This window comes from Rhodoferax sp. RT4P68 (genome assembly GCF_056521305.1).
This window is the reverse complement of the sequence record NZ_JBWMBB010000012.1, coordinates 1-111,306: the sequence shown is the minus strand read 5'-3', so window position 1 is coordinate 111,306 and position 111,306 is coordinate 1. Positions and strand designations below refer to the sequence as shown.

General features: G+C 67.9%; 110 protein-coding genes, 2 tRNA genes and 2 pseudogenes (1 of these 114 only partly in view). 48 read left to right on the top strand and 66 right to left on the bottom strand.

Features of this window, described 5'->3' with window-relative positions; translation table 11 throughout:
• A protein-coding gene (locus AC099J_RS23410; protein WP_479617701.1) for a TRAP transporter substrate-binding protein crosses the window boundary here: on the top strand, positions 1–834 show its 3' portion. 177 nt of this gene lie to the left of the window's left edge; 834 of the gene's 1,011 nt are visible here — the last part of the coding sequence; its start codon lies off the left edge, out of view; the stop codon is at positions 832–834.
• Between the two features lie 39 nt (positions 835–873).
• Here AC099J_RS23410 and AC099J_RS23405 read toward each other — a convergent pair whose 3' ends face one another.
• The 5 genes from AC099J_RS23405 to AC099J_RS23385 all read right to left on the bottom strand — a co-directional run bounded on the left by AC099J_RS23405 (position 874) and on the right by AC099J_RS23385 (position 4,990).
• Positions 874–1,788: a LysR family transcriptional regulator gene (locus AC099J_RS23405; RefSeq protein WP_479617700.1), complete on the bottom strand. Its 915-nt coding sequence runs from the start codon at positions 1,786–1,788 to the stop codon at positions 874–876.
• A 267-nt stretch (positions 1,789–2,055) separates the two neighbouring features.
• Positions 2,056–2,844: an amino acid ABC transporter ATP-binding protein gene (locus AC099J_RS23400; RefSeq protein ID WP_479617699.1), complete on the bottom strand. Its 789-nt coding sequence runs from the start codon at positions 2,842–2,844 to the stop codon at positions 2,056–2,058.
• Entirely contained in the window at positions 2,828–3,481 is a 654-nt protein-coding gene (locus AC099J_RS23395) for an amino acid ABC transporter permease (RefSeq protein ID WP_479617698.1), read from the bottom strand. The genes AC099J_RS23400 and AC099J_RS23395 overlap by 17 nt, the downstream gene beginning before the upstream one ends.
• Positions 3,482–3,493: 12 nt before the next feature.
• Positions 3,494–4,156, bottom strand: a complete 663-nt coding sequence (locus AC099J_RS23390) for an amino acid ABC transporter permease (protein ID WP_479617697.1) — start codon at positions 4,154–4,156, stop codon at positions 3,494–3,496.
• A 24-nt stretch (positions 4,157–4,180) separates the two neighbouring features.
• Positions 4,181–4,990: a transporter substrate-binding domain-containing protein gene (locus tag AC099J_RS23385; protein WP_479617807.1), complete on the bottom strand. Its 810-nt coding sequence runs from the start codon at positions 4,988–4,990 to the stop codon at positions 4,181–4,183.
• A gap of 479 nt (positions 4,991–5,469) precedes the next feature.
• Between AC099J_RS23385 and AC099J_RS23380 the strand changes: the two genes are divergently transcribed.
• From AC099J_RS23380 to AC099J_RS23370, 3 genes are all read left to right on the top strand, one after another.
• On the top strand, positions 5,470–7,371 hold the full coding sequence (locus AC099J_RS23380; RefSeq protein ID WP_479617696.1) for a sensor domain-containing diguanylate cyclase: 1,902 nt from the start codon (positions 5,470–5,472) through the stop codon (positions 7,369–7,371).
• 84 nt (positions 7,372–7,455) lie between these two features.
• Complete coding sequence (locus tag AC099J_RS23375) at positions 7,456–8,001, top strand: cupin domain-containing protein (protein WP_479617695.1); 546 nt, start codon at positions 7,456–7,458, stop codon at positions 7,999–8,001.
• A gap of 135 nt (positions 8,002–8,136) precedes the next feature.
• Positions 8,137–9,387 carry a D-amino acid dehydrogenase gene (locus AC099J_RS23370; RefSeq protein ID WP_479617694.1) on the top strand — a complete coding sequence of 417 codons (1,251 nt, stop codon included), beginning with the start codon at positions 8,137–8,139 and terminating at the stop codon, positions 9,385–9,387.
• On the opposite strand, the gene AC099J_RS23365 is transcribed toward AC099J_RS23370, so the two are convergent.
• Positions 9,381–9,947 carry a restriction endonuclease gene (locus tag AC099J_RS23365; RefSeq protein ID WP_479617693.1) on the bottom strand — a complete coding sequence of 189 codons (567 nt, stop codon included), beginning with the start codon at positions 9,945–9,947 and terminating at the stop codon, positions 9,381–9,383. The genes AC099J_RS23370 and AC099J_RS23365 overlap by 7 nt on opposite strands.
• Positions 9,948–10,229: 282 nt before the next feature.
• Between AC099J_RS23365 and AC099J_RS23360 the strand changes: the two genes are divergently transcribed.
• The 9 genes from AC099J_RS23360 (at position 10,230) to queC (ending at position 19,639) form a co-directional block, all read left to right on the top strand.
• Positions 10,230–10,625 (top strand): MAPEG family protein, encoded by a 396-nt coding sequence (locus AC099J_RS23360; protein WP_479617692.1) that lies wholly within the window; start codon positions 10,230–10,232, stop codon positions 10,623–10,625.
• 186 nt (positions 10,626–10,811) lie between these two features.
• Positions 10,812–12,122, top strand: coding sequence for an ABC transporter substrate-binding protein (locus AC099J_RS23355; protein WP_479617691.1), 1,311 nt, complete (start codon positions 10,812–10,814; stop codon positions 12,120–12,122).
• Positions 12,123–12,179: 57 nt separating this feature from the next.
• Positions 12,180–13,037, top strand: a complete 858-nt coding sequence (locus tag AC099J_RS23350) for a carbohydrate ABC transporter permease (protein WP_479617690.1) — start codon at positions 12,180–12,182, stop codon at positions 13,035–13,037.
• 2 nt (positions 13,038–13,039) lie between these two features.
• Positions 13,040–13,876 carry a carbohydrate ABC transporter permease gene (locus AC099J_RS23345; protein ID WP_479617689.1) on the top strand — a complete coding sequence of 279 codons (837 nt, stop codon included), beginning with the start codon at positions 13,040–13,042 and terminating at the stop codon, positions 13,874–13,876.
• Between the two features lie 19 nt (positions 13,877–13,895).
• On the top strand, positions 13,896–14,951 hold the full coding sequence (locus AC099J_RS23340) for an ABC transporter ATP-binding protein (RefSeq protein ID WP_479617688.1): 1,056 nt from the start codon (positions 13,896–13,898) through the stop codon (positions 14,949–14,951).
• 29 nt (positions 14,952–14,980) lie between these two features.
• The gene (locus tag AC099J_RS23335) at positions 14,981–16,447 is read left to right on the top strand and encodes a mannitol dehydrogenase family protein (RefSeq protein ID WP_479617806.1); all 1,467 of its coding nucleotides are present in this window, start codon (positions 14,981–14,983) and stop codon (positions 16,445–16,447) included.
• A 45-nt stretch (positions 16,448–16,492) separates the two neighbouring features.
• Positions 16,493–17,422, top strand: a complete 930-nt coding sequence (locus AC099J_RS23330) for an AraC family transcriptional regulator (protein ID WP_479617805.1) — start codon at positions 16,493–16,495, stop codon at positions 17,420–17,422.
• Between the two features lie 9 nt (positions 17,423–17,431).
• Positions 17,432–18,898 carry a xylulokinase gene (xylB, locus tag AC099J_RS23325; RefSeq protein WP_479617687.1) on the top strand — a complete coding sequence of 489 codons (1,467 nt, stop codon included), beginning with the start codon at positions 17,432–17,434 and terminating at the stop codon, positions 18,896–18,898.
• 45 nt (positions 18,899–18,943) lie between these two features.
• Positions 18,944–19,639: a 7-cyano-7-deazaguanine synthase QueC gene (gene queC / locus AC099J_RS23320; protein ID WP_479617686.1), complete on the top strand. Its 696-nt coding sequence runs from the start codon at positions 18,944–18,946 to the stop codon at positions 19,637–19,639.
• A gap of 1 nt (position 19,640) precedes the next feature.
• Here the strand turns inward: queC and AC099J_RS23315 are convergent, their stop codons facing one another.
• The 5 genes from AC099J_RS23315 to AC099J_RS23295 form a co-directional block, all read right to left on the bottom strand.
• Complete coding sequence (locus AC099J_RS23315) at positions 19,641–20,225, bottom strand: chromate transporter (RefSeq protein ID WP_479617804.1); 585 nt, start codon at positions 20,223–20,225, stop codon at positions 19,641–19,643.
• Positions 20,226–20,289: 64 nt separating this feature from the next.
• Positions 20,290–20,886 carry a chromate transporter gene (locus AC099J_RS23310; RefSeq protein WP_479617685.1) on the bottom strand — a complete coding sequence of 199 codons (597 nt, stop codon included), beginning with the start codon at positions 20,884–20,886 and terminating at the stop codon, positions 20,290–20,292.
• Between the two features lie 47 nt (positions 20,887–20,933).
• On the bottom strand, positions 20,934–22,082 hold the full coding sequence (locus AC099J_RS23305) for a mechanosensitive ion channel family protein (RefSeq protein ID WP_479617684.1): 1,149 nt from the start codon (positions 22,080–22,082) through the stop codon (positions 20,934–20,936).
• 79 nt (positions 22,083–22,161) lie between these two features.
• Positions 22,162–23,355, bottom strand: coding sequence for an MFS transporter (locus tag AC099J_RS23300; protein ID WP_479617683.1), 1,194 nt, complete (start codon positions 23,353–23,355; stop codon positions 22,162–22,164).
• 20 nt (positions 23,356–23,375) lie between these two features.
• Positions 23,376–24,686 carry an HD-GYP domain-containing protein gene (locus AC099J_RS23295; protein WP_479617682.1) on the bottom strand — a complete coding sequence of 437 codons (1,311 nt, stop codon included), beginning with the start codon at positions 24,684–24,686 and terminating at the stop codon, positions 23,376–23,378.
• A gap of 150 nt (positions 24,687–24,836) precedes the next feature.
• Between AC099J_RS23295 and AC099J_RS23290 the strand changes: the two genes are divergently transcribed.
• Positions 24,837–27,146: a YgiQ family radical SAM protein gene (locus AC099J_RS23290; RefSeq protein WP_479617681.1), complete on the top strand. Its 2,310-nt coding sequence runs from the start codon at positions 24,837–24,839 to the stop codon at positions 27,144–27,146.
• Between the two features lie 27 nt (positions 27,147–27,173).
• Here the strand turns inward: AC099J_RS23290 and AC099J_RS23285 are convergent, their stop codons facing one another.
• The 14 genes from AC099J_RS23285 to AC099J_RS23220 all read right to left on the bottom strand — a co-directional run bounded on the left by AC099J_RS23285 (position 27,174) and on the right by AC099J_RS23220 (position 38,422).
• Positions 27,174–27,434 carry an aminotransferase class I/II-fold pyridoxal phosphate-dependent enzyme gene (locus AC099J_RS23285; protein WP_479617680.1) on the bottom strand — a complete coding sequence of 87 codons (261 nt, stop codon included), beginning with the start codon at positions 27,432–27,434 and terminating at the stop codon, positions 27,174–27,176.
• Between the two features lie 240 nt (positions 27,435–27,674).
• Positions 27,675–28,268 (bottom strand): SMI1/KNR4 family protein, encoded by a 594-nt coding sequence (locus AC099J_RS23280; protein ID WP_479617679.1) that lies wholly within the window; start codon positions 28,266–28,268, stop codon positions 27,675–27,677.
• A gap of 173 nt (positions 28,269–28,441) precedes the next feature.
• Complete coding sequence (locus tag AC099J_RS23275; protein ID WP_479617803.1) at positions 28,442–29,347, bottom strand: pyridoxal phosphate-dependent aminotransferase; 906 nt, start codon at positions 29,345–29,347, stop codon at positions 28,442–28,444.
• 143 nt (positions 29,348–29,490) lie between these two features.
• A complete protein-coding gene (locus tag AC099J_RS23270) occupies positions 29,491–29,661 on the bottom strand; it encodes a hypothetical protein (protein ID WP_479617678.1) in 171 nt (56 codons plus the stop codon).
• A gap of 161 nt (positions 29,662–29,822) precedes the next feature.
• Positions 29,823–30,377: an HAD family hydrolase gene (locus AC099J_RS23265; protein ID WP_479617677.1), complete on the bottom strand. Its 555-nt coding sequence runs from the start codon at positions 30,375–30,377 to the stop codon at positions 29,823–29,825.
• Positions 30,377–31,297 (bottom strand): CoA transferase, encoded by a 921-nt coding sequence (locus tag AC099J_RS23260; protein ID WP_479617676.1) that lies wholly within the window; start codon positions 31,295–31,297, stop codon positions 30,377–30,379. The genes AC099J_RS23265 and AC099J_RS23260 overlap by 1 nt, the downstream gene beginning before the upstream one ends.
• A 244-nt stretch (positions 31,298–31,541) precedes the next feature.
• Positions 31,542–31,955 (bottom strand): DUF779 domain-containing protein, encoded by a 414-nt coding sequence (locus AC099J_RS23255; RefSeq protein WP_479617675.1) that lies wholly within the window; start codon positions 31,953–31,955, stop codon positions 31,542–31,544.
• Positions 31,952–32,410, bottom strand: a complete 459-nt coding sequence (gene azu, locus AC099J_RS23250; RefSeq protein ID WP_479617674.1) for an azurin — start codon at positions 32,408–32,410, stop codon at positions 31,952–31,954. Before azu ends, AC099J_RS23255 begins: the two co-directional genes overlap by 4 nt.
• A 25-nt stretch (positions 32,411–32,435) precedes the next feature.
• Entirely contained in the window at positions 32,436–32,954 is a 519-nt protein-coding gene (locus tag AC099J_RS23245) for a pentapeptide repeat-containing protein (RefSeq protein WP_479617673.1), read from the bottom strand.
• Between the two features lie 146 nt (positions 32,955–33,100).
• Positions 33,101–34,957 carry a methanol/ethanol family PQQ-dependent dehydrogenase gene (locus tag AC099J_RS23240; protein WP_479617672.1) on the bottom strand — a complete coding sequence of 619 codons (1,857 nt, stop codon included), beginning with the start codon at positions 34,955–34,957 and terminating at the stop codon, positions 33,101–33,103.
• 40 nt (positions 34,958–34,997) lie between these two features.
• The gene (gene pedF / locus AC099J_RS23235) at positions 34,998–35,468 is read right to left on the bottom strand and encodes a cytochrome c-550 PedF (RefSeq protein WP_479617671.1); all 471 of its coding nucleotides are present in this window, start codon (positions 35,466–35,468) and stop codon (positions 34,998–35,000) included.
• A 91-nt stretch (positions 35,469–35,559) separates the two neighbouring features.
• Positions 35,560–37,080 (bottom strand): aldehyde dehydrogenase, encoded by a 1,521-nt coding sequence (gene adh / locus AC099J_RS23230; RefSeq protein WP_479617670.1) that lies wholly within the window; start codon positions 37,078–37,080, stop codon positions 35,560–35,562.
• A gap of 361 nt (positions 37,081–37,441) precedes the next feature.
• The gene (locus tag AC099J_RS23225; RefSeq protein WP_479617669.1) at positions 37,442–37,978 is read right to left on the bottom strand and encodes a cytochrome b; all 537 of its coding nucleotides are present in this window, start codon (positions 37,976–37,978) and stop codon (positions 37,442–37,444) included.
• Positions 37,979–38,035: 57 nt separating this feature from the next.
• Complete coding sequence (locus AC099J_RS23220) at positions 38,036–38,422, bottom strand: antibiotic biosynthesis monooxygenase family protein (RefSeq protein ID WP_479617668.1); 387 nt, start codon at positions 38,420–38,422, stop codon at positions 38,036–38,038.
• Positions 38,423–38,565: 143 nt separating this feature from the next.
• Here AC099J_RS23220 and AC099J_RS23215 point away from each other — a divergent pair, with 143 nt between their 5' ends.
• From AC099J_RS23215 to AC099J_RS23205, 3 genes are all read left to right on the top strand, one after another.
• Positions 38,566–39,459 carry a LysR family transcriptional regulator gene (locus AC099J_RS23215; protein WP_479617667.1) on the top strand — a complete coding sequence of 298 codons (894 nt, stop codon included), beginning with the start codon at positions 38,566–38,568 and terminating at the stop codon, positions 39,457–39,459.
• Between the two features lie 140 nt (positions 39,460–39,599).
• The gene (locus AC099J_RS23210) at positions 39,600–40,358 is read left to right on the top strand and encodes a quinoprotein dehydrogenase-associated SoxYZ-like carrier (protein WP_479617666.1); all 759 of its coding nucleotides are present in this window, start codon (positions 39,600–39,602) and stop codon (positions 40,356–40,358) included.
• Positions 40,355–41,281 carry a quinoprotein relay system zinc metallohydrolase 1 gene (locus AC099J_RS23205; protein WP_479617665.1) on the top strand — a complete coding sequence of 309 codons (927 nt, stop codon included), beginning with the start codon at positions 40,355–40,357 and terminating at the stop codon, positions 41,279–41,281. Before AC099J_RS23210 ends, AC099J_RS23205 begins: the two co-directional genes overlap by 4 nt.
• Here the strand turns inward: AC099J_RS23205 and AC099J_RS23200 are convergent.
• Entirely contained in the window at positions 41,275–42,555 is a 1,281-nt protein-coding gene (locus tag AC099J_RS23200) for an NAD(P)/FAD-dependent oxidoreductase (protein ID WP_479617664.1), read from the bottom strand. The two genes, AC099J_RS23205 and AC099J_RS23200, sit on opposite strands and share 7 nt — an antisense overlap.
• A 194-nt stretch (positions 42,556–42,749) precedes the next feature.
• Between AC099J_RS23200 and AC099J_RS23195 the strand changes: the two genes are divergently transcribed.
• Positions 42,750–44,615: a sigma-54-dependent Fis family transcriptional regulator gene (locus AC099J_RS23195; protein ID WP_479617663.1), complete on the top strand. Its 1,866-nt coding sequence runs from the start codon at positions 42,750–42,752 to the stop codon at positions 44,613–44,615.
• Positions 44,616–44,657: 42 nt separating this feature from the next.
• On the opposite strand, the gene AC099J_RS23190 is transcribed toward AC099J_RS23195, so the two are convergent.
• From AC099J_RS23190 to AC099J_RS23180, 3 genes are read right to left on the bottom strand one after another with little or no spacing between them, the layout of a single operon-like run.
• Positions 44,658–44,957: a DUF3253 domain-containing protein gene (locus AC099J_RS23190; RefSeq protein WP_479617662.1), complete on the bottom strand. Its 300-nt coding sequence runs from the start codon at positions 44,955–44,957 to the stop codon at positions 44,658–44,660.
• A gap of 18 nt (positions 44,958–44,975) precedes the next feature.
• Entirely contained in the window at positions 44,976–45,479 is a 504-nt protein-coding gene (locus AC099J_RS23185; RefSeq protein ID WP_479617661.1) for a hypothetical protein, read from the bottom strand.
• The gene (locus AC099J_RS23180; RefSeq protein WP_479617660.1) at positions 45,476–46,387 is read right to left on the bottom strand and encodes an SIR2 family NAD-dependent protein deacylase; all 912 of its coding nucleotides are present in this window, start codon (positions 46,385–46,387) and stop codon (positions 45,476–45,478) included. Before AC099J_RS23180 ends, AC099J_RS23185 begins: the two co-directional genes overlap by 4 nt.
• 147 nt (positions 46,388–46,534) lie before the next feature.
• Here AC099J_RS23180 and AC099J_RS23175 point away from each other — a divergent pair, with 147 nt between their 5' ends.
• The gene (locus AC099J_RS23175; protein ID WP_479617659.1) at positions 46,535–47,734 is read left to right on the top strand and encodes a cation:proton antiporter; all 1,200 of its coding nucleotides are present in this window, start codon (positions 46,535–46,537) and stop codon (positions 47,732–47,734) included.
• Positions 47,735–47,936: 202 nt separating this feature from the next.
• Positions 47,937–51,374, top strand: coding sequence for an ATP-binding protein (locus tag AC099J_RS23170; protein WP_479617658.1), 3,438 nt, complete (start codon positions 47,937–47,939; stop codon positions 51,372–51,374).
• A gap of 50 nt (positions 51,375–51,424) precedes the next feature.
• On the opposite strand, the gene AC099J_RS23165 is transcribed toward AC099J_RS23170, so the two are convergent.
• The 5 genes and pseudogenes from AC099J_RS23165 to pobA form a co-directional block, all read right to left on the bottom strand.
• Complete coding sequence (locus AC099J_RS23165; RefSeq protein WP_479617657.1) at positions 51,425–51,934, bottom strand: gluconokinase; 510 nt, start codon at positions 51,932–51,934, stop codon at positions 51,425–51,427.
• Between the two features lie 175 nt (positions 51,935–52,109).
• Positions 52,110–52,532 (bottom strand): DUF3597 domain-containing protein, encoded by a 423-nt coding sequence (locus AC099J_RS23160; protein WP_479617656.1) that lies wholly within the window; start codon positions 52,530–52,532, stop codon positions 52,110–52,112.
• A gap of 132 nt (positions 52,533–52,664) precedes the next feature.
• Positions 52,665–53,237: pseudogene (locus AC099J_RS23155) on the bottom strand (tannase/feruloyl esterase family alpha/beta hydrolase); the annotation flags it as partial.
• Positions 53,238–53,310: 73 nt separating this feature from the next.
• A pseudogene (locus AC099J_RS23150) lies at positions 53,311–54,447 on the bottom strand (tannase/feruloyl esterase family alpha/beta hydrolase); the annotation flags it as partial.
• 104 nt (positions 54,448–54,551) lie between these two features.
• Positions 54,552–55,730 carry a 4-hydroxybenzoate 3-monooxygenase gene (gene pobA, locus AC099J_RS23145; RefSeq protein ID WP_479617655.1) on the bottom strand — a complete coding sequence of 393 codons (1,179 nt, stop codon included), beginning with the start codon at positions 55,728–55,730 and terminating at the stop codon, positions 54,552–54,554.
• A gap of 155 nt (positions 55,731–55,885) precedes the next feature.
• On the opposite strand from pobA, the gene AC099J_RS23140 reads away from it, so the two are divergent.
• On the top strand, positions 55,886–56,644 hold the full coding sequence (locus tag AC099J_RS23140; RefSeq protein WP_479617654.1) for an IclR family transcriptional regulator domain-containing protein: 759 nt from the start codon (positions 55,886–55,888) through the stop codon (positions 56,642–56,644).
• 115 nt (positions 56,645–56,759) lie between these two features.
• On the opposite strand, the gene AC099J_RS23135 is transcribed toward AC099J_RS23140, so the two are convergent.
• The 3 genes from AC099J_RS23135 to AC099J_RS23125 are packed head-to-tail and all read right to left on the bottom strand — an operon-like array spanning position 56,760 to position 59,295.
• A complete protein-coding gene (locus tag AC099J_RS23135; RefSeq protein WP_479617653.1) occupies positions 56,760–57,488 on the bottom strand; it encodes a GntR family transcriptional regulator in 729 nt (242 codons plus the stop codon).
• A 36-nt stretch (positions 57,489–57,524) separates the two neighbouring features.
• Complete coding sequence (locus AC099J_RS23130) at positions 57,525–58,271, bottom strand: glutathione S-transferase family protein (protein WP_479617652.1); 747 nt, start codon at positions 58,269–58,271, stop codon at positions 57,525–57,527.
• 43 nt (positions 58,272–58,314) lie between these two features.
• Entirely contained in the window at positions 58,315–59,295 is a 981-nt protein-coding gene (locus AC099J_RS23125; protein WP_479617651.1) for a quinone oxidoreductase family protein, read from the bottom strand.
• A gap of 119 nt (positions 59,296–59,414) precedes the next feature.
• On the opposite strand from AC099J_RS23125, the gene AC099J_RS23120 reads away from it, so the two are divergent.
• From AC099J_RS23120 to dinG, 8 genes are all read left to right on the top strand, one after another.
• A complete protein-coding gene (locus tag AC099J_RS23120) occupies positions 59,415–60,458 on the top strand; it encodes an ABC transporter substrate-binding protein (RefSeq protein ID WP_479617650.1) in 1,044 nt (347 codons plus the stop codon).
• Positions 60,451–62,172, top strand: a complete 1,722-nt coding sequence (locus tag AC099J_RS23115) for an ABC transporter permease (protein ID WP_479617649.1) — start codon at positions 60,451–60,453, stop codon at positions 62,170–62,172. The genes AC099J_RS23120 and AC099J_RS23115 overlap by 8 nt, the downstream gene beginning before the upstream one ends.
• A gap of 16 nt (positions 62,173–62,188) precedes the next feature.
• Positions 62,189–63,250: an ABC transporter ATP-binding protein gene (locus AC099J_RS23110; RefSeq protein WP_479617648.1), complete on the top strand. Its 1,062-nt coding sequence runs from the start codon at positions 62,189–62,191 to the stop codon at positions 63,248–63,250.
• Between the two features lie 133 nt (positions 63,251–63,383).
• Positions 63,384–64,583, top strand: a complete 1,200-nt coding sequence (locus tag AC099J_RS23105; protein ID WP_479617647.1) for a CaiB/BaiF CoA transferase family protein — start codon at positions 63,384–63,386, stop codon at positions 64,581–64,583.
• A gap of 8 nt (positions 64,584–64,591) precedes the next feature.
• A complete protein-coding gene (locus AC099J_RS23100; RefSeq protein ID WP_479617646.1) occupies positions 64,592–65,377 on the top strand; it encodes an enoyl-CoA hydratase in 786 nt (261 codons plus the stop codon).
• Between the two features lie 2 nt (positions 65,378–65,379).
• Entirely contained in the window at positions 65,380–66,126 is a 747-nt protein-coding gene (locus AC099J_RS23095; RefSeq protein WP_479617645.1) for an enoyl-CoA hydratase/isomerase family protein, read from the top strand.
• 17 nt (positions 66,127–66,143) lie between these two features.
• Positions 66,144–67,106 (top strand): Bug family tripartite tricarboxylate transporter substrate binding protein, encoded by a 963-nt coding sequence (locus tag AC099J_RS23090; protein ID WP_479617644.1) that lies wholly within the window; start codon positions 66,144–66,146, stop codon positions 67,104–67,106.
• A gap of 145 nt (positions 67,107–67,251) precedes the next feature.
• The gene (gene dinG / locus AC099J_RS23085; protein WP_479617802.1) at positions 67,252–69,435 is read left to right on the top strand and encodes an ATP-dependent DNA helicase DinG; all 2,184 of its coding nucleotides are present in this window, start codon (positions 67,252–67,254) and stop codon (positions 69,433–69,435) included.
• A gap of 140 nt (positions 69,436–69,575) precedes the next feature.
• Here dinG and AC099J_RS23080 read toward each other — a convergent pair whose 3' ends face one another.
• The 8 genes from AC099J_RS23080 to AC099J_RS23045 all read right to left on the bottom strand — a co-directional run bounded on the left by AC099J_RS23080 (position 69,576) and on the right by AC099J_RS23045 (position 76,551).
• Positions 69,576–70,322: an ABC transporter ATP-binding protein gene (locus tag AC099J_RS23080; protein WP_479617643.1), complete on the bottom strand. Its 747-nt coding sequence runs from the start codon at positions 70,320–70,322 to the stop codon at positions 69,576–69,578.
• Positions 70,312–71,076 (bottom strand): ABC transporter ATP-binding protein, encoded by a 765-nt coding sequence (locus AC099J_RS23075; RefSeq protein ID WP_479617642.1) that lies wholly within the window; start codon positions 71,074–71,076, stop codon positions 70,312–70,314. Before AC099J_RS23075 ends, AC099J_RS23080 begins: the two co-directional genes overlap by 11 nt.
• Positions 71,073–72,077 (bottom strand): branched-chain amino acid ABC transporter permease, encoded by a 1,005-nt coding sequence (locus tag AC099J_RS23070; protein WP_479617641.1) that lies wholly within the window; start codon positions 72,075–72,077, stop codon positions 71,073–71,075. The genes AC099J_RS23075 and AC099J_RS23070 overlap by 4 nt, the downstream gene beginning before the upstream one ends.
• 64 nt (positions 72,078–72,141) lie before the next feature.
• Complete coding sequence (locus AC099J_RS23065; protein ID WP_479617640.1) at positions 72,142–73,005, bottom strand: branched-chain amino acid ABC transporter permease; 864 nt, start codon at positions 73,003–73,005, stop codon at positions 72,142–72,144.
• Positions 73,006–73,063: 58 nt separating this feature from the next.
• Complete coding sequence (locus tag AC099J_RS23060) at positions 73,064–74,257, bottom strand: ABC transporter substrate-binding protein (RefSeq protein ID WP_479617639.1); 1,194 nt, start codon at positions 74,255–74,257, stop codon at positions 73,064–73,066.
• A gap of 90 nt (positions 74,258–74,347) precedes the next feature.
• Positions 74,348–74,815, bottom strand: a complete 468-nt coding sequence (locus AC099J_RS23055; protein WP_479617638.1) for a flavodoxin domain-containing protein — start codon at positions 74,813–74,815, stop codon at positions 74,348–74,350.
• 139 nt (positions 74,816–74,954) lie between these two features.
• On the bottom strand, positions 74,955–76,097 hold the full coding sequence (locus tag AC099J_RS23050; RefSeq protein WP_479617637.1) for an HPP family protein: 1,143 nt from the start codon (positions 76,095–76,097) through the stop codon (positions 74,955–74,957).
• A gap of 34 nt (positions 76,098–76,131) precedes the next feature.
• On the bottom strand, positions 76,132–76,551 hold the full coding sequence (locus AC099J_RS23045; RefSeq protein ID WP_479617636.1) for a DUF488 domain-containing protein: 420 nt from the start codon (positions 76,549–76,551) through the stop codon (positions 76,132–76,134).
• Positions 76,552–76,609: 58 nt separating this feature from the next.
• Here AC099J_RS23045 and AC099J_RS23040 point away from each other — a divergent pair.
• From AC099J_RS23040 to AC099J_RS23010, 7 genes are all read left to right on the top strand, one after another.
• Positions 76,610–76,686 (top strand) — tRNA-Pro (locus AC099J_RS23040).
• Between the two features lie 202 nt (positions 76,687–76,888).
• Complete coding sequence (locus tag AC099J_RS23035; protein ID WP_479617635.1) at positions 76,889–78,130, top strand: tyrosine-type recombinase/integrase; 1,242 nt, start codon at positions 76,889–76,891, stop codon at positions 78,128–78,130.
• Positions 78,130–78,723 (top strand): hypothetical protein, encoded by a 594-nt coding sequence (locus tag AC099J_RS23030; RefSeq protein WP_479617634.1) that lies wholly within the window; start codon positions 78,130–78,132, stop codon positions 78,721–78,723. The genes AC099J_RS23035 and AC099J_RS23030 overlap by 1 nt, the downstream gene beginning before the upstream one ends.
• Before the next feature lie 97 nt (positions 78,724–78,820).
• Positions 78,821–79,078, top strand: a complete 258-nt coding sequence (locus AC099J_RS23025; RefSeq protein ID WP_479617633.1) for an AlpA family phage regulatory protein — start codon at positions 78,821–78,823, stop codon at positions 79,076–79,078.
• A 116-nt stretch (positions 79,079–79,194) separates the two neighbouring features.
• Positions 79,195–79,521, top strand: coding sequence for a hypothetical protein (locus AC099J_RS23020; RefSeq protein WP_479617632.1), 327 nt, complete (start codon positions 79,195–79,197; stop codon positions 79,519–79,521).
• Positions 79,518–79,781, top strand: coding sequence for a hypothetical protein (locus AC099J_RS23015; RefSeq protein ID WP_479617631.1), 264 nt, complete (start codon positions 79,518–79,520; stop codon positions 79,779–79,781). Before AC099J_RS23020 ends, AC099J_RS23015 begins: the two co-directional genes overlap by 4 nt.
• Before the next feature lie 63 nt (positions 79,782–79,844).
• On the top strand, positions 79,845–82,745 hold the full coding sequence (locus AC099J_RS23010; protein WP_479617630.1) for a hypothetical protein: 2,901 nt from the start codon (positions 79,845–79,847) through the stop codon (positions 82,743–82,745).
• Positions 82,746–82,845: 100 nt separating this feature from the next.
• Here AC099J_RS23010 and AC099J_RS23005 read toward each other — a convergent pair whose 3' ends face one another.
• The 3 genes from AC099J_RS23005 to AC099J_RS22995 all read right to left on the bottom strand — a co-directional run bounded on the left by AC099J_RS23005 (position 82,846) and on the right by AC099J_RS22995 (position 84,294).
• On the bottom strand, positions 82,846–83,052 hold the full coding sequence (locus tag AC099J_RS23005; RefSeq protein ID WP_479617629.1) for a hypothetical protein: 207 nt from the start codon (positions 83,050–83,052) through the stop codon (positions 82,846–82,848).
• Between the two features lie 458 nt (positions 83,053–83,510).
• On the bottom strand, positions 83,511–83,651 hold the full coding sequence (locus AC099J_RS23000) for a hypothetical protein (RefSeq protein WP_479617628.1): 141 nt from the start codon (positions 83,649–83,651) through the stop codon (positions 83,511–83,513).
• A 67-nt stretch (positions 83,652–83,718) separates the two neighbouring features.
• Complete coding sequence (locus AC099J_RS22995) at positions 83,719–84,294, bottom strand: recombinase family protein (RefSeq protein ID WP_479617627.1); 576 nt, start codon at positions 84,292–84,294, stop codon at positions 83,719–83,721.
• A 226-nt stretch (positions 84,295–84,520) separates the two neighbouring features.
• On the opposite strand from AC099J_RS22995, the gene AC099J_RS22990 reads away from it, so the two are divergent.
• The 3 genes from AC099J_RS22990 (at position 84,521) to AC099J_RS22980 (ending at position 86,016) form a co-directional block, all read left to right on the top strand.
• Positions 84,521–84,736 (top strand): helix-turn-helix transcriptional regulator, encoded by a 216-nt coding sequence (locus tag AC099J_RS22990; RefSeq protein WP_479617626.1) that lies wholly within the window; start codon positions 84,521–84,523, stop codon positions 84,734–84,736.
• Positions 84,737–84,802: 66 nt separating this feature from the next.
• Positions 84,803–85,558, top strand: a complete 756-nt coding sequence (locus AC099J_RS22985; protein WP_479617625.1) for a hypothetical protein — start codon at positions 84,803–84,805, stop codon at positions 85,556–85,558.
• Between the two features lie 14 nt (positions 85,559–85,572).
• Entirely contained in the window at positions 85,573–86,016 is a 444-nt protein-coding gene (locus AC099J_RS22980; protein ID WP_479617624.1) for a hypothetical protein, read from the top strand.
• 34 nt (positions 86,017–86,050) lie between these two features.
• On the opposite strand, the gene AC099J_RS22975 is transcribed toward AC099J_RS22980, so the two are convergent.
• Entirely contained in the window at positions 86,051–86,257 is a 207-nt protein-coding gene (locus tag AC099J_RS22975; protein ID WP_479617623.1) for an excisionase, read from the bottom strand.
• On the bottom strand, positions 86,254–86,532 hold the full coding sequence (locus AC099J_RS22970; RefSeq protein WP_479617622.1) for a hypothetical protein: 279 nt from the start codon (positions 86,530–86,532) through the stop codon (positions 86,254–86,256). The genes AC099J_RS22975 and AC099J_RS22970 overlap by 4 nt, the downstream gene beginning before the upstream one ends.
• A 311-nt stretch (positions 86,533–86,843) precedes the next feature.
• On the opposite strand from AC099J_RS22970, the gene AC099J_RS22965 reads away from it, so the two are divergent.
• Positions 86,844–87,362 (top strand): DUF4124 domain-containing protein, encoded by a 519-nt coding sequence (locus AC099J_RS22965; RefSeq protein WP_479617621.1) that lies wholly within the window; start codon positions 86,844–86,846, stop codon positions 87,360–87,362.
• 1,015 nt (positions 87,363–88,377) lie between these two features.
• On the opposite strand, the gene AC099J_RS22960 is transcribed toward AC099J_RS22965, so the two are convergent.
• The 6 genes from AC099J_RS22960 to eat all read right to left on the bottom strand — a co-directional run bounded on the left by AC099J_RS22960 (position 88,378) and on the right by eat (position 95,074).
• Positions 88,378–89,298: an IclR family transcriptional regulator gene (locus tag AC099J_RS22960; RefSeq protein ID WP_479617620.1), complete on the bottom strand. Its 921-nt coding sequence runs from the start codon at positions 89,296–89,298 to the stop codon at positions 88,378–88,380.
• Positions 89,299–89,303: 5 nt separating this feature from the next.
• Complete coding sequence (locus AC099J_RS22955; protein ID WP_479617619.1) at positions 89,304–90,305, bottom strand: Bug family tripartite tricarboxylate transporter substrate binding protein; 1,002 nt, start codon at positions 90,303–90,305, stop codon at positions 89,304–89,306.
• Between the two features lie 68 nt (positions 90,306–90,373).
• Positions 90,374–91,138, bottom strand: coding sequence for a citryl-CoA lyase (locus AC099J_RS22950; protein WP_479617618.1), 765 nt, complete (start codon positions 91,136–91,138; stop codon positions 90,374–90,376).
• Positions 91,139–91,341: 203 nt separating this feature from the next.
• The gene (gene eutC, locus AC099J_RS22945) at positions 91,342–92,157 is read right to left on the bottom strand and encodes an ethanolamine ammonia-lyase subunit EutC (protein ID WP_479617617.1); all 816 of its coding nucleotides are present in this window, start codon (positions 92,155–92,157) and stop codon (positions 91,342–91,344) included.
• Between the two features lie 118 nt (positions 92,158–92,275).
• Positions 92,276–93,670, bottom strand: coding sequence for an ethanolamine ammonia-lyase subunit EutB (locus AC099J_RS22940; protein WP_479617616.1), 1,395 nt, complete (start codon positions 93,668–93,670; stop codon positions 92,276–92,278).
• 12 nt (positions 93,671–93,682) lie between these two features.
• The gene (gene eat / locus AC099J_RS22935; protein ID WP_479617615.1) at positions 93,683–95,074 is read right to left on the bottom strand and encodes an ethanolamine permease; all 1,392 of its coding nucleotides are present in this window, start codon (positions 95,072–95,074) and stop codon (positions 93,683–93,685) included.
• Between the two features lie 165 nt (positions 95,075–95,239).
• Here eat and AC099J_RS22930 point away from each other — a divergent pair, with 165 nt between their 5' ends.
• The 4 genes from AC099J_RS22930 to AC099J_RS22915 all read left to right on the top strand — a co-directional run bounded on the left by AC099J_RS22930 (position 95,240) and on the right by AC099J_RS22915 (position 102,485).
• A complete protein-coding gene (locus AC099J_RS22930) occupies positions 95,240–96,253 on the top strand; it encodes a helix-turn-helix domain-containing protein (RefSeq protein ID WP_479617614.1) in 1,014 nt (337 codons plus the stop codon).
• A 131-nt stretch (positions 96,254–96,384) separates the two neighbouring features.
• Positions 96,385–97,671, top strand: coding sequence for an O-acetylhomoserine aminocarboxypropyltransferase/cysteine synthase family protein (locus tag AC099J_RS22925; RefSeq protein ID WP_479617613.1), 1,287 nt, complete (start codon positions 96,385–96,387; stop codon positions 97,669–97,671).
• Positions 97,672–97,761: 90 nt separating this feature from the next.
• A complete protein-coding gene (epsC, locus tag AC099J_RS22920; protein ID WP_479617612.1) occupies positions 97,762–98,679 on the top strand; it encodes a serine O-acetyltransferase EpsC in 918 nt (305 codons plus the stop codon).
• Positions 98,680–98,912: 233 nt separating this feature from the next.
• Positions 98,913–102,485 (top strand): bifunctional diguanylate cyclase/phosphodiesterase, encoded by a 3,573-nt coding sequence (locus AC099J_RS22915; protein WP_479617611.1) that lies wholly within the window; start codon positions 98,913–98,915, stop codon positions 102,483–102,485.
• Between the two features lie 30 nt (positions 102,486–102,515).
• Here AC099J_RS22915 and AC099J_RS22910 read toward each other — a convergent pair whose 3' ends face one another.
• Positions 102,516–103,631, bottom strand: a complete 1,116-nt coding sequence (locus tag AC099J_RS22910; RefSeq protein WP_479617610.1) for an NADH:flavin oxidoreductase/NADH oxidase — start codon at positions 103,629–103,631, stop codon at positions 102,516–102,518.
• A gap of 184 nt (positions 103,632–103,815) precedes the next feature.
• Here AC099J_RS22910 and AC099J_RS22905 point away from each other — a divergent pair, with 184 nt between their 5' ends.
• Positions 103,816–104,337, top strand: a complete 522-nt coding sequence (locus AC099J_RS22905) for an OmpA family protein (RefSeq protein ID WP_479617609.1) — start codon at positions 103,816–103,818, stop codon at positions 104,335–104,337.
• A 156-nt stretch (positions 104,338–104,493) separates the two neighbouring features.
• Positions 104,494–104,570: transfer RNA gene (locus AC099J_RS22900), tRNA-Arg, on the top strand.
• Between the two features lie 126 nt (positions 104,571–104,696).
• Here AC099J_RS22900 and AC099J_RS22895 read toward each other — a convergent pair.
• The 5 genes from AC099J_RS22895 to AC099J_RS22875 form a co-directional block, all read right to left on the bottom strand.
• Positions 104,697–104,843: a hypothetical protein gene (locus tag AC099J_RS22895; protein WP_479617608.1), complete on the bottom strand. Its 147-nt coding sequence runs from the start codon at positions 104,841–104,843 to the stop codon at positions 104,697–104,699.
• 167 nt (positions 104,844–105,010) lie between these two features.
• Complete coding sequence (locus tag AC099J_RS22890) at positions 105,011–105,241, bottom strand: hypothetical protein (protein WP_479617607.1); 231 nt, start codon at positions 105,239–105,241, stop codon at positions 105,011–105,013.
• Positions 105,242–105,329: 88 nt separating this feature from the next.
• Complete coding sequence (locus AC099J_RS22885; protein ID WP_479617606.1) at positions 105,330–105,557, bottom strand: hypothetical protein; 228 nt, start codon at positions 105,555–105,557, stop codon at positions 105,330–105,332.
• A gap of 193 nt (positions 105,558–105,750) precedes the next feature.
• The gene (locus tag AC099J_RS22880) at positions 105,751–106,116 is read right to left on the bottom strand and encodes a hypothetical protein (protein WP_479617605.1); all 366 of its coding nucleotides are present in this window, start codon (positions 106,114–106,116) and stop codon (positions 105,751–105,753) included.
• Between the two features lie 108 nt (positions 106,117–106,224).
• Entirely contained in the window at positions 106,225–106,398 is a 174-nt protein-coding gene (locus AC099J_RS22875; protein WP_479617604.1) for a hypothetical protein, read from the bottom strand.
• An 86-nt stretch (positions 106,399–106,484) separates the two neighbouring features.
• Here AC099J_RS22875 and AC099J_RS22870 point away from each other — a divergent pair, with 86 nt between their 5' ends.
• Positions 106,485–106,820, top strand: a complete 336-nt coding sequence (locus AC099J_RS22870; protein WP_479617603.1) for a hypothetical protein — start codon at positions 106,485–106,487, stop codon at positions 106,818–106,820.
• Between the two features lie 43 nt (positions 106,821–106,863).
• Here AC099J_RS22870 and AC099J_RS22865 read toward each other — a convergent pair whose 3' ends face one another.
• Positions 106,864–107,229 carry a hypothetical protein gene (locus AC099J_RS22865; RefSeq protein ID WP_479617602.1) on the bottom strand — a complete coding sequence of 122 codons (366 nt, stop codon included), beginning with the start codon at positions 107,227–107,229 and terminating at the stop codon, positions 106,864–106,866.
• 151 nt (positions 107,230–107,380) lie between these two features.
• Between AC099J_RS22865 and AC099J_RS22860 the strand changes: the two genes are divergently transcribed.
• Entirely contained in the window at positions 107,381–108,175 is a 795-nt protein-coding gene (locus AC099J_RS22860; RefSeq protein ID WP_479617601.1) for a hypothetical protein, read from the top strand.
• A 4-nt stretch (positions 108,176–108,179) separates the two neighbouring features.
• Here AC099J_RS22860 and AC099J_RS22855 read toward each other — a convergent pair whose 3' ends face one another.
• Genes AC099J_RS22855 through AC099J_RS22845 form a run of 3 tightly spaced genes read right to left on the bottom strand, consistent with a single transcriptional unit; the run spans position 108,180 to position 111,180 of the window.
• Complete coding sequence (locus AC099J_RS22855) at positions 108,180–109,109, bottom strand: hypothetical protein (protein ID WP_479617600.1); 930 nt, start codon at positions 109,107–109,109, stop codon at positions 108,180–108,182.
• Positions 109,110–110,069, bottom strand: a complete 960-nt coding sequence (locus AC099J_RS22850; protein ID WP_479617599.1) for an IS5 family transposase — start codon at positions 110,067–110,069, stop codon at positions 109,110–109,112. It abuts the gene before it with no gap.
• A gap of 13 nt (positions 110,070–110,082) precedes the next feature.
• On the bottom strand, positions 110,083–111,180 hold the full coding sequence (locus AC099J_RS22845) for a phage tail tape measure C-terminal domain-containing protein (protein ID WP_479617598.1): 1,098 nt from the start codon (positions 111,178–111,180) through the stop codon (positions 110,083–110,085).
• Positions 111,181–111,306: the final 126 nt, after the last annotated feature.

Genomic DNA, 111,306 nt, shown 5'->3' with positions numbered 1-111,306 from the left:
ATGACGGCCAAGCTGTTTGCCAGCGGTGCACTTGGCAACGACGTGACCATGACCTCGGCCCTGCGCGGGGGCACGCTGGAGATGACGGTGCCCGACAGCTCCACGCTGGTCTCCCTCGTCCGGCCTTTCGGGGTCATCAACCTGCCGCTGACCTTCAACAACGAGGCGGAAGCCGACGCGGTGCTGGACGGCCCGGTTGGTCAGAAGCTGCTCGCCAAGCTGCCCGAAAAGGGCCTGATCGGGCTGGGCTACTGGGAAAACGGCTTTCGCCACGTCACCAACTCGCGCCGCCCGATCACCAAGGCGGACGACATCACCGGCCTCAAGTTGCGCGTGATCCAGAACCCGCTGTTTCTGGAAACCTTCAACGCGTTGGGCGCCAACGCCACGCCGATGGCCTTCACCGAGCTGTACACCGCGATGGAGTCGGCCGCCGTGGACGGCCAGGAGAACCCGACCGCCACCATCCTGGCCAGCAAGTTCTACGAAGTCCAGAAGCACCTGGTGCTGTCGCGCCACATGTACAGCGCCTGGGTGGTGCTGATGTCCAAGAAGACCTGGGATGGCTTGTCGGAGCAGGAACAGAAGATCGTGCAAGAGGCCGTGCGGGAGGCTACTGTGTTCGAGCGCAAGACCATTCGCGCGTTCGGCGACAAGGCGCTGGGCGAGCTGAAGAAGGTCGGCATGCAGGTCACCGAGCTACCGGCCGCCGAGCAAGCCAAGCTGCGTACAAAGCTGCAACCGGTGCTGGCCAAGTTCGCCAAGGATTTCGGCGAAGACACCACCAGCGAAATGATGGGCGAGCTGGCCAAGGTGCGTGGCACCGCCAAATAGCCACCGCGCGGTGGCAGGCGGCGCGGCCCCGCAGTGCCTTCAGCCGGCCGCCTGCCCTTGCACCTGCGCCCGCAACCAGCGGCTTGCTGCACTGGCGTGACTGCGTTCATGCCACAGCTGATAGAAGCGCATCGGCGGGATCTCCGAGGGTGCCGGCGCCATCACCAGCGGCAGCCGTTCCGCGTAGTGCTCGGCGAAACGTCTGGCTGTGGTGAAGACCAGGTCGCTCTGCAGCAGCGCGTACGGCGCGAGGTTGAACTCAGGTACCGTGGCCACGATCTGCCGTTGGTAACCGGTCTTGGCCAGTTCGCCGTCGATCGGGCCGGTACGCGGCTGCGCGCCGGTGTGCGGGGCCAGATGCCGCATGCGCAGATAGCGCGCCAGCGGGATGCGGCGCTCCTGCGAGAGTGGGTGGCCTTCGCGCATCAGGCAGACCACCTCGTCGGTGAACAGCGCGGCCATGCGCAGGTCTTCACGCGGGCGTGGGTCGTTGTTGATGACCAGATCGACGCTTCCGTCGTCCAGCGCCTGGGCCAGGTCGAAAGCGGCGTCGGCCGGCCGCACATGGGCCGCGATCCGTGGTCCGGCACCTGTCAGTCGCGTCACGATGCCAGGAAGAAAATCCGGTGGCAGGCAGTCAGAGCAGACGATGTGAAAAGCGCGCTCAGCGTTTGACGGGTTGAACTGGCCGCCAGCCTCCAAGCGCGCGGCCTGAGCCATGATTTCGCGCAGTGGCTCACGCAGGGTCTGGGCGCGCTCGGTCAACACCATGCGCGCGCCGCTGCGTACCAGCAATGGGTCCGCCAACAGTTCGCGCAGGCGTTGCAGCTTGCGGCTGACGGCTGGCTGGGCTTGGCCACTGGCCTCGGCCGCCCGCGTCACGCTGCGCTCGGACAACAGCAGCGCCAGGAGGCGCAGGTCGTGCAGGTTCAGGGAATTCAGGCTGTCGGTCATCTGCGAGCCATGGTAGCCGCGGGGTAGGGCGCTGGCGGCCGTCGCGCGGCTTCAGGCTGCAGGGCGAACGCTCCTGGATGTAGCCGCGCCCCTGGCGCTGACGAAGTTCATCCAGGTGGCGCTGGCCGAACCCAGGGACGCCCGGCCATGCGACCCAGCCAACGGGCGGCGTGGCGGCTGCTAAAGCTGGCCCTGGCGCAGTGTGAGCCGCTCGTGCCCTCCCGACGGCGTCGACCGCGACCGCGCCGCGGCTGCGGGCGTCGAGCTTCAATCGTGCAATGACGACAAAAACTGCTTGAGCTCCGCCGTCTGCGGGTTCGCAAAGAGCTGCGCCGGCGGCCCCATCTCGTGCACGCGGCCCTGGTGCATGAAGATCAGCCGGTCGCTGACCTTGCGTGCAAAGCTCATCTCGTGCGTGACCATCAAGAGCGTCATGCCCTCATCGGCCAGGCTCTCGACCACCCGCAGCACCTCGCCTACCAACTCCGGGTCGAGCGCGCTCGTGATCTCGTCGCACAGCAGCACGGCCGGCTCCATCGCCAGCGCGCGGGCGATCGCCACGCGCTGCTGCTGGCCACCGGAAAGCTGGTCGGGCCAGGCATCGAACTTTTCGGCCAGGCCGACGCGGGCCAGCAGCTTGCGGGCCTGATCGGCACCGGCCGCAGGGTCCTTCTTCTTGACCAGGCTGGGCGCCAGCATCACGTTCTTGCCCACCGTCAGGTGCGGGAACAGATTGAACCCCTGGAAGATCATGCCCACCCGCTGGCGCAGCGTGCGCATGGCGCCAGCGTCATCGTGCAGCAGTGGCTTGCCGTCCACCGTCAGGTTGCCGGCCTGGAACACTTCCAGCCCGTTGATGCAGCGCAACAGAGTGCTCTTGCCCGAGCCGCTCTTGCCGATGATGGCAATCACCTCGCCCGGCTGCACCTGCAGGTCGATTCCCTTCAAGACCTCGTTCGTGCCATAGGACTTGCGCAGCCCCTTGATCTCGACGATGGGCTGGCCGGTGGTGGCCGCAGGGGCGGATGCGCCGGGGCGCTCAAGCACGGAGGACATTCATCTTCCTTTCCAGGGTCTTGGCATACAGGCTGATCGGGAAGCACAGCGCGAAATACAGCAGCGCCACGCAGCTGTAGACCACGAAGGGCTTGAAGGTGGCGTTGGTGATCATGGTGCCGGCCTTGGTCAGCTCGATGAAGCCGATCACCGACGCCAGCGCCGTCCCTTTGACCACCTGCACCAGAAAGCCCACGGTTGGCGGGATCGCGATCTTCAGCGCCTGCGGCAAGACCACATGGCGCAGCTTCTCGCCGAACGAAAGTGCCAGGCTGTCGGCCGCCTCCCATTGGCCTTTGGGAATGGCAGCGACGCAGCCGCGCCAGATCTCGGCGAGAAAGGCGCTGGTGTAGAGCGTCAGCGCGGCCGAGGCCGCCACCCAGGCCGAAGTCTGCACGCCCAGCAGCGCCAGGCCGAAGTAGGCCAGGAACAGCTGCATCAGCAGTGGCGTGCCCTGGAACAACTGCACGTAGCCGGCGACAAAGGGCTCAGTGCCGGGCTTTTGCGACAGACGGGCGACCAGCAGCGCCAGGCCCACCAGACCACCGCCGACGAACGCGATCAGCGAGAGCACGACCGTCCAGCGCAGCGCCAGCAGCAGGTTGCGAAGGATGTCCCACAAGGAGAAATCGACCATGGGGTGTGCTCCTCAGCGGCCGTAGATGAAGCGCGGGCCGAGCCAGTTCAGCAGCCGGCGCATCGCGATCGACAGCACCAGGTACAAGGCCGTGGCGATGATGAAAGCCTCGAACGCGCGGAAGTTGCGGCTCTGGATCACGTTGGCGGCGAAGCTCAGCTCGGGCGTGGAGATCTGCCCGCACACGGCTGAGCCCAGCATCACGATGATGATCTGGCTGACCAACGAGGGCCAGACCTTCTTCAGCGCAGGTGGCAGCACCACGCGCGTGAAGGTCTGCATGCGGTCCAGCGCCAGACTGTGGGCCGCCTCGATCTGGCCCCGGGGTGTGGCGTCGATACCGGCGCGGATGATCTCGGTCGCATAGGCCGACAGGTTCACGACCATCGCGATGACCGAGGCGGTCTCCGGCGTCAGCTTCACGCCCGCTGCCGGCAGGCCGAAGTAGATGAAGAACAGCTGCACGATGAAGGGCGTGTTGCGGATCAGCTCCACATAGCTGCCGACGACCCACTTCAGCCACGGCGCGCCGTGCGAACGCACCCAGGCGAACGCGATGCCGATCGCCACGCCGATCACCGCCGAGATGGCGGTCAAGGCCAGCGTCCAGGCGATGCCGGTCAGCAGCATCGGCCATTGCGCCAGGACGGCGCCGAAATCGAGTTGAACACGCATGGCGCGATGGCGTGGGGCGCGGGATTACTGGGGCAGGTTGCCGGCCGGGCGGCCCAGCCAGCGCTGCGCCATCTTGTCCAGGTCGCCCGAGGCCTTGGCCGCCACCAGGATCTCGTTGACCTTCAGGCGCAGTTTGTCCTCGCCCTTGGCCACGCCGATGAAGTTCGGCGAATCCTTCAGCAGCAGCTTGTATTCGGTGCCCAGCTGCGGGTTCTTGGCGATCAGGTTGCCGGCCACCGATGCGCCAGTGGCGATCAGTTGCACCTGGCCGGCCACGAACGAGGAGACGGTGGCGTTGTTGTCCTCGAAGCGCTTGATATCGGCGCTGGGCGGTGCCAGCTTGCTCAGCTCCTGGTCTTCGATGGCGCCGCGCGTCACGCCCACGCTCTTGCCCGCCAGATCGGCAAAGCCCTTGATGGCCAGCGTCTTGGGTGCAAAGACGGCCTGGAAGAACGGCGAATAGGCCACCGTGAAATCGATGACGGCCTCGCGCTCAGGGTTTTTGCCCAACGTGGAGATGACCAGCTCTGCCTTGCCGCTCTGCAGATAGGGGATGCGGTTGGTGCTGGTGACCGGCGTCAGCTCGACGCCCACGCCCAGTTTGCCGGCGATGTAGTTGGCCATGTCGATGTCCAGGCCCTGCGGCTTGAGGTCGGTGCCGACGAAGCCGTAGGGCGGGAAGTCGGTCGGAATGGCGATCGTGATCTTCTTCGCCTTCATGACGTTGTCCAGCGCGTTTTGGGCGTGCGCGGCTGGTGCCAGGCAGGCAAGGGCAGCAGCAGCGGCGCCGACCAAGGCGATGCGGCGGCCTAGGTGGTGGGTCAGTTGCGTCATGTTCATGTCAAGGCTCCAAGGTGGGTGAGAGTGGTCGGGCCCAGTGCCCGGGGTTGGTGCGTCCTGGTGGCCCGGAGCGCGTTGCACGAATCTTGTAGGCAAGACTTGTGCCTCAGTCTTGCCTACAGGCGTTGGCACTTTTTTTTGGCTGCGTGAGCGAGCCGTCCGCCAGGGGCGGTCGCACGGCTGGCGATACCTGGGCCAAACCCCGCCATGCGTGTTGCAGTTTTTGCGAAGAGCCAAGCGCCAGCGTTGGTCATGGGCGCTGTCGAGCAGCTTCCGTGCCTGCGGGTGGCAGTTGGCATGCACCGGACTGGTGACTGGCACTCCTGGGCCCAGCGATTTCCCTGTGGTCGCGCCCACCGCACCCACTCCGCTGGCAGGAACGGTCGATCGTGCGCTGCCGGGGCGATCCGTCCATTTTTTGGCAACAATCCGGGGCCGTTTGAGCCGCAACATGCGTCTTAGAATCGTCCGCCATGGCACGAACCTCTGACGATCCGCGCTTTGCCGCGCGGCCTGCACTGCGCGGCTCCAGCGTGCCCTGGCTGGCTTATGCGCTGGGGCCTGTCGTCATCACCGTATTGGTGGGTTTGCTGGCGGGCATGGCGATCTGGACGGAATACCAGCGATACCGCGACCGCGCCACCGTCGCCACGCACAACGTCACGCGTCTGATCGAGGCGCGCCTGGCCGATGGTTTCGACAAGATCGACATGTATTTGCAGGTGCTGGCCGTGCAACACACGGAGCGGTTGCGGGGCGCGCCTGCGGCGCCAGCGGCGGGCGCGCGTGCGCTCCAGCTGCGCAGCCTGCCGCTGTTGAGCCTCGAATCGGTACGCGTGGCCGATGCGCAGGGCATCGTGCGCTACGAGGATGGCGCCGCCCAGGGCGACGGCCCGCGCGTGGCCGATGCGGATTTCTTCACCCGTGCGCGCGACGAAGGCGGCGCACAGGGCGCCATGGTGGTCAGCGGCCCCTACCCCGCAACGACGGGGCGGCCGCCGCACCTGGTGCTGGCGCGGGCCGTGCGCGATGTGGGTGGCGGTTTCCTCGGCGTGGTGTACGCACGGCTGGGGGCGGCGCAGTTCGAGAACCTCTTCGTCGGCGTCGAACTCGGCCCCAACGGTGCAGCCTCGTTGCGCACGCAGGATCTGACGCTGGTGCACCGCCACCCCTATACCGCCGATGTGCGTGACGCCGTGGGCACCAGCCATGTCTCGAGCGAGCTGCGCGATGCCGTGGCCGCCGAGCCGGCCGAGGGCCAGTACGTGGCCTCCACCGCGTTCGACCAGATGGAGCGCAACAACGTCTTCCGCAAGGTGCGCAACTATCCGTTCTATCTGATCGTGGGGCAGTCGACGCACGATTTCCTGGAGGGTTGGCGGGCCAACGCCTTCCTGTTCCTGGCGCTGGCAGGCGTCACCGTGGCGCTCACGCTGTTTGCCTGCTTCACGCAGTACCGCTGGTCGCGCCGGCAGATCGACGCCATCTACAACCGCTTCGAGGCCATGGTGCAGACGTCGTCGGACGCAGTGGTCGGCAAGACCATCGGCGGCACCATCACCAACTGGAACCGCGGCGCGCACCAGATGTTCGGCTTCACCGAGGCGGAGATGCTCGGCCAGCCGGTCACGCGGCTGACGCCCCCGGACCGGCGCGCCGAGGAGCCGGGCATGCTGGCGCGGGTGCAGCGCGGCGAGCGCGTCGAGCCATTCGAGACCGTGCGCATGCGCAAGGATGGCTCGATGGTCCACGTGTCGATTGCGGTCTCGCCGATCCTGGACAGCGGTGGCGCCATCGTCGGCGCGACCACCATCGCGCGCGACATCACGCGCCACAAGGCGCTGGAGGCGGAGATCCGCGCCATGGCCTTCAACGACCCGCTGACGCGCCTGCCCAATCGGCGTCTGCTGATGGACCGGCTGCGCCAGGCCCAGCTCGCCAGCGCGCGCCAGCGTACCTACTTCGGCGTGCTGTTCATCGACCTGGACCGCTTCAAGCAGGTCAACGACAACTTCGGCCATGACATCGGCGACCAGTTGCTGATGGAGGTGTCGCGGCGCCTGCAATCGGCCGTGCGTCAGCACGACACCGTGGCGCGGCTGGGCGGCGACGAGTTCGTCGTGCTGCTGCAGGAGCTGGGCCGCGAAGAGAAGGCCGCAGCCGATCACGTGAACACCGTGGCCGACAAGCTGCTCGACGCCATCGAGCGCGACTTCCACCTGCGTGGCGTGCGGCACCAGTGCTCGGCCAGCATCGGCATCCGCCTGCTGCTGGGCAGCCAGGATAGCGCCGAGCAGATCCTGATGGACGCCGACGCCGCCATGTACCGCGTGAAGCACCAGCGCCGGGCGTTCACACCGTTCGCGTTCGAATGACGCCGCGCGGGCCGTCGCCCGCGCCACGCGACCACCGCCGGCCATCGGCCCTTTGCCACCCGCAGGAATGACGAGGAGACGCGCATGTCCGCACACGACCACCATCCACACGACGATTCGCACGACCATTCAAACAACCGTTCGCACGACCACGCGCCAGAGTCCGAAGCGCCCGCGTGGAAGCACGACGGCGTGCGTGTCATCCCCGCTGGCCAGTTGGACGGCAATACCGCGCAGACCCCCGGCATGGACCGCAAGGCAGCGATCAACTTCGCACGTGTCGGCGCGCAGAAGCTGTGGGCCGGCACCGTCACCATCCATGCCAACGCCAAGACCGGTGCCCACCACCACGGCCACCTGGAAAGTGTGATCTACGTCGTGCGTGGCCGTGCCCGCATGCGCTGGGGCGAGCAGCTGGAATTCACCGCCGAGGCCGGCCCGGGCGACTTCATCTACGTCCCGCCGTATGTGCCGCACCAGGAGATCAACGCCAGCCCCACCGAGTCGCTGGAATGCGTGCTGTGTCGCAGCGACGGCGAGGCTGTCGCCGTGAACCTGGACATCGCGCCGGTCGAGCAGCCCGACACCGTGCTGTGGGTCGACCCGACGCATCCGCACGGCGGGGTCTAGCGCGCCTTCGCGCCGCGTCCATCAGCGGCGCTGATCGCCGATGCAATCGGCACGCCGCAGGCGCTGCAGGCACCTTGCGCGCACCCTTCGCTCGCACAATCGCGCCCACGGCAATCAGCCGCATGAGGGCAGGGCATGAAGATCGTGATTCTTGGCAGCGGCGTGATCGGCACCACGGCCGCCTGGTATCTGGCACGCGCCGGCCACACGGTGACGGTGGTCGACCGCCAGCCAGCGGCGGGCATGGAGACCAGCTTCGCCAATGCCGGCGAGGTGTCGCCGGGCTACTCGGCACCCTGGGCTGGCCCGGGGGTGCCGGTCAAGGCCATCAAATGGCTGCTGATGCAGCACAGCCCGCTGGTGATCCAGCCGTTGACCGACCCGCGCATGTGGCGCTGGGGCCTGTCCATGCTGCGCAACTGCACCGCCGAGCGCTACCGCATCAACAAGGCGCGCATGGTGCGCCTGGCCGAGTACAGCCGTGACTGCCTGCAGGCGCTGCGGGCCGACACCGGCATCGCCTACGACCAGCGCATGCAGGGCACGCTGCAACTGTTCCGCACGCAACAACAGGTGGATGGCACGGCCGGCGACATCGCGGTGCTCAAGGAATACGGCGTGCCGTACGAGGTGCTGGACATGGATGGCTGCGTGCGCCATGAGCCCGCGCTGGCCGGCGTGCGCGAGAAGTTCACTGGCGGCCTGCTGCTGCCGGGCGACGAGACCGGGGACTGTTTCCTGTTCACGCAGCGCCTGGCGCAGCTGGCCAAAGGGCTGGGCGTCGCGTTTCGCCACGGCGTGAACATCCAGGCCATCGAGCACGCCGGCGGCGACATCACCGGCGTGCGCACCGACGCCGGGCTGCTGCAGGCCGACCGTTACGTGCTGGCGCTGGGCAGCTACTCACCGCTGCTGGCCCGGCCCCTCGGCCTGCATCTGCCGGTGTACCCGGTCAAGGGCTATTCGCTGACGCTGCCGATCACGGATGCCAGCGGCGCGCCGGAATCGACCGTCATGGACGAGACCCACAAGGTGGCCGTCACACGCCTGGGCGATCGCATCCGCGTGGGCGGCACGGCGGAGCTGACCGGTTATGACGTGTCGCTCAAGGACGCGCGCCGGCGCACGTTGGACCACGTGGTGACCGACCTGTTTCCGCGTGGCGGCGACCTGGCACAGGCGAAGTTCTGGACCGGCCTGCGGCCGATGACGCCCGACGGCACGCCACTGATCGGCCCGACGCGCTACGCCAAGCTGTGGCTGTCCACCGGGCACGGCACGCTGGGTTGGACGATGGCCGCCGGCAGTGGCCAGCTGCTGGCCGACTGGCTGGGCGGCAAAGCGCCCAAGATCGACACCGAAGGCCTGAGCCTGGCCCGTTACTGAGCGCGCAGCAGCACCGCCAGATCAGCGCCCTGCAGCACGCGGATCGGCGCCTGCCGGGCGAAGGCCTGGGCGTTGTCGCTGAGCGGGCTCAGCGTCAGGAACACCGCAGCATCGGCGTCCTGCGCGCGGCGTGCGGCATCCAGTTCACGCAGTGGCTCGACGCCCTGGCGCGCGGCCTTCCAGCGCTTGGCGCCCACCAGCGTGGTGCGTCCGCCCTTGTCCAAGAGGAAGTCGGCGCCGCCGCTGGTGCGCGTGACGGTGTAGCCGGCGCTGCGGTAGGCCGTCTCCAGCGCGGCGGCAAACTCCGTCCAGCTCATCGCGGCGGCCCGGTTCAGCAGGGCCTCGACCTCGCTGGCGCTCAGCGTGCCCCACTGCCGCTTCAGCGCGATGGCGCCAATGACCGCGAACGGCACGGCGCCCAGCGCGCCAAACAGTGCGTACTCCGGGGGCAGCAGCGCCATGCTGACGGCGAAGAACGCCAGCGCTACTGCGAAGCTGATCCACCAGCGCGAGCGCAACAGGATTGCGAACAGCGAGTTCTCGGCCATCTTCAGTTTCATGCGGTTCTCGTACGTGTCGCTATCAGCAAAGGCGTGGTTTGTAGCACGTCGCGTCGGCCGCACCTGGATCGTCCTGCGGCATCGTCGCGATGCACCTGCCGTGGCCCGCTGTGCCGTTGGATGTCGGTGCGGCGTCGCGACAACGTAGCCCGGCGTGGTGCAGCCGAGCACTGTCGCTGCAACGGTTGTTCATTGGCGCAGCGGCGCCATCCGGCGTGAACGCTGGTTCAATGGCGTCTTGCTGCCCTCTCGGGGAGGGCAGGTTTGAAAGGACCGATCTCGATGAACCTGAGTCAACTCACACTGGCCTACTGGTGTCTGCTGCTGGCCGCCGTGCTGCCTTACGGAACCGCCTGGATCGCCAAGGCCGGCGCCTTCGGCCTGGCCGACAACAGCGCGCCGCGCGACTGGGCGGCGCGCCAGAGCGGCTGGCGCGCCCGCGCGCTGGCGGCGCAGGCCAATGGCTTCGAAGGGCTGCCGCTGTTCATGGCTGGCGTGATCGTGGCGCACCAGCTCGGCGCGGCCCAGGCGCGCGTGGATGCGCTGGCGCTGTCGTACGTATTGTTGCGGGTGGTCTACGTGTCGCTCTACATCCGCGACAAGAGTGCGCTGCGCAGCCTGGTGTGGGTGCTGGGGCTGGCCGTCAGCGTCGCGCTGTTCTTCTGCAGCCCGGGGTAGCGCGACCGATACTTTGAGCCGAATGCCATAGAACTTTGCAGTAGTAGTTTAGGGATTCTCCCAATCCATGCGCGCATAGGAGTATTGATAACCCTGGGAAGGGTACACGCACCGCAAGTGGAAGTCTCCAGAATTGGTTGCAACGGCCACGCGGTCGTTGCACCCGATTCACGTCAAGGAGACACCATGCAGCATTTCGCCAAGACGGGCCTCGCGCTCGCTTTTGCCCTCACCGGCCTCAGCGCCCAGGCCGCCACCGAACTCGTGATTGCGACCGTGAACAACGGCCACATGATCGAGATGCAAAAGCTCACGCCGCATTTCGAGAAGGCCAACCCCGACATCAAGGTCAAGTGGGTCACGCTGGAGGAGGGCGCCCTGCGCCAGCGCGTGACGACCGACATCGCCACCAAGGGCGGCCAGTTCGACGTGATGACCATCGGCCTGTACGAGGCGCCGATCTGGTCCAAGAAGGGCTGGCTCAAGCCCATCACGACCGACGCAGCCTATGACGTGGACGACATCCTGCCGGCCATCCGCTCAGGTCTGACGCACGAGGGCAAGCTCTACGCCGCACCGTTCTACGGCGAAAGCTCGATGCTGATGTACCGCAAGGATTTGGCCGACAAGGCCGGCATCACGATTGCCGAGCAGCCTACATGGGCCCAGGTCAAGGAGTTCGCGGCCAAGGCGCACGACCCCAAGGGCGGCGTCTACGGCATGTGCCTGCGCGGCAAGCCTGGCTGGGGCGACAACATGGCGTTCCTGTCCACGATGATCAACACGCACGGCGGCCAGTGGTTCGACATGGCCTGGAAGCCGCAGATCGACACCAAGCCCTGGAAGGATGCCATCACTCTGTACGTGGACCTGTTGAAGAACTACGGCCCGCCCGGTGCATCGGCCAACAGCTTCAACGAGAACCTGGCGCTGTTCAACGAAGGCAAGTGCGCGATGTGGGTGGATGCCACCATCGCCGCCTCGTTCATCGCCGATCCCAAGCAGTCCAAGGTGGCCGACAAGGTCGCGTTCGCGCAGGCCCCCACCGCCGTCACGCCCAAGGGTGCGAACTGGCTGTGGTCGTGGAACCTGGCCATCCCCGCCAGCTCGACCAAGGACGCGGCCGCACAGACGTTCATCCGGTGGGCCACCTCCAAGGACTACGTGAACCTGGTCGCCAAGGAGCATGGCTGGGCCACGGTGCCCACCGGCACGCGCAAGAGCACCTACGCGAACGCCGACTTCCAGAAGGTCGCCAAGTTCGCTGCTGCCGAGAAGAAGGCCATCGAGTCGGCCAACCCGAACGACAGCACGCTGGCCAAGTCCCCCTACGTCGGCGTGCAGTACGCGGCCATTCCCGAGTTCCAGGCCATCGGCCTGGGCGTGGGCCAGCAGATGAGTGCGGCGCTGTCCGGCCGCGTGACGGTGGACGCGGCGCTGAAGGCCTCGCAGACGCTGGCCGAGCGTGAAATGAAAAAGGGCGGCTACTACAAGTAAGCCGAAGGGGCCGCAGCCTTGCCGGCCCCGTCCTTCGTCACCTCCACGAAAGCCGCCATGAAACGACTGCTGCCACGGGCCTTGATGGCCCCTGCCGTGGTCACGCTCTTCCTCTGGATGATCGTGCCATTGCTGATGACGCTGTACTTCTCCCTCGTCACCTACAACCTGATGCAACCGGGTGACCGGCCCTTCGCAGGCCTGGAGAACTTCAACTACTTCTATACCGACGCCGACTTCTGGCCCGCCGTGTGGAACACGCTGGTGCTGATCGGCAGCGTGATCCTGATCACCCTGGTCTTCGGCGTGGGCCTGGCCCTGCTGGTCAACGAGCCGTTCCCTGGCCAGGGCATCGTGCGCGTGCTGCTGATCTCGCCCTTCTTCGTCATGCCCGCAGTCAACGCGCTGCTGTGGAAGCACATGATGATGAACCCGATCTACGGTGTGCTGGCCCATGTCTGGCGTTTCTTCGGCGCCGAGCCCGTGGACTGGCTGACCGACCTGCCGCTGTTCTCCATCATCGTGATGGTGGCCTGGCAGTGGCTGCCGTTCGCCTGCCTGATCTTCATCACCTCGCTGCAGTCGCTGGACCGCGAGCAGATGGAGGCCGCACGCATGGACGGCGCCACCGCCGTGCAGCGCTTCTTCTACCTGACGCTGCCGCACCTGGCGCGCGCCATGGCGGTGGTGGTGATGATCGAGATGATCTTTCTGCTCTCGGTGTTCGCAGAGATCGCCATCACCACCGGCGGTGGGCCGGGCAACGCCAGCACCAACCTCACTTACCTGATCTTCAAGCAGTCGCTGCTCAACTTCGACGTCGGTGTGGCCTCCGCAGGCGCCTTGTTCGCGGTCGTGCTGGCCAACATCGTGGCCTTCTTCCTCATCCGCATCATCGGCAAGAACCTGGACTGACCATGACGGCCACCAAGCCCCCCTCCACCCTGCTGCCCACGGCGGTGCGCACCATCGCCGCCTGGTCGCTCGCGCTGTTGCTGTTCTTCCCGCTCGGCTGGCTGTTCCTCACAGCCTTCAAGACCGAACTGCAGGCCATCGCTGTGCCACCGCTGTTCGTGTTCGACGCCACGCTGGAGAACTTCAGCGAAGTGCAGCGTCGCAGCGACTACCTGCTGTACGCCACCAACTCGCTGATCGCCAGCGTGGTCTCCACCATCCTGGGCCTGTTGATCGCGGCACCTGCCGCGTACTCGATGGCGTTCTTCCGCACGCCTGCGACGCGCGACATCCTGCTGTGGATGCTCTCCACCAAGATGATGCCGGCCGTTGGTGCGCTGGTGCCGATCTACGTGCTGGCGCAGACCGCCGGCATGCTCGATTCGCTGCCTGCGCTGATCATCGTGTTCACGCTGTCCAACCTGCCCATCATGGTCTGGATGCTCTACACCAACTACAAGGACATTCCGCCCGAGATCCTGGAGGCCGCCCGCATGGACGGCGCCAACCTGTGGACCGAGTTCCGTGAAGTGGTGATGCCGCTGTCCGTCGGCGGCATGGCCTCGTGCGGTCTGCTGTGCCTGGTGCTGAGCTGGAACGAAGCCTTCTGGGCCTTGAACCTGACCTCGGCCAAGGCCGGCACCCTGGCCACGCTGATCGCCTCCTACTCCAGCCCCGAAGGCCTGTTCTGGGCCAAGCTGTCGGCCGCCTCGCTGATGGCGATTGCGCCCATCGTCGTGTTCGGCTGGTTCTCGCAAAAACAACTCGTCCAAGGCCTGACCTTCGGCGCCGTGAAGTAATCAAGCAAGGGAGACCACCATGTCCTACCTGGAACTCAAGAACGTCAAGAAAAGCTTCGGCGACGCCCACATCATCAAAGGTGTGGACCTGCAGATCAACAAGGGCGAGTTCATCGTCTTCGTCGGCCCGTCGGGCTGCGGCAAGTCCACCTTGCTGCGGCTGATCGCCGGGCTGGAGCCCATCACCAGCGGCCAGATGATGCTGGACGGGCGCGACATCACCTACACACCCTCGGGCCAGCGCGACCTGGCGATGGTGTTCCAAAGCTACGCGCTGTATCCGCACATGAGCGTGTACGACAACATGTCCTTCGCGCTGAAGTTGGCCAAGGTCGACCGGGCCGTCATCAAGACCAAGGTCGAGCGCGCCGCCACCCAGCTGAACCTGGCGAACTACCTGCATCGCACGCCCAAGGAGCTGTCCGGCGGCCAGCGGCAGCGCGTGGCCATCGGCCGCGCCATCGTGCGCGCGCCCAAGGTGTTTCTGTTCGACGAGCCGTTGTCCAACCTGGATGCAGCGCTGCGCGGCAACACCCGTGTGGAGATCAAGAAGCTGCACGAGTCGCTGGGCGCCACCACGATCTACGTGACGCACGACCAGGTCGAGGCCATGACCCTGGCCGACCGGGTGGTGGTGCTCAAGGACGGCCTGATCGAGCAGGTCGGCGCGCCGCTGGATCTGTACGACCGGCCGGCCAACCAGTTCGTCGCGCAGTTCATCGGCATGCCGTCCATGAACATGCTGCCGGCCAACGCGCTGCCCGAGGTCTCGCGCGTGACCGGCGGCAGGCTGCCTGCCGACGGCTTCCTGGGCGTGCGGCCCGAAGGCGTGCGGGTGCATCCGGGCGCCAAGACCGGCATGACCGGGCGCGTGGACCTGATCGAGGCGCTGGGCTCGGACACGCTGATCCACGTGGACGTGCAGGGCGTGACCATGATCGCGCGCCAGAACGAGCGCACCACCCTGGAGGAGGGCGATGCCGTGGGCGTGGAGATCGACCCCAGCGTGCTGCACATGTTCACCAAGGATGGCCGCACGCTGGCCACCGCTGACGCAAGGAGCACACCACTGTGAACCCCCTGTCTTCCGCGCCCGGCTCGGTCATCCTGCACCTGGGCCTGGGCTCGTTCCACCGCGCCCACCAGGCCGTTTACCTGCAACGCCTGATCGACGCGGGCGACACCCGCTGGACGCTGGCCGGCACCAACCTGCGGCCTGACATGGAGCCGGTCGTGCAGGCGCTGGCCGCTCAGGGCGGCGCCTACACGATGGAGACCATCTCGCCGGCGGGCCACTACGCGTACCAGCGCATCACCGCCATCCGCGAGGTGATCCCCCACGCGCCCGGCCTGGCGGCAATGGTGGCGCGCGGCGCCCACCCGGCCACGCGCATCGTCTCGTTCACCGTGACCGAGGCCGGCTACTACGTGGACCCTTTGCACCGGCTGGACCCGACGCTGCCGGAGCTGGCGGCCGACATCGCGCTGGCGCGCCGTGGCCTGGCCGGCCAGACGATCTACGGCGCGGTCGCCGCCATCCTGCGCGCGCGCCGCGCGGCCGGCTCCGGCCCGGTGACGCTGCTCAACTGCGACAACCTGCGCCACAACGGCGACCGCTTCCGGGCCGCTCTGCTGGCCTTTCTGCAGGCCGCCAACGACCTGCCGCTGTTCGAGTGGACACACGCGAACACCAGTTTTCCCAACACCATGGTCGACCGCATCACGCCGCGCCCGCCGCCAGAGCTGCGCGAGCGCGTGCGCGTGGCCACCGGCCAGGACGATGCCGCGCCCGTCACCGGCGAGAGCTTCATCCAGTGGGTGATCGAAGACAACTTCATTGCCGGGCGGCCCGCCTGGGAGCGGGTGGGCGTGGAACTGGTGAAGTCCGTCCAGCCATATGAAGAGGCCAAGATCCGCATCCTCAACGCCACCCACAGCGCCATCGCCTGGGCCGGCACGCTGGCAGGCCTGCAGTACATCCACGAGGGCACGCTGACGCCTGCCATCCGCCAGATGGCGTACGACTATGTGACGGACGACGTGATCCCTTGCCTGGACCGGCCGGGCAGTCCTGAGGCCCCCACGGCCGGGCTCCGCGCGGCCAGCCCCCCGGGGGGGGCGCCCGAACTTGGGGCGGCCGGGCGTTCCGGCAGCCCGGTGGACCTGCCGGCCTACCGCGACGTGGTGCTGGACCGCTTCTCCAACCCCGCCATCCGCGACACCAACCAACGCGTGGCGGCCGACGGCTTCGCCAAGATTCCCGGCTTCATCGCGCCCACCGTGCGTGAACGGTTGGCGGCGGGCCAGTCGATCGCGGCCGTGGCCATGCTGCCAGCGCTGTTCCTGGCGTTCCTGCAGCGCTGGCACCGCGGCGAGCTGGCCTACACCTACCAGGACCAGGGCATGGACCCGGCCGTCGCGCACGCCATCTGCGCCGCGCCGGACCCTGTCGCCGCGCTGGCCGCCGACCGTTCGCTGTGGGCCGAGCTGGCCGGCGATGCACGGCTGCTGGCCGGGTTGCGCGCGGCCGACCAGCGCGTGCAGGCGTTCGTGGCCGGGCAGGCGGCGTGAGCCGGCCGGGCCGCCGCACGGTTGTATCCTGAAGCCATGTCCTCCATGACCACGCGCCAGCGGCCCCGCCAGCGCCAGCCTGAGCTGGAGGGTGCCTTCGCACGGCTGCAGGCGCTGGGCTACGAGTCGCAGGACGAAGTCGGCGTGGTGCGCTGCCTGGCCCACGGTTTTCCGACACCACTGGCGCGTTGGCATTTTCACGACGAGTACGAGCTGCACCTGATCACCTGCACCTCGGGCAAGGCCTTCGTCGGTGACTGGATCGGGCATTTCGAGCCGGGCCACCTGGTGCTATGCGGGCCGCGGCTGCCGCACAACTGGATCTCGCTGGACGCCGGGGAGGGCGGCGTCGCCGAGCGCGACCTGGTGATCCAGTTCGAGCATGCGCCGCTGGAGCGGGCCGCCCACGATCTGCCCGAGCTGCGCGAGGTCATGCTGCTGTTGCAGCGGGCACGCCACGGGATCGAGTTCTTCGGCCTGTCCGGCCGGGCGCGTGAACATTGGCAGGCCGTCAAGTCGACGCGCGGGGTGCGCCGTTTCAGCCATTTCTGCGCCTACCTGGCCGATCTGGCGCAGTGTGGCGATTACCGGCTGCTGTCCACGGTGCAGATCCAGGGCGCCGAGGGTGCCGGAGAGCTGGACCAGATCAACCGCATCGTCGACCGCATCACGGGCAACCTGACCGAGCCGGTGAGCCTGGCCGATCTGGCGGCCGACCTGGGCATGAGCGAATCGCGCTTTTCGCGTTTCTTCCGGCGCGCCACCGGCAACAGCTTCACCGACTTCGTCAACATGGTGCGCATCAACAGTGCCTGCCGGCTGCTCATGCAAACCGACCACTACGTCACCGACATCTGCTACCAGGTCGGATTCAACAACGTGGCAAACTTCAACCGGCGTTTCCTGGAGTTGAAGGGGGTCACCCCGACCGAGTTTCGCCGCCAAGCAGATTCGCGCTTCGGCGGTTCACATTGAAAACTGCGCATGTACCTGGGATTGGATCTTGGCACCTCCGAGCTGAAGGCCTTGCTGCTGGCCGATGACCACGGGGTCGTCGGCGTGGCCCATGCGCCGCTGGTGGTCGAGCGGCCGCACCCCCTGTGGTCCGAGCAGGACCCGGCCACCTGGGTCGAGGCCTTGAACACCGTCATGGAGGCGCTGCGCGCGCGTCATCCGGACGCCATGCGCCGGGTAAGCGCCATCGGCTTGTCCGGCCACATGCACGGCGCCGTGTTGCTGGACGAGGCCGACGCCGTGCTGCGTCCGGCCATCCTGTGGAACGACGGGCGCAGCAGCGAGCAGTGCGAGGCGCTGACACGCGACGTGCCGCGCCTGGCGCAGATCAGCGGCAACCTGGCCATGCCCGGCTTCACGGCGCCCAAGATGATGTGGGTGCGCGAACACGAGCCCGCCGTCTTCGCACGCACGCGCCGCGTGCTGCTGCCCAAGGATTGGCTGCGGCTGGTGTTGAGCGGCGAGGCCGTGAGCGACATGTCCGACGCGTCCGGCACGCTGTGGCTGGACGTGGCGCGGCGTGACTGGTCCGACGAACTGCTGGCCGCCAGCGGCCTGACGCGCGCGCACATGCCGCGTCTGGTCGAGGGCAGCACGCTATCGGCCATGCTGCGCCCGTCGCTGGCCGCGCGCTGGGGCATGGGGCCTGCGGTGAAGATCGCCGGCGGCGGCGGCGACAACGCGGCCAGCGCTGTCGGCATGGGGCTGGTGCGGCCCGGCCAGGGCTTTCTGTCGCTGGGCACCTCGGGCGTGATCTTCGTCTGCACGGCCGGCTTTGCGCCCAACCCGGCGCGCGCCGTCCACGCCTTCTGCCATGCGGTGCCGGACAGCTGGCACCAGATGTCGGTGATGCTGTCGGCCTCCAGCGCGATCGACTGGGCCATGCGCTGCTTTGGCTTCACCGACGTGCCCGGCTTCTTCGGCGCTGCGGCAGCGTTGGACAACGCGGCCCGCGCCCGCGCGCCGCTGTTCCTGCCCTACCTGTCGGGCGAGCGCTCGCCGCACAACGACGCCCACGCCAAGGGGGTGCTGTTCGGGCTGACGCAGGTGCATTCGCGTGCCGACATGGCCTATGCCGTGGCCGAAGGCGTGGGCCATGCGGTGCGCGACGGCCTGGACACCTTGACGCGGCCGGATACTGCTGCGCCGCTGGCCCTGGTCGGCGGCGGTTCGCGCAGCCCCTGGTGGTCGCAGCTGCTGGCCGACATCCTGCAAACGCCGTTGGCGCTGGGCGCAGGCGGCGAGGCCGGCGGCGCGCTCGGCGCCGCCCGGCTGGGCTGGCTCTGTGACGGCGGCAGCCTCGCCAGCGTCTGCGTGCAGCCCGAGGAGCGCCAGCGCTTCAACCCCGACACGGCCGCGGCCACGCTGCATGGCCCGCGCTTCGCGCGCTTCCAGGCCATCTACCAGGCGTTGCGCCCGCTGTTCCCGCCGACTTGAGCACGCTGGCGGGAGAATCGCGCTTTCGATTCTCCTGAGCCCACCATGCAACGCCGTGCCCTCGTCCTGTTCTCCGGCGGCCAGGACTCCACCACCTGCCTGGCCCATGCGCTGACGCGCTACGCGCATGTGGAGACGATCGCCTTCGACTACGGCCAACGCCACCGCATCGAGCTGGACGCCCGCCTGGTCGTGCTGCGCCAGCTGCGCGCGCAGTTCGCGCTCTGGGCGCCACGGCTGGGTGATGACCACCTGCTGGCCGTGCCGGTGCTGGGCGAGATCAGCGAGACGGCGCTGACGCGCGAGATCGTCCTGGAGATGGAGGGCTCGGGCCTGCCCAACACCTTCGTGCCGGGGCGCAACCTGCTGTTCCTGACGCTGGCCGCCGCACTGGCCTACCGGCGCGGGCTGGACGTGCTGGTCACCGGCGTCTGCGAGACTGACTTTTCGGGCTACCCGGATTGCCGCGACGACACCATGAAGGCCATGCAGATCGCCCTGTCGCTCGGCATGGACCGCCGCATCCTCATCGACACCCCGCTGATGTGGATCGACAAGGCCGAGACCTGGGCGCTGGCCGCATCGCTGGGCGGCCCGGCGCTGGTCGAGCTGGTGCTGGAGCACACCCACACCTGCTACCTGGGCGAGCGCGGCGCACGCCACCTCTGGGGATATGGCTGCGGCGCGTGCCCGGCCTGCAGCCTGCGGGCGCAGGGCTGGCAGCGTTACAGCGGCGCCTGAGTCATACCCAGCCGAAGGCGCCCATCACAGCGCCTGCCCCCAGCAGCCACAGCAGGTGCAGCCGCGTGCGCCAGACCACGAGCGCGGTGACCGCCGTCAGCGCCCACAGCTTCCAGTCGCGCGCCGGCACGTCGTGCGTGGCGGTCAGCACCCAGCCGGTGGCGATCAGCAGCGCCACGACGATGGGCGCCATGCCCTGCTTGAAGGCCCGCACGCTGCGCAGGTGGCGGTTGCGGTGGCCCCACTGCGCGCTGAAGTAGGTCAGCGTGGTGCTGGGCAACAGGATGCCGAACATGGTGGCCAAAAGGCCCAACGCAGCCGTGGGGTAGCCGCCGGCATTCAGGCCCACGTTCCAGCCCATCAGTGCCACGAACAGCACGTTCGGCCCGGGCGCGGCCTGGGCAATGGCGATCGATGCGTTGAACTGCGGGTCGGTCAACCAGCCCTGCTGGTCGACCAGGAAGCGGTGCATGTCCGGCGCCGTCGTGATGGCGCCGCCCACGGCCAGCAGCGACAGCGAGGCGAAGTGCAGGAACAGCGTCAGCCAGTCGGCCGCGCCAAGGGTCAGCTGCAGGCCGCCCGTCATGCGGTGTGCCTCCATGCCGCGCACTTCACCAGCCACGAGCGCATCCGGGGCAGCCGGGCGGCGCTCATGCCGGCAACCTGCGGTAGGCCAGCACGCAGCCCACGGTGCCCAGGCCCAACAGCACGACCACCAGGGGCCAGCGCAGCAGCGCGACGCCGGCAAAGCAGGCCAGGCCGAGCACCAGGCACAGGTGGCGCCCCAGCACATTGGCTTGCAGCGCGGTCAGCAGCTTGATGCCGGTGGCCGCGATCAGGCCGGCGGCCACGGCGCCCATGCCCCGCAGCGCGCCCGCCATGTGCGGATCGTCGGCAAGACGGGTGTAGCCGATGGCCAGCAGCAGCACCACGCACATCGGCGCCACCAGCATGCCGGCCAGCGCCGCCATGGCGCCGGCCAGGCCGAAGTAGCGCGCGCCGATCATCAACGACAGGTTGACCACGTTGGGCCCCGGCATGATCTGCGCGACCGCCCATTCCTCCACGAACTCCTCGCGTGTCATCCAGCGCTTTTTTTCGACCAGCTCGCGCTGCACGACTGCCAGCACGCCGCCGAAGCCCTGCAGCGCGAGCCAGGTGAACGAGAGGAAAAGATCGGTCTTGGACGAGGGCTGCGACGTGGCGCCGGGGCTGGCCGGCGCGGCCGCGGGGGAGGGGGCGGGCATGGGCGCGGATTATCGCGGGCGGCGGGCGCCCGTCCAACGTCGCGCGGTCAAGCCGTCGGCGCCGTGGCCGGTGCCGACCCGTCGCCCGCCACGTACTGCAGCCCCGGCGCGGCCCCCGGCGCCAGCACCAGCGTGCGCGTGGGAAAGGCGAAGCCCACGTCCATGGCTGCCAGTTCGCGCATCAGGCCGATGTAGATGGCCTGCTGGTTGTCCATGTAGAGCTTGTAGTCGGCGGTCTGCATGATGTAGATGACCACATAGTCCAGCGAACTTTCGCCCAGGCCGGCCAGGTGCGCGCGGTCGAACACCACCTGCGGCTGCGCCTCGATCACACGCCGGACGACGCCGGGGATGGCCTCGGCCTGCTCGGGCGTGGTGTCGTAGGTCACGCCGAACTTGAACTCGACGCGCCGCGTCTGCATGCGCTTGAAGTTGCGCAGCGAGCCCTTGAGCATCTCGGTGTTGGAGACCACGATCTGCTCGCCCGCCAGGCTGCGCACGCGCGTGGTCTTCAGCCCCACGTGTTCCACAGTGCCCGCCACGGTGCCGTTGTTGATCGCATCGCCGACCTCGAACGGCTTGTCCAGCGCGATGGCGATCGAGGCAAACAGATCGCCCAGGATGTTCTGCGCCGCCAGCGCCACCGCGATGCCGCCGATGCCCAGGCTGGCCACGAAGGCCGTGATGTTGAACCCCAGGTTGCTCAGCACCGCCAGCGCCACGATGGTCCACAGGGCGGTGTTCAGCCCCCAGCCGATCAGCGTGCTGGAGACGCTGGCCTGCGGCGTGCTGCCGGGCGCGCTTTGGCGCAGCAGGTAGTTGTGCATGGACAACTCGATCAGCTTGGCCCCCCACAGCGCGATCTGCAGCGCCACCGTCACATACCACAGCTGCGCCACGCGGCCGGACCAGCGCGGCGGCAGGTCCAGCACGTTCAGGCCGACCAGCACGGCCCCCACGAGCAGCAGCACGCCGTTGGTGCGCTCCAGCATCTGCGCCAGCATGGGCCGCACCGCTGCCACCCCGCTGACCGTCGGCGCAGCCGGGGCCCGTGCCTGCAGGCGCGTGCGGGCCAGACGCAGCACCGTCGTCAGGATCAAGTGGGAGACCAGCGCGCTGACCAGCGCGAACGCCCAGTTGTGCAGGCCGATGCCGAGAAAGGTGGTGGTGGAGAACCAATGTTGCAGATCGTTCATGCCGGCGTTTATAAGGGCTGCGCGCCCTGCGGGCTATCGTTGCCGGGCGCCGCGTCGCGTAGGAAGGCGCCGTCCAGCCTCAGCGCTTGGCAACATGGCCGCGCGCGAACACCGTGCCCCCGCCCAGGATCAGCGCCAGCGTCCAGAAGGCCGGCACCATGCCGGCCGCCGCGCCCAGGCCACCGAACAGAATTGGCAGGAACACCTGGCTGGCGTTCATCACCGTGCTGCGCACGCCCAGGGCCTCGCCCGCGCGGCCGGGCGGCGCCACCGCGTGCACCAGGCTCATCACCATGGGCTGCGTGCAGCCCAGGCTGAGGCCGATCACGAAGGCCAGCACCAGCAGCACCGGCACCGCCGTGAACAGCGGGAACAGCAGGTAGACCACCGCCGTCACACCCAGCGACAGGCACAGCGTCTGCCATTCGTCCAGGTGCCGCTGCAGCACCGGCATGCCCAGGCGCACGACGAAGGTCGCCACGCCGAAGCAGCCCATGATCAGCCCGATGGTCGAGGCCGACAGCCCGATGCGCGTGCCCTGCACCGGCACCATGAAGGTGAACATGTCCCAGCTCATCGACAGCAGCCCGCTGATGATGAACACGGCGCGCATGCGCGGCGCGCGCAGCAGCTCCATCACACGGCCCGTGCTGGCGGCCCCGCCCGGCCCGGTGCGCGGCACCAGCCGGATGCGCAGCAGCACTAGCGTGGCCAGCGCCAGCAGCGGGAAGAGCACCAGCACGCCGAACGTGGCCCGGTGGCCCAGCGCGTCGATGCTGATGCCGGCGATCACCGGGCCCAGCACGGTGGAGACTGAGAACGCCAGCGACAGCATGGTGAAGGCGCGCACGCGCATGGCCGCTGTCGTCGAGTGCCCGACCTCGTTGTAGATCGTCATGTGCAGCAGCATGAAGCCGCTGCCCAGCAGCATGCTGGCCACGCACAGCACCGGCACGCTGGGCCACAGCACGGGCAGCGCGACGCCCAGCACCGTGAGGATGGTGGCGATGCGCGCCGGGCGTTGCATGCCGACGCGGTCGATCCAGCGGCCCAGCCGCACCGACAGCAGCATCGGCAGGATGGACAGCAGGCTCACCTGCAGTCCGACGATGAAGGTGGATGCCTGCAGCGTGATGGCGTAGAGCGTCAGCGATACCCGCCCGCCGGTGAAGGCCAGGTGCACCAGCACCAGAACGGCCATCAGCGGCAGCAGCCTGCGCAGCATCGATGGCGCCGTGGCGTCGACCGCCTGCGCGTGCTCTCCCGGTTCCATGCCGTGGTGCGTCGGGGCTCTCAGACCTGTACGAGGTCGGCGATGCAGTCGTCGACGCGGCGCAGCCAGTCCAACACGGAGGGCGGCAACGGTTCGGCTTGCGCGCCGGCCCAGCGCCGGCCCACGTTGCGTGTCAGCGTACGCAGCTGCCAGGCCATCTCCTGGGCGATGAGTGAGAGTTCGCTCATCAGCACCTCGTCGTCACCGTCCTCGCTGCCGAGCATGCGCAACTGATCAGCGCTGGCGCCAGCTCCGGCCAGCAGGCGGCGCATCTGCTCGCACTGTTGCGTGATCGGCACCATGCCGGCGCTGCGGGCTGGCGGTAGATTCCTGGCCTGCGCCAGTGCGGCCGGCCAGTCGGCCAGCAGGCCGTCCATGGCAATCAGCCGCTGCGCGGGTGAGGCCACCGGCTCCAGCGAGGCCAGCTCGGTGGGCGACGCGGCCACGCCGTCTTGGCTCAACTGGCGCAGCACGGCCATCACCTGGTCGCACAGCGCCGGGTCGTACCGGTGGCGATTCGTGCGCAGCAACAGCGACAGCCGCAGCGCCGACAGGCCACGCCCAGGCCGCAGCAGCGCGGACATCACCTGCGCCAGCGACACCGTGCGGCCCCAGGCGCTGATCTTGTCGCCGGCCAGCCCGGCGGGGTAGCCCGAACCATCCAGCAGTTCATGGTGTTCACGCACCGCGCGGATCAACTCGCGCGGATATTCGTGGTGGCGCTCCAGCAGCAGGCCCGAGATCAGCGGGTGCGAATACAGCTGGCGCCGTTGCGCGCTGGTCAACGGGCCTTCGGTGTTCAGCAGCGCCGGGTCGATGTGCAGCATGCCCAGGTCTTGCACCAGCCCGGCGGCGGCCAGCATCACGACGTCATAGCGCAGGCCGTTGCCGCCGCGCGCCAGCCAGCCGGCCAACAGGGCGGTGCACACGGCGTAGTGGAACAGCGCGGGATGCACATCGCGCGCCACGCTCAGCTGGAAGGCCACGGGTGGTGGCAACGGCACCGCCTCCAATGCATCGAGCAGTTGGGCCTGCGCCGCAGGTGAACCCAGCAGATAGGCCAGCACCGGGCGGCGGCTGATCAAGTCTTCACCGGCCGCCCGCAGTGCCTTGCCGTTCACGCTGTCTTCGGCCAGCAGGCTGTCTTCCAGCGGCACGGCCAGCTGGTGGCGCATCAAACGTTCGTAGAGGCCGGGGTCAACAGTGACGCCTTGCTCGATCAGCTTGACGCCTTGCGAGCTGTAGATGGCCGTGGTCGCCTTGGGGGGGCGCTGGTCGGTGAGCTGCTGGACGGCTTGCTGAAAATTGGGCGAGACGCTCGGCAGGGGCATCTGTTGGTTGTATCACAGGGTTTACGAATTGGTTGTCACATCCGGCTTGCAGACGGACAGCCGAATGCCCCCGGCGCGACGCGGACGGGGCCATGCCACCTAAAATCGCGCATCCCCCGCCTTTCGTCCTTCGCCCAGGACACATCCCCGATGAATGCCCCGGTCGACGTCTCCTTTTTCGCGCGCGCCGCAAAACCGCTCGCCAGCTACCGCAAGTACTGGGCGGCCCGCTTCGGCACGGCCAAATTTTTGCCCACCTCGCGCGAGGAAATGGTCGCGCTCGGCTGGGACAGCTGCGACATCGTGCTGGTGACCGGCGATGCGTATGTCGACCACCCCAGCTTCGGCATGGCCGTGATCGGCCGCATGCTGGAGGCGCAGGGCTTTCGCGTCGGCATCATCGCGCAGCCTGACTGGCAGAGCGCCGAGCCATTCCGCGCGCTCGGCAAGCCGAACCTGTTCTTCGGCGTGACCGCCGGCAACATGGATTCGATGATCAACCGCTACACGGCGGACCGCAAGATCCGCAGCGATGACGCCTACACGCCGGGCGACGTTGGCGGTGCCCGGCCCGATCGCGCTGCCATCGTCTATTCGCAGCGTTGCCGCGAGGCCTGGAACGACGTGCCCATCGTGCTCGGTGGCATCGAGGGCAGCCTGCGGCGCATCGCGCACTACGACTATTGGTCCGACAAGGTGCGCCGCTCCATCGTGGTCGATGCCAAGTGCGACTTGCTGCTGTATGGCAACGCCGAGCGCGCCATCGTCGAGGTGGCACACCGGCTGGCCGCACGCGAGCCGGTGGCGCAGATCACCGACGTGCGCGGCACTGCCTTCGTGCGCCGCGAGTCGATCGAGGGCTGGTTCGAGATCGATTCGACCAGCGTGGACGCGCCGGGCCGCGTCGAGGCGCATGTCAACCCGTACCTGATGGTGTCCGAGCAGGCCAAGGCCAACGGCGCCACCTGCAGCCGCGACGACGAAGCCCAGGCTGTGGCCGACCAGGCCAACGCCGGCGGCGCCAGCGTCAAGCCGCTGCAGTTCGTGCCCAACCCGCGTGTGCAGCTGAAGGTGCCGCCGCGCGACCGCTCGGTGATCCGGCTGCCCAGCTATGAGCAGGTGAAGTCTGACGCCGTGCTGTATGCCCACGCCAACCGCGTGCTGCACCTGGAAACCAACCCCGGTAACGCCCGCGCGCTGGTGCAGGCACATGGCGAGGGCGCGACCGCGCGTGATGTGTGGATCAACCCGCCGCCGATCCCGCTGACCACGGCCGAGATGGACATGGTGTTCGACCTGCCCTATGCGCGCAGCCCGCACCCGCGCTATGCGGACGAGGCCGGCAGCCATGACGGCGCGACCAAGATCCCGGCCTGGGAGATGATTCGCTTTTCCGTGAACATCATGCGCGGCTGCTTCGGCGGCTGCACCTTCTGCTCGATCACCGAGCACGAGGGCCGCATCATCCAGAGCCGCAGTGAAGAATCGATCATCCGTGAGGTGGAAGACATCCGCGACAAGGTGGCCGGCTTCACCGGCACCATCTCGGATCTGGGCGGCCCCACGGCCAACATGTACCGCATCGGCTGCAAGACGCCCGAGATCGAGGCCGCCTGCCGCAAGCCCAGCTGCGTGTACCCCGGCATCTGCTCGAACCTGAACACCAGCCACGACCCACTGATCAAGATCTACCGCCGAGCGCGGGCCTTGAAGGGCATCAAGAAGATTCTGATCGGCTCCGGACTGCGCTACGACCTGGCGGTGCAGAGCCCCGAATACGTGAAAGAGCTGGTGCAGCACCACGTCGGCGGCTACCTCAAGATCGCGCCAGAGCATACCGAGCAAGGCCCGCTCACGAAGATGATGAAGCCCGGCATCGGCAGCTATGACAAGTTCAAGCGCATGTTCGAGCAGTACTCGGCAGAGGCGGGCAAGAAGCAGTACCTGATCCCGTACTTCATCGCCGCGCACCCCGGCACCAGCGACGCGGACATGATGAACCTGGCCGTCTGGCTCAAGAAGAACGGGTTCCGCGCCGACCAGGTGCAGACCTTCTACCCCAGCCCCATGGCCACGGCCACGGCCATGTACCACAGCAACAAGAACCCGCTGCGCAAGGTGACGCGCGACAGCGAGGGCGTGGACATCGTGCGCGGCGACAAGCGCCGCCGGCTGCATAAGGCCTTCCTGCGCTACCACGATTCGAACAACTGGCCGCTGCTGCGCGAGGCGCTCAAAGCCATGGGCCGCGCCGATCTGATCGGCAACGGCAAGCACCATCTGATCCCCAGCTGGCAGCCGCTGAACGATGGTGGCTACGAGAGCGCGCGGCGCAAGAACTCGACGCCGGGGCCCAGTGCGTCTCAGGCTGCGGCGAAGCCGGTCAAGGGCAGGCTGCTGACCCAGCACACCGGCCTGCCGCCGCGTGAGACCGGCGCGCCCCGCCGCAAGCCGCGCTGAGCGCGGCGGGCGCGCCGGGCCGTCAGCTCAACCGCGTTCCCGCAGCACAGCGCCCAGCGCCTCCACCAGCGTCGCGCACTGGGCGTCGCTGCCGATGCTGATCCGCAGCCATTGTTCGATGCGCGGCTGACGGAAGTGACGCACCAGAACGGCCCGCGCGCGCAGGGCCGCCGCCAGTGCACCCGCGTCGTGCTCGGGATGGCGCACGAACAGAAGGTTGGCCTGCGAAGGCAGCACCGTGAAACCCAGCCCTGCCAGTTCCTGCGCCCACGACGCGCGGGTCGTCACGACTTGGGCACATGCGGCGCAACCGGCGCTACAGGCAGCTTGATGGCCTGAAGAAGGTGAGGCCTGCAGACCATGGGCGCCACTGCGCCCACTCGGCTGTCCGCAGCGGCACGCTGAGGCAGTGCATTTCAACCTTGTCCGCGATGTGGAACCTACACCACGGAATGTGGCACGACCCTCGTGCGCCGCGCCATGGATGCACTTCTTGAAGCCTCAAGTCGTGCACCTGGACGCGAGCGTTCACAGCACGATTTTGCCGTTCTTCCAGCCACCGCTGCCGCTGCTGATCGCAGCCATCAAGCGGTCCAAGTAGTCCCCGAAGCTGCTGGCAATCACCGTCCCCCCAAATCCATGATCGTGCCGAATCAGTTGCCCGACGGTGCCTGCAGGCCCCGGGACAAGATCAATAAAGACCCAGTTCCCAGAAAAGCTAAATCCAATGGGTATCCACTTCGGCTGCGGCCCGGGTCGCACCGGTTTAGGACTCACTAAATGGGCAACATCTTCGTCGTCCTCGGACATGTCGGCCAAGTCCTCCTCGGTGAAAATTCTGCTGGTGTGCCTCCACATTTCCAAGACTTTCGCAAGCGGAAGCCAAGGGCAGTCTGGAGGGAGAAGTACGGGTTCTGGAGCGTCGTCACGAAAAATATCGCATCCGTCATGGCGCAAATAGGCGTTTCGGACGTCCTCTGGAAATTCCAAGCCCATTTCCATCTCTACTGCACGGATGTGGCCGAGCGTCGCTGACGCCCGAAGGCTCTTCAAAACGTCCGGTTGGTTGTTCGCCAAATGAGATTCCAGCCGCTCCCATCTAGTCACATTTTCTTTCTTCATTTGATTCTTCTTTAATCAACGTGACCCAAAAATCGTCACCACCCTGCGATGTTCCGGCATCGGCAGAGCTTGTAAAGTCTAGTACGCGCTCGTAGTGTAAAAAGACGCCATACTGCGAACCCGACTTTGTATTGTGCGATAGCAAAATCCTTCTAACAGATGTCTGTGCGGGGTTATTGGACGCCCGCTCCAAGTTGCCGCAAAAGGGTATTCATCGCAAGAGCAGCAGCGGCGGCGTTGGAGCAATTGGCAGATCGCTGCCGGGGAAGTCTGGTCAGCCACAACGAAGCAGAATTTTGCACCTCAGAGCAGGCTGCTTTCCGGTTGGCCTCGATCACAGAAGCAAACCTAGTGCGGCGCATCGCTTGTCCTATGCCAGCGACAAGTTCGAAGCCCACGCGCAGCCCGGCCAGCGCATACGACTTCGACATGGTCTGCACCACCAGCAGGTTCGGATACCGCTTCACCAGCGCCGCTGCACTCTGACCGCCAAACCCCACATAGGCCTCGTCGACCAGCACCACGCGCCCGGGCGCTGCCGCCAGGAGCCGCTCGATGTCCGCCAAGGGCAGTCCAATGCCCGTTGGCGCATTCGGATTGGCCAGCACGATGCCTGCGCAGCCCCGTCCAGCCAGCGCGGCCAGCGCGGCGACGTCGATGCGCAAGCCTTCGTCGACCGGCACCATCTGTGCCGTGATGCCGTACAGCAGCGCCCAGCTGCGATAGAAGGTGTAAGTGACGTCGGGGAACAGCAGCGGGCCGGGCTGCTGGAAGAATGCGAAGAAGGCGTGGGCCAGCACCTCGTCGGAGCCGTTGCCGACGAAGACCTGGGCTGGCTCCAGGCCATGCCGCGCGGCAATGGCTTCGCGCAGCGCCGTCGATTCGGGATCTGGATAGCGCTCCAGCCCTTCATGTGCCGCGTGCGCAATGGCCTCCACGGCACGCGCCGAGGGTGGCATCGGGTGTTCGTTGGTGTTGAGCTTGACGAGGTTCGCGATGTGCGGTTGCTCACCGGGCACATACGGCTCGAGCGCCGCGATGCACGGGCTCCACAGTGGTGACGAAGAGGCGGCGGTCATGCGGTGATCGTAACTTCCGGTCCCGGTCATGGCGCCCACCATCTGCAGCCACGCTGTTCGCCGGGATGGCTTGCCGGCGGTGTGACCGCCCAAGAGAAAGCCGCTGAACGTTGCCATTCAGCGGCCGGGGGGAGCGGGAAAGCTCAGCCGCCCTTGCGCGAGCGCTTGCCCGGGTTCTTCTTGCTGCGCGTGGCGACGCCGCGCTCCAGACTGATCTTCTGGCCGCCGCCGGTGCGGCGGGCGGAAAAGCCGCCGGCAGGCGTGGGTGAGGGGGTGGCCTTGCGATCGGCTTCGGTGACGACTTTGTTGCCCATGATTGCTCCTGAATGGCGTGACGAAAACCCGCGATGATCGCACACCTGTCAAGTCTCGATCTGGTAACGGGCCTGGGCGCACGCACGGCGCCATACGGCGCGCAGATCGTGAACACACGGCGCATCGCGCTGCGCGGGTTTGCCAGCGGCCCCGCGGGCTCTCAGGGGCGGCGCTCGACGGCGCCCGGCCGCGCCTTCTCGGCCGGTGCGTTCCAGCGCCAGTTCGCGAAATACGGCACCAGTTCGGAGAGATGCTGCACGCTCGGCACCGGCGTGTTGGGCACGGCCTGGCGCCCACCGTCGTTGAACCAGACGGTGTGCAGCCCGCACCGGGCCGGGCCGTGCACGTCCTGCTCCAGCGAGTCACCGACCATGGCCATGTGGTCCGACGGCACGCCGGTGGCGCGTTCGACGGCCAGCCAGAACGCGGGGTCGTCCTTGCGGGCGCCGATGTCGGCGTAGCAGAAGATCTGCTGGAAATGCCGCCGCAGGCCGGCGCGTTGCAGCGCCTCGCCGATCTGCTCGCGGCTGGACACGGCAGCGTTGGTGGCGATGTGCAGTGGCCAGCGTGCCGCCAGCGCGGCCAGCGTGGCCGCTGCGCCGGGCGTGACGATGACCTCGGGCCAGTGCGCCATTGGCAGGTCTTGCGGCCCGTTCTCGGCCATCAGCGTTCCGCCCCAGTCGAAGCAGATGCTGCGCAGTGCGAGCGAGCGCATCACGCGGGCAGAACGTGTAGCGGCACGTCCTGTTCGCGGGCCAGCCGTTCCAGCTGTTTGCGGGTGCGCGAGGCAAAAAACGCGGCGATCGCCTCGCGCGTGGCGGCGGACAACATGCTTTTGCGCGACGCGTCGGTGACGCCGCAAGCCTCGCACAGCGCCTGGGCGAAGTGCGGCTCTAGCGCGGCCACGGCGACCCGGCCATCCTTGCACGGGTAGACACGGTAGCCGGCATGGGCACCGCCGACCGAGCCCTTGGGCGCCGTCAGGCCCCAGGTGCGCGGCAGCGCCAGGTAGCCTGCAGCGTCGGCCAGCGCCACTTCCAGAAACACGCCACGGCCTTTGGCCGCCCGCAGCAGCTGGGCTTGCAGCACGGCCTCGCTGGCCATCAGCGAGCCACCCATGTCGGCGTACAGCGTGGGTGGCAGCGCCAGGCCGTCGACCAGGCCGTGTTCGGCCAGGTAGGTCAGGTCGTGGCCCGGCTCCTCGGCACGCGCGCCGGTGGCGCCGACGATGGCCACTTGCGAGAGCTGCGGGTACCGCCGGTGCAGTTGGCGCCAGTCAAGGTCCAACTTGGCCAGTGCCGACGGGCGGAACGAAGTGATCAGCACATCGGTACGCGCCAACTCGCGGTGCAGGGCCTTCTGGCCGGCGTCCGTCTTCAGGTTGGCCTGCAGCACGCGCACGCCCTGGTGCAGATCAGCGTAGGCCGCGGGCGCGTAGACGGCCATCGGGTCGCCGGCACCGCCGTCGGGCGCGGGCGGCTCCAGCTTGACGCAGCGGGCGCCCATGGCCCGGCAGCGCATGAGCGCCGCCGGGCCGGGCAGGTTCAACGCCAGGCTGAGGATGCGTACACCAGCCAGCGGGCGGGGCGGGGCATTCCTTCGAGTGGGGGACGGTATGGGAGCAGTGACGGCCATGGATGAACAGTGCAGTGGCGAATGGCGCTGGAAAGCGAAGGCAGGCGCGGGCGGCATGGCCGCTGTGGTGCGCGTGTACGTCGGGCGGCGCCGCCAACTCGTGGTGACGCGTGCCGTGCTGGGCCTGTCAAATTTAGCAGGCTAGGCGACCGGCTCGGCCCCATCATCAAAATTTCACCCATTCGCGCAGAGTTGTGCACATATTCTCTGTAGCAGGCGTGAGTGCACAGTGACGTATGCCTGCTCAGCCCCCGCTTACCGGACCTGCCTGCAGCGCTGCCCACTCGCCGTCGGTGAACAACCGCGAGCGCGTGAGGAACCGCTGTCCCGTCGGCCCCTCCAGCGAAAACATGCCGCCGCGCCCCGGCACCACGTCGATGATCAGCTGCGTGTGCTGCCAGTACTCGTACTGCGCACCGCTGATGTAGAACGGCATGCCGCCGATGTCGCCCAGCCGCCGGTCGACCTCGCCCACGATGAATTCGCCGAGGGCATAGCACATGGGCGCGCTGCCGTCACAGCAGCCACCGGACTGGTGGAACATCAAAGGCCCGTGCTGCGCGGCAAGGGTCTCGATGAGCACCAGCGCAGCGGGCGTGGCCGTCACGCGGTCGACGGCGGTCACTGGGGTGCCTGGGGCTTGCGGCGCGGCGCTCATCCAAACACCAACTTGCCCTTCATGATCGACCAGTGCCCGGGGAACGAGCAGAAGAAGCTGTAGTCGCCGCCCTTGGTCAGCTTGGCCGTGGAAAAGCTGATCTTCGTGCTGCCCCCGCCGCCGATCACCGGCGTGGCCGCCAGCACGCGTTCGTCGCCGGGCTTCACATAACCGCCAGCGGGACCGGCATTCATGCCGGCCAGGGCGACCGAGCGCATGGCTGCGGTGTCGGTCAGCACCCAGTTGTGGCCCATCGCCGTGACCGGCAGCGTGCCGCTGTGTTTGAGCGTCAGCTCCACGGCCGTGCAGTCGGCCGCGACCTTCAGCTCGGGCTGGTCGAACTGCATCTGATCGTTCGAGCTGATGGTGAGGGCACAGGTCTTGGCCTGCACCGAGGCGCAGGCGGCCAGGGCGATGCCGGCCGAGAACGCGCGAAGGAGAGTGGATGTGTTCATGTCTGGCAGTAGAAAAGGGTCGTGTTTACCAGTCGGTCGGGCAGCCGGTGCAGCCCTCGAACTCGACATCGGAGAACACCGCGAAGCGCAGCTTGGTGCCGCGCATGGAGGCGTTGCGAAAGCTCGACGTGCTGAACTTGGTCTCCTGCACGTCGGCGCTGTCCAGCGTGGCGCCCTCGTAGCGCGTGCCGATGGACCAGGCGCCCGACAGGTTGGCGCCCGTCAGGTCGGCCTGCATGAAATCGGACTTGCTCATGCGCGCCGATTCGAAATCCGCGCCGACCAGCCTGGCCCGCACGAAGCGCGCCTGCGCCAGGTAGGCCTTGCCGAACTGCGCGGCGATCGCCGTCGCGTCCGTGAAGTCCGCGCCGACCAGGTTGGCCGCGCGCAGGTCGGCCCGGCTCAGGTTGGCGCCACGAAAATCCGCGCCGCGCAGGTCCTTGCCCACGAGGTTGGCAAAGCGCAGGTCGGCCCCGGCGCACTGGGCCTTGGGCCCGGGCGTGCAGGTGGGCGTTTGCGCGGCAGCACTTAGTGAGGCTGCCAACGCCAGGGCGCCCAGCAGCCCAGACAGAACAGGGGGCCGCGGAGCAGGCCATGCCAGCAGACGCCGCGGAACTGACTCTGCCAGGCCGCTGGCGGCGCCCCCTTGAGGGGGTTGGCGGAGCGCGAAGCGCGCAGACTGGGTGTGTTTCATGACTTCGGCAGCTTGAACACCCAGTACGAGCCGCCCTGCGTGACGGTCTTCGTCAGGTCAGCCATGTCGCCTCCCCACAGTGGCACGGCGCCGCCATAGCCCGAGGCGATGCCGATGTACTGCTCGCCGTCCTGGTCCCAGGTGACGGGGATCGAGATGATTCCCGAGCCGGTCTGGAACTTCCACAGCTCCTTGCCGTCCTTGGCGTCGAAGATCTTCACGTAGCCGTTCGACGTGCCCGTCACCACCAGCCCGCCGGCCGTGGCCAGCGTGCCGGCCCACAGTGGATAGACCTCCTTCTTCTCCCAGGCGATCTTGCCGGTCTGCGGGTCCAGCGCGCGCAGCGTGCCGACGTGGTCGTCGTGCAGCCGCTTGATGCGAAAGCCCATGCCCAGGTAGGCCGATCCGGGCTTGTAGGTCAGGTGCTCGGCCCAGTAGTCCATGCCCCAGTGGTTGGCGGCGATGTAGAACAGGCCGGTGTCCGGGCTGTAGCTCATCGGGTTCCAGTTCTTGCCGCCCAGGAACGGCGGCGAGACGAACACCGATGGCCCCTTGTCCTGCCCCTCGGCCGGTTGCTGCGGGCGCTGGCCGGGGTTCTCGATCGGCCTGCCCGTCTTGAGGTCGAAGCCCTTGGCCCAGGTCACGCCGTCCACGAACGGGAACGCCGCCAGCAGCGCCGTGGGCTTGTTGGGGTAGCCCGCGCCCGTGGCCAGCTTGTTCACATCGGTCACGAAGAAGAAGCCGTTGCGGTCGGCATGGCCGCCGGCCTTGACGGTCTTGCCGTTCTTGTCCTTGTAGTCGAACAGCACGATCTCGTTGTTGCCCGAGAAATCCCAGGTGTCGTTCGGCGTGTGCTGAAAGAAGCCCTTCAGGTCGCCGGTGGTTGCGTCCACATACGCCTGGCCCGAGGTGAACAGGCTGTCGAACTTGGCCGGGTCGCCGCCCTGCGGCGTGCGCAGGTTGCCGTTCCAGGGCGCTGGGTTGCCGGCGCCGATGACCACTGTGTTGGTCTCCGGGTCGAAGGTGGCGCTCTGCCATGGCGCGCCGCCGCCCTGGCTCCAGGGCTGGGTCTTGCCGGTCGCGCTCTTGGGGTCGCTGGGCCACGAGGGCGCCTTGGGGTCGCCCGTGTGGGTGCTCGTCTGGCCGTTCAGCCGGCCCTGGTGGCCTTCGACCAGCGGGCGCGCCCAGACCTCTTCACCGGTGTTCGGGTCACGCGCGAACAGCCAGCCGACGACGCCGAATTCATCGCCCGAGCTGCCGTGGATCAGCAGCACGCGTCCGTTCTTCTCTTTGACCAGCGTGGGCGCGCCGGTCATGGTGTAGCCCACTTTGTGGTCGCCGAACTTCTTGTTCCAGACCACCTTGCCGGTGTCCTTGTTCAGCGCGATCACGCGCGCGTCCAGCGTGCCGAAGTAGACCTTGTCGCCGTAGATGGCAGCGCCGCGGTTGACCACGTCGCAGCAGGGGCGGATGTCGTCGGGCAGGCGGTGCTCGTAGGCCCACAGCTGTTTGCCAGTCACCGCGTCGAGCGCAAACATGCGTGAGTACGAGGCCGTCACGTACATCACGCCGTTGTGCACCAGCGCCTGCGTCTCCTGGCCGCGTTGCTTCTCGCCCCCGAACGAGAAGCTCCACGCCGGCACCAGCTTGGCCACGTTCGTGCGGTCGATCTGCTTGAGCGGCGAGAAGCGCTGGCCCTTCAGGCCCAGGCCGTAGCTGAGCACGTCCTTGGGCGTGGCGTCGTCGCGGGCGATGTCGTCCCAGCTGACGGTGGGGCTGTCGCTCTGCGCGATGGCGGGCGCGCTGGCGGCCAGCAGCAGGGCGGTGGCGATGGCGATCGATGTCTTGTGCATGGAAATGTCTCCTCGGATGGGTGGTGGTGTGCGGGTGCGATCAGTCGGGCTTCTTGGTGTCGACGTAGCTGCGGATGGCCCAGACGGCCTCCTGCGTGAAGATCTCGTTGAACGGGGGCATGTAGACGCGTCCGTCGCGCGTGCGGCCCTTCATGACGGTGGTGTAGAAGTACTGGTCCATCTCGGCCATGCAGGCCTTGTCGGGCTTCTTCATGTCGCCGCAGTCGGCGTTCAGCTTGCGCAGGTCCGGGGCGATGCCGCCCGACTTGGCCTCCAGCCCGTGGCAGCGCGCGCAGTTGGCGTTGTAGGCCGTGCTGCCGATGCGCACGGCCTCGCCGTTGGCCGTGGCATTGCTGCCGGTGACGGCGTAGGGGTTGTCGTCCAGCGCCTTCTCGCCCAGCTTGGGCAGCGTGTGGGTGTCGACAGCCTGGGGCGCCATGTCGCCGTGGGCGAATGCACTGCCGGCCAGGGCCATTGCCAGCGCGGCGATCAAGGTGCGTGCGGTGTTCATGTGGGGGTCTCCGACTCGGGTGGACATGCAGCGGCCCGGCCTGCTGCGGTGAGCAACAGGCGAGGGCGTTCGCCAGGGTGGTGTCAGCGGCTCAGAAGAAGCCGAGCTTGTTTTCGCTGTAGCTGACCAACAGGTTCTTGGTCTGCTGGTAGTCGTCCAGCATCATCTTGTGGTTCTCGCGGCCGATCCCCGACTGCTTGTAGCCACCGAAGGCCGCGTGCGCCGGGTACTGGTGGTAGCAGTTGGTCCACACGCGGCCGGCCTGGATGCCCTTGCCCATGCGGAAGGCGGTGTTCATGTCGCGGCTCCACACGCCGGCGCCCAGGCCGTACAGCGTGTCGTTGGCAATGGCCAGCGCTTCCTCTTCGTCCTTGAAGGTGGTCACCGAGACCACCGGGCCGAAGATCTCTTCCTGGAACACGCGCATCTTGTTGTGGCCCAGGAACACCGTGGGCTGGACGTAGTAGCCGCCCGCGAGATCGCCTTCGAGCTTGGCGCGCGCGCCACCGGTCAGCACGGCTGCGCCCTCTTGCCGGCCGATGTCCATGTACGAGAGGATTTTTTCCAGCTGCTCGCTCGACGCCTGCGCGCCGATCATGGTGCTCATGTCCAGCGGGCTGCCTTGCTTGATGGCTTTGACGCGTGCCAGCGCACGTTCCATGAAGCGGTCGTAGATCGATTCCTGGATCAGCGCGCGGCTGGGGCAGGTGCACACCTCGCCCTGGTTCAGCGCGAACATCGCAAAGCCTTCCAGCGCCTTGTCGAAGAAGCCGTCGTCCTGGTCCATCACGTCGGCAAAGAAGATGTTGGGGCTCTTGCCGCCGAGTTCCAGCGTCACCGGGATCAGGTTCTGGCTGGCGTATTGCGAGATCAGCCGGCCGGTGGTGGTCTCACCCGTGAAGGCGATCTTGCCGATGCGCGGCGACGAGGCCAGCGGCTTGCCGGCCTCCACACCGAAGCCGTTCACGATGTTCAGCACGCCGGGCGGCAGCAGGTCGCCGATGATCTCGGCCAGGACGAGGATCGAGACGGGCGTCTGCTCGGCGGGCTTCAGCACCACGCAGTTGCCGGCGGCCAGCGCGGGCGCCAGCTTCCAGATCGCCATCAGTAGCGGGAAATTCCAGGGAATGATCTGGCCGACGACGCCGATGGGCTCGTGGAAGTGGTAGGCGTAGGTCTCGTGGTCGATCTGGCTGATGCCGCCCTCTTGCGCCCGCACGCAGGCCGCGAAGTAGCGGAAGTGGTCGATGCCCAGCGGCAGGTCGGCCGCCATGGTTTCGCGGATCGGCTTGCCGTTGTCCCAGGTCTCGGCCGTGGCCAGCAGCTCGATGTTCTCCTGCATGCGGTCGGCAATCCTGTTCAGGATGTTGGCGCGCTCCGTCGTGGAGGTCTTGCCCCAGGCGGCCCTGGCGGCGTGGGCAGCGTCCAGCGCCAGCTCGACATCGGCGGCCTGGGAGCGCGGCACTTCGCAGAACGGCTTACCGGTGATGGGAGTGAGGTTCTCGAAGTATTGGCCGTCCACCGGCGCCACCCACTGGCCGCCGATGAAGTTGCCATAGCGCTTTTTGAAAGGTACGGCGGTACCGAATTTGCCAGGTTCCAGCATGTCCATGTTTGACTCCGTTGCTTTGTGATCCGCCCCGCGACATGCGGTGGCTGGCAAAGGACAGTGCAACCGCCGTACCTGCGCGGACTGGGGGAAACGCGGGGGAGGGCTTCAGAGGGAAAGCGGGGAAGGGCGGGGTGGCGTGGTGCGAAATGCGACAGGGCGGTGGCGCAGCGGGCGACGGGATGTCGCGGGATGCGACGGGGGTGGGGTTTCGGAGGGGACTGGAGCGCCGCGAGGAAGGGCCCACGCGAACCGGCTCGACCGGGCGCCGTCAGCCCGCATGCGGTTGCGCCGAGCAGACCCTTGCCGGACGCGCGATGGGCGTGCGATGGATGCGCGATGGACGCGCGATGGACGCGCAGCGTCAACGCCGCCCGAAGCCCATGCGCGAGAGCAGCCCGTCACGGCGCACGAACTGGTGGTACAGCGCTGCGGCAATGTGCAGGCCAATCGCCAGCATCAGCAGTTTGGCCACGATGCCGTGCACGGCGCGCGGTGGCAGTCCATCGAAGTTGACGGGCAGGCTGCCGATCCCTGCGAACACGGTCTGCGGCAAGCCGGCGAGCACCGCGACGGCCACGCCGCTGCCGGCCATCAGCAGCACCAGGCCGTACAAGGCCCAGTGTGTTGCCGGGGCCAGCCTGTCCAGCATCGCGTGGCCGGTGCTCGCAGGCGCCGGGTGTGCGGTCTTCAGGCGCACCACCAAGCGCACGAGCGTCAACAGCAGAATCAGACCGCCCGCAACCATGTGGCCTTGCAACGCCGAGATCTTGTCCGGCGAATCGTTGGGAACGGTCTTCAGCGCGAACGTGCCCATCGCCAGCGCGACGATCAGCAGCAGTGCCAGCAGCCAGTGCAGCACAACCAGTGCACGGTGGTATCGGGTGGGGCGTGTGTTCATCAGGTCTCTTCGCAATCGATCGGGGCCAGCGGTCGGCGCTCCCGCTGCGTACAGCCACTAGGGCTTGATGGGTGCATACGTGCCTGGATTGATGTCGCCGAACTCACCGGCCGCGGCGACGAGCTTTTGAAACTCGGGCTTGAGCCACAGTGCTTCCCAATCCTTGAAGGACCTCCACCGCGACACGCCCACGAATTCGGGCTTGGTGGCGGGGTTTCGGCTTTCCATCAGCGCGTTCTCGATGTAGCCCGGCTGCTTGCGGATGTAGTCGCGAATGGTGGCCATGCTCTCTTGCAAACGGGCACGTGTGGAGGCGTTGCGCGCAGAGAACTGCATCACTGTGACAACAGTGTTCGGATCGTCGAGCGCAGGCACGGCCTGCGCAAACGCTGCAGCGTTCGAGACAACCAGTGCGAGGGCGAGCAAGGCGGTACGGATCATCATGTTGGGCATCTCCAGGTGAATCAGCGGTGTGGCTGCCACGGACCCAAGCGATCCGTGAGAGGGCGAGTCTGCGGCGATCCGCGGTGGCGCAGAAGTGCGCGGGGTGGGAATGACTATTCCATTGGTGGAATAGACTGAAGCCCATGAGCGATCTGTCCGTCCTGCACGACATGACGCTGTTCGTCGAAGTGGCGCGAACCGCGAGCTTCAGCCGCGCCAGCCGCAACCTCGGTGTCCCGGGTGCCACGCTGTCGCGGCGCATCGCGGCCATGGAGCGTGCGTTCGGCGTGCGCCTGTTCGACCGCACGACGCGGCGCGTCGAGCTCACCGACGCCGGGCGGCGTTACTTCGAGCGCTGCGGGCGCCTCGTGGACGAAGCCCGTTTGGCCCAGGAAGCGCTGCGCGAGACCGCCGCGCAGCCCACCGGGCATGTTCGGATGTCGATGCCGGTCGACCTGGGCGTGACCGTCGTCGGCCCGCTGCTGACGGAGTTTTCGCGGCAGTTTCCAGGCATCAGTTTCGATCTCGACCTGTCGCCGCGCAACACCGATCTGGTCGGTGAGCAGGTCGACGTTGCGATTCGCCTGGGAGCCTTGAAGGACGGGAAGCTCGTCGCGCGCCGCATCGGCCATGTCGAGCAAAGGTTGTTCGCGTCGCCCGCCTACCTGGGCCTGTACGGCCGGCCCACCCGGCCGGCCGACCTGGTCGACCACGAATGCATCTTGCTGCGTGGTGCGCAGCGCCAGGCGCTGTGGCGGTTGCAGGGCGACACCGAACTGGTCGAGCTCGCGGTGCGTGGACGCTTCATGGTCAACAACGTGGGCCTGATGCGTGTGCTCGCAGAGCGCGGCATGGGCATCGCAGTGCTGGACCCGTCGCTGGTCCGTGAACCGCTGGCCCAGGGCAGGCTGCTGCAGGTCCTGCCCGAATGGGCCGCACCGCGGCTGCCCATGCATGCCGTGATGTCCTCCCGCATGCAACCGGCCAGCGTACGCGCCTTGCTCGACTTTCTGGTGGCCCGATTGCTGGTGCCTTGAAGGTGGCAGGGCCAACGGGCGTGACCGGTGGAATGACGGGCGCAGCCCGGGCGTACACCTGATGGACTGAGGGAAACCGACCAGCAGATTCGCGCTTTGCGACACCCCGCGCGGGCGCCGCGCCCCTACGATGCGGCGCCATGCGCAATGCGGCTCTGCGATTCCTCTTTCTGCTGTGCACCCTGTGCCTGCTCGCGCCGGCGTGGGCGGCGGACGATCCGCTGCGCTCGCCGCTGTGGGCCGGCATGCGCCAGCGCATGCTGGGCGAGGGCCCGGTGGTGTTCGATGCGCGTGTGCAGGTTGCCATGCCGCCCAGCGCCGAGGACCCGCTGTCCGTGCCGGTGGAGGTGCGCTTCGACGGCCTGGCCGAGGTGGAGCGCGTGGTGGTGTTCGCCGATTTGAATCCCATCCCCAAGGTGCTGGACTACCGCCCCGGCGCGGCTGGCGGTGCGCTGTCCTTTCGCATCAAGGTCGAGCAGTCCACCCCGGTGCGCGCCGCAGTGCGCACGCGCGATGGCGTGTGGCACGTGGGTGGCGCCTGGGTGGCGGCGGCTGGCGGTGGCTGCACCGTGCCCAGCCAGGGCAGCGTCAACACGGCCTGGCAGGAGCGCCTGGGCGAGGTGTCGGCCCGGCTCTGGCCACGGCCCCACGGTGCCAGCCGGTTGCGGCTGCGCGTGATCCACCCCATGGACACGGGGCTGGCCGGCGGCGTTCCGGTGTTCCACGTCGAGGCGCTGGCGCTGCAGGACGCAGCAGGGCGCGAGCTGGCGCGGCTGCAGCTGTTCGAGCCGGTGGCCGAGAACCCGGTGCTGAGCGTGGACTTGCTCTATCGGGGCACGGTGCGCATCGCGGGGCGTGATACGCAGGGCAATGTCTTGTCTGCGGTGGTCGCACCATGAAGCGCCTTGGGTTGGCGGTGCTGGCGCTGGCGTGCGTGGCGGCAACCGCGCGCGACTTCCCCCGGCCCCAGCGCGTGGCCGACGGCGTCTATGTGCTCGAAGGGGCGCGCGAGCACTTCAGCCGCGCCAACGGCGGCGACATCGCCAACACCGGGTTCATCGACACGCCGGCCGGCGCGCTCGTCATCGACACCGGCCCCTCACTGCGCTACGGCCAGGCCCAACGCGCGGCGGTGCGTGCCGCCACCGGGCGCGACGCGGTGCAGGTCTACATCACGCATGCCCACCCGGACCACTTCCTCGGCAGCCAGGCCTATGCCGGCCTGCCGGTGCAGGCGTTGCCGGCCACGGCCGCGCGCATCGCGCAGGGCGGCGACCAACTGGCGCAGAACCTGTTTCTGGCGGTGGGCAGCGCCATGAGCGGCACGGCGGTGCAGGCGCCGGCCGCGCTGCCGACGCCGCTGCCGGCGGTGGTGGTGTTCGGCGGGCGGCGGCTGCAGCTGATCGCGCTGCAAGGCCACAGCGCGGCCGACCTGGCGGTGTTCGACGAGGCCAGCGGCACCCTGTTCGTCGGCGACCTGGTGTTCTTTGAACGCGCGCCGACCACGCCCGACGCCGACCTGGACCAATGGCTGGCCGCACTGGACCAGCTGGAGCGGCTGCCCCTGCGCGTGCTGGTGCCGGGCCACGGGCCGGTGGTGCGTGGCCCCGAGGCCATTGCCCAGACGCGCGACTACCTGCGCTGGGTGCAGGCCACGCTGCGCGACGCGGCGGCGCGTGGGCTGGACATGAACGAGGCCATGCGGCTGCAGGCGCCCGCGCGGCTGCGCCGGCTGGCCGTGCTGCAGGCCGAGTGGCAGCGCACCGTGATGCACCTGTACCCCGCGCTGGAGGCCGGCACGCTGCCCAGGGTGGGTCACTGAGTGCCGAAGCTATCGCGCAGCAGCGTCTGGTATGCGGCCTCGGCCGCAGCGCCCTCGACCGTGCCGAAATGCTGGCGCAGCGCCGACAGGCGGCCGGCCACCACGCCGTAGTCGGCCTGCAGCGCGATGGCGGCATCGGGCGCCAGCAGGCTGTGGCACTGGCTTTGCAGCCGGGGAGACGGCTCCGGCGCCCGCCCGTCCAGGTCCGCGCAGATCGCCGCCGCGCAGGCCTGCGCCGCGCTGTGTGCCGCCGTGGCCGACTTGGGCAGCGGGTACACGGCCGCCGCATCGCCCAGCACATGCACGCCCGCGTGACGGCGCGATGCCAACGTGTGCGGATGCACCGGGCACCAGCCGCTCTCGTCCACCAGATCGGCCGCGTGGCACAGCTCCGCTGCCTGCTGCGCCGGGATGATGCAGGCCAGGTCTGGCTGCAGGCGTTCTCCCATCAACATGTGCACCTCGCCACGCGCCGTGTCCACGGCCTGCACCTCGCCACCCTGCGCGCGCGGCCACCACTCGATGGCGCTGGGCGGCAATTGGCCCCAGGCGCGCTGGAACTGCGGCCGCAGGCTGAAGTCGTCCTTGGCATCGGCGATCAGCACCTTGGCGCGCCGCCCGCGCAGCGCCCAGGCGAACAGGCTGGCGCGCTCGTACGGCCCGGGCGGGCAGCGGTAGGGGTGGGCCGGGGCCGAGACCAGCACCGTCGCACCGTCCGGCAATGCCGCGAACCGCTGGCGCAGCGCCAGCATCGACGCATCGCCCAGCCAGCCGTGGGGCATCTGGTCGCAGTTGGCTGCGTCCAGCCCCTCGACTGCGCCCCAGCGCAGCGCGATGCCGGGCGCCAGCACCAGCCGGTCCGCCGCGTGCCAGCGGCCGGCGTCGTCGCGCACGCGCAGGCGCACCGGGTCGACTTGCGCCACGGCTTGCGTTTGCCAATCGACACCGAGCGCGACCAACGCGGCCGGTGTGGCAGAGACTGACGCCACATCGCGCAGGCCGGCCACCATGGCGTTGCACATCGGCCCGGTGACGAAGTTGCGCCGTGGTTCGAACAGCGTCACGCGCAGCCCGGGCTGCAGCCGTTTCAATTCCTTCGCGCAGGTCGCACCCGCAAAGCCACCGCCGACGACGATGGCGCGGCCTGCCGCCACCGCCCGGCCCGCCGCCGCCATCGGCGCCGCAACCATCGCCGCCGGCCACCCCGCGGCCAACGCCACGCCGGCTGACAGCAATCGCCGACGACGCCGCGCAGGGGGCGTGGGGCGGGTCATCGATGGCGGGCGGGCATCAGCTTGCAGGCGACGCGGCGCAGACGAAGTCAGGCATGGCGCCAGCGTAGCCGCGCGCCGGCGACCGCGCGATCCCGGGAAAGCGACAGCCCGATTCGCAAGTTGCGACAGCATGGCCGGCCTCGGCCCGCTACGATCGCGACTCCAGCTAGGACCAGCGCACCACGGAGACCACCATGGCCGATGCCCCCGCCCCGGCGCCCACGGTCGAGCAGGCGCGTGAACTGTTCTTCCACCAGGGGCGCGACCCGGCGGCCTGGGTGGCAGAGCCGATCGCCCGGTCCTGGCAGCGCAGCCAGCACCTGCCCTGGCAGCAGCACGAGCTGGAGCCCATCACCCAGGGCGACCTGGACGAGCGCCGCGAGCAGGCCATGCGCCTCTTGGCCTGCGCGCAGCCCGAGCTCGATGGCCTGTCGGAACACGCTGCCGGCAACGGCTGCGTGGTGATCCTGACCGACGCCAGCGGGCTGATCCTGCACGAGATCGGCAGCACCGACTTTCTGCCCAAGGCCGAGCGCTTCGCCCTCAAGCCCGGCGTGGAATGGTCCGAGGGCCTGCGCGGCACCAACGCCATCGGCACCGCACTGGTCGAGCGCAGCGCTGTCATGGTGCTGGGCGGCGAGCACTACCTGGCCAAGTACGCGCAGCTGGGCTGCGCCGCCGCGCCCATCCTGGACGGGCGCGGCGAAGTGGCCGGCGTGCTGGACATCTCGGGCGACACCGTGCGCGTCAACCAGCACGCGCTGGGCCTGGTGCGCATGGCCGCGCAGCAGGTCGAGCACCGCATGCTGCTGGCCGGCGCCGAAGGCCACGTGCTGCGCTTTCACGCGCGGCCCACGTTGATCGGCACGCCGCGCGAAGGGCTGATCGTCATCACCGATGGCCGCATCGCCGCCGCCAACCGCCTGGCGTTGGACATGATGGGTGCCGACTGGGCAGCGCTGCTCGACCGTGACGTGAAGACCCTCTTGGGGCGCGACTGGGGCCGGCTGGAACATCGGCGCGGCCTGCTGACACTGCCCGGTGGCCGCCAGATCGCCGGCGTCGTCGAGCGGGTGGGTGGCGCCGTGCACGCTGCCTCGCGCCGCCGCACTGTCGAGGCGCAAGACGCATCGCCCACTGCCGATGCCGTGGCCCCGCTATTGACCAAGGCCACGCGCGTGCTCGACCAGGGCGTGCCCGTGCTCGTGACCGGCGAGACCGGCAGCGGCAAGGACGTCTTCGCGCGCCGCCTGCACGCCGCCAGCCGCCGCCGCGCCGGCCCCTTCGTCGCGCTGGACTGCGCCTCGCTGCCCGAGAACCTGATCGAAGCCGAGCTGTTCGGCTACGAGGAGGGCGCCTACACCGGCGCCCGCAAGCGCGGCAGCCCCGGCCGCATCCGCGAGGCCGACGGCGGCATCCTGTTCCTGGACGAGATCGGCGAGATGCCGATTGCCCTGCAGAGCCGCTTGCTGCGCGTGCTGGAAGAGCGCGTCGTCGTGCCGCTGGGGGGCGGGCGCGGCGTGCCGGTGGACATCGACATCGTCTGCGCCACGCACCAGAGCCTGGAGAACATGGTGCAGGCGGGGCGCTTCCGTGCCGACCTGATGTACCGCCTGGCCGGCTTCACCGCCAGCCTGCCGCCGCTGCGCGAACGTGCCGACCGCCGCGAGCTGATCGCGCGCCTGTTCGACGAGCTGGGCGGCGTGGCGCGCCGGCTGCGGTTGCAGGGCGACACGCTGGATGTGCTGGCCGCCCACGCCTGGCCGGGCAATGTGCGCGAGTTGCGCAGCGTGCTGAAGTCGATGATCGCGCTGGCCGACGAAGGCGACGATGTGGCGTTGGGCGACCTGCCGCCATCGGTCCAGCGCGGGGAAACGCCGGCTGCGCCCCCGGTGCTGCGCTCAGCTGCGGAGCCGGCCGCCGAGTCGCTGCGCGACACCACGCGCCACGCGATTGCGCAGGCGCTGCAGGCGTGTGGGCAGGACGTGGCGCAGGCGGCGCGGATGCTGGGGGTGCACCGGAGCACGGTGTATCGGTATCTGGGGCGGCAGGGCAGCTGAGCTGCGGGCTGCTCTCGGCGTGGCCCTGCGGGCGCGTTGTGATCAGCTGCCGCGTGGGTCGTCTCGGTGGACCGGCCGCCCCAGGCGAATCGGGCCACCCGGGCTGGTCGCGTGCACCTGGACGCCGCGTCGTGTCACGCTGAGACGCTTGCGCTCGGCCAAGCCCTGCGCCACCTGCCGGATCTGCGGCATGAGGGCCCGCCAGTCTCCGTTGTCCGCAACCAAGGCCCGTGCCACCTCCGACGGGCAGATGGTGGCGCGTTCTGATCTCGCCTCCAGCAGACTGAAAATCTTCTCCTCGATCGCGGCTGGCGTCACGTGGGCGCCATCGCTGCGTGACATGGCCGTGCGCGGGGCGCTCTACCGCACCCGCGCCGCGTACCCGCTGTCGACCCAAGCCGCTGCACTCGCCGCGCTGAGCTTGTAGCTGGCCGCCACCCGCGCCTCGCCCAGCACCTCCCCGGCCGCGTCCGTTGCCGTCAGCACTGCATATGGATACTCCTCGTCCGGCACGATGCGCAGCGCCACACGGATGCGCTCGGAACCGACGCCGATGTGGACTTCCTTGTTCAGCTGCGCATGCAGGTGCTGCTCATGGCGGCGCAGCACTTCGGACGCCGTCTTCACCAGCGTGTGGAACGCCGGCGCGTCCAGCGGCTTGGGGTTTTTCTTGTCGCGGCCCATGGTCCAGGGGCCGGTCAGGGCGGGCTCGGCCTCGCCGCGCAGCGTCATGGACACGGCCCAGCCGTCGTCGTCTTCGTTCTTGATCACGCGGGCTGTCCAGCGTTCGTCGCGCCACAGGCGGGGTTCCTGAATGGGAGGGTGCTCGGCCTCGTCGGCTGCAGGGGTCGTTGCGTCGTTCATCGTGGCATTGTCCGGCAGGCCGCCACCAGCGCCGGCAAGGCCGCGGCGGCGGTGGAGCGCCAGACGGACCGGCCGCCCGCAGCCAGCGCCTCGTCCGGGTCGATGACCCACACGGCGCCGCCGCGCTGCTCGGCGATGTCGGGCAGGCTCGCAGCCGGATACACCCGGCCCGAGGTGCCGACCACCAGCAGCAGGTCGGCCGCCTCTACGCTGCGCACCGCGTGCGACCAGGCCTGCGTCGGCAGGTCCTCGCCGAACCAGACGACGCCCGGGCGCACCGGGCCGCCGCAGTGCGTGCAGCGGGGCGGCGGCACCCGGCCATCCGGCATGTCGCCCGGCGGCACCTGGGTGTGAGCCGCCCCGGTCGTTCCGTCCGCGCCGCTTGCCTCGCCCGCGCCGTGCGAACCCGCTGCGCCATTGGCGCGGGCCGCGCTGTCCACGGTGGCTGGCCCGGCCGTGCCGTCCGACCCCGTCTGCGGTGCCGGCCGGCCACAGTCCAGGCAACGCGGTGCGAACAGGCTGCCGTGCAGGTGGATCACCTGGGCCGAACCAGCCCGCTCGTGCAGGTCGTCCACGTTCTGCGTGACGATGGTCAGATCCTGCACGCCGGGCAGCACCGCCAGGTCGCGCAGCGCCAGGTGGCCGGCATTCGGCCAGCTGCGCAGCACGCCGCGGCGGCGCGCTTCGTACCAGCCCCAGACCAGTGGCGGGTCACGCTCGAAGCCTGCGCGCGTGGCCAGCGTCTCGGGGTCGAAGCGGGACCACAGGCCGGTCAGGGCATCGCGAAATGTGGGGATGCCGCTTTGCGCCGACATGCCCGCGCCGGTCAGCACGACGATGCGGCGGGCAGTGCGCACGGCGGCGGCGAGGGCGGGCGGCGGGTTGGGGGCAGAGCGGTCGTCGTTCATGGTGCGATGTTGCCTCGGAAGGGGCAGCCAGGGCCGGCCTGTCGCAAGCAGGGAGAATGCCGGCCCTGCGTCTCAGCGCATCCCGTTGCGTGCCGCCCCTCCAGGATCACACGCTCCCTCGCCACCCACGCTCGCCATCTCAGCCTCATGACCACCTCCGAGATCTTCCTGATCGCCATGCTGATCATCTTCACCGCGCCCTACCTGGTGTGGCGGCTCGGCCGCACCGAGTATTTCGCGCCGCTGGTGGTGGTGCAGATCATCGCGGGCATCGTGCTCGGCCCCGGCGTACTGGGGGCGTTGTTCCCCGATTACTACGAGTTCGTCTTCAACGCGCCGGTGATCCAGTCGCTCAACGCCGTGGCGCAGTGGGCCGTGATGCTGTTCGTGTGGATCGCCGGCATCGAGCTCGACCTGCGCCAGGCGCTGGTGCACCGGCGCGAAAGTTTCGTCACGGCAGGCCTGGCGCTCGGCGTGCCGCTGGCCCTGGGCGCGCTGGCGGCGCTGGGGTTGTTGGCCACGCCGGGGTGGGTCGGCGCCCAGGCCATGGACTGGCAGTTCGTGCTGGGCATCGGCATGGCCTGCGCCGTCACGGCGCTGCCGATCCTGATCCTGTTCATGGAGAAGCTGGAGATCCTGCGCCAGCCCATCGGCCAGCGCATCCTGCGCTACGCCAGCCTGGACGACATCGCCATCTGGGGCGTGCTGGCGCTGATCCTGATGGACTGGGAGCGCGTGGGCAAGCAGGCCGCCTTCCTCGCGCTGTTTGCCGTGGCCAGCGTGCTGCTGCGCCGGCTGATGCTGCGCATCCCTGAGCGCGACCGCTGGTACGTGGGCCTGATCTGGCTGACCGCCTGCGCGCTGGGGGCCGACTGGTGCGGCCTGCACTACATGGTGGGCGCCTTCATTGCCGGCGCGGTGATGGACGCGGAATGGTTCGACCAGCAGCAAATGGACTGGCTGCGCCACCACGTGCTGCTGGTCGTGATGCCGGTGTTCTTCCTGTCCACCGGGCTGCGCACCAACTGGCAGGTGGGCGGCGCGGCAGTGTTCGTGGTGGCCGCCGTGCTGCTGGTGGCTTCGGTTGCCGGCAAGCTGATCGGCCTGCAGCTGGCCGGCCGCATCCTGCGCTGGCAGCCCGGTGAAGCCTCGCTGATCGGCTGGCTGCTGCAGACCAAGGCGCTGATCATGATCATCTTTGCCAACGTGCTGCTGGACAAAGGCATCATCACCAACGGCAGCTTCACCGCGCTGCTGCTGATGGCCGTGGCCAGCACCATGCTGACGGTGCCGGTGGTGTCGCCCAAGCTGGCGCGGATGCGGGAGATCGTGTTCCGGGAGCGGTGAGGGGTGTTTCACTCGATTGCGAAATGAGGCAAAACGCGCGTACGATTTGGCTGCAAGAACAGGCGAATCTACGGTGCGCCTTGCACCGCCGCCATCCGGGAGCCACCATGAGAGCGAAGGACATGGACGGTCTTCCTGCCGCGACCGACCGTGCGCCCGGGCGAGGCTTGCGCCCGCAGCGCGCCGCGCGCAGGACGGCCCGGTGACCACACCCCTGCGCTGCAACGGCTGCCATGCGGACCTGGACGCCGGCGCGCTGGCATGCCCGCATTGCGGACAGGACCTGGCCCAAGGCTGCCCCGCCTGCGGCACGCTGAACCGCGCCCAGCACAAGTTCTGCGGGGAATGCGGCAGCCTGCTGCGCCACCCGGCGGGCCGGGCGGCCGACCACCCGGCGGGCGCGGGTGCGGCTGCGGGGCCGGCGCCCGGTCGCCCCGGCACGCCCACCCGTGGCCCGGCCAGCGAGCGCAAGCAGGTGACGGTGCTGTTCGCCGACATCAAGGGCTCGCTGGAGATGCTGGCCGACCGCGACCCCGAGGACGCCAACCGCGTGCTGGACAACACTCTGCACCGCATGATGGACGCCGTGCACCGCTACCAGGGCACCGTGAGCCAGGCGCGAGGCGACGGCATCATGGCCATCTTCGGCGCACCCATCGCGCACGAAGACCACGCCCTGCGGGCCTGCTTTGCCGCCATGCGCATCCAGCAAAGCGTGGCCACCTATTCGCAGGAGGCGCTGCGCACCGAGGGCATCCCCGTGCATGTGCGCGTGGGCCTGCACGCGGGCGAAGTGGTGGTGCGCTCCATCCGCAACGACATCTACACCGAATACACGGCCGTGGGCCAGACCGTGCATCTGGCCGCGCGCATGGAGCAGGCGGCCGCGCCGGGCACCATCCTGGCGACGGCGCAGACGGCGCGGCTGGTGGAGGGCCAGATCGTGGTGCGGCCGATCGGGCCCATCGTCGTCAAGGGGCTGGCCGCGCCGGTCGAGGTCTGCGAGATCGTGGCCGCCGGCCCGGCGCGCGCGCGGCTGCAGGCCCGCCAGGCGCGCATGCACACCCCCTTCGTCGGCCGCGAGGCCGAGCTGCTGGCGCTGCGCAGCGCGCTGGATGCGGCCCGCACCGGCCACGGCCGCATGGTCGTCATGGGCGGCGAGGCCGGGCTGGGCAAATCGCGCACCATCGGCGAGTTCGTGCAGGCCCACGGTGGCGATTGCCTGCTGTTGGAGGTGCACCCCGCGCACTTCGGCAACGCCGCCTCGCTGCTGCCGGTGATCGAGCTGCTGCGCAGCTACTTCGGCATCGCCGCCGGTGAGGCGGCCGCCGCCGTGCGCATGAAGGTGACGGCCCGCATCGCCGAGCGGCTGCCCGCGCTGCTGGGCCAGATCGCGCCGCTTTTGGACGCCATGGATGCGCTGCCGAGCGACCACGCGTTCCGCAAGGACGACGCCGTGCAACGCCGCGCCGCCACCATCCTGGCAATCGCCGCGCTGATCGTCGCCGAAAGCCGCGTACAGCCCGTGATCGGCGTGTTCGAGGATCTGCAGTGGGCCGACTCGCTCACGCGCGGCCTGCTGGGCGAGCTGGTCGCCCGGCTGCCCAGTGCCTGCGTGCTGCTGCTGGCCTGCCACCGGCCCTACCACCGGCCGGACTGGCTGCAGGCGCCGGGCGTGCAGCGGCTGGCGTTGGCGCCGCTGGGCGCGCAGGGCACGGCCACGCTGCTGCAGCGCATCCTGGGTGCCGATGGCGACGCGCAGGCGCTGGGCGAGCAGCTGCACCAGCGCACCGGCGGCAACCCGTTTTTCATCGAAGAGATCATCCAGTCCTTCATCAGCACCGGCGCGCTGGAGGGCAGCGTCGGCGCCTACCGGCTGCTGCAGCCGCTGGCGCTCACGCAGATCCCCGCCACCATCGAATCATTGCTGGCCTCGCGCATCGACCGCTTGCGCCCCGGCGACAAGCTGGTGCTGCAGGAAGCGGCCGCCGTCGGCGACCGCGTCTCGCACGGCCTGCTGCAGCGGCTGACGGGCCTGGCCACGGCCGAACTGCGCGCGCGGCTGGTGCGGCTGCAGGAGGCCGACTTCCTCGGGGAAGACGCGCACTACGCCGACCAGGTCTACGTCTTCAAGCACGCGCTGACGCAAGAGGTCGCCTACCGCGAGCTGCTGCACGAGCGCCGGCGCGATATCCACGCCCGCATCGTCGTGGCGATGGAAGAGGAATTCGCCGGCCGCCTGGCCGACGTGATCGACCAGCTCGCCCACCACGCGATGCGCGGGCGGCTGTGGCCCAAGGCGTTTGCCTACCTGCGCGCCGCCGGCACGCGCGCCGCCGACCGCCACGCCTACCTGGAAGCCGTGGCGCTGTACGAGCAGGCGCTGCAGGTGGTGGGCGAGTTGCAGCAGGACCGCGCGCTGCTGCGCGACGCGATCGACCTGCGCATCGACATCCGCAACGCGCTGCAACCGCTGGGCGACCGCGCGCGCATGACCTCCGTGCTGCAGGATGCGGCCGAGCTGGCCGACGAGCTGGGCGACCCCGGCCGCATCGGCTGGGTGCAGTCGTACCTGGCGGACCACTACTGGATCCGCGGGCTCACGCGCGAGGCTGCTGCGGCCGGCGAGCAGGCGCTGCGCATCGGCAGCGAGCAGGACGACCTGGCGCTGCAGGTCGTCACCCGGCTGCCGCTGGGCCTGTTGCACCACACGCGGGGCGACTACCGGCAGGCGATGACGCACTTCGGCTGGAACATCGCGGCGCTGAACGGCGCGCTGGTGGAGAGCCGGTTCGGCCTGTTCGTGCTGCCCTCGGCGTTCTCGTGCAGCTTTCATGGCTGGGCACTGGCCGAGCTGGGTGATTTCGACCAGGCGCTGGACAGCGCGCAGCGCGCCATCGACATCGCCGAGCAGGCGCGGCACCCGGCCAGCATCGGCTATGCCCACCTGGGCATGGGCGTGGTGCACCTGCGGCGCGGCGACCTGCGCAACGCCGTGGCCAGCCTGGAGCGCGCGCTGTCCGCCTCTGGCTTTGCCAGCAGCCCGGTGGGCACGGCCTACGTGGCGTTCCACCTGGGCTATGCGCAGGTGCTGGCAGGGCGGGGCGCCGAAGGTCTGAAATTGCTCGAAGACACCGTGCAGCTGGCCGAATCCAAGGGTTTCATCGCCCGGCATTCGCTGCGCCTGGCCTACCTGGCGGAGGTCTATGCGATCTGCGGGCGCGCCGCCGAAGGCGAGGCCACGGCAGCGCGCGCCGTGGCCCTGGCACGCGAGCATGGCGAGCGCGCCAACGAGGCCCACGCGCTGCTCGCCTCAGGCGGCGTGGCGCTGGCGCGCGGCCGCGCAGACCTGGCGCGCAACGCCTTCAGCGCCGCGCTGGCACTGGCGCGGCAGCTGGGCATGCGCCCCATGGAAGAGCGCTGCGAGCGCGGCCTGGTGCTGGCGGCCGTGGGCGGCCCTGCCGGCCCGACCCCGGCCTTGCAGGCACAAGAGGCCAGTCGGCTGTACCACCAGCTGCTGGGGCCGGCCCAACTGGCGCTGGCCGATGGCGCAGCCCGCGCGGCGGCGCCGCCCGGGCTTGCACACATTGCGCGCGATGGCGGCGCGCCGGTCACGCGCATCCAGACCGGCACGCAGTGAGCGGCCCGGCATCGCAGCGGCGATGCACACGCGCCCCTGGCGCGCACGCGTCAGCTGTGCTGGCCGGCCTCGCGCAGGGCTTGCAGCACCACATCGCGCTGCTGCTCCAGGCTCAGCAGCGCGTCGACGCGGATGACGCCAGGCTCGCCCAGCGGCGACTGCAGCGCGGCGAACTGGTTGGCCACCAGCTGTGCGGGGAAGAAGTGGCCCTGGCGCGCGCCGACGCGGGCGCGGGCTTCCTCTTCGGTGATGTCGACGTAGACAAACAGCAGCGCCGGCGCGAGCGCACGCAGGCGGTCGCGGTAGCTGCGCTTGAGTGCGGAACAGGTGAGCACCACGCCTTGCGCGGTCTCGTCGCGCACCAGCGTGCCGATGTGCTCCAACCAGGGCCAGCGGTCGTCGTCCGTGAGCGCGATGCCGCGCTGCATCTTGTCCTGGCTGGCGGCGGGGTGGTAGTCGTCGCCCTCGATCAGGCGGGCGCCCAGGGCCTGCGCCAGCGCTGCGCCGAGCGACGATTTGCCGCAGCCTGAGACACCCATCACCACCAGTTTCTGGACCATTGCCGTCTCCTTCTCCGAACGTCTGTGTCGGCGAAGTCCGATCTTGACACGGCGCGCCCGCCCGAATGCGCGGACGAGCGGCAACGCAGGCGCCACTGCGGGCGCAAAAAAACCCGCCGAAGCGGGTGGTGGGGCTGCAGGCCGCGTCGCAGCGCCGCAGCGCCGCTGGCGAGCGTCAGTCCTTCAGATCGGCGGGCACCTTGCCGCCGTTCGCCGCCACCTTGTTCATGACCTGGCGGTGCAGCCAGATGTTCATGGACGCGGAGTCATTGGTATCGCCGGTGTAGTGCAGCTCCTGCGCCAGTTCCTTGCGCGCGGACATCGAGCTGTCCAGGCCCAGCAACTTCATGAGGTCGACGATGGAGGTCTTCCAGTTCAGCTTCTCGCCGGACTTGGCGGCCATGCCGTCCAGCATCTGCTCGACATCGATCTCCATCATGGCCTGCGGCTGAGGTGCTGCAACCGATGCGGCCGGTGCAGCTGGTGCAGAGGCCGTGGCAGGTGCTGGCGCCGGGGCGACCGGAGCCGTCGCGGCCGGCGTGTTGGCAGCGTGTGCCGACGGGAAGATCTTGCTGAAGATGTTGCTGAGAATGCCCATGGGGTCCCTTTCGATGTAAGAGCGTGCAGTGTCGCGGCGCGGCGCGTTGCAGGCGTGGGACGGCGCGCCGACATGGTGCAAGGGCGTTGCTGCGCCGCGCGCCGGGTTTGCGCGCGGCGGGGGCCGCCTCGCTCAGCTACCGGTGCAGCGGTAGCTGGCCGCTTGCGCAGGGTCGCCCGTTCCGTTGTACTGCGGGTACTGCGGGTACTGGCACATCGGCTTGGACGCCACCTCGGCGAACGGCGCCAGCGCGCTCTTGTTCACCAGCGTGTATTGCGTGGCCGGCTTGACGCCGTTCTCCACCCAGTTCTCCACCACGGCCAGCAGGTCCACACGCCCCGGGATGCCGTGGGCCGGCGCGTTCGCCGTGCCGGCCGCGATGCCGCCCGAGGTGTGCGGCAGACCGGTTGCGGCATAGGCGGCGAAAAAGTCGCCGACCGTGGCCGCGCCCATGCGCGCGACCACCGCGTCCCAGTAGTTCAGGCCGGTCAGCGGGCTCTGCGCGGTGTCGCTCATGTCCTCACGCAGGATCAGCTTGCCGCCACGGGCGCGGAAGGCCGACAGGTCCGGGTTGGCCGCGTCCATCCACTGCGAGACCTGCAGCACACGGCTCTGGTAGTTGGCCGGCTCGTAGGTCAGCGGGTCGAAGGCGGCGTTGCGCGATGAAGTAGCGCACGTAGCCGTTGCCGAAGCGGTAGACCTGGTTGATGCCGGCCGCCGTCGGCCCGGCGGTGGGCGATGCGGTGCCCACCAGCCAGTTCGACCAGTTGCCGGCCAGCCCTTCGCCGCCGAAGCCGAAGCCGGCGTACGACTGCATGCCGTCGGCCACGGGGAAGCTGAACTGGTAGCCCGCGTGCGCGGATGTGATCACCGCCAGCTGTGCGCTGGACAGGCAGGTCGGCCCTTCGTCGTTGCCCGAGGGGCACAGCTTGGTGGCCAGCGCCGCCTCGGCCACGGGCTTGCAGGCGCGGTAGTGGCTGACGACCTGGTCGGCAATGCCGTCCAGGCTGTCGCACGCGGCGGTGACGGTGTCGTGCACCAGCTGCGTCTTGCCGCCCAGCCACGCGCCCGGCGCGCTCTGGCGGATACCGCCGATCCAGTTGCCGAAGGTTTGCAGGCCCGTCCAGTTCATCACCGGGTCGATCGAGACGATGCCGTCGTAGTCGTTGGGGTAGCGCTGGGCCATCATCATTCCCTCGCGCCCGCCCTCGGAGCCGCCCATGTAGTAGCTGCGCATCGGCCGCTTGCCGTAGTAGCGCTGGCCCAGTGCGATGGCGACGTCGTGCGTCTTCTTGTACGAGGCATAGCCGAAGTTGACCAGCGACTCCTGGTTGAGCGCGAAGGCGTAGTTCTCTACCCCCGTCTGGTTCTGGTGCCCCGAGTCGGTGCCGGTCGTCATGTAGCCGCGCGTGATGGGGCGCGGCACATCGGGCGGCGCGTTGCGGCTGGTGTCCAGCCCGGTGACCAGCGAGCCGTTGTAGCCCGCGCCGCCGAACTGCAGCTTCTTGCCGTTCCAGCTGGTTGGCAGGTTGACCTGGCTGTTGATCAGCGGCGCGGCCGGGTCGACGGGCTCGATCTGCACCAGCACCTCGCAGTACTCGGGCGTGCCCAGCACCGTGGCCGTGCCGGCGGTGTTGGGCGCGTCGGCGACGGCCGGCTTCAGCGTGGCCGTGGTGACGGTGGCGCCGGTGGTCGGCTCGCCGATGCTGGCCGCATCGACCGCCTGGCCGGCCAACGCCGCACAGGCACTGGCCGGGCTGGCCACGACCAGGGGCGTGGCGAAGGTGTTGTCATCGTCACCGCCGCAAGCCGCGAGGCCGGCAGCGAGCAGCGTGGCGGTGGCCACCGCGATCAGGGTCTTGCTCGAAACGTAACCGGGGTGCGCGCTGTGTGCGCGCGATGTCAGTGGCTGCATCTTGTCTCCAGATTGGCATGGTTCGGGTCCAGACGGGGCGCGCGGGGCAAAGGCGGTGGGCGGTCCTTTCAGTAGCGTTCAGTGGCGAAGGTGAGGGGGCGTGCTTACCACTCCATCGGCAAGCCGACGTAGTTCTCGGCCAGCGAGGTCGACGCGGCCTGCGAGCGGATCAGGTAGTCCAACTCGGCCTCCTGGATCTTCTGGCCGAACCCGGCGCTGTCGGGGAAGCGGTGCATCAGCGAGGTGAACCACCACGAGAAGCGCTCGGCCTTCCAAACGCGGCGCAGGCAGGTGTCCGAGTACAGGTCGATGCCCACGCTGGACTTGTCGCCGTAGTACTCTGCCAGGCCACGCCACAGGTAGCCGACGTCGGACGCGGCCAGGTTCAGGCCCTTGGCGCCGGTGGGCGGCACGATGTGGGCCGCATCGCCGGCCAGGAACAGCCGGCCGAAGCGCATCGGCTCGGCCACGAAGCTGCGCAGCGGCGCGATGCTCTTCTCCAGCGACGGGCCGGTCACCAGGCGCTCGGCGGCTTCCGGGTCCAGGCGAGCGCGCAGCTCGTTCCAGAAGGCGTCGTCGCTCCAGCTCTCGACCTTCTCGTCCAGGCTGCACTGCACGTAGTAGCGGCTGCGCGTCTCACTGCGCATGCTGCACAGCGCAAAGCCGCGCTCGGTGTTGGCGTAGATCAGCTCGTGCGAGACCGGCGGCACATCGGCCAGGATGCCCAGCCAGCCGAAGGGGTAGACCTTCTCGTAGGTGCGCAGTGCCTCGGGCGGCACGCTCTGGCGGCTGATGCCGTGGTAGCCGTCGCAGCCGGCGATGAAGTCGCATTCGAGCGTGTGGCGCTGGCCGTCCTTGGTGTAGCTGACGCTGGGCTTTGCGCCGTCGAAATCGTGCAGTTGCACGTCGCCGGCTTCGTAGACGGTGGCCAGGCCGGCGGCGGCGCGGGCTTCCATGAGGTCGCGCGTGACCTCGGTCTGGCCGTAGACGGTGACGCGCTTGCCGCCGGACAGGCCGTGCAGGTCGATGCGGTGGCGCTTGCCGGCGAACAGCAGCTCGATGCCGTCGTGCGGCAAGCCCTCGGCCAGCGCGCGCTCTGCCACGCCGGCCTTGGCCAAGAGGTCCATGGTGATCTGCTCCAGCACCCCGGCGCGGATGCGGCCCAGCACGTACTCGCCGTTCTGGCGCTCGACGATGACGTTGTCGATGCCGGCCTTGTGCAGCAGCTGGCCGAGCAGCAGGCCCGAGGGGCCGGCGCCGATGATGGCGACTTGGGTACGCATGGGAATGTCTCCTGGCCTCTGGGGCCTGTTGGGGTTGGGGTGCGCCAAGCGTACGTCTTCGGTGCCGGTTCGTGATGGTCCCAGCCGGGGCGTTGTGCGATCATTGCGCAGGTTGCGCGATCATCGCGCAGCAATCGCCAATAAGGCCACATTCCATGACGATCGACAAAGTGGACCTCATCCTGGGCATGGCCAAGGGCATGGCGGTGCTGGAGAGTTTCGACACCGAACGCCAGCGCCTGAACGCCACGCTGGCTGCGCAGCGTGCCGGCATCACGCGGGCGGCCGCGCGGCGGCACCTGCTGACGCTGGCGCACCTGGGGTATCTGGAGTCGGACGGCAGCTACTTCTGGCTGGCGCCCAAGGTGCTGCGGTTTTCGGGCAGCTACCTGGCCTCGGCCCGGCTGCCGCGCGCGATACAGCCGACGCTGAACCGCTTGTCGGCGCAGACCGGCGAATCGTTTTCTGCGGTGGTGCGCGATGGCGACGAGGTCGTGATCGTCGCGCGTAGCGGCACCATGCGCATGCTGGCCTATGGCCTGCACCTGGGGGCGCGGCTGCCGGTGCACGCCACGTCCACCGGCCGCGTGCTGCTGGCGGCTGAGCCCAAGGCGGTGTTCAACGCCTGGCTGAAGGGTCGCGCGCTGCCGCGGCTGACCGCACACACAGTGACCGACCCACGCGAGTTTCGCGCGCGCATCGACGAGGTGCGCAAGAGCGACTACGCGGTGGCGATCGAGGAGCACGAGCTGGCGGTGCACGCCATGGCGGTGCCGCTGCGCGACATGCAGGGGCGCACGGTGGCGGCGCTGAATGTGGTGGCGTCGCCGGCGCGGATGGGGCGCGAGGCGATGGAGCGGGAGTTGTTGCCGATGTTGCTGGATGCGGCAAGGGAATTGAGGGCCTTGCTGTAGGGGGTGGCCGCAGCGGTGTGAGGGCCCTCCGTGAACCTGCAGAACCGCCCATGCGCGACGAAGGTCGATCGACAGCCCAGATGCGCCGCGGTTCGCCGCACCGCCCGGCATCCCCTCACACTCGCGCGCTCTTGCTGCGCCGGCGCAATGGCGTTTCGGTTGCCGCTGCCTCGGCCGGCATCGTCTGCTGCGGCATGCTGGCAATCGCATCGGCATAGACGTTGCCGCCGCTGCTGATGTGGTCGGTCATGGCCTGGAAGGCAGCCGCTTCGTCGCCGGACACGATGGCCTGAAGGATCACCGCATGCTCGGCCAGCGAATTGCGGATGCGGTTGGGCCGGTCGAACAGCGCGCGGCGTGGGTGCCGCATGCGCAGCCGCATCGCGCGCAGCTGGCGCGCGAGCACTTCGTTCAGGCTGCCGTCGTAGATGATTTCATGGAAGACGCGATTGGCCTGGCCGTACTCTTCGGGATCGTCCTTGGCCGCGGCGCGCTGGCAGCTGGCATGTGCCTCCTGCAACTGCTTGCGCTGAGCCGTGGGCATGCGGCGCGCGGCCAGCCGGGCGGACAAGCCTTCGAGCTGCATCAGGATCTCCAGCATTGCGATGTACTCGGGGACCGAGAGCGAGGCCACCACGGCGCCGTGGCGCGGCAACGGTGTGACGAGGCCGGCGGAGGTCAGGTGCTTGATCGCCTCGCGCGCCGGCGTGCGCGACACATTGAAGCGGTCCATCAGCGCCTGCTCGTCGATGCGCGAGCCGGCGTCAAGCTTGCCGGAATGGATCTCGTCTTCCAGCGTCCGGCGGATCTGGTCGCTGAGGTTGATGCGGGGGGCGCTGGCCATGTCGTGAACTCCTGCCCGGCATCTTAGCGAGCGTGTTCATGCGGACGCGCGGGCCTGCAGCGCGGTGTCGAAGCGTTCCAGCCGCGCCTGAGCGAACGCGGGACGCTGCCGGACGGCCTGCCACCAGGCCGCGACGCGCGGGTGCGTTTCGGCCTGTAGCGCCAGCGGCGCCAGTTCGGCGATGCGCGCGATGAAGGGCACTGCGGCAATGTCGGCCAGCGAGTAGTGGCCGCCGACCAGCCAGGGCGCTTGCTCCAGCATGGCCTCCATGCGCGCGGGCAGACGCAGCAGCTTGTCGAGCGCCGCCGTCTTTTCCTCCTCCGTATACGGCCGGCGTGCGATGCGCAGCCAGGCCTCGCGCCGTTCGGGCGTGGGGATGCGCGCGAGCTTGCTCTGCAGTTCGGCGTCGCTCCATTGGCTGGCTGTGGGCTGCAGTGCCAGGCTCCAGTTCAGGATCAGCAGGTGGGGCAGGCACTGCTCGTCCGTCCAACGTACGAAGTTGCGCATCAAGGCGCGTTCATACGCATCGTCGGGCCGCAGCGGCGGCGCGGGCTGGATCTCATCCAGGTACTCGCAGATGGTCGAGCTTTCGTGCAGGAAGCGGCCCGGCGCCAGCATCAGAGCGGGTACCACGCCATTGGGGTTCATGGCCAGGAATTCAGGCGCATGGTGTTCCTGTCGGCCCAGGTCGACAGCTACGCTCTCGTAGGAGATGCCTTTTTCGGCCAGGCACAGGCGCACACGGCGCGAGGCGCTGGACAGCCAGCCGTGGAACAGCTTCATGGCGTGCTCACCGCGACGCCTTGGGCCTGCCGGCGCTGCCGACTCATGGCACCAGAACGGGCGCACCCGTGGTCGCACGGCCTTCCAGATCGCGGTGGGCCTGCCGCACGTCGGCAAGCGCGTAGCGGCTGCCCACCTCCAGCCGCACATGGCCTGCCTCGACCGCCTCGAAGAAGGCCTGCGCCGAGCGCTGCAGGTCCGCTGGCTCGGCGATGAAGCTGCGCAACGTCGGCCGGCACACGGACAGCGATTTCGCGTGCAGCAGCTGCAGGTCCAGGCCCTCGACATCGCCCGAGGCCGTGCCGTAGTTGATCGCCATGCCCAGCGTGCGCAGGCAGCGCAGCGAGGGCACGAACACGTCCTTGCCCACGGCGTCGTAGACCACGGCCACGCCCTGGCCGCCGGTCAGCTCCAGCGTGCGCGCGGCGAAGTCCTCGCGCCGGTAGTCGATCACGTGGTGGCAGCCGTGGGCGCGCGCCACCTCGGCTTTTGCGGCCGAGCCGACCGTGCCGATCACGGTCGCGCCAAGCGCATGCGCCCATTGCGAGAGCAGCACGCCCATGCCACCGGCGGCCGCGTGCACCAGCACCGTGTCACCGGGCTGCACCACGTACAGGCGGCGCAGCAGGTACTGCGCCGTCAGCCCGCGCAGCAGGTTTGCGCCGGCCAGTTCTTCGGACAGGTTCGGCGGCAAGGCCAGCACCCGGTCGGCCTGAACGTTGCGCACAGCTTGGTAGGCGCCGGGCTGGAAGTAGGCCACCGACTGCCCCACGCGCCAGGCGGTCACGCCTTCGCCCAACGCCTCGACCGTGCCCGCGCCCTGCGCGCCCAGCGTGATCGGAAACGGCGCCTGTGCGTGCGGGCCGTGCGCGCCCTTGCGCTGGTAGATGTCCGCGAAGTTCAGGCCGATGGCGCTCTGGCGGATGCGGATTTCGCCGGCGGCCGGCGGTGGCACTGCGACCTCCACGCGTTCAAGAACGTCGGGGTCGCCGTGGCGGTGAATGTGGATGGCGAGGCTGTGCATGGACGTGAATGTGGACTTGCGAGCGTTCTATAAAAATACGGATAAACGCTATATGGATTCATTAGGCAAGTTTCCGTACACTGAAAAAACGCAGACCGACTTTTCAAGGAGACAACCTCATGGCCTTCACGCGCCGCCGTTTCGGAGCCCTCGCCGCCACCCTGGCCGCACCCGCGCTGTTGCACGCTCAACCGCTGGCGCCCGCGCTGCAGGCGCTGCACGAAGCCGGCAGAAAGGAGGGCGAGCTGACCTGGTACTGCGTGCCCTACCCGTCCGAGCAGGCCGAAACCATGGGCCGCCGCTTCACCGAGCGCTACCCCGGCATCCGCGTGAATGTGGTGCGCACCACCGCGCAGGTGGCCTACCAGCGCCTGAACCAGGACATCAAGGCCGGCACGCCGGCCTGCGACGTGTTTTCGTCCACCGACCTCGCGCACTTCCTCGACCTGAAGGCGCGGGGCCTGCTGCTCAAGTACACGCCGCCCTCGGTGGCCAAGATCGACCGGCACATGCAGAACGTGGACCCGGACGGCGCCTACCACGTCACCAGTGCGTTCCCGATGGGCCTGGTCTACAACAAGCAGAAGGTGGCGGCCGGCGACATTCCGTCGAGCTGGAACGACCTGCTCGATCCCAAGTGGCGCGGCCTGGCCTCGGTCGCCCACCCGGGGTTCAGCGGCGCGGCCGGCGCCTGGTGTCTGGAGATGCGCAAGCTCTACGGCCCCGGGTGGTTCAAGAAACTGGCCGATAACAAGGTGCAGGTGGGCCGCTCGACCATCGACACGGTGACCACCGTGAACTCGGGCGAACGCTCGATCTCGGCCGGGCCGATCACGCTGGCTGCGCGCGTGGCCGACCGTGGCAACCCGATCGGCTGGGTGGTGCCCAAGGAGGGACTGGTGATGGTGGTCTCGCCCTCGGCCGTGATGGCCAATTCGAAGCATCCGAACGCCAGCCGCCTGTTCATGGAGTGGCTGATCGGCAGCGACGACATGGTGGAACTTGGCCGCGCCGAATTCGGCATTCCGCTGCGCACGGGTGTGCAGCCACCCGGCGGGCTGCCGGCGCTGGGCTCCGCCAAGACGCTGGCACCCACACCGAAGGAGATGCGCGACGACCTGCCCGAAGTGGTCGAGCTGTGGAAGGACGCCTTCGGTGTCTGAACTCCTGCTGGGCGCGCAGGCCCGCCCGCGCGCCGTACCCAGCCGGCTGGCCGACCCCTCGTTGTGGTTGTTCGGCGCGCTGATCGCGCTGCTGATCCTGCTGGTGGCCAACCCGATCCTGCGGCTGCTGGCAGAAAGCCTGCGCGGGGCCGATGGCGGGCTGTCGTTGTCCAGCTACGCGGCCGCGCTGGGCCGCAGCCGGCACCTGCAGGCGCTGCTCAACTCGCTGTACCTGGGCGTGGCGGTGACCGCGCTGGCCGCGTTGATCGGCGTGCCGCTGGCGCTGGCAGTCTCGCGCACCAACATGCCATGCCGCGGGGTGACGCACCTGGGCGTGCTCGCCGCGTTTGTGATGCCGAACTTTCTCGGCGCGATTGCATGGATCCTGCTCGCAGGGCCGAACGCCGGCTGGCTCAACCGCGCGTGGGTCGCGCTGTTCGGCACCGACACCGGCCCGCTCAACATCTTCAGCTTCTGGGGCCTGGCCTTTGTCATTGCGCTGTATGTCTATCCGCTGATCTACGTGTTCACCAAGTCGGCGCTGGACCTGGTGTCGACCGAGCTGGAAGACGCCGCCTCCATCCACGGCGCCAGCAAGTTCCAAACGCTGACGCGCGTGACGCTGCCGCTGGTGCTGCCCTCCATGGTGGGCGCGGGCATCCTGATCTTCCTGGAGACCATCGCGCTGTACGGCACCCCCGCGCTGATCGCCATTCCCGCCGGGCTGAACCTGGCCACGACGCAGATCGTCTCGTTCTTCGAGTACCCGCTGCGGGTGGAGCAGGCCGCCGCGTTCTCCATGCCGATCCTGGCGTTGACGATCGCCCTGCTGGTCCTGCAGCGCCGCCTGCTGGCCAAGAAGGGCTTTGTGTCGGTCTCAGGCAAGGGCGGCGAGCGCCGGCCCTTCGACATCGGTTGGTGGAAGTGGTTGCTGCTGGGCTATGCCACGCTGGTGGGCCTGCTCTCGGTGGTGCTGCCACTGGTGATCCTGCTGCTGGCTTCGGTGTCCAAGGCCTGGGGCCGCGGCATCGTGTCGGGCAACTTCACGCTGGCGAACTTCTACGCCATCTTCTTCGAGCAGCTGACCGTACGTTCTGCGCTGCTCAACACGGTGCTGTACTCCACCTCGACCGCGCTGGTGTGCGTCGGCATGGGTCTGTGCGTGGCCTACGCGACGCAGCGGCGCATCACGCCGTTCCCCAATCTGCTGCAGTTCCTGGCGCTGGCGCCGGTCGCGGTGCCAGGCCTGGTGCTGGCGATCGGGCTGTACGCGGCCTACGCCGGGCCGCCTTTCTCGCTGTATGGCACCGGCCTGCTGATCGTGATTGCGTTCACCACGCGCTTTCTGCCGATCGCCGTGGTCGCCAGCGGGGCCTCGATCCGCTCTCTGAACCCTGAACTTGAGGAAGCCGGCCGCATCCTGGGCGCCGGCCGGCTCACGGTGCTGCGCCGGGTGGTGGTGCCGCTGCTGGCCAAGCCGCTGTCCGGGGTGTTCGTGCTGGTCTTCGTCATCTGCACGAAGGAGCTGTCGACCGCCGTGTTCCTGACCGGGCCGGCTTCGCGCGTGGTGTCGGTGCTCACGCTGGACTTGAGCGAGCAGGGCAACTATGAGGTGCTCGCGGCCATGGGCGTGGTGCTGGTCGTCATCGTCACGGCGGTGGTGGGGCTGGGCATGCGCATCGCCGGGCGCGACTTCATGCTGCGCAGGTCATGAACAAGAGACAAGTGAAATGACGAAACTCGAACTCACCCACGTCACCAAGCGCTACGGCAGCACGGCCGTGGTCGACGACCTGAGCCTGCAACTGCGCCAGGGCGAACTGGTCACGCTGCTGGGCCCCTCGGGCTGCGGCAAGACCACCACGCTGCGCATGGTGGCCGGCTTCATCGAGCTGAGCGAGGGCGCTATTGCCGTCGATGGCCGCGAGATCTCCGGCGCCAAACGCACTGTGCCGCCGGAGCACCGCGGCATGTCGATGATCTTCCAGAGCTACGCGATCTGGCCCAACATGACCGTGGCCGAGAACGTGGCCTTCGGTCTGACCGTGCGCAAGACGCCGGCCGACGAGGTGCGCCGGCGCGTCGGCGAGATGCTGGAGGTGGTCAAGCTCGGCCACCTGGCCCAGCGCTACCCGGCCGAGCTGTCGGGCGGCCAGCAGCAGCGCGTGGCATTGGCCCGTGCCATGGTGGTGCGGCCCGAGGTGCTGCTGCTCGACGAGCCGCTGTCCAACCTGGATGCCAATTTGCGCGAGGAGATGGCCGGCGAGATCCGGCGCCTGCACGACGAGTTCCGCTTCACCACGGTCTACGTCACGCACGACCAGGCCGAGGCCATGACGATCTCCGACCGCATCGCCGTGCTGAACCTGGGCCGGCTGGAGCAGATCGACACGCCCTGGAACCTGTACAACCGGCCGCGCACCCCGTTTGTGGCCGGCTTCATCGGCCAGACCAACCTGGTCAGCGGCGAGCTGCGCGCCGGCCACTTCCTGCTGCCCGGCCTGCCCGGCGCCGTGCCCGTGCCGGCTGGCGAGGGCGGTGACCAGCTGCAGGCCCAGGTTTCCATCAGGCCGCAGTCCCTGTTCCTGGGGGCCGCTGGCGACAGCATGCTGGCCATGGGACAGGTCGCGGTGGTGGCGCGCACCTACCTGGGCGAGTACTGGGACTACCTGGTGCGGCCCATGGGTGGCGGCGCGCCGCTCAAGGTGCATGCCTCGCCCAACCACGTGCTGGAGGTGGGGCACGAGTCGCTGCTGTCGGTCGACCCCAGCGGCGTGGCGGTGCTGGCCTGATGCCGCTGCAGCCCACCGAGGACAACACGCCCATTCAAGGGCGCATCCACAACCGCGCCGTGGACGATCCGCGCCGCACCTTCCGCCAACACCGGGCCGCGCGCGCCCCGGCACGTGGCAACAAGAGAGCACCATGAGCACATCTGAATCCGCCCTCCCGCTGTCCAGCTACAAGGTGCTGGACCTCACCATCGCGCGCGCCGGCCCCACGGCCGTGCGGCTGCTGGCCGATTGGGGTGCCGAAGTCACGCGGCTGGAGGCGCCGCCGCCCAAGGACCGGGGCTCGGTCACCGGCCGGCGCCGCGGCTCGGACGAACAGAACCTGCACCGCAACAAGCGCAGCCTGTGCGTGGACCTCAAGACGCCGCAGGGCGCGGAGATCCTGGCGCGACTGATCGACCGCAGCGACGTGGTGGTGGAGAACTTCCGCTCCGTCGTGAAGGACCGTCTAGGCCTGAACTACGAGCAGCTGCGCCGTCGCAACCCGCGCATCATCCTGGCCAGCATCTCAGGCTTCGGCCAGGACGGCCCGTACGCGGGGCGGCCCGGCGTGGACCAGATCGTGCAGGGCATGTCGGGCCTGAGTTCGGTGACGGGCGAGCCCGGCCGCGGCCCGGTGCGCGCCGGCATCGCGATCTCCGACACCACGGCCGGCATGTTCCTGGGCCAGGGCATCCTGTTGGCGCTGCTGCACCGCGAACGCAGCGGCGTGGGCCAGTGGGTCCACACCTCGCTGATCGAGGGCATGCTCAACAAGCTCGACTTCCAGGGCGCGCGCTACACCGTCAACGGCGACGTGGCAGGCCAGGAGGGCAACGCCCACCCGACACAGGTGCCCATGGGCACCTTCGAGGCCAGCGACGGCCAGGTCAACATCTGCGCCAGCACGCCGCCGATGTGGGCCGGCCTGTGCAGCGCGCTGCCTGCGGAGCACCTGGCGACGCACCCGGACTACCAGGACTTCGCCGCCCGCGTGGCGCACCGCCGCCAGCTGGATGCCGACATCAATGCCGTCACGCGCCAGTTCAGCGTGGCCGACCTGGTTGCGCGGCTGAACCCGGCCGGCGTGCCTTGCGGCCCGGTCTACGACATTGGCCAGGCCTTTGAAGATCCGCAGGTCAAGCACCTGCGCATGACGCGGCCCGCGCATCACCCGGTGCTGGGCGACATCGAACTGATTCGCTCGCCGATCAACCTGTCGGCGTTTCCTCACCCTGACCGCTTCCACCATGCCGCGCCCGATCCGGGCGAGCAGACCGATGCGCTGCTGGCCGAGCTGGGCTACGCACCGGCCGACATCGCGGCGCTGCGCGAAACGGGGGCCGCAGCATGAAGCTCAACTTGGGAACAACCAAGATCCTCGCCTCCGTCGAAGACGGCATCGGCTGGATCACCATCAACCAGCCCGAGCGGCGCAATGCCATGTCGCTGGAGATGTGGCAGGGCCTGGGTGAAGCGGCCGAGGCCATGCAGGCCGATGCGGCGGTCCGGGTGGTGGTGCTGCACGGCGCCGGTGGGCAGTCCTTCGCGGCCGGTGCCGACATTTCCGAGTTCGAGCAGCACCGCGCCAACGCGGAGCAGAAACAGCGCTACGGCGAGATCGCGTCACGCGCGCACCGCGGCCTGGCGGGGCTGGACAAGCCACTGATCGCGATGGTGCAGGGCTACTGCATCGGCGGCGGCATGGCGCTGGCGCTGGCGGCCGATCTGCGCTTTGCGGGCGTAGGCTCGCGCTTCGGCATTCCCGCAGCCCGTCTGGGCCTGGGCTACGAATACGAGGGCCTGGCCGCGCTGGCCCGCGTGGTCGGCCCGTCTGCGGCCAAGGACATGCTGTTCAGCGCCCGCCAGCTCGAAACCGACGAGGCGTTGCGCCTGGGCCTGGTCAACCAGGTCCTGCCAGCCGACGGGCTGCGCGACGCCGTGCGCCAGTACGCCGCGCAGGTGGCTGCCAATGCACCACTGACCGTGCAGGCCGCCAAGGCCGCGGTGCGGCTGTTCGAGCGGTACAGCGCCGCCGAAGACAGCGCCGTGGCAGCGGCCGTCGACCGCTGCTTCGACAGTGCCGACTACCAGGAAGGCCGCCGCGCCTTCCTTGAAAAGCGCACCCCAACCTTCCACGGACGATGAGCATGGACACACCCGAACTGCAGGTGGCTGGCCCGCTGGCCACCATCACGTTGCGCCGGCCCGAGCAGGCCAACCGCCTGACCCCCGACGACCTGGCCACGCTGGCCGAGCACATCGGCGCGGTGAACGCGATGCCCGACGTGCTGGTGCTGCAGCTGCGCGGCCTGGGCAAGTACTTTTGCAGCGGCTACGACATCGGCCGCATCGGCGCTGCGCGCAAGGTGAATTTCGAAGCGGTGGTCAACGCGGTCGAAGAGGCGCGCCCGGTCACCATCGCGGTGCTGCATGGCAGCGTGTACGGCGGCGGCACCGACCTGGCGCTGGCCTGCGACTTTCGCCTGGGCGTGCAGGGCATCGACATGTTCATGCCGGCCGCCCGGCTGGGCCTGCACTTCTACCAGGGCGGGCTGGAGCGCTATGTGAGCCGCCTGGGCCTGGACAACGCCAAGCGCCTGTTCCTCACGGGCGACAGGATCGCGGCCGAGGAGATGCGCGCCATCGGTTTTCTTACGCAGCTGCTGGCGCCGAACGAACTGCCCGCTGCGGTGGACCGCCTGACGCAGACCTGCGCCGCCATGGCGCCGATCGCCATGCTGGGCATGAAGCAGCACCTCAACCGCATCGCACGCGGCCGGCTGGACGTGGACGCGCTGCACGCGGACATGGCGTGCGCCGCCGATTCGGCCGACCTGCGCGAGGGCCAGGCCGCCTGGCTAGCCAAGCGTACGCCCCAGTTCACAGGCCATTGACTTCCGAAAGACCCACGATGAAAGCCCTGATTCTCGCGACCGCGCTGGCCAGCGCCAGCGCCTGCGCCTTTGCGCAGACCGAGCCCTATCCCAACAAGCCGATCCGGCTCATCATCGGCTACTCGCCATCGGGCGCGGCCGACCTCATCGCGCGCATCATGGCCGAGGCCATGGGCAAGGAGCTGGGCCAGTCCATCGTGGTGGACAACAAGCCCGGCGCCGGCAGCACGCTGGCATCCTCGCTGCTGTGGCGTGCACCGGCCGACGGCTACACGCTGGGCCTGGCCACCGGCACCCTCTACGGCATCGACCAGCACCTGTACAAGGTCAAGTACCAGCCCTCGGACTTCACGCCGATCACGCGCTTCACCGTCTCACCGCTGGTGCTGGCGGTGAACAAGGACATGGGCATCGACAGCGTGCAGGATCTGGTGGCCAAGGTGAAAGCGCAGCCGGGCAAGCTCAACTATTCGTCGTCGGGCATCGGCGGCTCGCCGCACATCGCCGGGCTGACCTTCGAGAAGGCCGTGGGCGGGCAGATGGTGCACATCCCGTTCAAGGGCGGAGCGCCCGCGGTGCAGGCAGTGGCAGCGGGCGACGTGCAGCTGTCGTTCGGCACGGCGGCATCGGTGCTGCCCATGGGGCGACCGGGCACCGTGAAGATGCTGGGCGTGACGACCGCACAGCCCTCTGCCGTGGTGCCCGGCCTGGCAACGCTGGCCTCGCAGGGGCTGCAGGGCTTCGAGTTCAGTTTCTGGTTCGGCCTGTTCGGGCCGGCGCAGCTGCCGGCCGAGGTGACGCAGCGGCTCTATGCCGCCGCCACCAAGGCGCTCGCCGATCCGCAGGTGCAGCGCAAGCTGCTGGATACCGGCAACGAGGCGCTGGCGTCGGCATCGCCAGGGGAGTTCAACACCTGGGCTGCGTCGTCCGGCCGCGCGGCGCTGGATCGGATCAAGGATGCGAATGTGAAGGTGGAGTAAGGGGACCGCTCGGGGCTGTTCTTCGAGGAGGCGCGGGCCATCGGAGCGCTCGGCGCGCCTGCACGGCCACTGGTTGCCCGTCCAGGCTCTAAACTCGCTGCCCGCAGTGCCCCACCGGGCGCAGCGCTTCCTCCGAGCTGCCGCCATCTCTTCCGCCGATTCCCCCTCCGCCATCGCCGCCGCCGCGCTGCTGGCATTCGACAACGTCCTGGCCGCCAGCCCGGGCCTGCGCTCGCGCCCGGGCCAGCGGCAGATGGCCGAGCAGGTGGCCGCCACGCTGGCCGGCGCCACCCTGGGCCAGGTGGAGGAGGGCGACGAGCCTGACCGGTCGATCGCCGTGATCGAGGCCGGCACCGGCGTCGGCAAGTCGCTGGCCTACGCGGCCACCGCCGTTTCCATCGCGCTGGCCCGCAAGACGCGGGTGCTGATCTCCACCGCCACCGTCGCGTTGCAGGAGCAGCTGGTGCTCAAAGACCTGCCGGCCCTGGCGGCGGTGATGGAGCAGCCGTTCAAGTTCGCGCTGGCCAAGGGCCGCGGCCGCTATGTCTGCAAGCTCAAGCTGGCACGGCTGGCGGGCGAGCCCGGCGCCGAAGAGGACGACCTGTTTGCCGACGAAGCCGGTGACGACCACGGCCTGCCCCCGGGCTCGGACGCCGAACGCCAGGCCCGCGTGCAGTTCTACGGCGCCCTGGCCGCCAGCCTGGGCAAGGAGTGGGACGGCGACCGCGACACGCTGCCGCAGCAGCCGGCGGTCGAAGCCTGGTGGCCGGTGGCGGCCGAGGCCAGCTCGTGCACCGGCAAGCACTGCCCGGTGTTCAACGACTGCACCTACTTCGAGCGGCGCCGCGAACTGGTCGGTGCGCATGTCATCGTCGTCAACCACGACCTGCTGCTGGCATCGCTGGGCGGGCGCAACCTGCCGTCGCTGGACAACGCGCTGCTGATCCTGGACGAAGCCCATCACCTGCCTGCCGTGGCGCTGGAGCGCTTCGCCTGCTCGATGGACCTGGCCGCGACCGGCTGGATCGAGACCCTGGCCGCGCGCTGCCGGCGCATCGGCAGCCTGATGCTGGTGCCCGAGGCGGCCGACGCGCCGCGTCAGGCGGCGCAGCTGCAGCAGAGCCTGCACGACCTGCAACGGCTGACGCTGGACGTGTACGCCGCTGAATTCGCCGCCGCGCCGCCCGGGCAAGAGGGCGCGCGCGTGCGCCTGCCCGGTGGCGTCGTGCCCGAGGCGCTGCACGAGCCGCTGGCGCTGGTGCAGGCGATGGCCGAAAGCTTTCTGGACGCGCTCTCTGGCGTGGCCAAGGCCCTGCGCGCGCAGATCCGCGACCAGCCGGACGAAGCACGCCGGCTCTCGGTGCTGTACGCCCAGCTGGGCATGCTGACGCCCCGGCTCGAGCAGGTGCACGCCACGGCCCAGCTGCTGCTGACCGAGACCCCGCTGGAGGCGCCGCCGATCGCCAAATGGTTCAGCCTGCACCCTGGTGCCGCGCGCGGGCCGCGGTTGCGGGCGCATGCCAGCCCGGTCCTGCCCGGCAACAGCCTGCGCGGGCAGCTGTGGGGCGGCGTGCGTGCGGCGGTCATGACATCGGCCACGCTGCGCGCCGGCGATGCGTTCGATTTCTTCCTGCGCGAAAGCGGGCTGGCCGGCGACGACGCTGTGGCCACGCTGGCCGTGGCGAGCCCGTTCGACTACCCGCGCCAGGGCCGCTTCGTGGTGGTCGAGACGGCGGCCGACCCGAAGGACGCCGCTCGCTTCGTGCCCGAGATGGTGCGGCTGCTGCTGGCCGATCTGGCGCAGGTGCGGCACGGCGCGCTGGTGCTGTTCACGTCACGCGAGCAGATGCGCCAGGCCGTGGCCGCGCTCACGCCTGTGCTGCGCGGCCTGGTGCTGGCCCAGGGCGAGCTGCCGCGTACGCTGCTGCTGCAACGCCACCGCGCGGCCGTGGCAGCGGGCGGCCCGTCCATCGTCTTCGGCCTGCAGTCGTTCGGCGAGGGCATGGACTTGCCGGGCGCGCTGTGCGAGCAACTGTTCATCACCAAGCTGCCGTTCGCATCACCGGACGACCCGGTGGGCGAGGCGCGCGCCGCCTGGCTGCGCAACATCGGCCGCGATGCGTTCAACGAACTGGTGGTGCCGGCCACCGCCATGCGCCTGGCGCAATGGGCCGGGCGCGCGATCCGCAGCGAGACGGATGAATGCGCGATCCACTGCTACGACAGGCGGCTATTGGCCACCGCCTTCGGCCGCCGCCTGATGCAGGCGCTGCCGCCGTTCGCGCGCTGGCGGCGCGATGTGCAGGGGCGGCTGCACGCGGTGGACTGAACCTGTTCCCACTGGCCTCGCGGGGAGGGCCGGGCAGATGGGGCAGCGGTGGGGGCCGGCAGCACGGCGTGTGCGCAAGCCGCCGTCGCGCCGACCCCTTCACAGCGCGCGCCGGGAACGGTTTCACGTCCAGGGATGGCTCAGACCCCCAGGTGCTCCTGCAGCAAGGCCGGCTGCGCCAGCAGCTCCGCGCTGCTGCCCTCGAACACCGTGCGCCCCTTCACCAGGATCACATTGCGGTCCGTGATGCGCGTCACATGCCGCCAGTTCTTGTCGACGATCACACTGCTGATGCCCGAGCCGCGGATCAGCTCGCAGATGCGCCAGATCTCGCGCGCGATCAGCGGGGCCAGGCCCTCGGTGGCTTCGTCCAGGATCAGCACGTCGGGATTGGTCATCAGGGCGCGGCCGATGGTCAGCATCTGCTGCTCGCCACCCGACAGCTGCTGGCCGCCATGGCCCAGGCGTTCCTTCAGACGGGGGAAGGTGTCGAGCACGCGGGCGTAGTGCCAGTCCTCACCGGCCGCAGCGCGGGCTTTGGCGGCGGCGCTGACGCCGGGCCGCGCGGCCATGCGCAGGTTTTCTTCGACGCTCAGGTTGCCGAAAATGCCGCGCCCCTCGGGCACATAGGCGATGCCGCGCTGCGCCACCTCGTAGGTCGGCCGGCCGGTCATGTTCTGGCCCATCACGCTGACGCTGCCGGACTTGGGCACGACGATGCCCATCAGCGTCTTGAGCAGCGTGCTCTTGCCCATGCCGTTGCGGCCCATCAGCCCGATGGTCTCGCCGGCCGCGACGTGGAAGTCGACGTTGTGCAGGATGTGGCTGGCGCCGTAGTAGGTGTCGAGGCCGCGGGCCTCGATCAGCGGGGCGGCTTCAGTGGCCATGGTCTTCGTCACCCAGGTAGGCGGCCTGCACGGCGGCATCGGCGCGCACGGCGGCAGGGCTGTCGCTGGCGATGACCTGGCCGTTGACCATCACGGTCAAGTGGTCGGCGAGTGCAAATACGGCGTCCATGTCGTGCTCGACCAGCAGCATGGCGTGGTCGGGCTTGATGCGCAGCAGCAGCGCTACCATGCGTTCGGCCTCGGCCTGGCCCATGCCGGCCAGCGGCTCGTCCAGCAACAGCACGCGCGGTGCGGTGGCCAGGCTCATGGCGATCTCCAGCTGGCGCTGCTCGCCATGGCTGATGAAGCCGGCGATGCGGTCGCGCCGCTCCGTGAGGCCGGCCAGCTCCAGTGCGCGCTCGCAGCGTTCGCGCGTGGCGGCAAAGTCCTGCGCGCGGCGCAGCCAGCGGGCCGGGTGCTGCGCACGCGACTGCGCCGCCAGGTGCACGTTGTCCCAGACCGTGAAGGGCGCAAAGATGTTGGTCTTCTGGTAGCTGCGGCCCAGGCCCTGGCGCGAGATCTTCTCGGGCGACCAGCCGGTCACGTCTTGCCCGGCCAGCGTCACGCTGCCTTCGGTGGGCGGGAGGTCGCCCGAGAGCAGGTGCGACAGCGTGGATTTGCCCGCGCCGTTGGGGCCGATCACGGCGTGGATGCGGCCCCGCCACAAGTCCAGCGACACGGCGTTGACCGCCGCCAGGCCGCCGAAGCGCTTGGTCAGCTTGCGCGCGGACATGAGGATGTCTGGCGTGGTCATGGCACGTCCTTGCGGCCCAGCAATCGGTCGCCCAGGCCCATCAAGCCACGCGGCGCGAGCCAGACCACGGCCACGATGAAGATGCCCATCCACAACTGCCAGTGCTTGCCGAGGTGCACCGCGCCGACCGTGGGCAAATCCTTGAACACCGACAGCAGCGTCTCGAACGCAAAGGCCCCGACGATGGCGCCCGCGAAGTTGCCCATGCCGCCCAGGATGACCATCATGATCGCGTGCGCGCTCATGTGGAAGCCCATCAGCTCGGGGTTGACGAAGCCGGTCTGCACGCCCCACAGAAAGCCCGCCAGCCCGGCCAGCGCGCCGGCCAGCGTGAAGGCCGCCAGCTTGTAGCCGAAGCTGCTGTAGCCCATGGCGCGCATGCGGTGCTCGTTGACGCGGATGCCGGACAGCGTGCGGCCAAACGGGCTCCACAGCAGGCGGCGCAGAAAGGCGTAGACCCCCAGCATGCAGACGGCGGTGAAGTAGTACAGCGTGCGCTTGTTGTCCAGGTCGAACGGCACCCAGCCGAACAGCTCGCTGCTCGGGCGGAAGTTGATGTACAGCCCGTCCGACCCGCCCAGCGCGCGGTTGTCGAAGAACAGGAAGTACACCATCTGCGCAAACGCCATCGTCACCATGATGAAGTAGATGCCATGCGTGCGCACCACGAAGAAGCCGATGATCAGAGCGGCCAGCGCCGAGGCCAGCACGGCCAGAGGCAGCGTCCACCACAGGCTGACGGGCTCGCCCGCCGGCGTCATGAAGGCCAGCGCGTAGCCGGCCACGCCGAAGTAGGCCGCGTGGCCCAGCGAGACCAGGCCGGTCACGCCCTGCAGCAGGTCCAGGCTCATCGCGAAGATGGCCATGACCATCATGCGCGTGACGACCTGGGTGTAGAACTCGCTGCCGACGAAGGGGAAGGCGAGCAGGGCGATGAGGCCGAGTGCCAGCGCCACCTGCAGGCCGCGCGGCAGCACTTCGAGGTTGGATCGTGCTGTCATGGGAGAACCTCCGTGCTGCGCACTGCGGTGCGCACCAGCTTCGGAGCGGCCGGGCGGTGGTGCCTCATTGCTTGAACAGCCCTTCGGGTTTGTAGAGCAGCACCGCCGCCATCAGCATGTAGACCAGCATGCCCGCCACCTGGGGCAGCAGCACCTTGCCGAAGGTGTCGACCAGGCCCACCAGCAGGGCCGAGATCAGCGCGCCGCGCACCGAGCCGATGCCGCCGATCACCACCACCACGAAGCACATGATCAGCACCTGCGAGCCCATGTTCGGGTAGACGCTGGCGATTGGCGCGGCAATCATGCCCGCCACGGTGGCCAGGCCGATGCCCAGCGCGAACACGATGGCGTGGATCAGCCGGATGTTGATGCCCAGCGATTCCGTCATCTCGCGGTTGAACGCGCCGGCGCGGATCTTCATGCCCAGCCGTGTGCGCGCGATCAGCCAGTACAGCCCGATCGCCAGCACGATGCAGTTGCCCGACATGAACAGGCGGTAGACGGGGTAGGACAACGTGTCCGTCAACGGGATCGAGGCCGACAGCGCCGCCGGCACCGCTACGCCGTGCACGTCGTCGCCCCACAGGATGGAGCGCAGCTCTTCGAAGATGTAGATCAGCCCGAAGGTCAGCAGCACCTGGTCCAGATGGTCGCGCTGGTAGAAGTGGCGAAACAGCAGCCGCTCCAGCAGCAGCCCGAAGGCCACGGCCAGCAGCGAGCCCGCGATGATCGCCAGCGTGAGGCTGCCGAACTGCGCGGTCAGCGAGTACGCCAGGTAGGCGCCCAGCATGTAGAAGCTGCCGTGCGCCAGGTTGACCACGCCCATGATGCCGAAGATCAGCGTCAGGCCGGCGGCCAGCATGAACAGCAGCAGGCCGTACTGCACGCTGTTGAGCAGCTGGATCAGGAAGCTCGCGAAGTCCATTGGCAGTCGATGTCAGGCGCTGCGCGGGCTGCGCAGGGAGGGGGACGCGCGCACAGCCTCAGCCCAGCTTGCAGCCGGCGCCCGAATCGGACAGCGCCTTGGCAGCGATGCCGATGACCTTGTTTTCCTTGTTCTCCACGCGGCGCAGGTACATGTCCTGCACCGGGTTGTGGGCCTTGCTCATGGTCCACTTGCCGCGCGGGCTGTCGATGGTGGCCGACTCCATGGCCTTGTACAGCGCGGCCTTGTTGCCGGTCAGATCGCCGTTGACGGCCTTGGCGCCCTGGGCCAGCAGCAGACCGGTGTCATAACCCTGGACGGCGTACACGTCCGGCTGGCTGCGGAACATCTTGACGTACTCCAGCCGGAACTGCTTGTTGCGCGGCGTGTCCAGCGCGTCGCTGTAGTGCATGGTGGTGATGATGCCGTCGGCAGCGGGGCCGGCGGCTTCCAGCACGCCCTCGGTCAGGAAGCCCGAGCCATACAGCGGGATCTTGTCCTTCAGGCCCGCGGCCGCGTAGTCGCGGATGAACTTGGCCGCGCCGCCACCGGCGAAGAAGCAGGCCACGGCGTCGGGCTTGAGCGAGGCGATCTCGGTCAGCAGCGCCTGGAACTCCACATTGGGGAACGGCAGGCCCAGTTCCTTGACGATGGTGCCACCGGCCTTGGTGTAGCTCTCCTTGAAGCCCTCGAAGGCCTCGTCGCCGGCCGCGTATTTCCAGGTGATCCAGACCGCGCGCTTGTGGCCTTTGTCGAACATGGCCTGGCCCAGCGCCAACGTGGGCTGCGAGTTGGTAAAGCTGGTGCGGAACACGTTGGGCGCGCACAGGGCGCGTGTGGCGGCATGCACGCCGGCGTTGGGGATCAGCGTCAGCACGCCGCTGTCGCGTGCCACCTTCTGGATGCCCATCTGCACGCCCGAATGCACGGTGCCGATCAGCACGTCGACCTTGTCGCGCTGCACCAGCTTGTTGGCGTTCTCGATGCCCTTGGCCGGCTCGGATTCGTCGTCGACCTTGAACCACTCGATCTCGCGCCCGCCCAGCTTGCCGCCCTGTTCAGCGATTGCCATGCGCACGCCGTTCTCGATGGCCACGCCCAACTGCGCGAACGTGCCCGTGTAGGGCAGCATGAAGCCCACCCGCACCTTGGCGCCCTGGGCACGGGCCAGTTGCGGCAGCAGCAGGCCGGTGGAGGCGGCGCCCACCAGGGCGGCGCTGCGGGACAGGACGATGCGGCGGGTGGTGCTCATGTGTTTCTCCGTGGGTCAATTGTTTAGGTCTAAAGAATTTATCGCAATCCGGGCGGCGCCGCGCCTATGACTTTCCCGAGGGTTGGCGGCTCATGTGGGCACCTGGGCCAGGGCGTTTGGCAGCCAGGTGCGGCACCAGGCGGTGGCCACCTCCTCGGGTACGCTGCCATCGCTGGCGTCCAGCGTGAAGATGTCGCCCACGCGCTGCGCACCCAGGCCCTGCAGCCGTTCGTCGAACCGAACGCCGCCCTGCGCGAAGGTGGCGCCATGCGCGCCCATGTCGCCCAGCGCGATCACGCCGTAGCGCACATGGCCCAGGTAGGCGGGCTGGTCATCCAGCGCGGCATACAGCGCGTGTGCGTTGTCGGGCAGGTCGCCGGCGCCATAGGTGGACGTGCAGATCAGGTACAGGGCAGTCTCGGAGAACACGTCGGTGGTCAGACCGTCCATCATCTGCAATTCGACCTGTTCGACCAGATCGGCGCAATCCATCTCGATGGCCTGGGCGACGTACTCGGCGGTGTTGGTCACGGTGCCGACCAGAATCTTCAATTTCATGCCATCTCCGTTGGTGCACTAAACTGCGTGTCGCCGTGTCGACAGGCAGTATATTGCCTTCTTGATGCGGCGCAAGACGGCACGGCCTGCGGCAAACCCTTGGTGGGCCGGGCCGCTGGTAGAGGTCGTGGCGCGTCGTTCAGGACGGCCTCACGGTGCGGCGCAGCGCCCGTATCAAGTCCGACTGCGTGATGATGCCGACCACCCGCCGCTCCTCGTCCAGCACCGGGATGTGGTGGTGCCCGGCGTCCGAGAACAGGGGCAGCAACTCGGCGATGAAACGGTCTGCGCTGGCGATGCGCACTTCGCGCGTCATGATTTGGCCCACCACCTCGGGCTTGTCGGTGCTGCTCAGACCGGAGGCGCGGATCAGGTGCTTGAGCCGGGCACCCAGGCCGTCGATGGCGTCGAAATCCGCGTGCTGCATGAAGTCGGCCACCGTCAGGATGCCGACGATGCGCCGGGCCTTGTCGGTCACGGGCACGGCCTTCACGCGGCGCGCGCGCATCTGCTGCCAGGCCTGCGCCAGGGGCGTGCCGAACTGCACGCACAGCAGGTCGCGCGACATGATGTCGCGGCACCGCAGGTCGCCGAACTTGCGCTCGTAGGCGGCCGATTCGGCGTAGTGCAGCAGGCGCTCCAGGTCGTCACGGCTGATGTCCAGCACCTGGTCGTAGTGCGCCAGTGCGGCGTCCAGATCAGCGCTGCTGAAGCGGGTCGTCTGCCCAGACGGCGCTGCCGTGGGCGCATGCATCGCGTGGGGATAGCGCCGGCCGGTCAGCCGGTTGTAGGCCACGCCGGCCAGCACCACGATGACGGTGTCGATGAACACCGGGTTGAAGGCAAACGCGGGATCGGCCTGGGTCAGCACCGCCAGCAGGGCCGATGCGCCGCCCGGCGGGTGCAGGCAGCGCAGCAGGAACATCATGGCAATGGCCAGGCCCACACCCAACGGAGCGGCCAGGCCGATGTCGCCGGAAAGCCGGCCGCACGCGGCGCCGACCAGCGCCGACACGGTGTTGCCCATGATGGCGGGCCAGGGTTGGGCGAGCGGGCTCGACGGTACGGCAAACACCAGCACGGCGGTGGCGCCCAGCGGCGCGATCAGTTGCAGCCCGGGAAGGCCGGGGGCCAGCCACTGCGCGACCAGCGCCGCCGCCAGGATGCCGACGGCGCTGCCCATGGCGGCACGCGCGATCTCCGCCCGGCTGACCCTGCCACCGGCCACGAGGCCGCCAGCTGCGGCGGCGTGCATCCAGGCTTTCAGGTCGGGCAGTTTCATGCGGCCCGGATCATATCGACGCGGGGGGCTGAGATCAGTCGATCAGTCCATCGGTCGTTGGGTCGATCAGGGCGCCGCGCTGCGCCAGCAGCTCGCGCAGCAGCGAGCGGTGGCAGCGGGCTTCTTGCTCGCAATAGCAACCGACCGAGAGCTGGGTGCCATGCGACAGCGCGGCCAGAAGGTCCAGGTTGCGGCTGGCTTCGGGCGCCTTCATTTCGGCCAGGTACGCGCGACGGAAGCGCGACCAGTCCGCGTCCGTACCAGAGGCCTGCGCCGCCTGCCCCAGCGCCATGGTCTCGGCGCTCGGCGCCAGGTTGGGGTACCAGCAGTCATACCAGTTGCCGGATGCGAACGCGCTTTTGGGCACGCCGCGCGGCGGGCGCCGCACGGTGCCGATGCGCAAGCCCTCGTCGGCCGCGCGCGGGGTGCCCAGGCGCACGATTCTGAGCACCATGCAGATCTCCTTTTTGCTGTTGTTCGGTAGCCGTAGACCGGGTTAGAATCGCGGGCTTCGGAGCGTAGCGCAGTCTGGTAGCGCATCTGGTTTGGGACCAGAGGGTCGTAGGTTCGAATCCTATCGCTCCGACCAATAGATAGTACAAAGGCCGACAGGGACATACACCTGGCGGCCTTTTTCATTGGGAAAACAGCCGGATAAGCGACAGGGAGCGACAGGGGCTGACGTTGACTGACGGCCGAAAGCGGGGGTACAAGCGGGGGTGCAGAGTCCGTTTTTTTAAGTCCCTGGCCCGTGTACCCCCTGCACCGGCCAACCACACCCCAGAGCCACCATGTTGACCGACGCTCAATGCAAGAACGCCACGTGCCCCGCAGACCGTCGGCAAGCCCGCTACGCCGACTCGGGCGGGCTCTATCTGCAAGTCAGCCCTGCAGGCTCGCGGCGCTGGTTTCTGAAGTACCGCACCAACGGCGTGGAGAAGCAGCTGGCGCTCGGCAGCTATCCGACCGTGAGCCTATCCGCAGCTAGGAAGGCCCGCGACGCCGCCAAACTGGACAAGGCGGCGGGGAACGACCCGGTGCAGGTGCGCAAGGTCAGTAAGCTCAAGGCCCGCGCCGTCGAATCGGATGCATTCAAAGCGACAGCCCTGGAGTGGTACGGGAAGCACAAAGGCCGTTGGAGCGAGCACTACGCCGTTCGCGAACTGCGCAACCTCGAAAAGGATCTGTTCCCACACTTCGCGGACCGAGCGATCGGCGGCATCGAACCGATCGAGTTGTTGGCCGCACTTCGGCGAGTCGAGGAGCGCGGGGCGTTGGACGTTGCCGGCCGGGTGCTCATGACGGCTCGCGCGGTGTGGCGCTACGCCGTGGCGACGGCGCGCGCACCGCGCGACATCACCGCCGACCTGAAAGGCGCGCTGACACCCCACAAGAAAAGGCACTTCGCTGCAATCACAGACCCCAAGAAACTCGGCGAGCTTGTCCGCGTCATCCGTGGCTATCAGGGAGGGCCTATCGTCCGCGCGGCTCTGCAGCTTGCGCCTCTCCTGTTTCAGCGACCAAACGAGCTGCGTGGCGCCACATGGGCCGAGATCGACCTGGAGGCCGCACTGTGGACCATCCCGGCCGCGCGCATGAAGCGGCGCAAGGAAGGCAAGGAGAACGGCCCTCCGCACGTGGTGCCGTTACCCCACCAGGCCGTCGAGGTTCTGAGCGGCCTCCATGCATATTCAGGCCGCGGCGCAATGGTGTTCCCTGGCGAGCGAAGTCACGAGCGGCCGATCTCAGACAACACCCTGAGGGCGGCGCTGCTGACGCTCGGCTATGGCCCGACCGTGCAGACCGTTCACGGTTTCCGCGCGACTGCTCGCACTATGCTGGCCGAGCAACTGGAGGCCGATCCGCTGGTGATCGAGGCGCAGCTGGCGCACCAGGTCAAAGACGTCAACGGCCGGGCCTACAACCGCACGCAGTACCTCAAGCAGCGCGCCGTGATGATGCAGCAGTGGGCCGACTATCTGGACAAGCTGGCATCGGGCGCTGGACTCCTGCCGCTGCGATCGGTTGCATGATGGACGAGGTGCCCCTGGATTGGGACTGGTACAACCGTCTGGCTTCCCACCACATCTATGCGCTCGTTGGACTGTCGTTCGGCATCGACCCTGCCGCGTGCAAGCCGTACGGGTGTCTTGAGTTCGTCGGTACCGACTATCCGCAAGGGTTTCGTGATCGATCGATCCTGACCTATGAAGCGGCCAGAGTTGGCCGGAATCTGCAGCCTATCGAACACGCCGATCTATTGGGCCGGAAATTCGACGCGGACGCGGGTGTCGTGCATGGCCAATGGTGGGAGCTCGACACGCTTGCTTTCCGGCAGTTCTGCGATCTCCAAGCGTGGCAGGTCCCGCCCGATTTCCTGCCAGTGGGGTACCAACCGGGCAAGAACAACCTGATCAAGGCAGATGTGGTTGAGGGAACGGAATCGACCGCTGAACGACGTGCGCGTCGGTACCAGCTATGCATTGATGCCGGGCTATGCATGCCGACCGATACCTACGCACACCTTCCTAGAGGGATTGGCAAATTGGCGGATGCCGAAGGCATCTCCCGGCAGTCGTTCAGCGACGACGTAAAAGCCCACATAGCGTATCTGTACGGCAGGTGATCGGCAGGTAACCGGCAGGCGACTGCCTGCCGCTGCAGCCCGGAGACTCCTGCCCAATCCTTGTGATGTTGCAAGGAGAGACAAAGGGGTCTTGAGAATGATGTCGATACTGAGGATGCCGGCTGTAAAGGTCGCTACGGGCCATCCGAGCCACGCAAGCATTTACGAAGCCATCAGAGCGGGCTTGTTCACCAAGCCGGTGCCCATCGGCGCACGCGCTGTCGGCTGGCCTGACTATGAGGTGGCGACCATTACCGCCGCGCGGATCGCAGGCAAAAGTCAGGACGAAATCCGCGGATTGGTGCAGCAAATGCACGAGAAGCGCAAGACGGCGCTGGAAGCGGTCGCAGCATGAGGGCCGACATGATGGACGCACAAAATGCAAAAAACCGGGTGGCAGCCCGGCAATGTGCAGATCAAGGATCAGTCAAACGCAGCGCTCATTCTAAGGTCCTCCGGGACTTTCCGAAAGTGTCCGCCATCGCACGGCGTGGCGCCGGCGGACAGTGGTTCCTGACTGTGTTGGCCTGCCCGTTCTGCAACGGCCGGCACTTTCATGGCGGACACGTGCTTGAGCGACCCGACTCGGGCACACGCGTTGCCGACTGCGGCGGCGGTACCTATGACGTGGTGATCGTCGACGATGCCGCCGTGGTTCGCGCGCTCGGTATCGACGCGGCGCAGTTGCACGGGGCGGTGCGGGAGTTGCGCACCCTTCGAGCGATCGAACGGCGGTTCAAGTTGGCGCTGGGGTCGATCGCGGCGATCATGAACCGAGCGGCCGAGGTGATGTCATGAAAGCGGCATCCAGGGCGAAGGCCGCATCCAAGGTCACAGCCGCACAAGCGGATGCACGCGCACTGCAGCACTTGGCGGTGCATGTGTCGCGCCAGGTCCGAGTTCATCCTGAACTGATCTTTCGCGCGGTCCTGCTGACGGAAAGCACGGGTTGGAGCGTCGACAAGCTACTGGGATGGGCGCCGGGCACGTTCGATCGTGCCATGCCGTCTCAGATTGCCGTGTGTGCCGAGACCGGCGCCGTGACGCTCGCCGACTGAAGCACGCCGCCCACTGCCTGCGCTGATGCGCGGCAGTGGGCTACATCACAAGGAATTATTCGAATGACTGCATCTTTGCAGATGGCGGCAGCACGCGCGCCCGTACACCATCGCGTCGTCGGCGACGCCATCTCGATCCTCACGGCCTCCGGGTCGCTGCTGCTCACCAAGACCTGGCTCCCCGGCGGCGACGTCAAGCCCTACGACGACGCCAAGAACTTCAAGCTGCGCAAGGTCGATGTCACCGACATCTTCACGCTGCACAAGGTACTGCTGAAACTGGCCGGCATGCGCCAGTCCTGCATCATCCGCGGTGGCTACATCGGCGACGAGCTCGCCGTGCCGATCATGCGCGGCGAAGAGGGCTGGTCCGAGAACCACGTGCTGCGCAAGGAACTCGTGTTCAAGGACCGGGCACTGCACAGCATCATGATCGACGTGGACAAGTTCCGACCCGGTGGTGGGCTGGACCTGGCTGACCCCACGCCGGGGATCGACGAGTTCATCGCCCAGCACCTGCCCGAGTGCTTCTACGGCCGCACCTACCACTGGCAACTGAGCAGTTCGGCCGGTCTGCAGAAGAACGAGGGCGTGCTGAAGGCGCACCTGTGGTTCTGGCTGGACACGGCCTACACCAGCGCCGAGTTGATCGCCTGGCGGCGCCAGCAGAAACTGACCCAGGTCGACGAGGCCGTGTTTCGCGTGGTGCAGGCGCTCTACACCGCCGACCCAGTGATGACCCCCGGCGTGGTCGACCCGGTGGCCGTGCGCAGCGGCCTGAGCGACGGCGTGTTCGGCGACTCGGTGCCACTGGTGATCGACAAGGCCGCCATGGGCGTCGCCGTCGCGTCGTCCAAGACCGAGGCGTCCGAGGAACTGGACACGGCGGTCTCCAACGACCCGGTTGCCCAATTGCTGTACGCCAAGGGCATGGTGCTCAGTGCGTCGGCGCGCGGCCGCCTGTATGTGCAGTGCCCGCGGCAGGATCTGCATACGGACGGCAAGACCGGGCCCACGTCCTGCGCCTACTTCCCTGCGTTCACCAACGGCTACCGGCAGGGCAACTTCAAGTGCCTGCACGCGTCCTGTGAAGGCGCCGCGCAGCACTTGTTCACCCAGGCGCTCGGTATCTCGGTGGATGGCGTGGTGGAGCCGAATGCGGATGGCTTCGAAGACTTGGATCTGGTGGACGCGGATGCGCAGTCTGTCTTAGGGCGCTTGCGACTCTTGTCCAAAGGTGATGTCCTGGCCACTTGGCCAGGACTTGCGGCAGCACTCTCGCGCGACGATGCGGCCGTGGTCGTTGAGGAAGTTGAGCGCCTGACAGGGAAAGGGCGGCGCTTGTTGAACGCGACGCTTCGAGACACCAAAGCGACCGTGAAGCGCGCTCGGCTGAAGCGCGATGCAGGCGCGCGCGAGTTAGTGCACTTCAAGCCTGAAAACTCGGCTGAGCTGACCCAGGCGGTAGGGCGCAAGATCTTGGAGAAGGGCCGCCCAGAAGACTTTTTTACCTATGCCGGCCGGCCGTCCCGGATTGTCGAGACGGTACAGCCGTATGCGCACATGATCGATGCTCCCGACCAGAGACCGCCGACGACGATGCAGATCGAAGCGCTTACCCCGGTGACCGTCCGGGCGCTGATTGAGCAACACGTGGTCTTCCAGTCGGAGACCATCAAAGGGCCAGTGAACGTCTCTGTTCCGGGGGTGATCATCGACTGCCTCCTCGAAATGCCGCCACCTGAAACACCGGCCGTGACAGGGCTTCTTTGCCACCCGATCGTTCTTCGCAATGGATCGATCCTCGCCACCAACGGCCTTGACGTGGCAACCGGCCTGTACGTCCACGGTGTGGCCGTTGACGGCTTGCGACCGTACAAACGGGCTGAGGCGTCTGAGGCGTTGGCCCGGCTGGAATCAACGTTCCTTGCAGGATTTTCTTTTGCATCCAATCGGGAACGACACGTCGCACTTGCGGGTCTGGTAACGGCCATCGAGCGCCGTGCACTGGACAGTGCCCCCGGACTGGCCATTCTTGCTGCTGTCCAGTCGTCGGGCAAGACGACGCTGGCGCGCCGAATCTTCGTCACGCTCACCGGAAAAGACATGCCGGTGGTCACACTGCCGGTTGGACACGACGACGAGATCGAGAAGCGGCTGCTGGCGCTGCTGCTGCGTTCGCCTGCGATGATCACGTTTGACAACGTGCCTGACGGTCTCACGGTCAACGGCGGCGCCGCATTGAACAGCGCGATTACCGCCCCTGAGTTCGAGGGGCGGCTGCTAGGGAATTCGCGCATGCTGACGGTTCCTTCCAATGCGTTTTTTTGCCTGACCGGCAACAACCTGGGGCTTGGCCGCGATGAGGTTTCCCGATGGCTGACAACGGCGCTCGCACCGCCGGATGCGCGGCCCGAATCACGGGTGTTCAAGAATCCCGACGTGGTCGGCCATGCTCGTTCAATCCGCGACGAGGTGCTGCGCGATGTGGTCGGCATCGTGTCCGGCTTTCTTCAGTCTAGAGATGACTTGCAACTGAAGTCCGGTAGCCGCTTTGTGCAGTGGGACCGACTGGTCCGGCAGCCCCTGATATGGGCCGGCGCTGATGATCCGGCCGTGTGCTTCGAGATCAACGCGGACGAGGCGCCACATGCTCAGGCGATGCGACGGCTGATCCTAGGGTTCCTTGAGGTTTTCAAGGACGAGCCTTTTTCTGCGAAAAGTGTCGTAGATGTCGCCACGGGATGGCCGGCCGCTGATGCTGAGGGCGCGCGCGATCTGATCGAAAGCGCACTGCATGACCTTCGGTGCAAAGACGTTCGCAGCACTCGTTCCGTGGGGCGCGCCTTGAGTGCAGCCGTTGGGCGTCCGGTCGACTTGGACAACCAGACGTACGCCGTTCAGGTTCAGCTAGATCGCAATGGTATTGGCGCATTTCGAGTGGTCCGGGTGCGGGGTTTGTAGGGGTTATTTCGGCTTTTTTTTCCCCGTCAGTTTTCAGAATGATTTTTCTTTAAATATTGCATTTGGAGTGGGAGCGGTTGGAAAACGGGGCAAATAACCCCTACAAACCCCGCGCCCAGGTCGGCCACCCTCGCCCAGGTCGGCCACCCTCGCCCAGGTCGGCCACCCGCGCCCAAGTCGGCCACCCGCGCCCAGGTCGGCCACCCGCGCCGTCGCCAGCCTTGTCGCTGTAGCTGTAGCTGTTGCTGTAGCTGTAGCTGGTGCTGGTGCTGGTGGTGGTGCTGGTGGTGGTGGTGGTGGTGCTCATGTCGCGTCCTCGCGCCGGGGCCTGGGCGCTGCGTCCACGCACATCTCGTGCCCCGGCCCGCCGTCAGCCGCGCAACACACCAGCCAACACGCACAACTTTGCAGGTTCCTAAAAGTCGCGGGGGTCCCTGACGCGATTGAAAGGGCACACGGGCACAAAGAGGCGTGGTGCACACGCAACCCCAACTTTTTTAGACTGAAAAGTAATAAAGGATCGCTACTTCTAAAGTATTCCGGCGGGGCCCCCCTGGGCAGGGGGTCACCCACCCCCCTTCAAAAGTATTCCGGCGGGGCCCCCCTGGGCAGGGGGTCGACCAACTCTCCATCGCGACGCCCATTGCGAGATCCAGGGACGGGCCGGCGTTCAGTTGATCGCGCTGGTCGATTAAAAAAAATCCCGAATGAGGTTTCTCTCGCGCGCGAATTTTTTCGGCCCGCCGACCACGACCACGAGCACGATCACGGCCACGCCGTCGACGACGCAATCGATAAGCCGTCGACCACGCCGTCGGCCACGCCGTCGGCCACGCCGTCGGCCACACCGTCGGCCACGCCGTCGGCCACGCCGTCGGCCACGCCGTCGGCCACGCCGTCGACCACGCACCCTGCAGGAACGGCAAAAGGCGCCCACGCAGGCGCCCGGTGCTGGTCTGCTGCGAAATCCGCGTCAGGCGACGGCTTGCATCCGAAGGATGGTCGGATGCGACACGCCCAGCAGCCGGGCAACCTCGCGCACTCCCTTTCCTTCGACCAGCATCGCCCGGGCCTGTGCTTGCTGGACATCCGACAGGGCGGGTTTGCGGCCCAACTTCTTGCCTTCGGCCTTGGCGCGCTCCAGACCCGCATGCGTGCGCTCGACCAATTGGTCCCGCTCGAACTGTGCGAAGGCGGCGAACATTCGGCGCACGAGGTCGCCGGCCGCCGACGTGACGTCAGACACCGGCAGGTCCAGCACGATCAACCGAACCCCGGCCGACTGCAGCAGGGCCACAGTGCGGTCTATGTCGCTGGCGTTGCGCCCCAGGCGGTCCAACTTGGTCACCACCAACGTGTCCCCCTCTTCCAACTTCTCCACCAGCTTGGAGAAGGCAGGGCGGTCCATGGCCGGCACGGTCCCGCTGATCGTCTCTGCAACGACACGGGCGGGCTTGATCTCATAGCCCGCTTGCTTGGCCTGAAGCGACTGGTTGTCGGTGCTTTGCTCGGCAGTGGACACGCGGCAGTACAGGAAGGTGCGGGACATGGTGGTTCTCGTTGGTTCGTTAACGTGGTACGAATTATGAGTGGTACATAACTCGACGTCAAGGACTTTCGTACCAGCTATTGCTTACGGGCTGCAGTGGTAGAGATACGGTCGATTGAGTACCACGGCGTAATTGCGAAATTGCCCCGCAGGACATCCCCGGCGGCGTCAGGGACCATCAGTCATACCGTGCCATTTGCTCCTTACGCACCGATTGAAAGCGACCATGCACTCCAAACCAAGCCAGCCGCTCAGCGCTGCGCAGAGTCCCGACGCGCTGTTGAAGGTTCAGACCGTGACAGCCCTCACCGGTCTGGCTGCGTCAACGGTGCGCCGCCTTGTCGCCGCTGGCGAGTTCCCCCAACCCCTCACCGTGGCTACGCGTTGCACCCGCTGGCGCGCTGGTGCCGTCACCGCCTGGCTTCAGGCTCAGGTGCGCTGAGCTCCAACCTGTCCCCCCGTCCATCCACTTACAGGAGTACCCATGTCACACACCAGAGCTACCCACTTGCGAGACATCGAATCGGAGGCCGCCACTCTGCAGGCACAGCGGCAGGAGGTCGACCTCGACGGCGCCACTTCCGAGCGCGACGCCGCACGGGCGGCACTCGCTGCACACGAGGCACGCGGATCGCAAGGCCTTGACCCCGAATGGACAAGGCTGTCGAGGGCCGCCAGCGCGGCCGAGAACAACCTGGGCAACACGCAGTACCACGCGCGCCACCTGGATGAGGCCCTGGCACCGTTGACTGAGATGTTGAGCGGCCCAGCCCGCGTAGCGAAGGCCCAGCAGGGCGCGGACGCGACCGGGCAGCGGCTGGCAGCGGCGGGCGAGGTTGTCACCGACGTGCAGGGCACAGCGTCGCGCTTGCGTGATCTTCTGGCAGACGCCCAGGCAATCCACATGCGCGCACTCGAAGCCGCGGCGAGATCCGCACTCGACGCCGCGAAGGCTGGCCGAACAGCGCCTACAGCGACGGCAGACACCGCCCAAGTCCAGACCCTGGAACAGGCGCTGACCATGGCCGAGGATGAACTGGCGCACGCCCAAGCCGACCACTCGGCGGCCGAGCAGGCGCACAACGACGCGTTGCTGGTTCTGCAGTCTGCACAGCGCGACGAGGAACGGCTTCGGTTCGAGATTGCGCTTCGCGACTTCGCGCCGTGCGTGGCTCGGTACCGCAAAGCGATCGGCCGTCGCGACTACATGCCGGCCGACGACCTGCGCCGGTACGTGTCGGCGGCCGAACGCGCGGCCGCCTGACGGGGAGCACCGCCATGGACCGTCACCTGTTCACGATGGGGGTGTTGACGCTTCTCACGAAGCGCTATGACCAAATGCGCCGGGCGATGGAAGCTCACGGGATCGTTGGCGCCGGTGGTACCGCACCCACACGCCGCACGGTCGGCGCCGGCCCGGGCGTTGCGCACCGCTGGCACGGCACCAAGTTGCAGTTGAAAAAGCCTGACGGGAACTGGGGCCAGGAAGTGGACCTACGCGGCCCACGTGGCGGGGCGGCTGTCGTCAGGGCCAGCAGTGCCGAGACACCGCCAGCGCCTGAACGCATCCAGCGTACCGACTATGCCGACACCCGTTTCGCCTACGTCGGGTTTGCCTCTCGCGTCGTGCGGCTCGACTACAGCGTGCATCCGCCGCTGCGCGAGGTTGCACCGTCAGGCGATTGGGACGGCCGCCACGCGTTGGAGTACAGCCCAGGCTGATGGGCAGGTGGCCGCCGGGTGTCTGCGCCGGCAGTTACCCAGCCTCGCGCTTACCCCGCACCCAGCGGTTGTAGCCGTCGACGTCGATGATCAGCCGGCCATCCGGCGCACGGTGGTACTCACGGCCCTGAAGCCATACACCAATCTCGATCTTCTTCTCCACGGCCTTGACCGAATATCCGGTCATCTCGCAGAACTTGGTGATCACTGGATTCGGCCCGACAAATGCGTTCATGATCATTGGATGTTCTCCTTAGCGTTCATGGTTTCGAAGGCGTGTTCCCACGCCGCGTAGCCAGCAGCCGCAGCGCGGACTTCTGACATCTTGATGCCGTGCTTGCGGGCGTACAGCTTTGCGCATTCACGCAAAGTGTCCTTGACCCAAGGTGCCGCGTTTGCCGGCACGGCGTTGATCAACTCCGCGATGTTGCGGGTCGCCTCGTCGTAGGTGCCGGCATAGCGGCCCATGGCATCGTCCAGGCTTGCGGGGGTGTCGATGGTGAACGTCGTGTGCATGTGTTTGCTCGATGGGTTGATGGTGCATTCATTGTGATTCATCGAATCTGATGACGTCAAGCATTCTTTGTGATTCAATGAATATGCTAAATTGCTAAACATGCAGTCAACAAAACGGCCCCGTGGCGGCCAACCAAAGCCCGAAGCGCAACGACTCGTGCAACGCTCTGTCCGGCTGCTGCCCGCGCATTGGGAGAAGATCGACGCCTACGGCTTGCCGTGGCTGCGCATGCTGATCGAGCGCGCGAAGCCGCCCGCGACGTGACGCACGTCGAATACCGAGATATCGTCGGCAGAAAAAAGGGCGTTCAATGAAGACGTTGCAATCGTTCATCGCGGTCTGCGCCATGTTGGCCGCCGGTCATTCGTTGGCCATCAACAAGTGCACCGGGCCAGACGGCAAGGCGGTGTTCCAGGACCGTCCCTGCGCTGGCGCAGGGGAGAAGATCACCGTACGGCCGGCATCCGGTCACGCACCGGAACCTGCAGCCGTAGCGAGCGGCGCCAAGCCCATCACCGAAGCCGAAAGGCTAAACGCCATCACGACAGCCAGCCAGCGTGAGCGCAGGCGCAGGGAGATGGAGATCCTTCTGGTGCCCAATGCAGCGAGCGCTATCCACCGACAACGCACGGAGTGTGATAGTGAACTACGCGCACTGCAGGCACGCAAGCTGTCCGCATCGAACAACCTAGCAGGTGCCACATGGGAGGCATCCATATCTTCAGAGATGACAGCCATAGCCACCAGGTGTGACACACGCAACCGTGAACTACGCGACGACCTAGAGGCTATGCGCAGGGAGTGCCGGGAACTGGGCGGGTGTACCTAGGACAATTCCTTGGTTTATTCGGCCGAATAAACCGAAAAAACCCAACACGGCCCCACAACGAAAAAACCCAGCCGAAGCTGGGTTCTCGCGTCCTGTCCTATCGTGCCTGGCAAACGCTCCCGTGTCCCGCTCGGCAGCCCGGCCGACTGAATAACGCATCGTCGGCATGCGGACCCCTTAGTCCCCGCGCCAGTCTACGGCCGGTTGCCGAAGAGTTCAAGCGGGTACAGCCCCCGCTGGTCGAGTGCGCGCTGTGCGAGCGCCTGCTGGTCGAGGGCGTTGTGGTCACCGGCTTGGTGGTCGAGGGCGTGCTAGTCACCGACGGGGTGGTCACCGACGGGGTGGTCACCGACGGGGTGGTCGCTGGCGTGGTGGTCGAGCGCCTGCTGGTCGGCCGACGTGGTGCGTGCCGGCGCGCTGGTCACCGGCTTAGTGGTCGAGGGCGTGCTTGTCGAAGGCGTCCTGGCACCGGCGTGATGGGCGCAGCGGTGGCGGGGCCTGATATGGCACACCGGCGCTGTGCACAAGTCCTACTGTAATGAAGTCGACAACTATCCAACGCGCCGGACAAACACAGCGGGAAGGCATCTCTAGGTTGTCCCCGCGGCCGGTTAACAACTCTCTGGATAACTGCCCTGGCATGCGGGGGGATCTGCGCGGGGCGTGGCTCGCGAAGGGATGCTAAAAAAATGGGCAACAGCGGGTTGTGGGGTCTGGCGGCTGCGCCCATGCAGCGCCGGACAAAGACGCGCCAGCGTGTGGGGTGCGTACAACGTCCTAGCGAAATTTTTCGCCGAATTCCTTTGGCGTTGCCGGACTATCAAGGTCGCAGCAGCGCCGCGGTCTTGGGGGTACAGAGGGGGGTGCAAATCCGAAGGGAAAGGCTGTATGTCTAGCATCCATGCGGGTTTCCAGCCATCTTTCAATCGGTATCGCTCCGACCATCTTTGTACGGGTTTCGGCTGTTGTGGTCGAAGCCCGTTTTCTTTGGTGCGGGCCATCGGGCATTGGCATTTCACCGCGCCGCCCCCAGCCGCCCCAGGATTTCATCGCGCACCGCCACCAACTGCGGCCCGTGCTGCTCCAGCATGGCTTTGCGCGGCAGCATGTAGGCGGGACCACCCAGGTTGATGGCGTAGATGCGTCCGCTGGACGGCTCGACCAGCGGCACGGCCACGCCGTGGATATCGCGTTGCCATTCGCCCAGTGAACAGCAAAAGCCCTGGCGTGCGAGGTCGCGCTGCGCCTGTTCGATGCCGCGCACCACGGCGGGCCAGTCGTCGCCATGGTGCGGCGCCAGCTCGGCCAGCACCGTGTCGCGCTGCGCCGGTGGCAGCGCGGCCAGCCAGGCGCGGCCCATGGCGCTGGTGGCCATCGGAATACGCGAGCCGGCATGCAGGCGCAGGCCGACCGGCCCTGCGCCCTCGCAGGTTTCGGCGTACAGCATGGAGTGGCGCTCGCGCACGCCCAGGCCGACGTTGGCATTGGCCTGGTGCGCCAGCCGCTGCATCGGCTCCAGGGCGACGCGCCGCACGCTCAGGCGGGCCAGTGCCATGTGACCGAGCGCCAGGCTGCTGCCGCCCAGGTCATAGGTCTCATGGCGTGGGTCGAAATGCAGGTAGCCCAGCTGCGTCAGCGTGTGCGTGAGGCGCGACACCGTGGCGCTCGGCATGCCGGTGCGCTCGGCAAGCTCGCGGTTGCCCAGCGGCGCGTCTTTGGCCTTGAACGCGGTCAGCACCTCCAGACCGCGCGCCAGCGCGACGACGAACTGGCGGTCGTCGTCCGCAGCCGCATCCAGACCCCCCGTCGCCTGTCGCGCACGCGGCGCGGACGCGTGCCGGCCACGTCGCATCGGCGGCGCGTCGGCGGCCGGTTCCGGGCGCGGCCGGGGCCGGCGCCCACGTTTTGCCGCAGGGGCTGGGTCAGGCTCGGTCATGACGGTCAGTCCAGCGCGATGTTGCCGGCTTTGATGATCGCGGCCCACTGCGCCTCCTCGCGCGCCAGGAAGGCGCTGATCTCCTGGGCTGTCTGCGGCTTGCGCACGAGGTTGCCCTGGGCTTCCATGGCCTGGCGCAGGGCCGGGTCGAGCAGCACCTGGTCGATTGCGCCCTTCAGGCGCGCCGCCGCTGCAGGGGGTGTGCCTTCGCGCACGATGACGCCGAACCACAGCGCGGCGTCGAACCCCGGCAGTGTCTCGGCCACGGTGGGCACGTCCGGCAGCAACGGCATGCGCTCGCGCGTGGTCACGGCCAGCGCCTTGAGTTTGCCAGCCTTGATCTGCGGCAGGCTGGTGGCGGGCGCGTCGAACATCAGCTGCACCTGGCCGCCGATCAGGTCGGTGACCGCCGGTACGCTGCCCTTGTAGGCAACGTGCGTCATCGCCACGCCGGCCTTCTGTGCGAACAGCTCACCTGCCAGGTGCAGCGACCCGCCGACGCCGACCGATGCGTAGTTGATCTTGTTCGGGTTCGCCAGGGTGTAGCGGCGGAACTCGTCCACGCTGTTCGGGGGCAGGGCGCTGGGCACGACCATGATCATGGGTGTGTCGACCACCACCGACAGCATGCGCAAGTCGCGCTGCGGCTGGTAGGAGAGCTTCTTGATCAGCAGGGGGTTGAGCACCATGGTCGATCCCGCGCCCATCAGCATGGTGGCCCCGTCTGCCGGCTCGCGCATCAGTGCGTCGACGGCGATGATGGTGTTGGCGCCGGGCTTGTTGTCGACCACTACCGGCTGGCCCAGTTGCCTGGCCATGCTGCCGGCCACGAGGCGGGCCAACTGGTCGGTCACGCCGCCGGGGGCGTAGGGCACGATCAGCCTCAGCGGCCGGTCGTTCGCGGCCTGTTGCGGCCCGCTGGCTTGGGCCAGCACGGCCGGGGCCGCGGCTGCGGCTGCCAGGGCCAGACACAGTGCACGGCGCGTGCTGCGCAGAGATTTCGGCATGGTGGTTTCCGATCGGTTGGTTTTGCGAAATTGATTTTCGCAATATTGACCGGCGTCGGCAAGCATGCTCAGGGTTTCACATAGGCAATGGCTTCGTCCACCGTCTCCCAGATGTAGGCGCCGGTGGGCTGGCGGCTTTCTTCCAGGATGTGTCCGACCAGCCCGGCCGAGCGGCTGATGACGGCCACGCCGCGCATGATCTTCTGCGGGATGGCGATCTCGCCCAGCAGCGCCGCCGATGCACCGGTGGCGTTGATCGTGATGTGCCGGCCATACACGGCATCGACCGCGTTCGACAGGGCGCGCAAGGCCGCGATGTGCCGACCCGGCACGCCCTCGCGCTCTGCCACGGCCAGCATCTTGGGCGTGCGCGGGTCGTCGGGCTTGTGGTGCGGGTGGCCGAATCCATGCAGCGGCGTTTTCTCGCGGTGGTGCCGCTCCGCGATGGCGCGGGCCCGGGCCTGCACGCCCTCGGGCGCAGCCAGCATGTCTTCGATGTTGGCAGCGCAGCCTTCCATCGTGCCGATGAAGGTGGTGCCCACGCCCAGCAGCCCGGCGGCCACGGCGGACTGCAGCGCATCCGGCGAGCTGTGGTAGATCAGCCGCGTGGCGATCACGCTGGGTGTGATGCCGTGCTCCATCAGCGTGACCAGCACGGCGTCGAGCACGCGGGTCTCCGCGCGCGTCGGCTTGCGGCCGTAGAAGTGCAGGAGCGTCATCTCGGTGAAGGTCAGCTCGCCGATCAACTCTTCGACGAGGTTGGCTTCGCGCACGTGGATGGACTGCGCGTCCGAACGCGCGATCGAAGTGGTGGGGGCGGGCTTGGTGCGCATGGAAGTTCCTGAAGGGATGTGGTTGGATCGGTCGCCTGCGTGGCTCAGGGCCAGCGTAGTCGGTCTGCGTGCAGGCGCTGTCGCCGTTGCTTCATGCCTGCGCACGCGCCGTGCCGCCAGTGGTGGTGTACTGCGGCACGTGGTTGCGCGCCGTCTCCGCCGCGACCCGCATGCCGGTCTGCGGCACAGGCGTCGGCCGCCGTCTACCCGCTGTGCCCTGCGCCAAGCTGTGTGCCAGCGGCGCCCGTGTCCGCCGTGAGGATGGCGAGGTCGCTCTCATCCTTCAGTGCGATGCCGGTGGCGCCACGCCGCAGCGCCTCGCGCATCAGCCAGGCCAGCTTGAACGCGGCCGCGCCATAGGGCAGGCCCTCGGGCCGCACGTTCGAGATGCAATTGCGCTCGGCGTCATGCCGGCCGCGCCGCGGTGTGTGGGTCAGGTAGATGCCCAGACTGTCGGGTGAACTCAGGCCGGGCCGCTCACCGATCAGCATCACGGCCAATGTGGCGCCAAAGGCCTCGGCCGCCTCGTCGGCCAGCGCCACGCGGGCTTGCGACGCGATGACCACCGGCGCAAAGCGCGTGGCCGGTGGCAGATGCGAACGCAGCGCCGCCAGCAGCGGCGCGGCGTGCCGCTCGACGGCCAGCGACGACAGTCCGTCGCCGATCACCACGCAGACTGCGGCGGGCGCACCGCCGGGCAGGGCGGCAGCCACGGCGCGCAGACGTGCGCCGTCCTCCTCGGCCAGTTGCCGGCCCAGGTCCGGCCTGCGCAGGTAGGTGGTGCGGTCGGCGGCCTGGCTGTGCACGCGCTGCACCGCCCAGCCGTCGGCGTGCAACTGCGCTTCGAGTGCTGCCACGTCCAGCGCCGCGTGGATCGCGTCGCGTGCCATCGCATGCGCCCAGCCGAAGCGCAGCGTCTCGTCGGTCGGCATGCCGGCGCCGGCGCGCCCGAGTGCCAGCCGGGCCGGAGTCGCCGCGCGCCATTCGGCCCAAGGGTTGGGGGTGACGGGGGCGGTCACGGCAGAGCCTTTGGCTCGGTTGCGGAGCGAGCGCCCTGGGGCGACTGGGCGGCGTCCGCTGGTCGACGTTCGTGCTGCGCACCGCAGTGCTGAGCCTCTTCGGGCGGCCGGGCGCGGCTCATGTCGCGAGCGCCTTCAACCCGCCCATGCCGGCCAGCAAGTGGTTGGCTGCAGGCGGCGCCAGCTGGCCGGCCGCATCGGTGATCTGCATGCGCTGCAGCCAGGCCTCGAACTCGGGCGCACGCTTGAGGCCCAGGGTCTGGCGCAAAAACAGCGCGTCATGGAACGAGGTGCTCTGGTAGTTCAGCATCACGTCGTCGGCGCCGGGCACGCCGATCAGAAAGGTGAGGCCGGCCGAGGCCAGCAGCACCAGCAGCGTGTCCATGTCGTCCTGGTCGGCTTCGGCATGGTTGGTGTAGCAGACATCGCAGCCGATGGGCAGGCCCATCAGCTTGCCGCAGAAATGGTCTTCCAGGCCGGCGCGGATGATCTGCTTGCCGTCGAACAAATACTCCGGCCCGATGAAGCCGACCACGGTGTTGATCAGCAGCGGCCGGTAGCGCCGCGCCAGCGCATAGGCGCGCGCCTCGCAGGTCTGCTGGTCCACGCCAAAGTTGGCATTGGCCGATAGGGCGCTGCCCTGGCCTGTCTCAAAATACATGACGTTCTGCCCCACCGTGCCGCGCTGTAGTGATTGCGCCGCCGCGTGGGCTTCGTCCAGCAACTCGGGTGTGACGCCGAACGACAGGTTGGCCTTCTCGGTGCCGGCAATCGACTGGAACACGAGGTCGACCGGAGCGCCCGTTTCGATGAGCTTCAGCGTGTTCGTGACATGCGTCAGCACGCAGCTCTGCGTGGGGATATCGAAGCGCTGGACCACCTCGTCCAGCATGTGCAGCAGCCGGCCCAGTACCGGCATGCTGTCGGATGCCGGGTTCAGCCCAATCACCGCGTCGCCCGCGCCATACAGCAGCCCGTCCAGCGTGGACGCGGCGACGCCGCGCAGGTCGTCGGTCGGGTGGTTGGGCTGCAACCGCACGGCCAGGTGGCCGCTCAATCCGATGGTGTTGCGAAAGCGCGTGACGACGCTGCACTTCCTGGCCACCGCAATCAAGTCCTGGTTGCGCATGAGCTTGGACACAGCGGCCACCATCTCGGGCGTGAGGCCGGCGGCCAGCGCGGTCAGCGCCTGGGTGCTGGCTGCATCCGACAACAGCCAGTTGCGAAAGTCGCCGACGGTCAGGTGCGACACGGGCGCGAACGCAGCGGCATCGTGCCCGTCGACGATCAGCCGTGTGATGTTGTCGGCCTCATAAGGCACCAGCGCCTCGTTCAGGAACTGCGTGAGCGGCGTGTCGGCCAGCACGTAGCGCGCGGCCATGCGCTGCTGCGCGGTGGCCGCGCCGATGCCGGCCAGATAGTCGCCCGAGCGCGCCGGGCTGGCCACGGCCATGACCTGGCGCAGGTCGTCGAATGCGAAGACCTGGCCGGCGATCGTGGTGCGGTAGCGCATGGGCTCACAGTATCAGGGCGTGCTCGACAGCATGGTGTCAGGCGCCGCCGCGTCACGCTGCGCCGAGGTCATCAGAAAGTACCCGTACGCCACCGCCATCAGCGCCAGGAACAGCAGCGTGAGCATGCTGTTGAACCACACCATGGCGCCCAGGCAGACCAGGCCCAGCCCCAGCGCGATGGCAGGGAACACCGGGTAGAACGGCGCCCGGTACGGCCGGTGCAGCTGCGGCTCGCTGCGGCGCAGCTTGAACAGCGCGGCCATCGAGATCAGGTACATCACGATGGCGCCCAGCACCGCCATGGTGACGATGTTGGCCGTCAGCGTCTGCCCGCCGAACTTGATCCACTCGTCGCTGAAGATCGCCAGCACGCCGATCACGCCGCCCGCCAGCAGGGCGCGGTGCGGCGTGTTGAAGCGCGGGCTCAGCGCGGCGAAATAGGCTGGCAGGTAGCCCGCGCGCGCCAGTGCGAAGATCTGCCGCGAATAGCCCATGATGATCCCGTGGAACGAGGCGATCAGGCCGAACAGACCGATCCACACCATCATGTGCAGCCAGCCGCTGTTCTCGCCCACCACCACCTTCATGGCCTGCGGCAGCGGGTCGTTGATGTTGGCGATCGTGCGCCAGTCGCCCACGCCGCCGGCCATGATCATCACGCCGAAGGCCAGCAGCACGAGCGTGACGATGCCGGTGGTGTAGGCGATGGGAATGGTCTTGTGCGGATCGCGCGCCTCCTCGGCCGCCATGGCCGCGCCTTCGATGGCCAGGAAGAACCAGATCGCGAACGGGATGGAGGCGAAGATGCCCGAGATGGCGCCTGCGTTCAGCACATCGCCGCCGGCCCAGCCGTTGGCGACGAAGTTGGCCAGCGACCACCCCGGGGCGACCACGCCCATGAACACCAGCAGCTCGAAGATGGCCAGGAGCGTGACCAGCAGCTCGAAGGTTGCCGCGATGCCGACGCCGACCCAGTTCAGCGCGATGAAGATCACGTAGGCTCCGAGCGCGATCAACTTGGGGTTGATGGCGGGGAACTGCACGTTCAGATACGCGCCGATGGCCAGCGCGATGGCCGGTGGCGCAAACACGAACTCCACCAGCGTCGCATAGCCCGCGATGAAGCCGCCCGTTGGCCCGAAGGCGCGCCGCGCATAGGCGAACGGGCCACCCGCGTGGGGGATGGCGGTCGACAGCTCGGTGAAGCTGAAGATGAAGGTGGTGTACATCGTGGCGACCAGCACGGTGGCCACCAGAAAGCCCAGCGTGCCGGCGGTGTTCCAGCCGTAGGACCAGCCGAAGTATTCGCCGGAGATCACCAGGCCGACGGCGATGCCCCACAGCTGAAACGGGCCGAGCACCTTCTTGAGGTGGCCTGGCGATGGAGGGGTGGCGGGGTTCATGGTGGGCCTTGGAAAGCGACGCGGAGCACGACGACAGACATTCGACCAAAGCGCGGGCGTTCTCTCTATCCGAAATCGGAAAAAGCAAGCGTCGAGTGACACCGGCCAAGCCGCTTTGGCACTTGTCTTGCTTGCAGGCGCCCGTGTATCCAGCCTGCCGTTGCCATGGACCTGACGTTTGACTACTCCGCCCGCGCCAGTTGCGACGTGGACGAGCACGCCACCCACCTCTCGGCCTGGCAGCAGGAGTACGACCAGCTCTCGTGTGGCCGTTTCGCGGGCAGCGTGCGAGAGCTGTGGCTGGACGCCCCCCGGCTACAGGTGTTCCACGAGCACACGGGCCAGCAGACCAGCCAGCGCTGCCGGCCCTGGAACGGTGCGGTGTGGTTTGGTATTCCCGACGGGCACAGCCGCGAGCCGCTGCACTTCTCGGGCCGGCTGCAGGCTGCGCACCGCGACCGCATGGTCCTGGCGGCGCGTGCCGAAGACGGCTTCGTGTTGCGCACGCCGCACAACTTCGGCATCTACGGCGTGGTGGTGGAAGAGGCCTGGCTGTGCGCCGAACTGGAGCGGCTGGGCCTGCGGCCTTTCCTGCCCCTGGCCGGCCGGCCAGGCGCGTCGGTGCGGGCGGCCTCGCTGTTGCCGCACCGGCATGTGGCGCTGTGCCAGACCATCGAGTCCATGTTGTCGCTGGGCGCCAGTGGCGAGGCCGGCCAGGGCTGGGGGCGCAGCATGCTGCGCCGCCTGACCGACCAGTTGCTGGGCCTGTTGGCCGGCACCGCGCAGGACGCCGATTTCGCCGCAGAACGGCTGGCCAGCCAGCGCCGCCTGGCGTCGGTGATGGCCGCGCGCACGCTGGTGGCGCATCCGCTGAACCACGCCATGTCGGTGGACGACCTGTGCGCGCAACTGCACCTGACGCCGCGCACCTTGCACAACCATTTCCACAGCGTCGTCGGCGAATCGCCCCTGGTGTTCCTGCGCGCCGTGCGGCTCAATGCCTGCCGGCGCAAGCTGCGTGCGTCCGCCTGCGATGCGACGGTGCAGGACGTCGCCGCGCAATGGGGCTTCTTCCACATGGGCCGGTTCTCGCGGGAGTACAAGGCCATGTTCGGCGAGTTGCCTTCGCAGACGCTGCGCCAGGCACGCGGCCCTGCGCTTGCATCGCAGGGCGCATGAGCAGCTGATCTTCCAGTCGTTCGCGCAAATGGTGGCGTGCCCTGCCGCCGGCATCTGTCCCGCGTTCGTCGTGCATCCAGCGCAACGCACGGTATAAAGCCCGGCCCAACCGCAACAACTGGAGACAAGCCTTGTCCAACAAGAACTGGAAATTTGAAACCCTGTCGGTCCACGCCGGCTATTCCCCCGACCCGACCACGCGCGCCGTGGTGCCGCCGATCTACCAGACGGTGGCCTACGCGTTCGACAGTGCGCAGCATGGCGCCGACCTGTTCGACCTCAAGGTGCCGGGCAACATCTACACCCGGATCATGAATCCGACGCAGGACGTGCTGGAGCAGCGCGTGGCCGCGCTGGAGGGCGGCATCGCTGCGCTGGCCGTGGCCTCGGGCCAGATGGCCGTGACCTATGCTATCCAGACGATCGCCGAGGCCGGCGACAACATCATCAGCAGCACGGCGCTGTATGGCGGCACCTACAACCTGTTCGCGCACACGCTGCCGCTGTCGGGCATCACCACGCGCTTTGCGGACCACCGCGACCCGTCCAGCTTCGAGAAGCTGTTCGACGAGCGCACCAAGGCCGTGTTCGTCGAATCGCTGGGCAACCCCGCTGGCAACGTGACCGACATCGCCACCATCGCCGAGATCGCCCACCGCCACGGCGTGCCGCTGATCGTGGACAACACCGTGCCATCGCCCTATCTGACCCGGCCAATCGAGCACGGTGCCGACATCGTCGTGCATTCGCTCACCAAGTACCTGGGGGGCCACGGCAACAGCCTGGGCGGCGCCATCGTCGATTCGGGCAAGTTCCCCTGGGCCGAGCACAAGCAGCGCTTCAAGCGCCTGAACGAGCCCGACGTGAGCTACCACGGCGTGGTCTACACCGAGGCGCTGGGGCCGGCGGCCTACATCGGCCGTGCGCGCGTGGTGCCGCTGCGCAACACCGGCGGCGCGATCTCGCCGTTCAACGCGTTCCTGATCCTGCAAGGCATCGAGACGCTGGCGCTGCGCATGGACCGCATCAACGACAACACGCTGGCGATCGCACGCCACCTCAAGGGCAACGCCAAGGTCGGCTGGGTCAACTACGCGGGCCTGGAGGACCATCCGGACCACGCGCTGGCCCAAAAGTACATGGGCGGCAAAGCCTCGGGCATCCTGACCTTCGGCGTGCAGGGCGGGCGCGAGGGCGGCGCGCGCTTCCTGGACGCGCTGCAGCTGTTCACGCGGCTCGTGAACATCGGCGACGTGCGCTCGCTGGCCACGCACCCGGCGTCCACCACGCACCGTCAGCTCTCCCCGGAGGAGCTGGCCAAGACCGGCGTGAGCGTCGAGACGGTGCGTCTGTCCGTCGGCATCGAGCACATCGACGACCTGAAGGCCGACCTGGACCAGGCGTTGGCCGCCGTCTGAATCGTGACGGGGCGGTTGTTGCAGGCCCAGGGCGCATGGCACCGGGCGCGACCGACACGACCGGCCCGACACCACCACAAGGAACAGAACATGGCCCAGTTTGACGTCGGCGCGGTCGTGCGCGCCTTGCACGGCGTGCGCAAGGAATGGCGCGAAGCGCAGAAGCGCTCGCGCGAACCCGGCGGGCGCGAATTCCCCTCGCGCGATGCGCTGGCGGCGGTTGCCGAGGGCCTGAAGGGCGCGCTGTTTCCGATGCGCCTGGGCCCGCCGGAGCTGCGCGTCGAGAGCGAGGATTACTACGTCGCCCACACGCTCGATGCGGCGCTGCATGCACTGCTGGCCCAGGCCCGGCTGGAGCTGCAATACAGCCACCGCCATGCGCCACTGCCCGATGCGGAGATCACCCTGCGCGCCACACAGGCCGTGCAGGCGTTTGCCACCAGCCTGCCAGCGACGCGCCGCATGCTCGACAGTGACGTGCTGGCCGCCTACCACGGCGACCCGGCCGCCGGCAGCGTGGACGAGGTGCTGCTGTGCTACCCCGGCGTGCTGTCCATGATCCACCACCGCCTGGCGCACACCTTGTACGGGCTGGGCCTGCCGCTGCTGGCGCGCATCGTGGCAGAGCTGGCCCATGGCCAGACCGGCATCGATCTGCACCCCGGCGCGCAGATCGGCGCCGGCTTCTTCATGGACCACGGCACGGGCGTGGTCATCGGCGAGACGGCCGTCATCGGCCAGCGCGTGCGCATCTACCAGGCCGTGACGCTGGGCGCCAAGCGCTTCCCGACGGACGCCGAAGGCCATCTGCAAAAGGGCCTGGCACGCCATCCCATCGTGGAGGACGACGTGGTGATCTACGCCGGCGCGACCATTCTGGGCCGCGTGACCATTGGCAAGGGTGCAGTCATCGGCGGTAACGTCTGGATCACCGACAGCGTGCCGCCCGGGGCCAACGTGTCGCAGGCCAGCCTGCAGAACACGCCGCTGCCGGCACCGGTGCGCTGAGCCATACCCCGACGGCAGCGAACGAGCGCCGCCGTCTGCCCTCCGCGCGACGGGGCGGTCGAAGGATCGCCACCGGCGTCAGATGCTGGCCGACCACGTCGCGCGGGGCCCCATCCACGCGTTTTGTGCGCGGTAGATGCGCCAATGCCTTGCCCCATTCGCGTCCTCTATGATGCGGATCGCTCAATTGCAGGCTGCGTTCCGCGAAGGAATCGGCCGCGGGCGCAGTCCGCATGACCAGACAAAGCCCTTCGGTGTCCTTCAACCCGCCCGCCTTGCCCGGCAGCCAGACCAGTGCGCGCCGCTCTCTGTGGTCAGGCCCGATCCTGGCGGCCGGCCTGACCAGCCTGGCATTGGCCATGGTGCCGCTGCTGTACTGGCACTCGCGCGAGCAAGGCGTGGAACACACGCTGCACGCGATGGTGGCCCACGAGAGCGATGCGGTCGTCACCAATGTGCAGGCCCAGTTGCGTGCGTTCGAGCTGGTGCTGAGCGGCGTCAAGGGCTTCTTCGAGGGGTCGGACGAGGTGAGCGCTCAGGAATTCAAGGCCTTCGTGGCTTCGCTCGCACTGGATCGCACGGCACCGGGGCTGCAGGGAGTGGGCTTTGTCGCCCGCCTCGGCAGCGGCGCGAGCGCCACGCATGCGGCCGCGAATGCATTTGCGCAGTCCGGCCTGGTGCTGCGGCCGCCAGGTGAGCGCCCGAGCTACGCGCCCATCCTGTTCATGGAGCCGCCGACGCGCAACAACCAGTTGGCGCTTGGGCTGGACGTGCTGACCGTGCCGGCTGCCCGCGAGGCGTTGGGTCGGGCCAGCGCCAGCGGGGCGCTGGCGCTGACGTCCAAACTCCAGCTGGCGCAGGACGAGGGCGGCGCACGCGAGCCTGGCTTCGTGATGTACCTGCCGATCTTGTTGCCCCAGACCGGGACGGCCGGTTCGCCAGGGCCAGGCCATGTGCTGGCCGGCTGGGCCGACGCTCCGTTCCGGCTGCGTGTGCTGCTGGCACCGGCTGCAGCCGAGCTCATGCCGGGGCTGCGCCTGCACGTGTTCGACGGCGACGAGCCTTCCGAAGCGAATCATTTGTTCGGCCTGCTCGATGGCCGGGCCGTTGCATTCACGGGTGCGGCGCCGACGGCCTACGCGGCGCGCCGCGTGGCGGCCTTCGGCGGCCGCAACTGGACTTACCTGGTGGAGCCGACCAGCGGCTTCATCGCGCAGCACCGCGCGCGGGACCACCTGTGGCTGGTGGCCGCCGGCCTGCTGTTCAGCCTGTCGGCGGGCGCCATCGTGTTCCTGCTGCTGAACGCGCGCAACCGGGCGCAGCAACTGGCGATGAAGATGAGCCAGGAGGCGCGTGCGCTGTCGGCCGATATCGCCAGCACGCTCAGCGCAGTGCCGGATCTGTTGGTCGAGATGGACGCCGACGGCCGCTACCTGGCACTGCGCGCGCACAGCCTGGACGGCCTGGTCGCACGGCCCGAGCAAGTGATCGGCCGCACTGTGGGCGAGGTGCTGCCGCCGGCAGCGGCACAGACCGTGTTGCAGGCGCTGGCGCAAGCGCGTGCGCAAGGCCGTTCTGCCGGGCAGCGCATCGAATTGAACGTCGACGGCGAGACGCGCTGGTTCGAGCTGTCTGTGGCGTGCAAGGACGACCAGCCCGACCCCGCACAGGCCCGCTACATCGTGCTGTCGCGTGACATCAGCTCGCGCGTGCGCGCACTGATGGCCTTGCAGGAAAGCGAGCGGGTGCTGCTGGAAGCGCAGCGGGTCGCCTCGCTCGGTCATTTCTGGGTCGATCGGCGCACCCGGGGCTGCCGCCTGTCGCTGGCCTGCGCGCGCCTGCTCGGCCTGCCGCAAACCCAGGCGCAGCACTTCGATGGCTTCCTCGCGTGTGTCGATGCGCGCCAACGTGCCCGCGTCGAAGCCCTGTGCCTGGACGACGTGGTGCCGGACGCAGTGGAGTACGAGTTCCGCATCGAGCGGGCCGATGACGCGCAGCCGCGCTGGATGCTGCTGAGCGCGCCGGCTGCCTCGGCGCAGGACGGCGAGCGCTTCTTCACCCTGCAGGACATCACGTCACGGCGCGCTTCGCAGGACCAGCTCCAGCTGCTGCAAAGCGCGGTGGAAAGCCTCAACGACGCGGTGCTGATCACCGAGGCCGAGCCGCTTTCGGAACCCGGGCCGCGCATCGTGTTCGTCAACGAGGCCTTCGTGCGGCGCACCGGCTACAGCCGCGGCGAGGTGCTGGGAAGATCGCCGCGCTTCATGGTGGGCCTCAAGATGGAGCGCGCCGAGATGGCGCGCATCGCGGCCGCGATGCAGCGCCGCGAACCGGTGCGCGCCCAACTGGAGCACGCCACGCGTGCTGGTGAGCCGTATTGGCTGGAACTGGTGATCCAGCCGATCTTCGATGAGCGCGGGTGGCACACGCACTGGGTGGCGGTGGCGCGCGACATCGGCGAGCGGCGCGAGGCCGAGGCCCAGGTGCACCAGCTCGCCTATTTCGACCAGCTCACCGGGCTGCCGAACCGCAGCCTGTTCGTGAAGGACGCGACGCAGTTGCTGACGTGTGCCAATGCCCAGGGCACGGTCGGCGCGGCCATTCTGATGGACCTGGACAAGTTCAAGGCCATCAACGACAACTGGGGCCACCGCAGCGGCGACGCCATGCTCAAGGAAGTGGCCCAGCGCCTGCGCAGCTGCGTGCCGTCGGAGCACCTGGTGGCGCGCCTGCATGCCGACGAATTCATCGTGCTGATGCGCGGCCTGGGGCGTGACGCGGACGAGGCGTCGCAAATGGCGCAAAGCCTGTGCCGCGCCGTGCTGCGCGCGATTGCCGTGCCGGCGCAGATCGGCGGGCGCGAGCACTACACATCGGCCAGCATGGGCATTGCGGTGTTCGGGCGCGAGACGCTGACGCTGGACGAACTGTTGGCGCGCGCCGATTCGGCGATGGACCTGGCCAAGCAGGACGGGCGCAACACCTTCAAGTTCTTCGACGAGGGCCTGCGCAGCCGGCTGGCCGAACGTGCCACGCTGGAGGCATCGTTGCGCCAGGCCGTGCAGCGCAACGAGCTGATGCTGCTCTACCAGCCGCAATTCAACGTCGGCGACGAGCTGGTCGGTGTCGAGGCGCTGTGTCGCTGGACGCACCCCGAACGCGGCCCGGTGTCGCCTGCGGTCTTCATCCCTCTGGCGGAAGAGAACGGCAGCATTTACGCACTGGGTGAATGGGTGCTGCGCACGGCCTGCCGCCAGCTTGCCAGCTGGCGGCCCGGTACGGCAATGGGCGCGGCGATGATGGCGGTCAACGTCAGTGCGCGCCAGTTCCACCACCCGGACTTCGTGGGCCAGGTGCTGGGCGCGCTGCAGGACGCGGGCGCCGACCCGAGACGGCTCAAGCTGGAACTGACGGAGAGTGTGGTCGCGCAGGACCTGAACGCCATCGTGACCAAGATGGGGGCGCTCAAGGCTGTGGGCGTGCGCTTCTCGCTGGACGATTTCGGCACCGGTTACTCATCGCTGAGCTACCTGAAGCGGCTGCCGCTGGACCAGCTGAAGATCGACCAGTCGTTCGTGCGCGATCTGCTGGTCGACCCGAACGATGCCGCCATCGTGCGCACCGTGATTGCGCTCGGTGCCAGCCTGGGCCTGAGCGTAGTGGCCGAGGGCGTGGAGACGGCCGAGCAGCGCGACGTGCTGCACGCGGCCGGCTGCCACATCTTTCAGGGCTACCTGTTCGCGCGGCCGCTGACCGGCGATGCGCTGCTCGCGCTGGCGGAGCGTGGCTTCTCGCGCATGCTCTGACGCATGCGCTGAGCCCGGCAGGCAGATTCCTCAGCGCGCGCCGAACGCCGCGCTCTGGAACAGGTCCTTCAACGCGCGCGGCTGTGAACGCCAGTACTGCCGGGGTGCCACCACCTGGGCACCCAGCTTGGCCGCGGCATGCCAGGGCCAGCGCGGCTCATACAGCATGGCGCGGGCCAGCGCCACGGCGTCGGCGGCACCATCGGCGACGATGGCCTCGGCTTGCTCGGGCTCCGTGATCAGGCCGACGGCGATGGTCGGCAGGCCGACCTCGGCCTTGATGCGCTGCGCAAACGGCACCTGGTAGAGCGGCGCCAACGGGATCACCTGCTGCGGCGATACCCCGCCGCTGGAGACATGGATCGCCGCGCAGCCGCGCGCCTTGAGCGCATGCGACAGCGCCACCGTGTCGGAGATGTCCCAGCCGCCAGGCAGCCAGTCGGTGGCCGAGACGCGCACCCACACCGGCATGTCGGCGGGCATGGCCGCGCGCACCGCGTCGAACACTTCGAGCGGAAAGCGCATGCGGTTCTCTGCCGATCCACCATAGGCGTCGCTGCGGTGGTTGGAGATGGGCGAGAGGAACTGGTGCAGCAGGTAGCCGTGGGCGGCATGGATCTCGATGCCGTCCAGCCCCAGCCGTGCCGCACGGCGGGCCGTGGTGACGAAGGCCTCGCGGATGCGACGCAGGCCATCGCCGTCCAGCGCCTGGGGCGATTCCTCGCCCGGTGCATGCGGCACGGCCGACGGCGCCACGGCGCGCCAGCCTCCCGCTTCGCCGGCCCGCACCTGCCCGCCACCGTCCCAGGGCGCGCGGCTCGACGCCTTGCGCCCGGCATGCCCGAGCTGTATCGCCAGCTTGATCGGCGATTGCGCGCGCAGCGTCTGCAGCACGCGGGCGAGGGAGGCTTCGTTGGCATCGCTGTACAGGCCCAGGTCGCCCGCGGTGATGCGGCCTTCGGCCTCGACGGCGGTGGCCTCGAGGATCAGCATGCCGGCGCCCGACAGCGCGAGGTGGCCTAAGTGGACCAGGTGCCAGTCGCCCGGCGATCCCTCGCTTGCCGAGTATTGGCACATGGGGGCGACGACGACGCGGTTGGAGATCTGCAGTGGGCCGATCTGCAAGGGTTGGAAAAGGTGGCTCATGCGGGTGCGTTGGGTGGTGAGTTGGAGTTGTGTGTAGGGGGTGGGGCGCTGAACCATACCCGCAAGCGCGGCGGCAAGCGCAGCGTCGGGGTGCCTGGAGCGGCCGGTCACCGAACCAGGGTGTTGCGGGAGGCGTCGTTAGAATTGCGGCCTCCCCAACACCCAGCCAGCAGGAAGTTTCAGCATGTATCAGGAAGACAACGACGACACCACCCGCGCGGGTCTCTGGATCACGTTTGCCGTGGTCACGCTGCTCATCATCAGCGTCATCAGCAGTGTGGTGGTGCGCCAGCTGCGCGGTGTCTCGGCGTCTGCCGCAGCACCGGCTGCTACGACCATGGCGACGACCACCACCGTGGCCGAAGAGATCGTGCTGATCGAAGGCCCCGTGTCCGGTGATCTGGCCGGCACTGTGTACTTCGAGACCGGCCAGTCCGCGCTGCCGGCCGGCGCTGCTGCCGAGATCCAGAAGGCCGTTCAGGCTCTGCAGGCCGCACCGGGCCGCAAGCTGGTGCTGTCCGGCTTCCATGATGCGACCGGCGACGCTGCTGTGAATGCCGAGTTGGCCAAGCAGCGTGCGTTGTCTGCCCGCGCTGCCGTGCAGGCCGCCGGCATCGATGCCTCGCGCATCGCACTGCGCAAACCGGAAGTGATGACCGGCACCGACCAGGAAGCCCGCCGCGTGGAGCTGCGCATCGTCGACTGAAGCGCCGCCAGGCGTCGCCCATCCAAGCGTCAAGGCCGGGCAATCCCGGCCTTTTGCATGGGCGCTGCAGCGCTGGCGCCGATGCTGCGCACGCCGATACAATCCGCCGGCCGCGACAGGCGGCAATCAAGGGCCCGCAAGGCCCGTTTTCTTTTTCTGTCCGTAGCTCAGTTGGATAGAGCAACAGCCTTCTAAGCTGTGGGTCGGGGGTTCGATCCCCTCCGGACAGGCCATAAACAGTGGGTTTATCGCTCTAAAAGTAATAGCGATTTGCTTCGGGGTTACGCGGGGGTTACGCCGGTGACGTTTTGGACGAGTGCAGCTCACACACAACAAGAGCTGCCTGACCGCTCCACATGTTATCGACCGGCGGACGTTTTTTCACGCCGCCGCTGGTTGATGGCTGACCGACCGGCCGGCGTGATGCGCAGGATCAAAGCAACGTCTGCGCCATCGTCCGGATGGTGCGTGAACACGACTTCTGCAAGCTCGTGTTCATCGAGCACGCGCAGACTGTCTCGTTCGCACGTGCCTCGCACGATGAGCGGAAACCTAGCGTGCTCGAACGCTAGAAGAACGTCTAGGGGCGCGGGAGCTGGCAGAGTTGTAAGCAATTGTTCACAGTTTACTCTAGCATCCACGACGGTCAGGCACGTAGCCGCCGGACCGACTCTCAGGGGCCGCGTACGGCATCACGGCGACATCGGTCGATCTCCGCCCGTCCCATGGGCGTAATGCGCAGGATGATTGCGACCTCCACGGCCCCACCGTGCGGATGTTGCGCAAACGTCACTTCAACCAAGTCGGCCGCTTGCAACACGCGCAGACAGTCAATCTCGTACTCACCCTCCACCATGAGCGGGAAATCGGCATGCTCGATCCTGAGCAAGTAGTCTTTCGGCATGCCCGCATTTTCCGGCCGGGCTAGCTGCCCGCGCTACATCAAATGACATAGGCACGAGCAGCGTTCAAAGCAATGGAGCGCGGGACCGCTAGGACTTATTGCCGCCCGATTGCTGATCCGACTTGCCGCCTTGGCCTGTTCCTGACGGCTTCTGACCCTGCTGGCCAGGCTGCTGTTTGCCGGTGTCCTGCTGCTGTTGGTCCTTGGATTTTTGGCCTTGGCCCTGCTGCCCGGATTGGCCTGGCTGTGACTGGTTCGGCTGTGCCGACTTGTCCTGGTTTGTCCCGCCGGTGGACTGGTTGGGTTGGTTCGCCATCTCTGTCTCCTTTGAGTTGCCGAGCAAGTTGCTCGACCCGGAAACTACGCCCGCTGGAAAACCGGCGGGTGATCGCGGGGCGCGCTGACACGTAGGACGACATCTAAGACGGTTCGGCCGCCGCACGCACTGCGTGGCTACCGGGAACGCGCCTGACGCGCCCTGCGGCCTTGCTGATGCGTTCGCGGCCCATTCATTGCCCTACCTCTTGCGGTGCCCCGTCACCGGCATCCGTCGCACAGGCAATGACGCTCAGCAGGACGGGGACCAGCGATGACCGTCCATTGCGTTTGTACCAGCCTACGTTTGCGAACTGGTGCGTGCCATCGCGCGCCCGCACAATCATCACCATGCCGTCTATGTCGTACTTGCCTGAAAGCAGGTCCTGAAGCTTCGTCCTGACATCCGCCTTGTCGAGGTCTCGAAAGCGGTCGGGGAAGGCAATCAGTTGGGGCTTGATTGCCGCTCGCTTGTTGGTGGTGGTCTTCCTGCGCAGCGCCCGTGCTGCACTTTGCGGATGCGTGGGCGCCCCGCCGGGGGCGAAAATGCTGATAGCCATGATGTGCGTCCTTGCAACGTTGCACGTTTTGGTTAGACGGTCGGGGTGGGCTCAATCACCTCGGCCGTCGCCTTTATGGCCTGCGTTTGCCGCAGCAGGCCAGTGCGGTCATTCTTTCGGCGCCGGTTCCTTGGCTTTGTCGATGGCCTTGTTCAACCACTCCGACCCCAGCCGGCGCAGCTTGTCCCATCTTGACGGCGTCAACCTGACTGAACGGTTCACCGCCTTCTGCTCTTCAGGAAGAGAAGGTCTGCCACGCCTGCGCCGCTCTTCATCTGTCATGTGCATCCTTGATTCAAGCGATTAAGTGTAATCCTGAAATTAGAGGATTGACAAGATTTTTGTAATCTTTTTATTTAGAGCGGCCGATGCATCCACCGACCCAACCTGCTGCAGCGCTTGAGCGCCTTCAGCGCAGCATCGAACAGGCAGCCGAGCAACTTGCAGAAGCAGCGGAAGAGCTAAGGGCCTACCGCAGTGCGATGACGCGCGGCGGGCGCCGGATGGGCGCAGGCTCAGCGCCTACCGCCCGCTTCGTCACCATCGAGGTTGCTGCAGTCCTGACTGGGTTTAGCCGTCGAGCCATCCAGACGAAGATCTACAGGGGCCAGTGGCTCGAAGGGAAGGTGTGGATCAGACGAGACCGGCGCATCCTCATCGACATGCAAGGCTACGAGGCATGGGCGACTGAACCCACGGCCTAAAGCGTCACGCTATTTGAAAGCGTCCGCCATGCTTGTCTGTTTCTCACGCCTGCGGGTCATCGCTCCAATCGCCCAGCGGATGATCAGCCTGGGTTGGTCTGCGCAGCTTGCGCAGGGCAGCGTCGCCTGTGTCTGGGCCTGTCGCGCACAGCCACGTCTGCCGGTCCATTGGCGTCTCCGGGCCTGGTTCAAACCCCTGCAGCAGCACACAGCCCTCGCTGATCCTCCTGACCGACGCATTACGCAGCTCAGCAAGCATCCTGCCGCCGTCCCCAAGAAGCCGCGCGTGAGTGGCTGGGTCGGTCCACGTCCCGTAGACCAGCCGGCCGATCAAGACGGGCCGTACGCGGATCGCGCCGTAGCTGAGTGGACGACCAGACTCACGCAGGCGAAAGAGGGCAACTTCCATAGCTGTACAAGCATACAGCCTTGTCTTGCTGTTGCCGGTGTCGTCGCTACCGCCTGGTCGCGGGCCGGTAGAAAGCGTTACCAGTGCCGACGGCCTTCGCCATCCGCACCGTTGTGGATGCCGCACACGTAACCAGTTGCTACGATGCGTGATGACCAAAACAGCAATGCTCGCCTTGGTGCTTTTGCTCGCTGGCTGCGCCAGCACCCAGTACAAGTCTTACGAGAGCGTCACTACTCAGGTCTTTGCCGGGCGTGGTGGAACGAAGCAGGTAGTGGACGGGATGGAGGTTTGGGACAACGGCGCGCCCCCTCGCCAGTACACGGTGATTGGCTACGTGGACGACAAGCGCGTTGACGCCCCGTTCCAGATGCTAATTCAGCGTGGCGACATCGTGAAGCTGGCAAGAGAGGCCGGTGGCGATGCAGTGATCCAGGTTAGCAATCGATCAGAAGTCACCGGTATGGTTGGCTTCTCTACGGCGAGTGCTTGGGGCGGATGGCGACGGGCTGGCGCGTTTGGGACCAGCTTTGCAGCGCCGACCAGGGAAAACACCTCCAGGTTTGCCGTGATCAAGTACGTTGATCCTGGATCACCGCTCGCGTTGCCGAGCCAGCCACAGCCCGTCCAGCTCGCTCCGGTCGGTGCATTGACGGCTCCGGTCCCGCTGCCTTTGCCGGTAATTGCGCCAGCCAGCCTGCCCGGGTCAGGTGGCGGCTTGGTGGAGCTACCCAACAACAGCGTGACCGTCGCTCCGACAGCAGATCGCGGCGGCCCTGACCGCTACTCGGCCGAGCAGTTCGCGCGATCTAGCGGATGCCAGACCACGCCTGCCGTTACGTTCGTCAACCGTGTGCCAGGCATCGAGACGTACGCAGCGGCTTGCACGAACGGGGCGTCGATGGTGATTCAATGCGAGTTCGGTAACTGCAGGGCGATGAGGTAGCGCATCAATTGGTCCTCGCATTCGCCGCCAACGCTGCTCTGTATGCCTGCGCCGCGATCTGACTTTGCGTGCGTCGGTCGATGGAACCCTGCACGTTGAACGAGATGTTTTGAGTGACGCTGCTACCTGTCGAGCCGCCGCTACTCATTCGGTCAAGTGCAGCCACCCCGACGCGGCTTGTCGTTGCCGAGTCCACGACATACTCCCCCTTGTGAACGACGCCCGCCGGCTCGTACTTAGCTCCGGGTCCGGTGTAGCCACCACCGGCGAAGCCAGGACCAGCGAACAGCGCTCGCCAGTCGAACATTGACATCAGACCCCCATCGCCCGGTGCGCTCGATGCTCCCGGTCCCGGCGAGCCCGCAAAGGATGGCATGGTCGCGATGCTGCTTAGCGCTGCGACTGCTGCGATAGCAGCTGCGCCGCCACTGCGCAACCGTTCAAGAGAACCTACACCGCGCCTACTGGTTGCCGCCACGTCAACCATCGATTGGCCGCCAAGAGCCGGGCTGGGCGCACCGGGACCGCCTGAGCCGGCTACGTCTGACACCGCAGACCTGACCGGCATCATGTTGCTCAGCGCGGCAACCGCTGCCGTGACCGCTGCACCGCCGCTGGCGAGGCGGTCAAGACTACCGACGCCGATCTTGCTTGTGGTCGCAGCGTCCAAGACGTACTCGCCGCGATGCACGATGCCAGCCGCCTCATTCTTACCACCATGCCCGGTGTAGCCACCGACCGTGAAGCGAGCCCCGGGGAACAGCGCATCCCAATCAAAGCCAGATGCAGGACGGCTAGGGATGGTCTGCTTAATGCGACTTCGAGTGTGCTGATGGTGCCAAGTCGATCCGGTTTGCAGATTCGACCCGCTGCGCAGCGGCTTTTCGGCCTGTGCGGGCCGGCTTTGCGGCCTCTTGGCCGTTTGCAGGCGCACTCATGCCTGCGCGCCCATCAAAGTTCTGCGCACCATCCACAGGTTCGACAGCGCAAACAGCGTGTGCAACTGCGCGGTGTTCTTCGCCAGCCCGCGGTAGCGCACCTTGACGTGGCCGAACTGGCGCTTGATCACCCGAAACGGATGCTCGACCTTGGCGCGGATGCTGGCCTTGATGCGTTCGATCTGGTCGGTCAGCTCGTCCACCAGGTTGGTTTTGTCCAGCAGCTTGCGCTTGCCCGGGCGCATGGCGATGTTCCAGCGCACGCTTTGCTTGGCATCAGGCCGCTTGCCGGCGCCCTGGTAGCCGGCATCGCCCCAGGCTTCGGTTTCTTCGCCGTGCAGCAGCGTGTTGGCCTCCACCACGTCATTGACGCTGCCGGCCGTTCCCCGCACCGCGTGCACCAAGCCCGAGTGGGCATCCACGCCGATGTGGGCCTTCATGCCGAAGTACCACTGGTTCCCCTTCTTGCTCTGCTTCATCTGCGGGTCGCGTTCGCCCGAGGCGTTCTTGGTCGAACTGGGCGCGGCGATCAGCGTGGCGTCCACCACGGTGCCGGCGCGCAGCAGCAGGCCTTTGGCACCCAGCAGTTCGTTGACCAGCGCCAGGATCTGCGGCGCCAGCTTGTGTTCTTCCAACAGCCGACGGAACCGAAGGATCGTCGTCTCGTCGGGCAAGCGTTCCTGCCAAGTCAGCCCAGCGAACTCACGAAACAGTGGCACGTCGTGCAACGCCTCTTCCATTGCCGGGTCGCTCAGCGTGAACCACTGCTGCATGAAATGGATGCGCAGCATCGTCTGCACGGCAAACGGCGGACGACCGCGTCTGCCTTCAGGCGCGTACGGCGTGATGAGATCGATGAGCGCAGCCCACGGCACCACACGCTCCATCTCTGCCAGGAACTCGCGCTTGCGCGTGCGCTTGGTCGTCAGGTTCAGGCCCAGGTCGGCTTGTTTCATGGCTCAGATTTTCTCAGCGCCCAGGCTCGCCAAGCATGTTGGCAGCGGATTTATGCAGACCTTCCCTAGCGCTCGATTCAGTCGGCCGAATCAATCCGAACACGGATGGCGCCGCTGCTGTGCTTCCCAGCACAGAGGCCGCTGCAACTCCACTTCTCAGCCGATCAAGCGCACCAACACCTAGTCGCTTTGTCGTGTCTGCATCTAGCACGTACTCGCCACGGTGAACAACACCGGCCGATTCGTACTTGCCGCCTGGGCCGGTGTAGCCGCCAGTCGCCCACCCGGACATCAGCGATGACCAGTCAAAGTTCACCAAGCCCCCGGCAGCGGATGATCCGGCCCCGGCAATACTTGATGCAGTGGATGACGCAGCCACGCTAGCGAGAGCAGAAGCAGCTGTCGTTGCAGCAAGGCTTAGCGATGTCATTGCCGCAGTCATCGGCGTGGTGACCGTGGACAGTGCCGTCATGACAGCAGTCACCGAAGTGGTGGCCGCAGCCAGTGCCGTCATTGCAGTGGTTGCGGCAGCTGTCGATGCGGCGCTGGTGGCTGCGCCTGAGGCATCCGCAACCCCTGACAGCCAGTCGCCGCCGCCCATACTTGAAGTCGGAGTCGCCGTTACGCCCGAATAGAGTGAATCGAAATCGAAGCCTGAAAACAGTGCGTTACCACCAGCACTACCAGCACCAGCAAGGCCAGCCACACCGGACGATGCCGTCACAGAACTGAGCGCTGTGGCCGCTGCCGTGGCGGCTGCCGTCAAGGTCGCCATGACCGGAGCAAGAGGCGCGGTGGCTGCAGACAATGCCGACATCGCCGCCGTCGCGCTCGCAGTCCCGGCCGTCGATCCGATGCCAGCAGCGCCCTTACCACCGCCAAGCAAGTTGGTCATGAAGCCACCAAGTGCCCCGCCGACGCCCTCGCCAGACTTCATGCCGCCCTGCAACGCTTCGGCCAGCGGGCCTGTGATGTTCTGGCGGATCAGGATGCGCTGCAGGTCGCTGTTGATCGAATCGACCAGCCCCTTGAAGTCCGTCTTTCCGCCCGTCACAAGGTTGGTCAGTTGGTCTTCCAGGCCGCTGAAGGCACCGCCAAAAAGTCCCTCCACCTGGCCTGCTGCGCATTTCAGCGATCGTGGACGCCTGTTTCAGGCTGATCGTGGACGGCGTTTCAGCGCCATCGTGGACGCGCGGGGGTTGCGCGCAAGCGAGGTGTTCAATGTATCTCAGTCGTC

Bases quoted from the DNA above. Each gene is read 5' to 3' on its own strand.
- AC099J_RS23205 (WP_479617665.1), top strand. From the start codon at position 40,355: ATGAAGCGCCTTGGGTTGGCGGTGCTGGCGCTGGCGTGCGTGGCGGCA.
- AC099J_RS23050 (WP_479617637.1), bottom strand. From the start codon at position 76,097: ATGAAACTGCCCGACCTGAAAGCCTGGATGCACGCCGCCGCAGCTGGC.
- AC099J_RS23175 (WP_479617659.1), top strand. From the start codon at position 46,535: ATGACCACCTCCGAGATCTTCCTGATCGCCATGCTGATCATCTTCACC.
- azu (WP_479617674.1), bottom strand. From the start codon at position 32,410: ATGAACACATCCACTCTCCTTCGCGCGTTCTCGGCCGGCATCGCCCTG.
- pobA (WP_479617655.1), bottom strand. From the start codon at position 55,730: ATGCGTACCCAAGTCGCCATCATCGGCGCCGGCCCCTCGGGCCTGCTG.
- AC099J_RS23375 (WP_479617695.1), top strand. From the start codon at position 7,456: ATGTCCGCACACGACCACCATCCACACGACGATTCGCACGACCATTCA.
- AC099J_RS23125 (WP_479617651.1), bottom strand. From the start codon at position 59,295: ATGCACAGCCTCGCCATCCACATTCACCGCCACGGCGACCCCGACGTT.
- AC099J_RS23370 (WP_479617694.1), top strand. From the start codon at position 8,137: ATGAAGATCGTGATTCTTGGCAGCGGCGTGATCGGCACCACGGCCGCC.
- AC099J_RS23210 (WP_479617666.1), top strand. From the start codon at position 39,600: ATGCGCAATGCGGCTCTGCGATTCCTCTTTCTGCTGTGCACCCTGTGC.
- adh (WP_479617670.1), bottom strand. From the start codon at position 37,080: ATGGACATGCTGGAACCTGGCAAATTCGGTACCGCCGTACCTTTCAAA.
- AC099J_RS22880 (WP_479617605.1), bottom strand. From the start codon at position 106,116: ATGGCTATCAGCATTTTCGCCCCCGGCGGGGCGCCCACGCATCCGCAA.
- AC099J_RS22940 (WP_479617616.1), bottom strand. From the start codon at position 93,670: ATGCGCTACCGCACCACGATCGCCGGCCAGGTCTTCGCATTCGACGAC.
- AC099J_RS23025 (WP_479617633.1), top strand. From the start codon at position 78,821: ATGATGTCGATACTGAGGATGCCGGCTGTAAAGGTCGCTACGGGCCAT.
- AC099J_RS22910 (WP_479617610.1), bottom strand. From the start codon at position 103,631: ATGAGCCACCTTTTCCAACCCTTGCAGATCGGCCCACTGCAGATCTCC.
- AC099J_RS23090 (WP_479617644.1), top strand. From the start codon at position 66,144: ATGAAAGCCCTGATTCTCGCGACCGCGCTGGCCAGCGCCAGCGCCTGC.
- AC099J_RS23360 (WP_479617692.1), top strand. From the start codon at position 10,230: ATGAACCTGAGTCAACTCACACTGGCCTACTGGTGTCTGCTGCTGGCC.
- AC099J_RS22850 (WP_479617599.1), bottom strand. From the start codon at position 110,069: ATGAAACAAGCCGACCTGGGCCTGAACCTGACGACCAAGCGCACGCGC.
- AC099J_RS23180 (WP_479617660.1), bottom strand. From the start codon at position 46,387: ATGAACGACGACCGCTCTGCCCCCAACCCGCCGCCCGCCCTCGCCGCC.
- AC099J_RS23405 (WP_479617700.1), bottom strand. From the start codon at position 1,788: ATGACCGACAGCCTGAATTCCCTGAACCTGCACGACCTGCGCCTCCTG.
- AC099J_RS22965 (WP_479617621.1), top strand. From the start codon at position 86,844: ATGAAGACGTTGCAATCGTTCATCGCGGTCTGCGCCATGTTGGCCGCC.
- AC099J_RS23105 (WP_479617647.1), top strand. From the start codon at position 63,384: ATGAGCACATCTGAATCCGCCCTCCCGCTGTCCAGCTACAAGGTGCTG.
- AC099J_RS23060 (WP_479617639.1), bottom strand. From the start codon at position 74,257: ATGAGCACCACCCGCCGCATCGTCCTGTCCCGCAGCGCCGCCCTGGTG.
- AC099J_RS23010 (WP_479617630.1), top strand. From the start codon at position 79,845: ATGACTGCATCTTTGCAGATGGCGGCAGCACGCGCGCCCGTACACCAT.
- AC099J_RS23135 (WP_479617653.1), bottom strand. From the start codon at position 57,488: ATGGCCAGCGCCCCCCGCATCAACCTCAGCGACCAGATCCGCCGGACG.
- AC099J_RS23330 (WP_479617805.1), top strand. From the start codon at position 16,493: ATGACCACGCGCCAGCGGCCCCGCCAGCGCCAGCCTGAGCTGGAGGGT.
- AC099J_RS23215 (WP_479617667.1), top strand. From the start codon at position 38,566: ATGAGCGATCTGTCCGTCCTGCACGACATGACGCTGTTCGTCGAAGTG.
- AC099J_RS23315 (WP_479617804.1), bottom strand. From the start codon at position 20,225: ATGACGGGCGGCCTGCAGCTGACCCTTGGCGCGGCCGACTGGCTGACG.
- AC099J_RS23045 (WP_479617636.1), bottom strand. From the start codon at position 76,551: ATGGTGCTCAGAATCGTGCGCCTGGGCACCCCGCGCGCGGCCGACGAG.
- AC099J_RS23300 (WP_479617683.1), bottom strand. From the start codon at position 23,355: ATGGAACCGGGAGAGCACGCGCAGGCGGTCGACGCCACGGCGCCATCG.
- AC099J_RS22990 (WP_479617626.1), top strand. From the start codon at position 84,521: ATGCACTCCAAACCAAGCCAGCCGCTCAGCGCTGCGCAGAGTCCCGAC.
- AC099J_RS23280 (WP_479617679.1), bottom strand. From the start codon at position 28,268: ATGAAGAAAGAAAATGTGACTAGATGGGAGCGGCTGGAATCTCATTTG.
- AC099J_RS23295 (WP_479617682.1), bottom strand. From the start codon at position 24,686: ATGCCCCTGCCGAGCGTCTCGCCCAATTTTCAGCAAGCCGTCCAGCAG.
- queC (WP_479617686.1), top strand. From the start codon at position 18,944: ATGCAACGCCGTGCCCTCGTCCTGTTCTCCGGCGGCCAGGACTCCACC.
- AC099J_RS22930 (WP_479617614.1), top strand. From the start codon at position 95,240: ATGGACCTGACGTTTGACTACTCCGCCCGCGCCAGTTGCGACGTGGAC.
- AC099J_RS23160 (WP_479617656.1), bottom strand. From the start codon at position 52,532: ATGGGCATTCTCAGCAACATCTTCAGCAAGATCTTCCCGTCGGCACAC.
- AC099J_RS22915 (WP_479617611.1), top strand. From the start codon at position 98,913: ATGACCAGACAAAGCCCTTCGGTGTCCTTCAACCCGCCCGCCTTGCCC.
- AC099J_RS23350 (WP_479617690.1), top strand. From the start codon at position 12,180: ATGAAACGACTGCTGCCACGGGCCTTGATGGCCCCTGCCGTGGTCACG.
- eat (WP_479617615.1), bottom strand. From the start codon at position 95,074: ATGAACCCCGCCACCCCTCCATCGCCAGGCCACCTCAAGAAGGTGCTC.
- AC099J_RS23255 (WP_479617675.1), bottom strand. From the start codon at position 31,955: ATGAGCGCCGCGCCGCAAGCCCCAGGCACCCCAGTGACCGCCGTCGAC.
- AC099J_RS23355 (WP_479617691.1), top strand. From the start codon at position 10,812: ATGCAGCATTTCGCCAAGACGGGCCTCGCGCTCGCTTTTGCCCTCACC.
- AC099J_RS22975 (WP_479617623.1), bottom strand. From the start codon at position 86,257: ATGATCATGAACGCATTTGTCGGGCCGAATCCAGTGATCACCAAGTTC.
- AC099J_RS23385 (WP_479617807.1), bottom strand. From the start codon at position 4,990: ATGACGCAACTGACCCACCACCTAGGCCGCCGCATCGCCTTGGTCGGC.
- AC099J_RS23015 (WP_479617631.1), top strand. From the start codon at position 79,518: ATGAAAGCGGCATCCAGGGCGAAGGCCGCATCCAAGGTCACAGCCGCA.
- AC099J_RS22960 (WP_479617620.1), bottom strand. From the start codon at position 89,298: ATGACCGAGCCTGACCCAGCCCCTGCGGCAAAACGTGGGCGCCGGCCC.
- AC099J_RS22865 (WP_479617602.1), bottom strand. From the start codon at position 107,229: ATGGAAGTTGCCCTCTTTCGCCTGCGTGAGTCTGGTCGTCCACTCAGC.
- AC099J_RS23270 (WP_479617678.1), bottom strand. From the start codon at position 29,661: ATGGGCAACAAAGTCGTCACCGAAGCCGATCGCAAGGCCACCCCCTCA.
- AC099J_RS23200 (WP_479617664.1), bottom strand. From the start codon at position 42,555: ATGACCCGCCCCACGCCCCCTGCGCGGCGTCGTCGGCGATTGCTGTCA.
- AC099J_RS23130 (WP_479617652.1), bottom strand. From the start codon at position 58,271: ATGAAGCTGTTCCACGGCTGGCTGTCCAGCGCCTCGCGCCGTGTGCGC.
- pedF (WP_479617671.1), bottom strand. From the start codon at position 35,468: ATGAACACCGCACGCACCTTGATCGCCGCGCTGGCAATGGCCCTGGCC.
- AC099J_RS23190 (WP_479617662.1), bottom strand. From the start codon at position 44,957: ATGTCACGCAGCGATGGCGCCCACGTGACGCCAGCCGCGATCGAGGAG.
- AC099J_RS23070 (WP_479617641.1), bottom strand. From the start codon at position 72,077: ATGACAGCACGATCCAACCTCGAAGTGCTGCCGCGCGGCCTGCAGGTG.
- AC099J_RS23030 (WP_479617634.1), top strand. From the start codon at position 78,130: ATGGACGAGGTGCCCCTGGATTGGGACTGGTACAACCGTCTGGCTTCC.
- AC099J_RS23220 (WP_479617668.1), bottom strand. From the start codon at position 38,422: ATGATGATCCGTACCGCCTTGCTCGCCCTCGCACTGGTTGTCTCGAAC.
- AC099J_RS23390 (WP_479617697.1), bottom strand. From the start codon at position 4,156: ATGCGTGTTCAACTCGATTTCGGCGCCGTCCTGGCGCAATGGCCGATG.
- epsC (WP_479617612.1), top strand. From the start codon at position 97,762: ATGGCCCAGTTTGACGTCGGCGCGGTCGTGCGCGCCTTGCACGGCGTG.
- AC099J_RS23395 (WP_479617698.1), bottom strand. From the start codon at position 3,481: ATGGTCGATTTCTCCTTGTGGGACATCCTTCGCAACCTGCTGCTGGCG.
- AC099J_RS23380 (WP_479617696.1), top strand. From the start codon at position 5,470: ATGGCACGAACCTCTGACGATCCGCGCTTTGCCGCGCGGCCTGCACTG.
- xylB (WP_479617687.1), top strand. From the start codon at position 17,432: ATGTACCTGGGATTGGATCTTGGCACCTCCGAGCTGAAGGCCTTGCTG.
- AC099J_RS23080 (WP_479617643.1), bottom strand. From the start codon at position 70,322: ATGGCCACTGAAGCCGCCCCGCTGATCGAGGCCCGCGGCCTCGACACC.
- AC099J_RS23140 (WP_479617654.1), top strand. From the start codon at position 55,886: ATGACGATCGACAAAGTGGACCTCATCCTGGGCATGGCCAAGGGCATG.
- AC099J_RS22950 (WP_479617618.1), bottom strand. From the start codon at position 91,138: ATGCGCACCAAGCCCGCCCCCACCACTTCGATCGCGCGTTCGGACGCG.
- AC099J_RS23165 (WP_479617657.1), bottom strand. From the start codon at position 51,934: ATGGTCCAGAAACTGGTGGTGATGGGTGTCTCAGGCTGCGGCAAATCG.
- AC099J_RS23225 (WP_479617669.1), bottom strand. From the start codon at position 37,978: ATGAACACACGCCCCACCCGATACCACCGTGCACTGGTTGTGCTGCAC.
- AC099J_RS23305 (WP_479617684.1), bottom strand. From the start codon at position 22,082: ATGAACGATCTGCAACATTGGTTCTCCACCACCACCTTTCTCGGCATC.
- AC099J_RS23185 (WP_479617661.1), bottom strand. From the start codon at position 45,479: ATGAACGACGCAACGACCCCTGCAGCCGACGAGGCCGAGCACCCTCCC.
- AC099J_RS23005 (WP_479617629.1), bottom strand. From the start codon at position 83,052: ATGAGCACCACCACCACCACCACCAGCACCACCACCAGCACCAGCACC.
- AC099J_RS22870 (WP_479617603.1), top strand. From the start codon at position 106,485: ATGCATCCACCGACCCAACCTGCTGCAGCGCTTGAGCGCCTTCAGCGC.
- AC099J_RS23075 (WP_479617642.1), bottom strand. From the start codon at position 71,076: ATGACCACGCCAGACATCCTCATGTCCGCGCGCAAGCTGACCAAGCGC.
- AC099J_RS22970 (WP_479617622.1), bottom strand. From the start codon at position 86,532: ATGCACACGACGTTCACCATCGACACCCCCGCAAGCCTGGACGATGCC.
- AC099J_RS22955 (WP_479617619.1), bottom strand. From the start codon at position 90,305: ATGCCGAAATCTCTGCGCAGCACGCGCCGTGCACTGTGTCTGGCCCTG.
- AC099J_RS23345 (WP_479617689.1), top strand. From the start codon at position 13,040: ATGACGGCCACCAAGCCCCCCTCCACCCTGCTGCCCACGGCGGTGCGC.
- AC099J_RS23365 (WP_479617693.1), bottom strand. From the start codon at position 9,947: ATGAAACTGAAGATGGCCGAGAACTCGCTGTTCGCAATCCTGTTGCGC.
- AC099J_RS23035 (WP_479617635.1), top strand. From the start codon at position 76,889: ATGTTGACCGACGCTCAATGCAAGAACGCCACGTGCCCCGCAGACCGT.
- AC099J_RS22890 (WP_479617607.1), bottom strand. From the start codon at position 105,241: ATGCCGAAAGACTACTTGCTCAGGATCGAGCATGCCGATTTCCCGCTC.
- AC099J_RS23095 (WP_479617645.1), top strand. From the start codon at position 65,380: ATGGACACACCCGAACTGCAGGTGGCTGGCCCGCTGGCCACCATCACG.
- AC099J_RS23195 (WP_479617663.1), top strand. From the start codon at position 42,750: ATGGCCGATGCCCCCGCCCCGGCGCCCACGGTCGAGCAGGCGCGTGAA.
- AC099J_RS22905 (WP_479617609.1), top strand. From the start codon at position 103,816: ATGTATCAGGAAGACAACGACGACACCACCCGCGCGGGTCTCTGGATC.
- AC099J_RS22875 (WP_479617604.1), bottom strand. From the start codon at position 106,398: ATGACAGATGAAGAGCGGCGCAGGCGTGGCAGACCTTCTCTTCCTGAA.
- AC099J_RS23065 (WP_479617640.1), bottom strand. From the start codon at position 73,005: ATGGACTTCGCGAGCTTCCTGATCCAGCTGCTCAACAGCGTGCAGTAC.
- AC099J_RS23240 (WP_479617672.1), bottom strand. From the start codon at position 34,957: ATGCACAAGACATCGATCGCCATCGCCACCGCCCTGCTGCTGGCCGCC.
- AC099J_RS23120 (WP_479617650.1), top strand. From the start codon at position 59,415: ATGGCCTTCACGCGCCGCCGTTTCGGAGCCCTCGCCGCCACCCTGGCC.
- AC099J_RS23340 (WP_479617688.1), top strand. From the start codon at position 13,896: ATGTCCTACCTGGAACTCAAGAACGTCAAGAAAAGCTTCGGCGACGCC.
- AC099J_RS23055 (WP_479617638.1), bottom strand. From the start codon at position 74,815: ATGAAATTGAAGATTCTGGTCGGCACCGTGACCAACACCGCCGAGTAC.
- AC099J_RS23400 (WP_479617699.1), bottom strand. From the start codon at position 2,844: ATGTCCTCCGTGCTTGAGCGCCCCGGCGCATCCGCCCCTGCGGCCACC.
- AC099J_RS23265 (WP_479617677.1), bottom strand. From the start codon at position 30,377: ATGCGCTCGCTCGCACTGCGCAGCATCTGCTTCGACTGGGGCGGAACG.
- AC099J_RS23310 (WP_479617685.1), bottom strand. From the start codon at position 20,886: ATGCCCGCCCCCTCCCCCGCGGCCGCGCCGGCCAGCCCCGGCGCCACG.
- AC099J_RS23110 (WP_479617648.1), top strand. From the start codon at position 62,189: ATGACGAAACTCGAACTCACCCACGTCACCAAGCGCTACGGCAGCACG.
- AC099J_RS23260 (WP_479617676.1), bottom strand. From the start codon at position 31,297: ATGGCCGTCACTGCTCCCATACCGTCCCCCACTCGAAGGAATGCCCCG.
- AC099J_RS22860 (WP_479617601.1), top strand. From the start codon at position 107,381: ATGACCAAAACAGCAATGCTCGCCTTGGTGCTTTTGCTCGCTGGCTGC.
- AC099J_RS22885 (WP_479617606.1), bottom strand. From the start codon at position 105,557: ATGGCGAACCAACCCAACCAGTCCACCGGCGGGACAAACCAGGACAAG.
- AC099J_RS23290 (WP_479617681.1), top strand. From the start codon at position 24,837: ATGAATGCCCCGGTCGACGTCTCCTTTTTCGCGCGCGCCGCAAAACCG.
- AC099J_RS22995 (WP_479617627.1), bottom strand. From the start codon at position 84,294: ATGTCCCGCACCTTCCTGTACTGCCGCGTGTCCACTGCCGAGCAAAGC.
- AC099J_RS22980 (WP_479617624.1), top strand. From the start codon at position 85,573: ATGGACCGTCACCTGTTCACGATGGGGGTGTTGACGCTTCTCACGAAG.
- AC099J_RS23275 (WP_479617803.1), bottom strand. From the start codon at position 29,347: ATGACCGCCGCCTCTTCGTCACCACTGTGGAGCCCGTGCATCGCGGCG.